Source organism: Pedobacter frigoris, assembly GCF_005116445.1.
Lineage (GTDB): Bacteria > Bacteroidota > Bacteroidia > Sphingobacteriales > Sphingobacteriaceae > Pedobacter > Pedobacter frigoris.
Window position 1 is genome coordinate 57,672 of the sequence record NZ_SWBQ01000005.1, and the last position, 115,343, is coordinate 173,014.

Genomic DNA, 115,343 nt, shown 5'->3' on the forward strand with positions numbered 1-115,343 from the left:
TTGTTGCCGGAGTTTGATTTGTTTTAATAGTTATCTTGAAGTCTTGCTGCTCAATAGCGACTTCATTTACGCCAGAACGAGAAACAAATTTAATAAGTTCCTGAATTTGTTTGATATCCATTTTTTGGTGTTATTTTATGAAAACAATGTGTTTTTAGAATTAACTAAGTTATGATTAATTATTATAAAAGCTTAATAAGCCCATTTTAAGTATACAGAGCCCCATGTAAACCCGCCACCAAATGCAGCAAGTATAATGTTGTCGCCTTTTTTCAACTGACTTTCCCATTCCCATAAACATAGCGGAATTGTACCATTAGTTGTATTACCATAACGTTGAATGTTGATCATTACCTTTTCAGAGCCGACACCCATTCTTGATGCAGTAGCGTCAATAATACGTTTGTTTGCCTGATGTGGTACCAACCATTTTACATCATCAGATGTAAGTTGATTGCGCTCCATGATCTCAGCAGCTACATCTGCCATGTTGGTCACAGCAAATTTAAATACAGCCTGACCTTCCTGGTAAACTACATGTTCGTTAGCATCAACCGTTTCATGTGAAGCTGGTCTTGCCGATCCGCCGGCTTTCTGATGTAAAAATTGTCGGCCTGCACCGTCACTTCTCAGGATAGAGTCCATTACACCTAGTCCTTCTTCATTTGGCTCCAACAAAACTGCGCCACATCCATCACCAAAGATGATGCAGGTAGTTCTGTCTTCATAGTTAATGATCGATGACATTTTATCGCCGCCAACTACAAGTACTTTTTTATGTTTCCCGGATTCAATGAACTGAGCTCCGGTGGAAAGTCCGTAAATGAAGCCTGAGCATGCAGCCTGAAGGTCATATCCCCAGGCATTTTTAGCGCCGATTTTGTCGGCCAGTATATTTGCTGATGCGGGGAAGGGGAGATCTGGAGTGGTCGTACAAAAGATAATCAATTCGATTTCTTCTGCTGTAATTCCACGCTTATCAAGTAGTCCATTCACGGCATGAACAGCCATGTCTGATGTACCTAATCCTTCACCTTTTAATATTCTTCGCTCTTTTATACCGGTTCTGGAGGTTATCCATTCATCCGTAGTGTCTACAATTGACTCCAGCTCCTTATTGGTAAGTATGTACTCGGGAACGTAGCCATTAACAGCCGTAATCGCAGCGTGAATTTTACTCATCTTATCTATTAATTGTTAAATGCGGCTTGTATTTTGCCTACCAAACCAGTAGTAATCATATCCCTCGATTGTAAGATCATATTTTTTACAGCGGTAGGACTAGATATCCCATGGCCTATCACGACTGGTGCATTTACACCAAGAACTGGACTTCCGCCATAGTTTTCATAGTTAAAGCGGTCAAAGAACTCGTCTTTCAATCCTCTTTTTAAAGTTAGTACGTAAAATGATTCTGCAAGTTTAAGCATCACATTGCCTGTAAAACCGTCACAAACAATTACATCAGCTTTTTCATTAAACAAGTCCCGGCCTTCCACATTTCCAACAAAGTTGAAAAGATTGGTATCTTTCATTAACGGGAAAGTAGCAAGACTAAGCATGTTGCCCTTTTCGTCCTCTTCGCCTATGTTCATTAAAGCTACCTTGGGATTGTTGATCTGCATGACATATTCTGCATACAAACTGCCCAATACTCCAAACTGAAGCAGAACATCCGGTTTACAATCTGCATTGGCACCAACGTCGAGCATCAGGCCAACGCCGCCTGAAAGTTTAGGAAGAAAAGTAGTAAGACATGGCCTGATGATTCCTGGAATAGTTTTTACACTAAACACAGCGCCAACGAGCATTGCGCCAGAATTTCCGGCACTTGCAAATGAATCCAGTTTACCGTCTTTCAGTAAATTGAAGCCTACAGCAATACTTGAATTGGGCTTTTGAAGAATAGCCTTAGTGGGATGTTCACCCATACCAATCACCTCTTCAGTATGAACATACTCAAAGAGATCCGGATCGAATCCGTTTTCTGATATTAGGGGCTTAATCTGCTGAGTATCACCAATGAGTACGATTTGCTCATCCGGAGATAACAATGGATGGGCAGCTATTGCTCCTAAAACATTTGCTTTAGGAGCATAGTCTCCGCCCATTATATCGAGACCTATTTTCATAGTAAAAAATCAGTTTGTGTAGAAGGCAAAATTGCCTTTGTTTCCAATCTCTAAAGTTAAACTTTCAAAGACTTAAAACACAAACTATTTTTCAGAAAATTAACCTATTGATGTGCTTTCAATAACCAATTTGCCGTTGTAGTATAAATTACCATCAACGTTGTAAGCGCGGTGTGGTGTATGGATTGCACCTGTTGTTTGACAAGTAGCTAAAGAAGGAGCTTCTGCTTTATAGTGAGTTCTTCTTTTATCTCTTCTACTCTTAGAAATCTTGCGTTTTGGATGTGCCATTGCTGATTTATTTAATTATTTTATTTTAATTTTTTTAATGCTGCCCAACGTGGGTCGTCATTTTGTTGTTGTTGTTCTTCTTCTCTTTGCGTTCCTGAAGAAAGACTTTCCAGTCTCGCTATCATTTCCTGGTCGCATTGCTGACCATCGCCATTTTCCTCGCATATTTTAATGTAAGGAACTGACACTGTAATGAATTCGTAAATCAATCCCGAGATGTCAATCTCACTTTCTTTTTTACTCAGGGTAATGATCTCCAGATCATCACTTTCTAATTCATCTTCAGCAAATTTTACAATCTGCCTTTCCTGTATGTCAATCGGCGAGTTAAATTCTGCCAAACATTTATCACAATCTAACACTATTGTTCCTTTGATGTGGAACTGCAGGATTAGCATTGTTTCCTGTTTGTCTAATTCAACTTCTGCTTTTAAGCTTCCTTTTTTTACTAAAGAGTACTCAAAAGCATCAAAAAAGCTGTTGTCAATCTCAAAGTCAAACTGATGTTTGCCAATTTTTAAGCCTGTAAATGGGATTGAAAATTGTTTTAATGGTTTCAATTGTAACAAAATTTTAGCCCGCAAATGTATGGATTATTTTAATTGCGTGCAAATTCTTTTTTATCCTAATTTGCGTCGTCCTTTAAGTCAAATGCAGTCTCTACCAGCTTGCCCCCGCTTCTCAATTGATTTCTCAGTAAATCTTCCTGTTCCCTCCGGTTTTTTACAATATGTATTGCTGTAAAAATCGCTTCTATAAAAGAAGAAGGATCGGCAATGTTCTTCCCTGCAATATCGTATCCTGTTCCATGATCTGGTGACGTGCGTACAAAGCTCAGTCCGGCACTATAGTTAACGCCCGAACCAAAAGCAATTGTTTTAAAAGGAACGAGTCCCTGGTCATGGTACATGGCAAGGACAGCATCAAATTGTTTATAACTGCCTTTTCCAAAAAAGCCATCAGCAGGGAATGGTCCGAAACAAATGATTCCTTTGTCAAAAGCTTCCTGGATAGCCGGACTGATGATGTTTTCCTCTTCTTTTCCAAGCAGTCCATTGTCTCCCGCGTGTGGGTTCAGGCCTAGAACAGCAATTTTGGGTTTTTCAATCCAAAAGTCCTTTTTCAGGCTTTCATTCATCAACTGCAATTTCTTGACAATTTTCTCTTTAGTAATGCTTTTCGGTACATCGCCCACCGGAATATGTCCGGTCACCACACCCACACGGATATCGTCGCTCAGCAAAAACATCAGTACATCATTACTTTTGCTTTTTTCCTGAAGATACTCCGTATGGCCGGGAAATTTGAAAGTATCTGATTGGATATTGTGCTTATTAATAGGGGCTGTTACGAGCGCATCTATGTGGCCATTTACCAGATCCTCTGTTGCCTTTTCCAGAGACAATAAGGCATACTTGCCTCCTATTTCATTAGATACACCGAGTTCTACCTTTACATCTTCTTCCCAGCAGTTGATCAGGTTTGCTTTTTTTGGATTCGCTGCATCAGGACTGCTGATTACATTGAAAGCAAAATCGCTAATTCCCAATGCTTTGCGGTGGTATGAGGCAACTTTGGTATGTCCATAAACTATTGGAGTACAGTAATCAAATATTTTAGTTTCCGACAAGGTCTTCAAAATAACCTCTAATCCGATCCCGTTTACATCACCTATGCTTATGCCAATTTTAATTTTGTTGCTCATCTTCAAATAAGAATTTAGCGCAAATTACAGAATTTCACCATAATGTTGAGTCCTTACGACAAAACTTTACTTATTTTGCACCGAGTGAGCAAAAAAGAAGTTTAGCAGGTTCTGACAAGATTTACTTGTCTCGCCGTCATCCTGAATTTATTTTAGGATCCCGGAATAGACAGGCAACCTTAAGTTCGGGATCCGTTGTCAAGGGTCAAATAGCATGTGCGGGATCCTGAAATAAATTTAGGATGACGGCATACTTTTCGGATAGCCTTGTTAAAGGTATAACAAGCATTCAGTAAAAAAAAGAAAACATGAGTTTGGTAAAGGCAAAAAAACATTTAGGGCAACATTTTTTAACTGATAAAAAGATTGCGGCAAAGATTGTAAACGGCCTCGTGCATAATGATCAGTACAAACAGGTGCTTGAGGTTGGCCCGGGGATGGGAATTCTTTCCGATATATTACTGGAGCGTCAGGATCTGGAAACTTATCTGATAGATATTGATGTGGAATCTTATCATTTTCTACAAGAAAAATATCCTCAGTTGGGCAACAGGCTCATAAATGGGGACTTCCTGGCCCTCGACCTTTCTTCAATTTTTTCCGGAAAATATGCGATTATAGGTAATTTTCCTTACAACATTTCTTCCCAAATCCTTTTCAAGGTGCTTGAAAACAGGGCAAGTGTAGTCGAGATGGTAGGTATGTTTCAGAAAGAGGTAGCAGAACGTTGCGCATCCAAAGCAGGCACTAAAGATTATGGTATTTTAAGCGTACTGATCCAGGCCTACTATAATATAGAATACCTGTTTACGGTAAAACCGGGAACGTTTAATCCTCCTCCGAAAGTAAACTCAGGGGTCATCAGATTGAGCAGAAATGCGTTAGAAACCTTGCCGTGTGATGAGAAACTATTCTGGCGTACCGTAAAGGCAGGGTTCAATCAAAGAAGAAAAACACTTAGGAATGCACTTTCAGGTGTAGTTCCTAAGGATAAAATGGACGATCACATGTTTTTTGATAAAAGAGCCGAACAACTGACTGTTCATGACTTCATTGCATTGACCCAGCATTTAGCACAACTCTCCAAATAAAATGACCAAAAGAAAAATAATTATTGTTGATGATCTTCATCCTGCTTTTAAAGACGCAGCTATTCAAATGGGATATGAAGTCGATGATATGCCCCTAATCACAAGAGCTGAAACATTATCCATTATAAAAAATTATGAAGGTATTGCCGTACGCACAAAGTTTCTGATTGATCAGGAATTATTGAGTCTGGCGGCAAATCTAAAATTTGTTGCCAGGGCAGGCGCCGGTCTTGACAATATTGATGAAGCTTATGCTGTTAAAAAAGGGGTTCAACTATTAAATGCACCTGAAGGAAACAGCGATGCCGTGGGTGAACATGCCACAGGAATGCTGCTTTCTCTGATGAACAATTTTCGCAAAGGAGATTTAGAAATCAGAAATGGCATATGGGATAGAGAAGGTAGCAGGGGCTATGAACTGAAAGGCAAGACTGTCGGAATTATAGGCTACGGTCATATGGGTAAGAGCTTTGCCAGGAAGCTTTCCGGCTTTGAGGTGAATGTGATTGCCTATGACAAATATAAGACCGGGTTCTCTGATCAATATGCAAAAGAAGTGAGCATGGAAGAGATCGTAAAGCACAGCGATGTATTGAGTTTGCATATTCCGCTAACTGCTGAAACGAGACAAATGGTTAATGAAGAATACTTTTTTCACTTCCGAAAACCGATCTTTTTCATCAACACGGCAAGGGGAGAAGTAGTGAATACAACAGCCGTTTTAAATGCTATCCGGCAGCGCAAAATCCTTGGAGCAGGGCTCGATGTATTGCAGACTGAAAAATTCCCGGCATTGGCACAGCAGGACTGGTACAATGAGCTGATTCAATCAGGTAAAGTGATACTAACTCCACATGTAGGAGGCTGGACATTTGATTCTTATAGAAAAATATCAGAAGTGCTGGCAGAAAAACTAAAAAGGATTTCCAAATAATTTGGTTTTATGGTAATACCATATTATCTTCGTTACAATTGAAGCAAGACTATGTAGGTTAATAACCGATATAGTCTTGTTTGTTTTTTAGACTAACTAATAAAAATTAATGAGCTATGACAGAGGTGACCTATTATACCCAAGATGGTTTAGATAAACTGAAAGAAGAACTGCAGTATTTAAAAACTACCGGAAGGCAGCAAATATCTAAAGCGATAGCAGAAGCAAGAGATAAGGGTGATCTTTCTGAGAATGCAGAGTACGATGCTGCAAAGGAAGCACAGGGCTTACATGAAGCCAAAATTTCCAAGATGGAAAATACACTATCTACCGCAAGATTGATAGATGAATCGAAGCTTGATCTTACCAAGGTGTTGGCGCTTTCGATCGTAAAGATCAAAAACATTAAAAACGGCGCTACAATGTCTTACCAATTGGTAGCGGAGTCTGAGGCTGATTTAAAAACAGGAAAGATTTCTGTAAAATCACCAATTGCGCAAGGTTTACTTGGTAAATCTGTAGGTGATAAAACTGAAATTCAGGTTCCTGCCGGAAAAATTGAATTCGAAATATTAGAGATCAGCAGATAAATCTAAAAATATGTCAAGTATCTTTTCAAAAATAGTAAGCGGTGAAATCCCGGCATATGTGGTAGCTGAGACTTCTGATTTTTTGGCCTTTCTTGATGTAAACCCATTGGTTATGGGCCATGTACTTGTTATTCCAAAAAAGGAGATTGATTACATCTTTGATATGGATGAAGAAAGTTATTTCGGGCTGACGCTATTTGCTAAAATTGTGGCAACTGGTTTAAAAGAAGCTTTTCCATGTAAAAAAGTTGGCGTTGCTGTGATCGGGCTTGAAGTACCGCATGTGCACATTCACCTTATTCCAATGAATAATGTGAATGATATGAATTTTAGCAAAGAGAAGCTGAGCCCGACTCAGGAAGAACTTGCAGATGCGGCAGTAAGGATTAAAGGCGCGCTGTAGAAAGAGTAAACTTTTTGCCATGTTGTAATACAATTGACATCCTGAAATAAATTCACTGTTGTCCGGTTAACTTTATAAAGGAGATAATTTTATGGTCTAGCGTGTTGTTAGGCCATTTTTATGTTTTACAGCCTAGACCCAAGCCCCCTAGTACTAACTGATTTGTAATTTGAACGGATGATAGTTTATCTGGATTGTTGCCAGGATGAGCAGCGTAAATTCGTGGTTTTCAAGGTAAAACTGTAGCATTATACTCTCTTTGGCTAAAGAAAAACTCCAGTATCTGCTGAATGGGGCGTGAATGAGTTGGTTCATTCCAAAGATTTGGAAATTCACGTTTAAATGTGTTCGCAGAGAGTTTGGCGCTGTAAATCTCGATGTCTTCCTGGGCAGCCCTAAGGTCAAAAGCCAGTATATTGGTTTTCAATTGTAACTCTTCCAGACTGCCTACTGTTTTTTCCAGTACAGTATCTACCGGAGACATTTCTTTGTCCATTACATACATCCGTTTAATAAATTTTTCCAGTGCCGCAGAATCATCAGGAAAAGCGAATAAGGCGGGATCGGTTAAAAGAGAGTCGGTTTTAAATTTTGCCACTGTCAATTTTGTACAATAATCATCCAGAAGCTGCTTCCTTTTATTTAGCCTGGAAGAGAGTTCTACAAGTAGAGCAGATGATACAGCCAGATTTCTTTGGGTCTGATTACTGCACCGGTTAATCCAAATCCCCTCTTTTACCAATTCCAGCGATTTTTTTGTCTGGCGCAGGAACTCATTTAAACTACTGGTATCTACAGTTTTTTTAAGCAGTAGTTTGGCTTGATGGTTTAATTTTCTAATGGATTCAAGAGCGGCGATCTGTTTCCTGGCATTTTGTTCTTCTTTGAACTTAGCGCGACTGGAGATAATCCCCGTGCCTATTTTTTTACTTTAGTCACGAAGGAAGATTCCGTGGTTTGCTTTGTTTCGCACTATCTTGTTGGTCAAAAGCAGAAGTAAATAGCAAAAAGTTAAATAAAAACAGCAAAAACTTCATAACGGATGATATTTGCTGTTAAATTAAAAAAATAATACGATAATTGAGAATAGTGATTCTGTGCTGTCTTGAGTTTCATATTCAATGAATTTATGCTCATATTGATGATGATCAATCGTTTGCGTAAATATAATGTGACAAATAAGCGGCTTTCCTGATTAAGAATTTCTATTTTGAATAATGCCTATCGAATAAATTGATTGTTGTTGGTTGGTTGAATATGTGTGTGATAGGTTGTAAGTAATTCTTGTGTCGCATTTATTAATCTAAATCCTATAACCAAAACAACATGAAAAAAAATCTTTTTAAATGGGGAGCTGTTATGGTCTTATCCATCACTTCTATTTCCTGTAAAAAACCACTAACAGCTTTATCTGATGAAGGACAGTCATATAAAATACACCAAAAAATAGGTGTAGTTGGCCCCATTGTTACCCAAACCAGAAACGTTAACATTGTCTATTTTGTGCCCAATGATTTGGATACCATAGCAGGGTATAGAAAGCGTCTGAGCGATCTTTTGTTATGGACCCAGGACTTCTACAAACAGGAAATGAATCGGAATGGTTATGGCGATAAAACTTTTGGTCTGGCCAACGATGGTACGGGAAAAGTTAAGATTGTTACTATTCGGGGCAGTTTGCCAAAATCGAGTTATCCTTATGAAGGAGGCTCCGGTGCTGTGGCCTCAGAGATTAATGCATATTTCGCTACCCATCCGGCCGATAAAACAAGTGATCACAGCTTAATCATTATGCCAAGATACCAGATTGACGCCAATGGCACACCTGGAGGGCCGCCATTTTATGGTACCGGACGCTGGTGTTATGCTTTAGACTACGAAGAAATGGATATACAAAACCTGGGTAAAACTGATGCTGTCGGCAATAGGTTTAGCGTATGGTTCGGGGGTATGGTACACGAACTCGGCCATGGACTGAATCTTCCGCATAACCGTCAAAAAGTCTCAGAAAATGCTACTTTAGGTATGGCCTTAATGTGGGGAGGAAATGGCACATTAGGCAAAAGTCCAACATTTTTGACTGCGGCAGATGCTGCAGTTTTGAATGTAAACCAGGTATTTAACAATAACAGCAATACCTACTACGGTAACATCACATCCAATATCACCAAAATAAATGCAAGTTATAATACAGGCTCTGCCTCGATTATCTTATCAGGAAAATTTACGTCGACAGGAACTGTAAACAGTATTTTATACTTTAATGATCCTAATGTAAACAATGAAGGCACCGGGGTTAATAGAGATTACAATGCGATTACCTGGGAATCAAAAAAAATAGGAACGGATAGCTTTAGTGTAGTGATGCCTATTTCTGATCTGCAGGAAAAAGCGGATGGCATCCCATATGAGTTGAAAGTTAAACTGGTTCACACCAACGGTACCGTTACGGAACAAATTTACAGCTATACATTCGCAGGAGGTATACCATTATTAAATTTTAGTACCAGGCCAGAATTGAGCAAAACTGGTTGGAGCATTGCTTCTTTCAGTTCTGAAGAAACGAGCGGTGAAGGCACGGTTAACGGGCGGGCAATCAATTTAATCGATGGCAATGGGTCTACATATTGGCATTCCAGGTGGACGGGCTCGGCTGCGAGCTATCCGCATACCATTGTGGTTGACCTTGGTTCATCCAACTCTGCCGAAGGATTGAGTTTAAGTCAGCGTAGTGGGGCAAGCAGGGCTATTAAGAACTTTCAAATTTTAACCAGTAGCGATGGAACAAGCTTTACGGCAGTTAATAGCTATGTTGCACAAAATATAAGTGGTACCCAGTACTTTGCCTTTGGAAGTACTAAAACCTTCAGGTATTTTAAAATCATAGCAAGCTCTGCGTATGACGGGTTGCAGTTTGCAGCCCTGGCAGAATTAGGGCTGTATACAGACAATACTTCTGCCATTGAAAACGGTGCGTTTTATAAACTCGTGTCAGCCGTCAACAATACCAGTGTTCTCGATGTAAATAGTAGCACACCTGTAAATGGTACACTGGTTTCTTTATGGGCTAACAATAATCCTACTTCTAATAACCAGGTATGGAAGGTTAGGAAGGTGGCAGGAGGCTATTATACTTTAAAATCTAAATCAGACACTACTAAAGTTCTTGATGTTACCGGGGGTGGTTCAGTGAATGGCACCCAAATAGAAGTATATACCAGTAACAGTAGTAACGCACAGAAATGGACTTTAGATGATGCAGGTGGCGGTTACTATTATTTAAGTCCGGTATGTGCACCTGGTTCCAACCTTGACATCAATGGAAGTTTTACGGCCAATGGAACCAAGGTACAGATATGGACAAAAGGTACCGGCAATTCGCAAAAGTTCAAATTGGTTAAACAGTAACTTCTGTTGGTTATCCCAAATGCCAGTAATCCTGGCGTTTGGGATAAATTTGTAGTAACGGATGAAAAAATTAATTTACAAGATTGTTTAAACATTCATTCAATTTATTGTATAATGAGCATATTAAACGTTTGCGTAAAGTTATTTTTAATATTGATGTTTAGCTTGAATTTTTGGGTAAAAAAGGGGGCTGTTTGAATTGGGTACTTTCACCTAAAGCATAAAATAGCGAACCACTATCCTAAACGTTACACAAACGTTTGCGTTTGTTTTTGCATTACATATCCTGATTAAACATTTTACTTTAGATCAAGCCTATTGAATAAGTCGATTGTTGTTAGTTGTTTGAGTATCTGTATGATAGGTTGTGAGTAAAAGAGGATGAGCACCGGGGCCGGTGGAGTTAATGTTATCGCATTTTTTAATCTTAACCCTATAACCAAAACAACATGAAAAAAACAAACAAAACCTTCCTGACCATAGGTATAGCGGCAGCAATTGCGCTTAGCGTTGGCGCCTGCAAAAAAAGTCAGTCGACAATAGTAGCAGAAAGTACTACTTCATTTAAACCTAAAACTGTAGTTACGCCGACCTCAATTAAGATAAAAGTTTTACAATTGAACGTCTGGCAAGAGGGAACGTCTGTAACGGGTGGCTTCAATGGGATTATAGATGCAATTGTCCAATCCGGGGCAGACTTTATTACGATGAGTGAGGTTAGAAATTATAATAATGTAGATTTTTCTGCAAAGGTTGTAACCGCCCTGCAAGCAAGAGGCCTCACTTTTTATTCATTTCGGGATAACAACGTAGGCGTTTTATCAAGATATCCCATCGCTTCGTTTAAGGCGGCTATATTTGGTAATAGCTTTAATAAAGCAATTGTCAACCTTAATACCTATACACAGGTGGCAGTTTATTCGGCCCATTTAGATTATTTAAATTATGCATGCTACCTGCCGAGAGGTTATGATGGCAATGCCTGCAAAAGATGGCTCAGCCAATTACAAATGTAAATACCATTTTGGCCTCGAACCTGCAATCGAACAGGGATGAAGAGATCGCTGCTTTTATTGCAGATGCAAAGCTTGAGAGAGAAAAAGGAAGGATTGTGATATTGGGTGGGGATTTTAATGAACCTTCACATTTGGATTGGGTAAACGCACAAAAAAATCTGTTCGATCACCATGGTACAATTGTCCCATGGCAGGGTAGTGTAGCACTATATGCAAAGGGATTTCTGGATTCGTACCGCGTGAAAAATCCCGATCCGGTACAAAGACCGGGATTTACCTGGGCTATCTTTAATACCAGTGCAAGTTTATCTTCTATGGTCTGGGCACCCGATGCCGATGAGCGGGACCGAATCGATTACATATATTATGCCGACAACAGCAATAGGGTAACTGTAGATGAGTCTATTGTATTTGGGCCTTCTGATTCTATTGCATTTGGCCAGGGGTATGAAGATCCGACCTACACCAACCCTTTTCTTATCCCAACAGGAACATGGCCGTCTGACCATAAAGCTGTAATCACGACTTTTTCAATCAGCACAAATCAAGTCAGCCTGAGTTTAAATAAAACCAGTTATCAACGGGAGAAACGATCACGGCAAATTTTGCAGGTGGATCTACCGACGCTAATGCCTGGATTGGAATTTATAAAGCCGGGCAAACACCCGGCAGCAACAATTCCACTGTCTGGAAATACACTAATGGTGCCCGATCTGGAAACCTGACACTAACATTGCCTGCCTGCAGTACCGCAGGTAGTTACTTTGCGGCCTATTTTAAGGATAATGGATATATTGAAATCGCGCCCAGAGTTACATTTACTTATAACTAAATTGCCTTATAGTGCAAAAGATATGAAATGAAAATTTTATCAATAACAGCAGCATTTTGCTATACTGTAAGTACGTTATGGGGGCAGGCGTAGCCTGCCCCCATTGCCCAATTCAATTTTGAAAAGAATACAACGAATGATGCTGCAAAAGCCAATGGCAATGGCTTCTCGTTTTCCAAAGGACTGGATGGCTAAGCTAGCCTTTCCTGTTTCTTACATGCTCGGCGAGTTCATAACCTGTCCCTTCCTCCTTTTCCGGATTTTTATCTTTTAGAAACAGCAGGACTATTAAAGATATGATGGGTATAAGGAAAGAAATGAAAAACCAGAACCAAAAGTTTCTCCCCTGACTTTTCGCCAATATTCCCGCGACCAGCTGAGGAATGATCATAAAACACAGTAAGAGTAGTTCCGGCATATGCTATTGAGTTTATGTCTGCAAATCTCGTAATAAACGGGTAAATTTTATACTAATAGATAAGATGTTCGAATTCGCGCATTGGACTGTTCAGATCCGTACATCTTTGCATGCAAATGTCTATTTTAGTAATTGTACTGCGTATTTTGCCAATGGCACAGCGATTGAGCCTATCGCATGTAAATAATTACGATCATGTTTAAACATCATCTGCTGCTGATCTATAGAAATTTTAAAAGGTATAAAGGCTCTTTCTTTATCAACCTTATTGGCCTTTCGGCAGGTCTGTCCTGTGCATTGCTAATTTACTTATGGGTAAATGATGAAATGCAAATGGACGGCTTTCACAGCAAGCGGCTTTATCAGGTGATGGAAAATGAGCACATCACAGAGGGGGTAAATACGGTAGATGGTACACCCGGTATTCTGGGTGAAGCAATGGTGAAGGAAATGCCTGAAGTTGAAATGGCGGTTACCGCCTCACCTACTTATTGGCTCGCCAAGAGTAAGATTTCGACGGAAGGGAAGCCAGCCATCAATGCTTCAGGTAAATTTGCCAGTCCGGATTTTTTCAAAATGTTCTCATTCCCTCTGCTGAACGGCGATCCACGCCAGGTGCTAAATGGCAAAAATTCTATTGTGATCTCAGAAGAGCTTGCGATGAAGCTGTTTGGTACTACGGACGCGATCGGCAAAGCAGTCAAATGGAGCAATCCAGATATAAAAAGTGAAAATCATGTGTTGGTCTCCGGTGTTTTTAAGAATATTCCGGTAAATTCATCAGATCAGTTTGATTTCCTCTCTTCCATTGATGTTCTTTTTAATGTAACTACGTCGTTTAAAAAATGGGGTAATAATGGCCCCAATACCTTTGTGGTCTTGAAAAATGGTACTGATGTTCAGCGTTTCAACAAAAAGATCAATGGCTTTTTAAAAACGAAAGGGCAGACTACGCATACGCTATTTGTAAGGCCGTTTGCAGATGGCTATTTGTACAGCCGGTTTGAAAATGGAATGGTGGCGGGTGGTCGTGCTGATTATGTAAAACTATTCTCTCTCATAGCCATTTTTATCCTGGCCATTGCCTGCATTAATTTTATGAACCTTTCTACGGCCAAAGCATCCAGAAGGTTAAAAGAAGTGGGTGTGAAAAAAGTAATGGGTGCACAAAGAAGCTCGCTGATGTTTCAGTACATGGCCGAATCCTTGATGCTTACTTTTATTGCCTTGTTCATTTCGCTGTTGGTGGTAGAACTTTTGCTCCCACAATTCAATACTATTGTAGGCAAGCAACTTTCTCTGAATTTCAGTTGGAAACTGGTTCTTTCTTTACTTGGGATAGGGATCTTTACCGGGCTGATATCAGGTAGCTACCCGGCGCTGTATTTGTCGGGACTTAAGCCATCTGCTGCGCTGAAAGGTAAGTTGAGCATGACTGCCGGTGCATTATGGACCCGACAAGGACTAGTGGTGTTTCAGTTTACCCTTTCTGTTGTGTTAATTGTGGCGGTAGTTGTTATTTACGAGCAGATAGAATATATACAGACCAAAAATCAGGGGTATCAGAAGGATAATGTGCTGTATTTTGAGGCTGAAGGTAAATTTAAGAACAATGTGGATTTTGCATTGAAGGGCATCAGGCAAATACCTGGGGTTTTGAATGCATCGAGTATCGACAGGGAATTGTTGGGAGATTTGAACTATACCTTCGGTGATTTCAGCTGGGAGGGCAGAGATCCTAAGGAGGTCATCAAATTCCAGCGTGCAAATGTAAATACCGGACTGATTGAGACTTTGGGGATAGAGATGGCAGCTGGACGTAGTTTTTCTGATCAGTTTGGTTCAGATACATCAAAGATCATCATCAACGAGTCGGGTATAAAAGTGATGCGTCTGAAAGACCCTGTGGGCAAAATCTTCAATCTTTGGGGTAAAGATCTTCAAATCATTGGTGTGATTAAAGATTTTCATTTCGAATCGATGCACGAACCGGTGAAGCCGATGTTTTTTAGGTATATTCCAGAAGGCACCAACAGAATCATGGTAAAAGTGCAGAGCAGTGAGATGAAAGCTGTGATTAGTGAATTAAAAAAATTCAATACCGCATATAATCCAGGCTTTAATTTTGATTTTAAGTTTCTGGATCATGATTTTCAGGCCTTGTATGTTGCTGAGAATAAAGTGGCGGTACTATCCAGATATTTTGCGGTGCTGGCGATTCTCATCTCCTGCCTGGGACTGTTTGGTCTGGCAACATTTACCGCCGAGAGGAGGTTAAAAGAAATTGGCATAAGAAAAGTGCTGGGTGCCAATCAGTTTAGCGTGGTGTATACCTTGTCCAAAGACTTCGCCAAGCCGGTAATTGCTGCAATTCTGATCGCATTGCCTTTGAGTTATATCCTGACTAAATACTGGTTGGATTCTTTTGCCTATAGGATAGATCTGCAGCTATGGTACTTTGCTGCTGCAGGTTTCCTGGCGTTAATTATTTCCTTGTTGACCGTATCCGTACAGGCGATAAAAGCAGCAAACATAAATCCTGTTCAGTGTCTAAAAGCAGAGTAATTATTTCAGTTTTTCATTGTTCTTATGCCTGTCTGCATCGCGGATAGTTTTCTTTTGCAGGTTCTTTTCCATCGCTGCGGTGAGGTCTATGCCTGTCTGATTGGCCAAGCATATCAATACAAAAAGTACATCAGCCATTTCATCTCCAAGATCTACAGCTTCGTCACTTTTTTTAAAGGATTGTTCACCATATTTTCTGGACATGATCCTCGCTACCTCTCCAACTTCCTCCATCAAAATTGCGGTATTGGTAAGTTCATTAAAATAACGGATGCCTGTGGTGGTAATCCATTGATCTACGGTTTCCTGTGCTTCTTTTAGAGTCATATGCTAAATCCTGATTTCAAATATACTGATATGAGTCGCTATTTACCCCCTAAATTGTCGCATTCATACAAGTTGGGATTGAGCCTAATCCTATAACTTTACAGATACATCAACCAATGCAGGTTTTATGAAATCTAAATAACCATGGAGACTGAAATCATTAAATCATTGAAGGTATCTTTTGAAGAACTGATACAAATGCTCTCTGATCTGGATCAGCAACAACTCAATGAGGTGCCGTTTGAGGGTAGCTGGACAGCCGCGCAAGTAGGGGATCATTTGTTCCAGTCTTATGAACTCATTGATATCTTAAAGGAAAATGTGGTTCCAACAAGCAGAGCTATCGATGAGAAGGTACAGGGGATTAAGGAATTATTCCTGAATTTTAAAATGAAGTTTCAATCGCCTGTATCTATCTTACCCTACAGAGGCTTTATTGACAAAGCGGAACTTTTACACGGACTGAATTGCCGGACAAACCAGTTGATTGATTTTGCCGGGTCTAACGATTTATCGCTGACTTGCACAGACTTTGAATTTCCGGGATTTGGAACCTTGACCAGGTTAGAATTATTGATATTTATTGACGTGCATACAAAAAGACATACTCATCAGCTCAGGAATATCATCACTTGCTTGCAGCCTATTCCTTATTCTTAGTATCGATGGTTACGGTGACCGGGCCATCATTTATCAGGCTGATCTTCATATCGGCACCAAATATCCCGGTTTGTATCTGTTTGTTAAGCAGAGCTGAAAGTTTTCTGATCATGCTTTCATATAAAGGGATCGCATGATCCGGTCTGGCAGCTCTAGTAAAGCCGGGTCTGTTTCCTTTTTTAGTGGATGCAAAGAGTGTAAACTGACTGATCAGAAGGATATTTCCGTCAATGTCGGCTAACGACTTATTCATTAGCCCGTTTTCATCACCAAATACACGCATGGCGGCAATCTTTTGTGCCAGCCATTCTAAGTCCTCCTGTGTGTCGGCGTCTTCGATACCCAACAACACCATAAACCCTGTATCAATAGAACCTGTTACGGTACCCTCAACTGTACAACTTGCGGAACTGACTCGTTGAATTACTGCTCTCATACACGCTATGCCCTGGTTTCATTGCCATTATAGATGCTTAGATAGCTTTCATACCTACTGAGCTCTATTTCACCTTCCTCTACACCTTTGATGACTGCACAACCGGGTTCATTGACATGCCTGCAGTTGTTAAACCTGCACTGGTTCATGAGCGCCCTCATTTCCCTAAAATAATGACCCAGCTCTTCTGGTCTGATGTCGAAGATACCTAACTCACGGATTCCCGGGGTATCGATCAGGTATCCGCCGAATGGTAACGTATGCATTTCTGCAAAGGTAGTGGTGTGTTGTCCTTTGTCGCTGGATTCAGATATTTCTCCAGTCTTGATTTCCCTGCCCGGAAGCAATGCATTGATCAAACTGGATTTTCCTACTCCGGAATGTCCGGAGAATAGTGTTGTTTTATCTTTCAGCAAACTTTCAATCAATGGGATATTTGTACCCTCCAGTGCCGATACTGAATAGCAGGGATAACCTATATTCTCATAAATGCTTTTGTATTCATCTAAAATAGCAAGGCCTTCTTCATGAAACAGATCGAGTTTGTTAAATATCAGAACAGCGGGGATATCGTAGGCTTCTGCAGTAGCTAAAAAACGATCAATAAAACCTAAAGAAGTTCTCGGTGATGCCAGTGTAACTACAAGAAATGCCTGATCCATATTTGCCGCAATGATCTGCGCTTGCTTGGATAAGTTGATCGATTTGCGAATGATGTAGTTTTTACGTTCATGCAATTTATCGATGACGCCCTTATCCGAATTTGGTTCGAGTTCAAACTCTACCTGATCGCCAACAGCAATAGGATTTGTGGTTTGAATTCCCTGAATTCTGAACTTTCCCTTGATCCTGCAATCATAGTCTACGCCATCTTTGGCGTGTACCTGATACCAGCTTCCTGTTGATTTTATTACTAATCCTTGCATATAATGCCGTAAAGGTAAGAATTCATAATCCAATTAAATATTTTTATAATCTCTTGTTAATTAGAAAAATATAACTTTACTTTACAGCATAGCACAGTTAGTGTAAAAGATACAATGTATAACAATTCATCAATTATTACCATTATTACCACCACCGGGATTGCTCGGAGGAAGGTAAGCTAGTGGCTTGATTGAAAAAAATATAAAACCACAAAAAGCGCCTTCCTCTAATCGGGAAGGCGCTTTTTTTTTTAACCGCAGACTATGAATATTTTAAAATTTGGAGGTACTTCAGTAGGGTCAGTTGAAAGCATAAGTGCTTTGCTGGACATACTTAAACAGGAAAGATTGAAAGAAAACCCTATTGTGGTTTTATCTGCAATGAGTGGGGTGACGAATACTTTACTTGATATGGCAGAAAATGCCAGGAGTCTGAGGGATTACAATGAGGCCTTGAAATCAGTGGAAGAAAAGCACTTTAAAGTAATCAGGGCATTGCTTCCCGCCGGAGCTCAGAATCCTGTGCTAACCAAGTTAAAGATTTACTTTAATGAGCTGGAAGATATTTTGCAATCAGTGTACAACCTGAAGGAACTCAGTGCGCAAACTAAAGATCTGATCTTAAGCTATGGTGAGCGCTGCTCAACCGTGATGATCAGTCACATTGCGAAACAGCAATTTGCCGATGCCTTGTATGTAGATGGATCTGAGCTGATCAAAACAGATAGCAATTTTGGACAGGCGAAAGTAAATACATATATCACAGAAATGCTGATCAATGATTTTTATGAGGCTAACCAGAAGCAATTGCTTTTTGTAACGGGTTTTATTGCCAGCAACGACGAAGGCAGGGTAACCACTCTAGGCCGTGGTGGAAGCGATTATACTGCTGCAATATGGGGATCGGCATTAAATGCAGATGAAATTCAGATATGGACTGATGTTGACGGGATGCTAACTGCCGACCCGCGCATTGTTAAGAAGGCATTTTCTCTGCCTGAACTGAGTTATACTGAAGCAATGGAGCTTTCTTATTTTGGAGCAAAGGTAATTTATCCGCCAACCATGATCCCGGCTTTCCTTAAGAAAATCCCAATTGTAATCAAGAATACATTCCATGTTGATTTTGCGGGTACTTACATCAAACATGGCGTCAGTCCTTCTAACTTACCGATCAAGGGTATCTCCTCTATAGACGAGATCAGTATACTGAACCTGTCAGGAAGCGGAATGGTTGGTAAAGCTGGCTTCGCCGGAAGATTGTTCTCTTTGCTTTCACGTGAGCAGGTAAATGTGGTTTTGATCACCCAATCTTCATCAGAGCATAGCATTACTTTTGCCGTAAAACCCTCTGATTCTTTAAAGGCATTGTCGCTGATCAATAAAGAATTTGAATTGGAACTTCAGGCCAGAAAACTGGAATATCCTGAAGTGGAAAACGGACTTTCTGTGCTTGCAATAGTTGGTGAAAATATGAAGCGCACGCCGGGCATGTCAGGTAAGCTGTTTAGCGCCCTCGGCAGAAATGGTGTCAATGTAAGGGCAATTGCGCAGGGTTCTTCAGAATACAATATTTCAGTGATCATCTCCAAAACAGATCTCTCCAAAGCGGTAAATGCGGTTCATGATGCTTTCTACGCAGATCTTAAAAAGACCTTGCATGTCTTTTGTCTGGGAACCGGAAATATCGGTAAAACATTGTTCAAACAGTTGCAGGACCAGATGCCTTTCCTTGCGGATAATAACGATTTGCAGGTTAAGGTTATGGGAATCAGCAATACCCGAAAAATGTATCTGAATCCAAATGGTATTGAGCTTGACAATTGGGAAGCAGAGTTGAATGAGCAGGAGACAAAAGCAAGCCTACCGGAATTCGTTAAGAAAATGAAATCTATGAACCTGCCCAATTGTGTGTTTGTCGACAATACCGCGAGTCACAATCCCATTGAGTTTTACTTGGATATTTTGCAGTCCAGCATATCTGTGGTGACTTGTAATAAATTGGGTAATTCGGCCGACTATGAGCAGTACGCGGCATTTAGACAGGCGGCAAGGACTTATGGCGTGGACTTTTTCTATGAAACGAATGTTGGTGCCGGATTACCGATTATCCGTACACTCCGGGATTTGATGCTGAGCGGGGATAAAGTAGGGCGGATCGAAGCGATCTTATCTGGAACAATTTCCTACATCTTCAATAACTATAAAAATGGCGTGCTTTTTCATGAAGTAGTGAAGGAAGCACAGGATAAAGGATATACCGAACCAGATCCAAGGGATGATTTGAATGGCAAAGACTTTATGCGCAAAATGCTGATTCTTGCACGTGATGCGGGTTATGCTTTAGAGGAAAAAGACATTGATCTCCAGAATATGTTGCCGGCTTCGTGCATGGCAGCGACTTCCGTTGATGATTTTTATAAAGAACTGGAGAATAATGCGGCATACTTTGAGGGGTTAAAGGAAGAGGCTGCTAAAGACAATAAGGTGCTTCGTTACATCGGTAAAATGGAAGACGGTAAGGTTTCTATCAACCTGCAAATGGTAGGGGAGGATCATCCGTTCTTTACTTTATCAGGAAGCGACAATATCATTTCCTTTACCACAAATAGGTATAAAGACCGCCCGTTGGTGGTGAAAGGTCCCGGTGCGGGCTCGGAAGTTACAGCCGCAGGTGTATTTGCAGATATTATAAACGTAGGTAAACGATAACCATAATGAGTTTCAATAAAAAATCAATAAAAGTATTTGCCCCCGCTACAGTGGCCAATGTAGTATGTGGTTATGATATTCTTGGCTTTGCGGTAAACCAGCCGGGTGATGAGGTGATCATGCGGTTTACAGACGGTAAAGGCATGACGATCTCGAAAATAACAGGAGATAATGGTAAACTGCCATTGAATCCGGCTAAAAATACAGTAAGTGCCAGTGTGCAGCATTATTTAAATCACATTGGCAAACCCGATGTAGGCATTGACATAGAACTTCATAAGAAGATGCCGATAGGCAGTGGATTAGGATCCAGTTCAGCCAGTACGGTAGCAGGGTTATTTGCAGTAAATTCATTATTTGATGACCTGCTGACAAATAAAGCATTGGTTCCGTTTGCGATGAAAGGTGAAGAGCTTGCCTGTGGTTACGGACATGCTGATAATGTAGCTCCTGCCTTAATGGGTGGATTTGTGTTGATCAGAAGTTATGATCCGCTAGACATTATCAGCCTTCCATTTCCTGAAGATATGCACGCTGCGATAGTATACCCCGAGGTAGATGTGCCAACAAAAGATGCCCGTCAGATGATACGTTCTAAAGTATTGCTGAAGGATGCAGTAACGCAATGGGGGAATGTGGCCGGTTTGGTGAGCGGACTTTTCATGAAGGATTATGACCTGATTGGCAGAAGCATGACTGATATACTGGTGGAACCAACGAGATCAATCCTCATTCCTGATTTTGCTAAGCTAAAGTCGCTCGCTTTAAGAAACGGCGCCATAGGATTTGGTATTTCCGGATCCGGACCTTCAGTATTTGCACTGACTAAAGATGCTGGGACTGCGGAAAAGATCACTAAGAAGCTACAGCAACATTTACAATCTATCAGCATCAACAGTCTTGCTTTTGTATCTGAAGTAAATAAAAAGGGGCCGATAATATTGGATTAATAAAGACACTTAAAATGAAACTATACAGCACCAATAATCATGATTTAAATGTAGACTTTGCAACTGCAGTATTCAATAGCATGCCGCTGGACAAAGGTTTATACATGCCGGTTCACATACCGGAACTGGATCAGGAGTTCATCAACCATATCGATAAGTTTACACTTTCGCAGATCGCCTATAAAGTAGCTTCTGTATTGATGAAAGATACTATTCCATTGGAAGACTTACATTCAATTATAGACGATGCCATTAACTTTGAGGCTCCCGTGGTAGAATTGGGTCGGGATACCTATGTGCTTGAATTATTTCATGGCCCCTCTCTGGCTTTCAAAGATTTCGGAGCAAGGTTTATGAGCCGTATTATGGGATATTTCCTGAAAGACAATGAGAAAATGTTGGATGTTCTGGTAGCGACTTCAGGAGATACCGGCGGTGCGGTGGCGCTGGGATTCTTAAACGTACCCAATACAAGAGTGACAATTTTATATCCTAAAGGGAAAGTCAGTGAAATACAAGAGCTGCAGTTGTGCACAAATGGAGATAATATCCATGCGATTGAAGTTGATGGGACTTTTGACGATTGTCAGGCACTGGTGAAGCAAGCATTTGCAGATGAAGACTTAAATGGAAAACTCCGTCTAACTTCTGCGAATTCTATCAATATCTCTAGGTTGATCCCTCAGACATTTTATTATTTTAATGCCTATGCGCAGTTAAAAAGACAAGGTAAAAGTGATGTTGTATTTGCTGTGCCAAGCGGTAATTTCGGAAATATAGGTGCTGGTTTACTAGCTTATAAAATGGGATTGCCTGTAAAACAGTTTATTGCGGCGACCAATGCAAATGACACTGTTCCAAGATTCTTAGATACCGGTGTGTATGAAACCAGGCCTTCTGTGCAGACCTATGCCAATGCAATGGATGTTGGTGCGCCAAGTAATTGGGTTAGGATCATGGACTTTTTTAAAGAAGATGAAGCTGCTTTGAAACAGATTGTGAAGAGTAAAAGCTATACTGATGAGCAAACCTTACGGGCTATAAAAGATATTTTTGAAACATATGATTATGTGGCTTGTCCGCATACTGCAATAGCTTGGTTGGCATTAAAAGAGTATCAGAAAGACAATTCAGGATCAACAGGCGTATTCCTTTCTACTGCACATGCCTGTAAATTTCCGGATATCTTTCCTGAGGAGATTAAAGCCCGGATCGAAATACCTGAGCAGGTTGCAGAACTGAGCAAAAAAGAAAAGCTGGCAACACATTTGGATACCAGCTTTGAATCTTTTAAAGCATATTTAAACCGCTATTAGTCTATTTCTTATTGAATCGCATAATTGCGATATCACCCATCATAAAGTTGAGTGTCGTATCATTCGTAATGCTATAAGTGCCTACTTTCTTGAGCATTTCTACAAAAGTGGCCTCGCCTTCACCAGGGCATGCCATTTTTGTCATGGCCAAAGGTCCGGTTAAATTTATCGTTGTGTCATCAGCCACTAAAGCTCCTGAAAATGAATTACAGCTCGTATTTCCGCTTACTCTTTTCTCTGCTATCTCAAACTTAATTGTCGGTTTTTTACCTGGATATAATCCATTAAAAGCAATTCTAGGCCCTGAGATGTAATTCAGTTCCCATGTTCCGGCCAGTTGAGATAAACCTCCGTTTCCTATTGTCCCGGGTTTCATAGTTGTGCATGCACTTAGCGCGCAGGTAAAAACAAATCCAAGAATCACCAGTTTTTTCATAGCTAATCAATTAGTTCGTAAAGAGGATTTATCATAGATAAATTACTTGAAGACAAATCCTCTTTTATAGATGAAAGATACAAAGAGTATTCCAAAAATTAACTAATAGTGCTAAAATATCGCCTGTGCGATCTTTTTAGTAGGTTCAGGATTGCCCATGGTGTAAAAATGTAACACAGGAGCCCCCATATCTCTTAATTCCTTGCATTGATTGATCATCCACTCAATACCAATTGCTTTTACATCTTTTTCAGATTTACAAGCCTGTACAGCCTCGCTCAGCTCAACTGGGATGTCCAGATGGAATACTTTAGGCAAACTCACCAGTTGTTTGCTGCTCGTAATTGGTTTTAATCCCGGGATAATAGGGACATTAATTCCATTTTCACGGCATTTCTCCACAAAGGCCTTATATTTCTGGTTGTCAAAAAACATCTGGGTAACAATGAACTCTGCTCCAAGATCAACTTTTAGCTTAAGGTATTTAAAGTCCGTATCCAGATTTGGAGATTCAAAATGTTTTTCAGGATATCCGGCTACTCCGATACAGAAATCAGTGCGCTCCAGCTCACCTATGTCATCATGAAGATAACGTCCGTTGTTCATATCTGAGACCTGGCTAACAAGCTCAGATGCATAAGCATGCCCATCAGGAGTAGGGACAAAGGAGCTGTCACTTTTGCGGGCATCGCCACGTAAAGCAAGTACATTGTCTATCCCTAAAAATTGCAGGTCGATCAATGCATTCTCTGTTTCGTCTTTATTGAAGCCTCCGCAGATCAAGTGAGGAACCGCATCTACTTTGTATTTATTCATAATAGCTGCACAGGTAGCTACTGTACTTGGACGCTTGCGGTAAGCCACCTTTTCCAATAAACCGTTTGCATGTTGCTTATAGATATAGTCTTCACGGAGATAAGTTACGTCAATAAAAGGCGGATTGAACTCCATCAGTGGGTCAATGGCATCAAAAATGCCTTTAATGCTCTGGCCTTTTATTGGCGGTAACAGCTCAAATGAGAATAACGTTTTTCCGTTTGCATTTTTTATGTGGTCTACAATTTTCATTGTCTGTTTTGTTTAATTTGTGTTACTCGTCAAACTGAATTATTTAATACGCAAGATTAGGACTCAGCCATCTTTCCACTTCTTCTATTGACATGTCCTTTCTGATTGCATAATCTTCAATCTGATCTTTAGTGATTTTACCCAGACCAAAATACTTGGATTGAGGATGTGCAAAATAAAATCCACTTACTGCTGCGGTCGGGTACATGGCATAGCTTTCAGTCAGGCGTAAGCCTATTCTTTTCTCTGCATCCAATAATTCGAACAAAGTGCCTTTCTCGGTATGCTCAGGACAAGCTGGATAACCCGGTGCCGGACGGATACCTGAATATTCCTCTTTAATCAATGCTTCATTGCTAAGATGCTCATCTTTCGCATATCCCCAATACTCTTTACGCACCATTTCATGCATCTTTTCTGCGAATGCCTCAGCAAGCCTGTCGGCCAGTGCCTTAGCCATGATGCTGTTATAGTCATCATAAACGGCCTCGAACTCAGCAACCAATTCATCACAACCAATACCTGTAGTGAGCGCAAAACCTCCAAAATAATCCCGAACTCCTGTCTCTTTTTGAGCTACAAAATCTGATAATGCATAATAAGGCTGCCCATCTACTTTTTCTGCCTGCTGGCGAAGGGTGTGAATCACCACTTCTTTGCCTTCCACATCCAAAACAATATCGTCGCCAACAGTGTTGGCCGGCCAGAAACCTATAACCGCTTTTGCGGTCAACAGTTTTTCATCAACTATGCGTTTTAGCAATGTTTGTGCGTCTGCAAACAGCTTGCGCGCCTCATCGCCAACTGTCTTATCCTCAAGAATGCGGGGATAGGCACCGCGTAATTCCCATGTCTGGAAAAAGGGAGTCCAGTCGATATACGGAACTAACTCTTCCAAGGGATAATTTTCAAATACCTTTGTCCCGGTGAAAGCAGGAGCAGGAGCAACCAAAGCAGTATCTATCTTAAAGTTATTTTCCCTTGCTTCTTCAATAGTTTTAAAACGCTTATCTGAACGCTTGTTTAAATGCGCTTCACGTGCTTTATCGTATTCAGCCCTGATGCCGGCAATATATTCGTCACGTGTGTCCTTGTTCATCAGTGTACTGCAAACAGTTACGCTTCTTGAAGCATCCAGTACGTGTATCGCAGGGCCAGAATAGTTAGGCGCTACTTTCACTGCAGCGTGTATTCTGGAGGTGGTAGCGCCACCAATGATCAACGGAATGGTAAAGCCCTCACGCTCCATTTCTTTAGCAAAGTGAACCATCTCATCCAGAGAAGGAGTGATCAGTCCACTCAATCCAATGATATCAGCATTGATCTCCCTGGCCTTTTTAATGATGTCCTGCGCAGGAACCATCACACCCATATCCACGATCTCAAAGTTATTACAAGCCAGTACTACGCCTACAATGTTCTTTCCGATATCGTGAACATCACCTTTTACAGTGGCCATCAATACTTTTCCGGCAGATGAATTCTGATCCTGATCAGGATTGTCCAGTTTTTCCTGTTCGATGAATGGCAATAAATAAGCCACCGCTTTTTTCATGACGCGGGCAGATTTTACTACCTGTGGAAGAAACATCTTGCCGGCACCAAATAAGTCGCCGACGATGTTCATCCCATCCATTAATGGACCTTCTATCACCTGAATAGGACGTGCGTATTTTTGTCTCGCTTCTTCTACATCGGCATCCAGGTATTCAATAATTCCTTTTACAAGGGCATGAGATAATCTTGATTCTACAGGTTCTTTTCTCCATTCCTCATTCCGTACGATTTCTTTGCCCTTAGATTTTATGGTATCTGCAAATTCAACCAATCGTTCTGTAGCGTCATCCCTGCGGTTTAGCAATACATCTTCTACCAGCACCAATAACTCCGGCGGGATTTCCTGATATACTTCAAGCATACCCGCATTTACTATACCCATATCCAGCCCTGCTTTGATGGCATGATATAGGAATGCGGAGTGCATGGCTTCCCTCACGGTATTATTTCCCCTGAAGGAGAAGGAAATGTTGGATACACCACCACTTACTCTTGCATGAGGCAGGTTTTCCTTGATCCAGCGGGTAGCATTGATAAAATCAACAGCATAATTATTGTGCTCTTCCAATCCGGTTGCTACCGTCAGGATGTTTGGGTCAAAAATGATGTCCTGTGGTGGAAAACCAATTTCATCTACCAATATATCATAAGATCTTTTACAGATCTCTATTCTTCTTTCGTAATTGTCTGCCTGTCCTTTTTCATCAAAAGCCATCACTACTATCGCCGCACCATAGGTCATAATCTTGCGCGCGCTTTCGCTAAACTTGTCTTCACCCTCCTTAAGGGAGATAGAGTTTACGATCCCCTTGCCCTGCAAACATTTCAACCCCGCTTCGATAACCGTCCATTTAGAGGAATCGACCATGATTGGCAGTTTGGAAATATCAGGCTCAGAGGCGATCAGGTTCAGGAATTTGGTCATAGCCGCTTCCGAATCGATCATCCCTTCGTCCATGTTTACGTCGATTACCTGCGCACCTCCCTCTACCTGCTGGCGGGCTACGGTAAGTGCAGCTTCAAAATCTCCGCTCAGGATCAGCTTAGAGAATTTAGGCGAACCTGTGATGTTAGTACGCTCACCGATATTGACAAAAATACTTTCCGGTGTTAGCGTCACGGGCTCCAATCCGCTTAACCTCATGTGAGGATCTATCTGAGGGATTTTGCGTGGAGTTACGTTTTTAGCTTTTTCTGCAATACAACCGATATGCTCAGGAGTGGTGCCACAGCATCCGCCCACGATATTTACAAAACCATGCTGAATAAAATCCTCAACAAGGTGAGCAGTTTCATGCGGCATTTCATCATAAGCGCCGAATTCATTAGGTAGTCCCGCATTAGGGTAAGCTGAAACGTAGCATCCGGCTTTCGCAGAAAGCTCTTCAATGTGTGGCCTCATGTCCTTAGCACCCAAAGCGCAATTGAATCCGATACTTAAGGGATTGGCATGGATTACAGAATTCAGGAACGCTTCAGCAGTTTGTCCTGATAAAGTCCGTCCCGAAGCATCAGTAATCGTACCTGAGATCATGATCTCTATCTTACGACCTATTACCTCTTCATATTTTTTGATGGCATATATTGCTGCTTTTGCATTAAGGGTATCAAAAATGGTCTCAATCAGCAATAAATCTGATCCTCCATCTACCAGTCCACGGATCTGCACATAATAGGCATCTACCAGCTCATCGAATGTCAATGCCCTGAAACCCGGATCGTTCACATCCGGAGAAATCGACAAGGTCCTGTTGGTAGGTCCCACCGCACCGGCGACAAAACATTTACGGTCTGGATTGGCCTGCATGAATTCAATTGTAGCCTCCTTAGCAATTTTGGCACCTTCAAAACTCATTTCATAGTCCAGCTCTTCCATCTGGTAATCTGCCAGGGAAATGCGCTGCGTGCTGAAAGTGTTGGTTTCAATAATATCCGTACCTGCTTTTAAATATTCGGTATGGATGGCCTTGATGATGTCCGGATGGGTGAGGTTCAGCAAGTCATTATTGCCTTTCACGTCGCATGGATGATCTTTGAATCGTTCGCCTCTAAAGTCTTCTTCAGTTAAGGTGTAACGTTGAATCATGGTGCCCATTGCACCATCAATGATCAAGATTCTTTTTTCTAGTTCTTCTCTGATGTTCATTAAAAAAATATCATATGAGCATGTAATAAGCTATTTTTGATAGAGGCAATAAAGCCTAAACAAGTGCCGAACTCACTACATACAAAGCTTGGAAAGAGGATTTCGAGGTCTAGTGTGATAACAGCTGATGCCATTACTTAACTTATCTTTCGGATAACCGGCGCCGGTTCCAGTAGAATGTAGCACCTTGTAAGCACAGGTTGCTAAGACTTCGCAGGGTCTAATCCCTCCGTCTTTCTCTATAAGCACTACAAAAATGCAACAAAGAAAAATCAATTCCAAAAAATCAGTGATTTAACCCTATAAAATTGCAGCAACGTTGCAAATTTTGACGTGATGTGAAATTAAATTCTGTGAAGCCTGTGTTAAAACGCAATAAAACAATTGTTGGGGACTGAGCCGAAACTGAGTAAGGACTGCTTCGGATAAAGGTACCTATTATCCGAAGCAATCCCAAAGCAAACCCCTAGCAGGTCCGAAGCAGGTTAGTAAGAGATTACTTCTTTTGTTGAGAAAGGAAGGTTACCAATGAAGCCAGTTCTTCGTATGACAAAGAATTAGCCAACCCGGCAGGCATCATTGAATTTTCCATTTCCTTACGTGAAAGTATGTCGCTGGTTTTGATATTAAATACCTCGCCGGCAATATTCCGAAGCACTACTCTGGTTGCTGTCTCGCTCGTCACGAAGCCCATATAGGTCTGATCCTTTTTTGCTGTGATCATTACCGTAGCAAATCCCTGTGAAATAGATGCATCAGGCTTAAGGATTGATTCTGCAATTTGTTCGCGGTTCATAATCGATCCGATCTGACCCATGAAAGGTCCTTTCATTTCTTCACCTTTGCTGATGCTATGGCAAGCTACACAACCCTGACGCGAAAATAATGCCTTACCTTTTACCGGGTCACCAGGCAATTTAGCTATCGCAAGCAACACATCTTCGATAGAAGATTTCCCTACTTGTCCTTTTTGATTTTTGATTTTCTCGAGATCTATTTTAGGTTCATTCTTCGCTATCGCTTTTTCTTCTGTACCGAAAGCCGGGATCTCCATACGGTGACGTGCATTCAGGTCTACAAAAAATGATTTATTGGCAGCAGGTGCTTTTTCCCATTCTCCGATCAGGAAAGAGGCAATAGCCGGTGATGATTTCCAAAGTATAGCTTTATAATACGGCCCATGAGAATCTGGTCTTGTACCCCACCACCATGAGGCATCATAAGATGCTTCTTCTCTGTAAAGGCGTGCCATGGTAATCAGGATCTGTTTCCTTAAGTTTTCGTCTTTTGACTGCTCGTAAAAGTATACCAGTCCGTCAACCGATTTTTTATCGTGCATATAACGCAGTGCCCATAACGCAAGACTTGAGTTTTCGGTGCCGATGGCAGCTACGCAAGCATCAACAGCCTTTAGGTTTGCCAATGCCTGAACGGCTAAATGCGGGAGTACAATTGCTGAATTTGGAGTGGCATGCGGACCTTCAGTACCTTTTGCAGGAGCAACAAATGAAGCAGGAACTTTAGTTTGCAATAAAGCTTTTGCAGCATCAGTACGGCCAAGTCGGCCAAGGCCGATGATCGCTGCCGCCTGAACACGAACAGAAGGGTCTTTTAGTCCAGCTAAAAAAGGCTCACTAGGTACATTTTGTACATAGTCCTTACGATCAGCAAGCGCTTTAAGTGCAAATTCTCTGATCGCATCTTCTTTAGTGAATTGGACAAGAGCCTGGATTCCGTCTGCTCCGGCTGCCTGTGCATAAGTGAATATACCTGCTACACGTGAGTATAATGGAAGTTTGGCGTCTGCAGCAATTTTTAAAGCGGCATCTGCAGCTTCTTTTGCCGGACGGTTAAGTAATTCCTGAGAAGCAGTTAGACGAGCTACGGCACTTTCAGATTTAAGCATGGCAGCTAGCTGAGTAACGCTCGCTTTTGTTACATTCGGAAAGGCTTTGTACGCCCAGTTGGTAGGTACTGCACGAACCACATATCCTTTTGATGGATTACCAGAGTAGCCTGCACCATCCCATGCAGCAAGGTAGAGCCTGCCTGAACCATCTACATCAAGATCAGTGATTTGAGGTAACTTAATGAAATCTTCTTCCTTTTGTGTAAAACTCGGTCCATCAGGAGTAACCCTGTGGATGTATAACATGCTTCTTCCCCAGTCGGCCATCATAGGTACATTGTTGTATTTTTCTGGCCAGGTATCTTCGCTCATATACAGGGCACCTGTGCCCGAACCACCACCAAGATCTGCCAGTGCAGGAAGCATCTCGTCTGTGAAATTCTGGAATAAAAGAGGATATCCATATTCTCCTGATTGGACATGATGAGAGAAACGTACGTTCCAGCCACCACCATCATTTGTATTTTCACGGGTAAAGATGTTCATGTATGGATCAATTGCCACATCATAAACATTACGTGTTCCATGGGTATAAACTTCCATTTCAGTGCCATTAGGACGTACGCGAACGATACCACCACCCAACATGGTCATCTTTTTCCCAGAGCGGTCTACTGCATCGTGGAATCCAAAATCTCCTACGGCGATGTAGATCCATCCATCTATCCCCAGACGAATACCGTTGGTTGCATGGTCAGTTCCGCGTTCCTGGATGTATTTTGTATTGCTCAGGTTTTGGATAAGAGGCCTTGCCGGGCCATCTGCTTTGCCGTCATTATTTTTATCATCTAGAACGACAAGATCCATTCCTGTGGCCTTGCGGGTTTCTTTGGAGAAGGTGGTATGTAGCACAAAAACCTGGTCTCCTGAGGCGATAATTCCACGTGGATTGTCGACCATGGCAAACTCAGTATGCTCATCCATTTTTCCGTCATTGTTTTTGTCTACCAATTTAAGGATACGGCCTTTATCAGGATCTTTACCCAGGGATCCGATCATGTCGACCCCAACGAAGACCTCCCCAGTTGCGGCAACTGCAAGGCAGGCCGGACTAGGGGTTACATCGGGCCCGGCAAAAGGTGTGATTACCAATTCAGGTGGGGCAGCTCCGGCATTTTTAGGTCCTCCGAAGAAATTATTTAATCCTAAGACAATGATAATTGAAGATATCAATGTCAATGAAAATTTAATCATGTGTGTGTTTGTTTAGTGTTTATTGTTTTGCTACTCTTTTTTCTGCCATTAACTGGTCTACAACTTCTTTTAGCTTTTTTGGATCTTTGGCGTATTTTTCAAGGTCGATGATTTCTACTTTTCTGAATTCGACAGGATGGCTCTCGCTTTGTAATGAAATTGATCCGCCTTTAATGAGTTCGCCTTCAGCGGCTCCTTTAACAGGATCTTTCTGAGGCCTGTCATAGCGTAAAACTTCTTCGCCGTTTACGTAGTGTACGATAGTAGAATCTCCCAATGCAAGGACTTCTACACGAACCCATTGATCACCGTTGAATGTTTTGGATCTTGATTCTATGCAGTGAGCTTTGATAACTTTACCGTTCAATACGAACTGGGTGCCTGGTGTACAAAGGTTTGCTGTAGAACGGTCGCCATTACCTGCTCCGCCTAATAACTGCACTTCGATAGAGTTAGGGAAGTCCTGATCTTTTTTCATATTTGCAGGATCCTGGCCATGGATCATCACACCGCTGTTGCGGAAAGCCCATCCTGGCCCGCCTTTAACCTGATCACCGGTAAAGCGGTATTCTACACCTATTAGGTAATAAGAATAAGATTTTTTATAGAAGAGGTGTCCAAATTGTTCATCAAATTTTGTGTATTGGTCGTAGTTGACCTGAATTTTACCATCTACAATGCGGAATGTATTGCCATAATTTTCGTTAAGATCATGGTATCTTATTTTCGGTGTCCAATCTTTAAGATTTTTGCCGTTGAAAAGTTGTTGCCATTTGAGTTTTGGTGCAGGTTTCTTAACGGAGCTCCCTAAAAAAATAAATGGGAGACAGATGATAATTGCCGCCCTAAGCATGTAAGGAATAAATTTTTGTTTCATTATAGTGGTTTAAGTGTGTAGTTTTTACACAGTAAACTTAACAATAATATTTTTTAAAATTATTTTTCCTGAAAATTGGTTAATGTGGTACATATTGATAACCACAACTGTAGTCTATAACTGTACGCTACTACTACAGTATTTGACAGTTGTATGAAAGCTGTCGGCAAGGTCCTGTTGACCTAGCTGACACCTTGTTGTTATTGGCCGAATAAAGCGTATTATGTGATGACAAATATTGGGAAAACTAAAAAAGGGTGCCTTTGGGGCACCCTTTTAAATTGAGTTAAAGTTTTTATCTTCTGCTTCCAAATATCCTTAATAAGAACAGGAAGATATTAATGAAGTCAAGATATAAGTTCAATGCACCCATTATTGCTAATTTTTTGGCGTCTGCTGAAATCACCCCGTCTCCATTTGCTTCAATGCCTGCGCCGATATTTTTTAATTTTTGAACATCATATGCAGTTAAGGCTGTAAATACGGCAACTCCAATGAAACTCATCACATAGCTCAAAGTCTCACTTCCAATGAACAGGTTCACTAAACTAGCGATAAAGAGCCCTGCTACACCTACCATTAAGATCGGTCCAAATTTGGTGAGGTCGACATCTGTAGTGTAACCCAGAAAAGCCATTATGCCAAATATACCTGCAGCTGCAGCAAAACAAGCTACAATAGATCCTGCTGTGTAAATCAGCAAAATGAAACTTAAGCTAACTCCCAGTAAAATAGAAAATAAAACGAAAACGCCCAATAGCGCTCCGTAAGAAAGTTTGCTAAAGCCGGTACCCATCACCAATACGAGTGCTAACGGAGCAAACATCGCTACATAACCCAGTACTGTTCTCTGTCCTGTTTCGAAATTGATCAATTGTCTCAATGCTATTTCAGAATTTGAAATAAACAATGCCGCTAAAGTTGACAAGCTCAATGCTACGAACATCCATAAGAATACGTTAGCAAAGAATTTCTTGGCAACTACTCCAGTTTGGTTCTCCACAAAAACTGATTTTTGTGCCCAATCGTAATTATTGTTATTATCCATTTGTTTTAAATTTATTTTAAAGGTACGAATTGTTTCAATCATGCAAAAGCTATGCCCCAAGCCTTTTTGTCAGGATTTCTTCAACTTTCTTGAAAAACTGCAGGGGTTTTAATGTTCTCCATGCCAAATCGTCAAGCTGACCGCCAAAATTGATGTAATAATCTATATTGCTGTTTCTGAATTCATTGATTACATGTTCCTGGAAATTGATGCCTGTTATCCAGCCATCCTCTACTTCCTGAAACCATTCTTCGTAGTAACTGTCTTCTGAGGAGTGGAAATTAAGTATGTTTTCTCCAATGAGAATAAATTTGTTGATGCCTTCATCCATCATGAGTTCTATGATCTCTCTTTTCAAGAGCATAATGTCATTGTTTATGGCGTCATTCCATTCTCCGATAAATTCGATGATGGCATAGTTCCTGTCGTAATCCGCAAATAACACTTTGATATACATGGTGTTTGAACCAAAGTCGTCCCATTGAGGATGGATTAGGAAGTTATAGAGCTGCTTGTCGAAGTAGAACTCAGAATATTCAGTGTTGTAAAAAGGTGAACGTTCATCTTCTGCCGCGATATAATCGTCTCGCCACAGATAAAAGGGCTCTATTTCGTGCATGATCTGGGTTTACGATTTTAGATTGACGAATTACGATTTGTTGCTTCCACAGCTTTTCGGACACTTCCATAATGGATCAGGAGATCGGCAGCCTGGTCATGATCGATGTTTAATGCGTCCATTACCATTTGAGTACCCCTGTCTACCAGTTTATGGTTTGTCAACTGCATGTCTACCATTTTGTTACCTTTTACACGGCCCAGCCTGATCATCACCGCAGTGCTGAGCATATTTAGAATCAGTTTTTGTGCAGTTCCGGACTTCATGCGTGTAGAGCCTGTAAGGAATTCTGGACCAACGACTACTTCTACAGGGAAGTCACTTTCGGCAGCAATAGGGCCACCCTCATTGCATACTATGCAACCTGTTAAAACACCATGTTTACGGGCTGTATTTAGTCCGCCAATAACATATGGGGTAGTTCCGGAAGCTGCCAGTCCTACAAGCGAGTCTTTTTCATTGATGTTAAACTCCTGCAGATCTATCCATGCCTGCTCATTGTCATCTTCTGCATTTTCTACCGCTCTTCTGATCGCAGTATCTCCCCCTGCAATGATTCCTACAACCCAGTCGAAGGGCACCCCGAATGTCGGAGGGCATTCAGAGGCATCAACAATGGCCAGGCGTCCGCTGGTGCCAGCGCCAATATAAAATAACCTTCCTCCTTTTGTCATTCTTTCCGCAACAGCAGAAGCCAGTTTCTCTATCTGAGGTATTGCCTTTTCAACTGCCTGAGGAACTGTTTTATCTTCATTGTTTATCCCCTCCAGAATTTCAAGTACAGACATTTTATCTATGTCGTTATACTTTGACTCTTGCTCGGTTACTCTTATCATTGCTCTGTTTTTTTCCTTATTATTATTTTCTTCGTTTGTCAGATAACTCTTGAGACCTATCTTTTTATTTTCCATTAGGAGAAGTAAAGCTAGTAATGGTTTGTTAAAATTGGTGATTTTCTTTTTAAACGCGAAGTAATAGACGAAAAACGGTTGAAATTATTGTGTTTTTTTATGAAAACCGAGATTGGAACGGTGGCATAAAATAAATTAGCTTAAACAATAAAAATGATTGGGGGTTAATTACTTAAATGACAGTGTAATTTCATAACTTTACAATGTCTGAAATAATGAAAAATAATACCCGCATAAATCTCCTAATTGCCCTGACATATTCTGTTACTCTAATCGGCGGAATGTTCTTGGGATACAAGTTTTTAAAGGACCAGGGGTATGAATTTAAAAAGAGTGTCCACCTGGCAGATAATAATGCAGAAAAAGTGGATGAAATAATACATATCATCAACAGAAATTATGTTGATGATATCAATGCAGATACCTTAAATCATTTGCCTATCGACAGCTTATTGCACAAGCTTGATCCACATAGCATTTATCTTCCTCCTGCAAAAGCAAATGAGCTTACTGAGAATTTAGGCGGTAATTTTGGGGGTATAGGTATCGAGTATTATATTTTAAAAGACACGTTGCTAGTCACTAATGTAGTTAAAGACGGTCCAGCATATTTAGCTGGTATAAAACAGGGAGATAAAATCCTTAAAATTGATACGGTGTATGTGAGTGGTAAGTCTCTGCCGCGGGAACAGATGATGGGTAAAATCAAAGGTCGAAAAGGGACTCCTGTGAAACTGACGATCATGCACCCAGGGAACGCGCAGGCTGTAGTTTTTACGGTTAAGCGGGACAGGGTAAAAGTGAGCAGTATTGATGCCTCATATATGTTGAACATGGATGTGGGTTATATACGTATTAGTAAGTTTGGAGCAGAAACAGATAAAGACTTTGTAGAGTCGGTTAAAAATTTGAAAGCAGCAGGTATGAAAAAACTTGTGCTTGATCTTCGTGACAATGGCGGGGGATACCTCACAGCTGCAACAGGCTTAGCCAATCAGATTTTACAGGAAAATAAACTGATTGTATATACTCAGGGTAAGCATGAGCCCCGTACTGACTACATTGCAACCGGCGGCGGTGAATTTGAAGATGGCAAGCTTGCTGTGCTCATCAATGAAAATTCCGCCTCTGCAAGTGAAATTCTGGCAGGAGCGGTCCAGGATTTAAAGCGAGGCATCATTATCGGACGCAGGTCATTTGGAAAAGGTCTTGTGCAAGAGCAATTCCCATTTGGTGACGGATCAGCATTGAACTTAACCATTGCGAGGTATTATACGCCTTCAGGCAGAAGTATTCAGAAATCTTATAAAGAAGGGTACAGGGCGTATCAGAATGAACTAGAGCGCAGGTTTAATGATGGAGAACTTACTTCTGGTAAGGTTGTTAAAAAAGACAGCGTGAAGGGTAGATTTCTTCACGGAGGAATTCAACCTGATATCTATGTAAAACTAGATACCAGCGGGTATAATAAATTCTATAATACACTTTCATCTAAACGTGTACTGCTTGATTTTGTATATGATATACTTGCCAGTCGCTATACCGGCAGTTTTCTTGAGCAGAATCTAACTACTTTTAATGTGAGTGACGCTGATTTTAAGGACTTTCTAAAATATATCCAGACGCAGAGCATTGCCATTGATGCAAGGCAGCTTGCTACGGCAAAACCTGTGATCTTGAATGATATGAAAGTGCTTTTATGCAAATATCACTTAGGTGATGCGGGTTATTATAAAGCGCTTAACCTAAGTGATGCTGTGGTGAAACAGGCGATTAACAGCCTGCAATAACCTGATTTATTTTACTTGTTATTTTTGTCTGAAGTAAATCTGAATAGGTACTCCACTAAAATCAAAGTTTTCACGAAGCTTGTTTTCTATAAAGCGTTTATATGGCTCTTTTATGTATTGAGGCAGGTTACAGAAGAAAGCAAACATTGGAGATGTTCCATTGATCTGAGTGATGTATTTGATTTTGATGTATTTACCCTTCAACGCGGGTGGTGGGTATTTTTCAATGATAGGCAGCATTACATCATTTAGTTTAGATGTAGGGATTTTTTTGCCTCTATTTTTGAATACCTCTAATGCACCTTCAATGGCCTGGAAAATACGTTGTTTGTTGACCACAGAAGTGAAAATAATAGGGACATCTGTAAATGGTTGTAGTTTTTGACGAATCTGATCTTCAAATACATTTACAGTTTTGCTGTTTTTCTCGATCAGGTCCCATTTGTTAACCAGTATAAGGATACCTTTTTTGTTTTTCTCTGCAAGGTGGAAAATGTTTACATCCTGAGACTCCAAGCCTTCTACAGCATCAATCATAAGAATTACAACATCTGCTTCTTCCAGGGCCTTGATGGTACGCATTACGGAGTAAAACTCAATGTTTTCCTTAACCTTTGTTTTTTTACGCAGTCCGGCTGTGTCAATAAACATGAATTCGTGTCCAAACTGGTTGTAATGAATGTGTATGGAATCGCGGGTTGTACCGGCGATTGGTGTTACAATATTTCTGTCCTTACCTATTAAAGCATTGATTAAGGAAGATTTACCTACATTGGGACGTCCGACGATTGTGATTTTAGGTAGTGCATTTTCGTCTTCCGGAATATCTTCGAAATGTTCAATCACATCATCAAGCAGATCTCCTGTTCCTGAGCCAGTCATAGAAGATATGGCATAGATTTCACCTAAACCAAAACCGTAAAATACAGATGCTTCATTTTGTAATTGAGTATTGTCGACTTTATTTACTACTGTAAATACTGGCTTTTTACTTCTTCTTAGTAATTGTGCAATTTCATCATCCAGATCAGTTATGCCTGTGGTTACATCAACCATAAACAATAAAACTGTAGCTTCTTCAATTGCTATGATTACCTGTTCGCGAATTGCTGCTTCAAATACGTCCTCCGAATTGGCTACATAACCACCAGTATCAATTACAGTGAACTGTCTGTTCGTCCACTCTGCCGATCCGTAGTGACGATCACGGGTAACTCCGCTAAAATCGTCAACGATGGCTTTACGGCTTTCTGTTAAGCGGTTAAAGAGGGTAGATTTGCCTACGTTTGGTCTTCCGACGATTGCGATAATGTTACTCATGGTCTATTGTGAATTGTATTAATTATTAAGGGGTTGCAAAGGTACGCTTAATTTTCGTACCCGAAACTTTTTAAATAGTTCTTTTTGCTACGCCAATCAGGAATTACCTTTACAAAGGTTTCAAGGAAGACTTTCTGATCCAGGAACTTCTCAATGTCTTTGCGTGATTCTGTGCCAACTTTCTTAAGCATAGCGCCTCCTTTTCCAATAAGGATGTTTTTTTGAGAATCACGTTCTACAATGATTTCAGCGCTGATGCGTGTGATTTTTTCTTCTTCTTTGAACGAAGTAATGATCACTTCAGTGCTATATGGAATTTCTTTCTGGTAGTTGGTGAAGATTTTTTCCCTGATGATCTCCGAGACAAAGAATCGTTGGTTGCGGTCAGTAAGATCTTCTTTATCATAAAAAGGGTCATGCTCAGGTAGGAATTCGAGAACAGTAGTCATGATTCCTTCCAGATTATACTGATGGAGGGCAGATATGGCAAATATGTGTTTCGGGTTTAACTTTTCCTGCCAGTATGCAATTTTTTCGTCTACCTGTTCCTGTGTTGCGTTATCTATTTTATTGATCAGTACAATAACTGGGATTGTTGTATTGCTAATTTTTTCAAGTACATCATTTTCATCATGCTGCTCGTTAATATCTGTTACGAAGAGAATAAGATCAGCATCGGTAAGTGCGCCTTTTACTGAACTCATCATAGAATCCTGCAGTCCGTAACGCGGAATTATGATGCCGGGAGTGTCGGAAAATACAATTTGATAGCTTTCTTCGTTAACAATTCCCAGAATACGATGACGTGTGGTCTGCGCTTTCGGAGTAATGATAGAAAGCTTTTCGCCCACCAGGGCATTCATAAGGGTTGATTTGCCTACATTTGGCTTACCGATGATACTAACAAAACCAGCTTTGTGTGACATAGAAAATATTTTTTAAAATAAATTTGCACCACAAAGAAACGAATTATATCTTTGCATTCCAATTCGGAAGAAGAGTTAAACAAATAACGAAACTTAAAGAATTGTATATAGTGCGGGGTGGAGCAGTTGGTAGCTCGTCGGGCTCATAACCCGAAGGTCATCAGTTCGAGTCTGGTCCCCGCTACCAAAAGGTTCGCAGTTGTTAAAGACTGAGGCAATCTTAAATGGCCCGTTCGTCTAGGGGTGAGGACGCCAGATTTTCATTCTGGAAACAGGGGTTCGATTCCCCTACGGGCTACGATAAGGGAAAGAGGTTCAAATTGAGCTTCTTTCCCTTTTTTTATACCTTCTAATTGGCTGTTAATCAGTGCAATAACCTCTATTACGCCATTAGGTCGGGGTGTTCGATAAGTTGATCCGTCAAACTGCAATTTTTCAGGGTATAAAGCGCAAACAATGCGGCGTTTATCATCTACCTCCGCATTGATATATAGCTTATCAAGCTTTAACAGGCATGTAATGACCTTATCAACAAGTTTATCAACTCCAATTTTCACAAGTGGCTTATCTTGTAAGTTGCCCATACGGGCTTCTAAACGGCTTATTAAGGCTTCGCAGTCCGCTTTTATGGCCTTAAAGTCGGAAGGTTCAATATCTCCATCTAATAAAAGTGTTCTGGCTCTGCTCATTTTCACGTTTTGCTTTTCTATGTCCGCCAAAATCAGCTTTTTATCATTGAAATCGTTAAGTGTTCGACTTTTGTAGACAGAGGTTATTACTGCGGTTACCAATTCAATCGCAGAGGGATTAATTGTAAACTCCTTTAATTGGTCAAGAAACAGGTCATTAGCTTCAAGAGCGTTAAACCGTGTCCCACATTCATTAACACAGTGATAATAATAGTAGTGTTTGTTTTTTCCCTTGGATTTGCTGCCTGTTAGCATTCGGTGACAATTAGGACAAAGTATCAAACCCCTAAGCGGCAAGCTATCCAAAGAAACAACTTTAGCGGCTTTTTTTCTTTTCCTGCCATTCAAAACATCCTGTACGTCATAAAACAATGCTTCGGAAATTAACGCATCATGTTGACCATCCACAACTTTAAAATCTTCGTCCTTATGTTGGGGTATCATGATCTTACCACAATAAACAGGGTTTCTTACTAAACGATAAAAGTTCATACGAGGACACTGCAAGCCCTTTTCGTTTGCCATTTTGCGGATTTGATCAGCGGCATAGTTGTCTTTGGCAATTTCCTTAAACACCCATCTCATTAAACTGGCTTTAGGTTCATTAGGAGCAATATATTTTCTGCCATCCAGTGTAATGAAATTTTTATAACCAGTCGGAGCGGTAGACATCCAGCGGCCTTCTTTTTTTGCCCTGCGCATACCGTTAAAAGTATTTAACGCCCTGCGGTCGTTTTCCACTTCGGGAGCAGCAAGGTAAAAGGCAAGCATCATCTTGTTTTCAGGGACAGATAAGTCAAGCGGTTGCTCTACACCCTGTGGCTCAACTCCGTACTTTCTTAATATGGCAATCATGCCGTAGGCATCCCCTGTGTTTCTGCTAAAGCGATCCCATTTAGTAAAGAGGATTAAATTCCGCTGGCCTTTTGACCGTTTAATATCAGCTAAAAGCTTGATCCATTGCGGACGGTTAAAAGTTTTTGCGGAATGATCCTCAAAAACTACTTTGTTTATAGCGATACAATTAATATCGCAGTACTTTCTTAAACGTTCTTCCTGGTCACGCTGCGAATATCCTTTGTCGGCTTGTTCATCCGTGCTTACACGGATATATAAATCGGCTGTTTTCATAGGTTACTATTTTTCATTTGTTAACTATTTGATTTACAGACAATTTAACTAAAAAATATAACAATTCCAAGACTTTTTTTGCTTCTTCTCTGGTCACAATGATGCCGTTTTTAGCAAGTATTTCGATAGCAATTTCTGGCTTAATCATATCGAGGTTATAATGTTCTATTTCCATAGGCGGACTTACAAGGGGTTTAAAATCAAAAATGCGAGGACTATATAAGAGGCACTCCCAAGAAGGGACGATAAGGGGATTTTGCATATCTTTATACTACTGAAAGAAGATCTAGCCTAAATCATTTATTAAAATAAATTAGTTGGAATATTTTTACCATTACACTTCTGTTGAGAATCTTGCACTCATACTAAAGCACAGAACTTTACGCTTCAAGGCACTTGATACAGTTGATGACCTAAATGAGGGATTAACTAATGATGTAGATGAATATCGTCAATTTGTATTCGTCAGTTGTTGGACTGATCAGGATATAGAAAGTATACCGATCTGGAATATGTATGCAAAAGATATGTCAGGAGTGAGAATCGCACTTCCGAAGTATCCGTTTACCCACTATTCATTTGAGGATTTGCCAAATGAAGTTGTAAGTAATATACCATTCGCAAGAAGCACCATCGTAAATTACCTACATTTTGATAATGGTTACATATTCCATCAGGGTGAGCATTATCTTGTAAAGGTTGAATACACGGATGATATTGCACTATTAAAGCCAAATTTGGTTGAACCAACCTCTGAACAAGGTAAAACTATCTGGTCTGCCAGGATAGGTAAATTCAAGCAAAATTGTTGGGATTTTCAATCTGAAGTCAGATATAGAATTATTGTATATCCCAGGGGTGGTTTTAAACGTACAGAAACTGAGAAATTTAATTTTGAAAGCAGAATGAAGTCAAAACATATTGACGTGCCAATTAGTGAGGATGCTTTTGGCCAAATGAAAATATTGCTAGGCCCGAAACAGTTAGATGAACATAGTTTAATTGTGGAAGCCCTTATAGAGAAATATAACCCCGGAATTGAATTGCAAAGAAGCATTTTGAGCATTCGGCACTGACATACAAATACTAAGCATACTATTTTTCCGGTTTGTCCCCATCAGGATTATCATAGTCAATATCCCTGTCCTCTTCATCCCATTTATCATGTAGTTTATCCAGTGCATCAAGCATTTTTTCGGGAAGGTCACTATTGCCGCTAATGAGTTTTAAGGTATTGAAATCAATACCGTCCGAAAACGGAGTTTCCAGCCCGCCTTTAAGCTTTTCAAATAGTTCTTCATCGCTATAGGGCAAACCTGTTTCGGGATTGGGCGGCATACCAACTTGTTTTATCATTTGCACCACTTCCAAAAAATCGGCAGGGCTGCCGGTAAACGTCAGCTTGGTTTTAGGAACATCATTGCCAGAGATCACAGAGGCTTCAAATTCATTGTCAATATGATCTTTCAAAAGTTCCATTGCTCTGATTTTGGCAAAAGCATAATCGAAGCCAGTTGAAAAAGAACGATCACTATAAAAGAAAACAGGATCAATATCTATGGCAAGATCACGTTTGGCAAACCGATCTTCTACATTTCGGACAAAATACTTCGTGTCCAATGTATCTAAATCTTGTTTATAGTAATCATACAAATGGTCATTGCGCCTGAAAAAATCCTCAATTTCATCTACTTCATCAATCAGATATTCTTTATCCTCTGGGGTATGGTGAGCAGGGCGAAATACCTCAGTATTATAAACCTCACACATAAAAATGAGCCTGCCCATGACAACAGGTTTCACATACTTAAATAAATAGATTTCTTCCGATCTCTTTTTGAAAGGATGTTGCAAGATAAACGATTTGAGTTCATCCAGATAAAAATCAATACACGGAACAGAGGCTTGCGCCCATTGATCAGATTTTGGATGCTCTAGCCGAATATTAAACAGTTCGCCGTCCATTCGGTTAATTAGATCCTGGCAAAATGATTTCAGTTCTTCCATACAATAAGTGTGGTACTAATTTATACAATAATCTCCTAAAAACCCTGTGATTGCAATCGCAAAATTTAAAACCCCATTCATTCCCAACGTGGGAATGCCCGAAAAATTCAACATCAATCTTTGGCAGAAATAATAATTGCCATGAGATTAAATGTAAAATTAAGCAAAGATACCAAGCCCGATAAGCTTGCTTACAAAGAGGTGCAGCTAAAGAAAAAAATCAGACCGGAACGGCAGAAAATCCGGCAGCTTTTACGTTCCATGCTCCCGATGGAAGAAGAACAAAGACAACTCAAAGATGAGCAAAATCTTTTCCGATAACTCCCCGATCCCATGATGAAATGTTTAGTACTTAACCAAGTTCCCGAAGGAATTTTGAGATCGCGCAGCCCCCGTTTTGGGTGCAGCAAAGATGTATTTCCGTCTACGGAAACTTCTTTGCCTGCTCCCGCAGGGAATGAAGGGGCTGCGGAACTTGCCCCTTCTGGAAAGACAAAAAGATTAAACTAATGCCCAGGAAAAAATCAGCCGATCCCGGAAAAATATTGAGCCGCGTGCTGAGGATCAGGTTAACCGAAGCCGCATTTAAAAGACTGGAAAAGATCGCTAGAAGCAGCGATTGTCATACTGTTGGCGAGGCTGCAAGAAAGATCCTGAGCAAAGAAAAGATTACCCTTTTTTATAAAGACATTACCCTTAATTCCACAATGGAGGAACTGGCACTGATCCGTAAAGAACTGCGGGCAATCGGCATTAATATCAACCAGATTACCAAGGCATTTCACAGCGACAAACGGGAAACCCCACAAATGGTGCAGGTCACCAAAGTGACCAAGCTTTATGAAAAGGTAGAAGCTAAAACGGACACTTTATTAATCCTGATCAACAAGCTTGCTGAAAAATGGTTGCCAAGATCATAACTGGAAAGAGTTTGAGGGGTGCACTGCACTACAATGAAAACAAGGTGCTGGAAGGAAAGGCCGAGCTGATTCTTGCCAGCGGATTTGCCGGGGACATAGAGCGGATGAATTTTCACCAGAAACTCCATCGATTTGAAAACCTGCTTATGATGAAGCCTAGTGTTAAGACCAATACGCTACATATCTCGTTAAACTTTGATGCTGCCGAAAAGCTTACAGATGAAACGCTGCAAAAAATAGCGGTAACTTATATGGACAGAATCGGTTTTGGTGACCAGCCATTTATTGCTTATAGGCACAATGACGCAGGCCACGACCACATTCATTTGGTGACCACTAATATTAGGGCAAACGGCGATCGGATAGACCTGCATAATATTGGCGCTAACCAGTCGGAAAAAGCAAGGAAGGAAATAGAGGAAGAGTTTAAACTGGTTAAGGCGCAAAGCAAGCAATACAAACCAGAGCCAGGTATTAAAGCGATTGATGTGGAGAAAGTCGTTTATGGTAAGTTGCCTACCAAACGAGCGATCAGTAACACGGTTAATGCGGTTATTGGTTCTTACAAATTTACTTCGCTTGCCGAACTGAATGCAGTGTTGAAACAGTTTAACGTGATTGCAGACCGTGGGATTGAAAGCAGCCAAATGTTCCAGAAAAGAGGACTGATTTACACCCTGCTGGATCAAAAAGGTGACAAGATCGGCGTACCCATCAAATCAAGTTCCCTATATACCAAACCAACATTACCCTGGTTGGAAAAGCAATTTCCAAAACATGAACAGAGCCGGATACAGTTTAAACCACAGTTGAAGCAGTCAATACATAAAGTCTTGTCTGCAAAACCAGTGGATCAGGCGGCTTTTAGTGCAGCACTGAAAGCCCAGGGCATTGCTGCAATTTTCAGGATCGGTGTAAATGGTCAGGCCTACGGAATCACCTTCGTGGACCATAAAAATAAGACCATTTTCAATGGTAGCGATCTGGATAAAGCATACAGCGCAAAGACAATTTTAAGCGGAATTAATAAGCAGGATATTTTACAAAAGGCAAGCCGTCCTTTACAAAGGTCAATGGGAAAGACCCAAAAGTCAACGAAAATAATTGACAGTAAAGAATCAAAACAGGAGGCTATAAAATTCTCTTCCAGTAAACACTCTTTACTGGATATGCTGATGAAAGACCAATACGATCAGTCCGGTCAAATCCCGAAGAAAAAGAAAAGAAAGAAACTCACAATTTAAATCCAATTTACTATGCAGACAGGAGAAAACATACAGGCATTGCGCAAGATCGCAGACTTTACAAGGCTGCTGAGCCTTGTCATTCTTGCCATCCATTTTTACATCTTTTGTTATGCCGCATTCCAGGGCTGGCAATTAACGGCAGAACTTACAGACAATATTTTAGAGAAAATCAGCGCAATGGCCGTATTTAGAACAGAACTGCTATCCAAATCAGCAGCACTGCTTTTATTGATTGTTTCCCTGATTGCGGCAAAAGGAAAAAAGGATGAAAAAATCAGGAAGCAAACGATTATAACCTACCTGATAACAGGTTCATTACTATACAGCATCAGCCATTTCTTTTTAGGGCTGAATACTACGCCTGAAACAATTGCCTTGCTTTATATCGGCAGCACAAGTTTCGGTTACCTGCTGATGTTAGCGGGTGGCAATCTGCTTTCCCGTTTATTGCAAGTCAATTTAAGCGGGGATACCTTTAACAAAGACAATGAAACGTTTCCACAGGAAGAACGGCTGCTGGAAAATGAATATAGTATCAACCTGCCAACCAAATACCACTTAAAAGGAAACGTCAGGAATGGCTGGATCAATATTATCAACCCGTTCAGAAGTACGTTACTGTCTGGCTCTGCTGGTGCTGGGAAAACGTATTTTTATATTCGCCACGTCATCGACCAGCACCTAAAGAAAGGGTTTTCCATGCTGGTGTATGATTTCAAGTATAGCGATTTAAGCACAATGACCTATAACAAGTTGTTAAAATATGCAAAGAACTATAAAATAAAGCCCTCGTTTTACGTCATCAATTTTGACGATCTGATGCACAGATGTAATCCTTTAGAGCCACAAGGTATGACAGACATTACTGATGCTACTGAATCGGCTAGAACAATTATGCTTGGGCTAAATCGCGAGTGGTTGAAAAAGCAGGGTGATTTTTTCGTAGAATCTGCCATTAGCTTTTTAACAGCCCTGATCTGGTACTTAAGAAAGTATCAGGACGGAAAATACTGCACTTTGCCACATACCATTGAATTGATGATGACTGACTATAAGCGCCTGTTTACTGTGCTCAATGATGAGCAGGAGATACAAGCCCTGCTCAATCCTTTCATTTCAGCATGGGAAAAAGAAGAATGGGGACAACTCGAAGGACAGATCGGAAGTGCAAAGATCAGTATGGCAAGATTGGTGTCACCTAAACTCTATTATGTGCTGAGCGGTAATGATTTTACCCTTGACATCAATAATCCAGATGCGCCTAAGATTGTATGTTTAGGCAACAATCCGCAGAAATTGCAAACTTATGGAGCAGTGCTATCATTATATGTAAACCGTATTCTAAAACTGGTCAATCAAAAGGATAAACTCAAATGCAGCCTGATATTCGATGAATACCCCACTTTAGTTGCCGATTTGGTACCCACGATCACTACTGCCAGAAGCAATTTAGTCAGCTGTACGATTGGTATCCAGTCCATAGAGCAGGTAAAAAAAGAATACGGTGCAGAGCAGGCCAATATCATTGCAGGCATATCGGGTAACATCATCAGCGGGCAGGTAACCGGAGACAGTGCAAAAAAGCTATCAGAAACCTTTGGTAAAATTGTGCAGGACAGGCAAAGCCTGAGCATCAACAGCAGTGACACCTCTTTAAGTAAATCCACACAATTAGATTCTGCGATACCTGCCAGTAAGATCGCTTCCTTATCGTCAGGGCAGTTTGTCGGTATGGTGGCCGATAATCCGGATCAGAAGATTGAGCTTAAAATGTTTCATGCGGAGATCATTAACGATCATGCGGCAATTAAAGCAGAAGAAGATCTATACAAACCTTTACCAAAGATCAGAGCCGTAACCGATGAAGAAATTCAAGAGAATTATAGAAAGATCAAGGCAGACATTCAGGATTTGATTGCAGGGGAACTTGCGAAAATTTTGCCAGCGGTGACCGAACAAGAGGCAAAAAAAGAAAAAGAAAATCAGGGACAGCCTACAGCGAATGAGTCGCCCAGGCAAGTGGAGAAAAAAGTATCGCCTAAGCACCGGAAAACGCCAAAAAGAGAGAAGAAAAGTCTTTCGCTTTAATTTCAAGGAGGACGTTAAAGCGCATTTAATTCTCCGTTTCTTAACAATTCTCAAATAAAAATTTAATATTAGCGGAAATTCTGGGTAAATTTAATGTTAAGATACCCAGGGGACTAACTTTATTATGGCAAAAATGATTCATAAACTGATCAATGAGGCTGAACTGTTTGCAGGTCTTGCAAATGGTGACGAGAAAGCTTTTGAGATTATTTATCATCATTACAATAAGCGTCTGGCTCCATTTGTTCAAAAGACCGTTAAATTTCCCGAAATCACTGAAGAAATCATTCAGGATATTTTTGTGCAGCTTTGGATCAACAGGCATTTGCTCGCCCAGGTAGAACATCCTACAGCTTATCTCTTTAACATAGCGAAGAACAAAACCCTGAAATATTTAAAAAAGATCGCAAATGATACAAGGCTATTGGATAGGTTAACTTCGACAAGCCCTACATTCAGCAACGATACCGAAGAGCGGGTTATATTTCGGGAAAGTGCGGAAATTATCGAGTTGGCAGTTGCCGGACTGCCGGGTCAGCGGAAGCTGATCTGGGAGTTGAGCCGTAATGAAGGTTTATCACATGAAGAGATAGCCGAGCGATTAAATATTTCTAAAAATACCGTTAAAAATCAAATGGTTCATGCGCTGAAACATGTGCGGGGTTTCCTTGAAAACAGGGCGAGTATGCTATCGGCTTCGATTTTTTTCTTACTGAATAACAGATAGTTGCATTTTTATTTTTTTTTGAGTAGTCCTTGTTTGCCTTAAATGGATCACATCCCTTAAAGCAGGAAGTAGCGCACAACCAAAAATCAAGAAAATGAATATCGATCAATCCCGTATTAAATCACTTTTTCAAAAGCATTTGCAGGGTACCGCCTCGCCGGAGGAAATCCGTGAATTGTTCGATCAGATTGGTCAGGAAAAGAGCGACGAAGAGATACTTTCTTCTTTGGATTCGGAGCTTATGGAAACAGACCCGCTAAATCCCTATGAGAAGGAAAGATGGGATGCTGTTTTTGTGAAGGTTAAAGATGATGTTTCCGCTATTGAAGAAGAAGTTCCGGTAAGAAGGAGGAAATTTGGTTATGGGAAAGTTGGCATAGCCGCTGCGGTAGCTACCATTATCATTTCTGCCGGAATCTGGTTCCTGAAAAATCCGGCTAAAGAAAATCCAGATCAACAGTCTGCCTATATGAATGACGTTGCTCCTGGAAAACAAGGTGCAACACTGACTTTAGCTAACGGTAAAAAAATCAGATTGACTGATGCTGCCAATGGTGAACTGGCTAAAGAAGCAGGCGTAATAATTACCAAGACAGCCAACGGGCAACTGATCTATGAAATTAAAAATGAAAACACTGTATCTGATAAAATCAATATTTTAACCACCGATAACGGAGAGACCTATCAGGTGCGTTTGCCTGATGGCTCTTCCGTTTGGTTAAATGCAGCTTCAACACTAAAATATCCGGCATCCTTTGCAAAACTTAAAGACAGACGTGTAGAGCTTTCCGGTGAAGGGTATTTTGAAATTGCTAAAGACAAAGCACATCCATTTATCGTGAAAACAGCCGGGCAGGAAGTAGAAGTTTTGGGCACACACTTTAACATCAATAGCTATAATGATGAACCTGCAGTGGCAACTACTTTGTTGGAAGGCTCTGTGAAAGTTACCTCTGGTGACCAGAAACAAATCATCAAGCCCGGTGAACAAGCTGTCAATAATGGCGCAACGATTAAAATCGCCAAGGTCAATATTGACAATATAACGGATTGGAAAGATGGAGATTTCAATTTTGAACGTGCTGACTTTAAATCTGTAATGAGAAAGGTCTCCCGATGGTATAACGTGGAAGTCATCTACGATGAAGGCGTACCAAACGATATCGAGTCCCTAGGTTGGGTTTCAAGGGAAAAAAGTCTATCTAATGTGCTTAAAGCAATCGAAAATTCTGGTCAGGTACATTTTAAAATTGAAGGAAGGAAACTGTATGTATCAAAATGATCAGGATTATAAAAATATATCTCCCTATGTTGACAAGCGTATTAACAGATTTATTCACCTAAAAATCACACGGGAGATGAGAAGAATTCAACGACAGCAATGCTAACATAAGAACAAACCAGAAGTGAAGCACCCCTGGTTTGTGTTTGGACAATTAATAAAATATCAACCGTTTAACCGCAGAACGCCAACAGATTTCGACAGCCGGAGGCAAAACTGCACAGAACCAAACTTTACGTAAATGTATAAAAATTATACCAAGAAATCAGGTATACCCAAACGGCTATACCATAAAATATTGCTAATTATGCGATTAACCACCGTTATATTAATAGCATCCCTTATGCAGGTCAGCGCAGCAACGTTCGGCCAGCGAATTACCATTAATCAACAAAATGCGCCGCTTTCTTCTGTCCTTAAAGAAATCAGAAAGCAAAGTGGCTATGACATATATGCAGATAGCAAAGTCATATCCAAAGATCAAAAAGTTAGTGTAGCGCTCTCCGATGTTAGTCTCGAAGAGGCGTTAACAGCAACATTCAAGAATCTTAATATCACTTATAAAATCGATGGGAAAATCATTTCCATAAAAAGAAAAGAAAATCCTTCGTTTTTTGAAAACCTGGTTGCCCGATTTCAAGAAATTGATGTATCGGGGAAAGTGGTAGATGAGACCGGGAAGGGATTAGCTGGTGCTAATGTCAAAGTAAAGGGAACCAATAAGGTGACGACTTCCAATCAGGATGGAGAATTTCTCTTGCAGAAGGTGGAGGAGAATACCGTGCTGGAGATTTCTTATTTGGGGTATGTAACTAAAGAAATTAAGAGTTCCAAAAATTTAGGAATAATTCGGTTAGATGTTGCCACTTCAGATTTAGAAGAAGTGACTATTAATAAGGGATATTATACAACTACTAAAGAACTAAATACTGGTAATGTCAGCGAAGTGAAATCGGATGCTATCGCTCGACAACCTATTACAGATATATTGTCAGCGATACAAGGCAATGTACCTGGCCTCTTCATCCAACAGAACAGCGGTGTGGGCGGTCGAGAGTTTACCGTGAGGCTAAGGGGTCAAAACAGCTTGGGTAACGGAAATGAACCACTTTACATAGTTGATGGAGTTCCCTTTAATTCCACTCCCCTTAACTCTACTAGAGTTACTGTGGGAGCATCGTCTGTTTCCAGTCCTTTCGCCGCTATCAATCCCGCGGATATAGAAAGTATTCAGGTTTTGAAAGATGCAGATGCCACCGCTATCTATGGAAGCAGGGGTGCAAACGGGGTGATCATTATCAATACTAAGCGTGGCCAATCTGGGTCTACAACTGTAGATGTTAATGTGTACAGTGGAGTAGGAAATGTGACCAGAACTAGACCGTTACTAAACACCCAAGAATATCTCGGCATTCGGAGAGAGGCATTCAAAAATGATAATGCCACGCCAGGGCCCTCGGATTATGATTTGAACGGGACTTTTGCATTGGACAAGTATACCGATTGGCAGGAATTATTGATTGGTGGAACAGCCAAAGTAAATGATGCGCAGTTGGCTTTCTCTGGTGGTAGTCAGCAAACGAGTTTTAGATTTGCGGGAGGTTTTCATAAAGAAGGAACAGTATTTCCAGGAGATTTTTATACACAAAGGGCTTCTGGCTCTGCTGCTTTTGCTCATACATCAAAGAACAACAGACTGAAACTTGATTTTTCAGGGCTCTATGCAAATAACATCTCCAGATTACCTGGCACTGACCTCGCTCGTTTCATTTTCCTTGCGCCCAACTCGCCGGACGTTTATACAGAATCAGGCGGATTGAATTTTGCAAACTATACTTGGGTAAATCCGTTAATCACAGCAGTAGAGCAGAATCGGGAAGCCTCAAGTAATTTGAATACAAATGCTAAACTTTCGTTCCAGCCAGTTAAAGGGCTCTTTTTTAAAACAGGACTTGGCTTTAATTCAGTAAAATTTGATCAGACACACAAGCAGCCTACACCATCGTTCAATACTGAAGGGTTTACTGTCGAACAAATCAGGTTAAAAAGAACATACAACCTGAGTACAAGTAATTTGCAGACTTATGTACTTGAACCTCAACTCTCGTATACAACTAATATAAAAGGGGGTATGTTTGATGCAATTTTAGGTGGAACATACCAGGAAACTACTAACTCAAGGCTCTCCCAAAATGCCAGCGGTTTTGCAAATGATGAAGTCATGAATAATCTACTGGTAGCAACTGCTGTGTCAATAACAGAGAACCCCATTATTAAATACCGCTACAATGCTATTTACGGGAGGATAGGGTACAGTTATCAGCAAAAATACGTAATCAATTTGACCGGTAGGCGTGATGGAAGCAGCAGATTCGGTCCAGGCAAACAATTTGGAAATTTCGGTGCTGTTGGCGCCGCCTGGTTATTTGGGAAAGAAGATTTTTTTAAGAACTTTCCAATTCTTAGCTCCGGAAAATTGCGGGCCAGCTTTGGTACAACCGGAAATGATAAGTTGGTCGATTATCAATATTTGAGTACCTATACTGGTTATGCTTTTACTTATCAGGGCAATCCTTCCCAATTTCCTAGCCAGTTAACCAATCCCTACTTTGCATGGGAACGTGTCAATAAACTAGAGGTTGGCATGGATGTGGGAATGATGGACGAGCAGATTAATATTACGGCTAGCTGGTATAGAAACCGAACTATCAATCAGCTTGTTGGGTATAGCTTATCAGAAGTGACAGGCTTTAAAAGTATTCAAGCCAATCTTCCTGCGGTTTTGCAGAATAGTGGCGTAGAAATGGAAGTTAGTTTTGATCTACAGAAGAAACGAGGACTGAATTGGAATACATCACTTAACCTCACATTTCCACGCTCAAAATTGGTCGCCTATCCTAACCTCGCGGGCTCAGGAACCTATGCGAACAGATATGAAGTTGGAATGCCTTTAGAGATAAGAAAATTGTACAGGTACACCGGTGTAGACCCTAATACGAAGCTATTTACTTTTGAAGATGTGAATAAGGATGGATTAATTAGTAGCCCACAAGATTTGCGAATATCTAAGATCGGTCAGGATTTCTACGGAGCCTGGAATAATAATGTTACTTACAAGAGGCTGCAACTGGATGTAGTTGTAACTTTTGCAAAGCAAACAGGAGCCATTACACCATTTAATAATTTACCAGGAGCTTATGGTGGGGGAACTGGAAATCAACTGAAATCCATATTGAATGGTGAAGACTATCCTCAGTCTTACTCTCAGAATTTTACAACCCCAATCGCAAACCAAATGTTGTTATACCGTTTTAGCGATAGTCAGCTAGCTGATGCTTCCTACCTCCGTTTACGTAATGTATCCTTGTCTTGGAAGTTCAGTGAAGACTGGAAATTTATGCGATTGGGAAAAGTATTTATTCAATGCCAGAATCTGTTAACCATCACCAATTTCCAGGGTCTCGATCCAGAAACATCACGCATTGCCTATCAGGATGTAGTGCCGCCGCTTCGAGTTGCAACGTTAGGATTGCAGTTTATGCTCTAACCATTTATAACCTCATTATTATGAAAAAATATATCATATTATACTTCAGTCTCCTTGTGATGATCGCTCAAGGGTGTAAGGAATTGACAGATGTAGGTGTGCCTAATGATAAAGTAGTCACAGCCAATGTATTTGTGAATGATCAATCTGCAATTTCGGCTCTAACCTCGATTTATGCACGTATGCATCAAATTGGAAATATGCCTTATAATATTGCTTTGCTGACAGGTTTCTATGGAGATGAACTTAAAAGTTATTCTTCAACTGTTTCTTTAGTGCAAGTATATACTAATAGCGTTAAACCTTTAAATGATGTGTCGCCAAATATATGGGCGGTAGGTTTCAATCATATTTATCAGGCAAATGCGGTTTACGAAGGCTGTGAGGCATCACAATCGCTTACTCCAGTAGTGAAGCAACAACTCATCGCAGAAGCCAAATTTATACGGGCATTCTGGCATTTTTATTTGCTGAACCTTTATGGAAATATTCCAGTTGTAACTAGTACAGATTATACCGCAAATAATTCCGCGCATGCCGCTGATCCTACCATGGTCTACAAGCAAATTGTATCAGATCTTAAGGATGCTGAAGCATTGCTCAATGAAAACTACGTTGCTGGAAACTCCGTCTCTACATCAATAGAGCGTGTCCGCCCAAACAAAATGGTAGCAAAGGCATTATTGGCAAGGGTGTACCTTTATATGAAAGACTATACAAACGCTGAGATAAAAGCCACAGAGTTAATTTCAAGCAGTGTTTATCAGATGGATTCTTTTGCTAACGTATTTTTGAAAACAAGCAAGGAAGCCATATGGCAGATTGCTGTACCTCTTTCAAACGCAGGTATAGGATCAAATTTGGAGGCGTCAAACTTCATACTCACGGCAAAGCCAGCAAGTGGTCTAACTAGAAATGCAACTCTTAGCACATCACTACTGTCGAGTTTTGAAATTGGTGATCTACGTAAAGCAAACTGGACAAAGGAATTTAAAGATATGTCTGTTACACCAAATGTTAGTTATGTCTATCCCTTCAAAATGAAAGTAAATATAACTTCTTCGGCTCCCCCAGAATACGCCACACCCTTGCGCTTAGCGGAACAATACCTAATTAGAGCTGAAGCAAGGGCTTCGCAAAACAAACTTGATCTGGCAATCGCTGACCATGATATAATCCGTAAAAGATCCGGGTTATTACCGATCGCAGAAACAAATCCTACGATCAGCCAGCTCAACCTTATTTCCGCAATCTTCCAAGAAAGACGGGTTGAACTATTTACGGAATGGGGCCATCGATGGCTGGATATAAAAAGAAACGAAAGTGCAAATGGCATTATGACTGCCGCAGCAATTGAAAAGGGGACTGTTTGGAGCAGTCATAAACTACTATGGCCAATTCCGTTTAGCGATATCCAAAACAATCCAAATCTTAAGCAGAACCCAGGGTATATAAATCAATAAAACTTAAACAGATGAAACACACGTTGAAACTACTTATTGTTACTATTTTTTACATATCTGTTACCTCTCTGAGCTATGCTCAGGGAGGTATCAAGATCGGAGAATCTTTTCCGGATTATACATTCTTGGACACAGATCATTTTAAACAAAAAACATTTAGCACAAAAGATTTTCGTGGAAAATGGTTGGTTCTAGATTATTGGAGCGTATGGTGTGGAACGTGTATCAGCAGCATGCCAAAAATGAGCAAGATGCAATCCGAATTACAAGATCAGGTTCAAATTGTAATGGTTGGTAAGTTCTATAATAACAGAACATCCGATGATTTAAAAGCAACGAAGAAGTTGTTCGAAAAAGTTCGAAAGGAAAAAAATTTGAATCTAACCGTCGCTTACGACACCATTCTTTCTAAAACGTTGAACGTGGGCGGGATGCCAGACATTTTTGTGATAGATCCCAATGGGATTCTTAGAGCAAGGGTTGGCGGTGATTTTAATTTATCAGTTCTTAAACAAATCATGAATGGAAATAGTGAGGAATTATTAAATGTAATGAATATAAAAGGTAAAGAAGAATTTGATAAAAAGTTTAAAAATCGAAGTGAAAGACAAAACAATATACTTAGAAATGATCTGGATTATCCATTACTATCGCCAATGAACGATACATCAAAAGCTAAGTACTTGTATAGGAGCATAATCCTGCCACATAGCAAGGAGTTTCTTAATGGCGGTAGAACGGAAGGAAATGGACGATTAGAGTTTATCAATTGGCCTTTAGTTGAGTTATATAGACTTGCATATTTTGGGCGTCACTACTGGCATATGCAAACTTGGAAACAGGATAACGATCCAGCTGCGCTTTCCCTTCATAATGAATACTGGTTGGACCCAATTCTGGCAATAACAGATTCCTCAAAATTTATTTCGCAATATAAATTGGATAATCTATACACCTATAGTTTATGGTATCCCAAGATCTACCAAAAGGATATTTACGACCCTCAGCCTTGGTTAATTAGAAATCGGCCAGATTTAATGAAAAATATGCAAGATGCACTTAAAGTAGCTTTCGGATATAATGTTTCTATAGAACAGCGGAGGAAACCTTATTATAGATTAGTTGCTCATAATGATATAAGGGATAAAATACAGACTAAAGGTGGGGAAACGAAGCGTATTAGCCTAGGTAGATATAAAGGAATAAATATCCAAAACAGCCCGATCAGTATATTAATCGAATATTTTTTCGGCGTTCCCGGCTTTAATATTAGAATGCCTTTTGTTGATGAAACCAATATTGATTATAATATTGATATAGAACTTCAAGGTGGAAATCTCGAGGAAATTAGAAGAAGTCTTAGAAAAAATGGCTTAGATCTAGTTGAAGGGGAAAAAGATATGAAGGTTTTGGTTATCAGCGATGCGGGATCTAAAAAATTTGATTGATCTATCAGGAACGACCATTAAAATTCTCAACCTACTCTTTAAATAAATTACTATTCAACTTATATCATGAAAAAAATACTAAAATGGCTAATGGTCATACTGGTCTATTTGACATATTTACAAAGTGACGTCGCAGCACAATCTGTTAACATCGGAAAAGACCCAGTAATTGGAGAAAAATTTCCTGAATATGAGTTTGAGGAACTTGATAATTCTGAAAAACCCAAAATAGATGGCGGTACTTACAAAGGAAAGTGGATGGTGCTTGATTTCTGGAGTGAGTGGTGCGGGAGTTGCATCAGGAGCATGCCTAAAATGACTAAAATTCAGGAACAATTTAAAGAGAAAGCCAAAATCATTATGGTCGGCACCTATGCCAATTCAAAGTATTCCAGCGTAAAATCCATGAAAGATATCTACGCCAGGATGGTTAAATCATTCGGAGTAAATTTGACCATTGCATATGATGATAAATTAGAAACTCTATTAAACGTAAGACGATTGCCAGATATTTTCATCATTGATCCTGATGGAATTCTCCGGGCCAGGATTTCGACCCTAACCCCGGAATATTTAGATGCAATTATGCATGGCGAAAAAAAAACAGAAGGAGTTGATGTAAATTCAAAGGTTAATAGGAATAAGGCATATGTGAAATTCGATGCGAATAAGCCACTGTTGGTAGCTGACAATGGGGGAAACGATTCTAACTTTGTTTTCAGATCTATCATTGTGCCACATAGTGATTTAACCCCTCCCTATAGGTTAATATTTAAGCCTGGCAGGATGGAAATAATTGACGTGCCGCTAACTGTACTCTACAAATTTGCAATGTGGGGTGTTGGGTACTGGGATATTGGAGACAAACAATTGTATGAAAACTGTTATTCAAACCCCATTTTGTCACTAAAAGATTCCGCGGATTTCTATACAGCTGTAAAGCTTCAAAAATATTACAGCTATAGTTTTATTTATCCGGTGAAGCACGTTAATAAGAAAATGAATCTTGCTGATCCAAAAGACAATCCGGCATTGCAATCGAGGATTTTGTATGAGTTAAACAGCAATTTTGGTTATAATGTAAGAACAGAGAAAAGAATGATGCCTTGTTATCGGTTATCATACAAAAGTAAAGGTAAAAAGTCAATCATTACTTTCGGCGGATCGCAAAAATACGAAAAGTTAAAAGGATCATGGGCTGGGATAAAACTAGTTAACTATCCGGTTAAAACGCTTATAGAATATATTTACTATGCATGTAGGGGTAGTCTAGGGTTAGATTCTGCAATTCCAATCATTAACGAAACCGGGATTTCAGAAAATGTGGATATTGAAGTTTGGGGAACTTCGTTTTCGGATATCCAAGTCGACCTGGAAAGAAATGGTTTCAGCCTTAAACTGGATAAAAAAGAAATGGAATGTGTTGTAATTTCTTATCGTTAAGCTAAAAAGAATTAATCTGATTAAGATTAGAACAGTGGATCAAAAACTAAACGTTACAGTAATAATTTCTCATTGCGAGAACAATAGGAAATCCAGAAATTCTTCTAAAAGGATGTTTTAAATTTAAATTACGTATAAAGACAATTTGATTTCCTGATGCTAACCCATTGATCAACTCAATAGAATATTACTGCAGTAGTAGGGCAAGTCATCCCCCCTTTAGTGGATGACAATAATTTCTAAATTTTATAAAGTTATGAAAGTCAAAAATTTCTTTCTTGCATGCATTTGTGTATTGTCAGTGATCTCTGCTTTTGCATTTAAGCCGACGGTCAAAGAACCTAAACTAATGTTGAAAAGGTGCAGTTTTCCCAATCCATATGACCCGGAGTCATGGTGTTATATTGATAACATGACCGACGATGATTGTGCTATATTAAATACAGGATCTCAATGTACAGTTTGGGTTTCATGGTATGGTGCATATGTACCAGCTTTTGCTAATGATTCATGGATTCAATGTAGCGAACCTTTATATCATCCGTACTAAATTATAACTTTATAGACTCGGTAAAATATTGCCGAGTCTTAAACTTTTAAGAATGTTAAAGGCGAGAATAATTATTTTACTTAGTTGTATGTTAGCGGGGACGCTTATCGTGTTGTCGCTTTATACTTTCTCTGAATACAGAAGCAATCGGCGTAACGGATTTGTACGCCAATACCCTTCCAAGAAAGTGGAAGGGATCCGATTTATCGATCTGCGGTACACAGGATTTTATATTGCAGGCTGTTATGCTGATACACTATATTTCGGGCATACTAGAAATAAATTCACTTTGTTTATGGTAGCTTTAAGTACCAGAGATACGGCTAGTATACGTTTAAGAACAAGCCTAGACTTGAAATTGTATGACGGGAATTACCTACGCACTGATGGCAACAATCTTTACATTTTTGATGGGATTAAGCAGGAAATAGTATCAGGGAAAATAGGTGTATTCTCGCTCGATAAAACTGAAAAGTCTCCGTCGTTTACCGCTGCCTTGCCTATAGAAAACGACAGCAGGATATTGCGTGTGATGAACAAGAAGAGGGTATATACACTGATAAAACAAAGCGGGGCAAACGTGCAGGATAAGCATTACGTACTGGAAGCTCAGGGTGATGGCACATTTAGTACCGATGGGATGCTGGTTAAATGCAGTGATAGTAGCTTTTTTTACGTGTATTATTATCGCAACCAGTTTTTGCATATGGATAAAGATATGGATCTGTTGTACAAGGGTAAAACCATTGACACGGTAAGCTATGCAAAGATCAAATTGGGCAAGATAGAAAACGGGCGAGCAATTACTTTTGCAGCGCCGCCTTTGTATGTGAACAAGCATTGCGCTGCCAACGAAAAGTACCTGTTTGTCCATTCAGCCCTGAAAGCGGATAATGAGATCAAAAAAGCCTGGGATAGCTCGTCAGTAATAGATGTATATACTGTCAGAAATGGTAAATACCAATTCAGTTTTTATATATCGAACAAGAAAGACCAGAAGCTGAAGGATTTTAAGGTATATGGTGATACCCTGGTGGCCTTATATGAGAATTTCATTTATACCTATAAACTGAAGTTTTAAACGATGAAGAAAAAAGACATATTAATTGAGTTGAGCTGCGGTTTATTCATTGTATTAATGCTATATGCTGCTACCAGCAAGTTAATAGATTATTCCACTTTCAGGATAGAACTAGGCAAATCTCCTGTGTTAACCTTGTTTGCTAAATATGTAGCATGGTTTATTCCTGTTTTAGAAATCGTAATTGCACTGCTATTGTGTTTAGAGAGAACGCGTTTGTTTGCCTTATATGCGTTTGTTAGTATCATGACTATGTTTACTGCATATATCACTATGATATTAAACTATAGTAGTTACATACCATGCAGTTGCGGAGGAGTCTTGCAGAACATGAATTGGAATCAGCATCTGATATTTAACGGGTGTTTTGCATTGGTTGCATGCGTTGTTGTGTTGATTTATCCTATAAAGGAAACACAAACCAAGAGTTGATTAAACAAATGGAATGAGTTAAAAGATAATTGAGATAGTATTACTTCAATTGAAAATAAATTATGAAAATAAAATTAGTTATAATCTTATTGCTATTTCTTAAAATGGGCGCGAATGCACAGATTGAGAAGCCAATCAAATGGAGTTATGCGGCAAAAAGAATTTCTCCAACAGAAGTTTTATTGTATTTAAAAGCCGATATAGCAGTCGGCTGGCATATTTATTCGGTAAATCAGAAAGAGGGCGGGCCAGAGCGGACAAACTTTAGTTTCTTATTCTCAAAAGACTTCTCCGTGATTGGCAAGATCCAGGAACCAAAACCAGTAAAAAAGCATGAAGAGGTATTTGATATGGATGTCTTCTATTTTGAGAAATCTGTTTTGTTTACTCAGAAGATCAAATTGAACAAGGGAGAGGCCGTTGTCAAGGGGAAAGTCAGTTTCATGGCCTGTACCGATAAAGAATGCCTGCCGCCTGATGAAGTTGAGTTTTCAATTCCGATAAAATAACCTGAAAATATATGATTTTTAACCGCTTTTATAAGAAAGGCCAGCTATGCTTATGGATAATCCTTTTAATAGGATTTGCATCTTGTAAAGTTATTCAGGACGCAAAAGAAAGTAGTATCCTTTATGATTGGGAACTGGGTGTGCTTGTCGACAAAGGATTGATACTGGAAACTTTGAATGGTAAGGATGTGAACATCGTGCAAGCAAGTGAGGTAGCCGAACCATTAGGTTATAGGCTAGTCATGAGGTCGCAGAATGAATTTTATATGGATGCTTTAAGGAATAGGTTGCTCGCAACGGGCGCTTTACAGGTATCACTAATTAAAAGAAGCTATTGAATAGATGAAAATACAATTAAAGACTTTAGGTTAAATTAGTTAATTAGCACGTTCTGAATGGATTTTCAGACGTGCTTTTTTATTTCACAACGGATTCAAATTATTATAAAACGCAGTTACTCAAGCATCAGCCTTATGAATACAGTTGGCAAAAAACTTGAATTTTTTAGATTGAAACACCAATTTACACAAAAACAGGTGGCGATGGTATTAAATATACCTGTTGAAAAATATAGTGCATTTGAAAGTGGCGCCAGTGACATTAGCGCCGTACAGCTGGCCAGGCTTAGCGAATATTATGAAGTGAAAATCGATGCCTTCTTTTCATCGTCAGAAGAGAAATCTGAAATGGTAAAAGCTATAGGAAACCATGGCTTGACTGAAACCAAGGTAAACAAAGTACCTGCGGCTCGTGGCCCGAAAAAGGTAGCAAAAGCAAGAAAAACCAAGAGAATGGCAAATACCAGCAATACGCCACTTACCCAACAATATGATGAACACGCTGAAGGAAACAGTGAGGAACAGCAACTGATCACACTGCTGGCCAATATCATCGTAGAAAGCACCATGAGGGAGCTCGACGACCTTAACAAACTAGAAAAATCCCCAGGCGGTTACCATTACGAAGAGAAAAAAGCCTGCGTGATCTGCGGAACTGTCGTTTCAGGGGAAATGTCCTGGTACGACCGGAACGGTCTGAAATGCATCCACTGCCAAAAAGCGATCAATGAGCAGGTCATACCCTACTGGGTCACCAAATCTAAAGACAGTTTTTATACCGAGATCCAACTGGAGCTTGATTTCGGAATGAAGGGAAAAGTACTGAATGCTTTTAAAAAAGCCGGGCTGATCCATTCCAGAGTGATTCCTAAAGCCGAAGGAACAGGAAAGCATTTTGAGCTTTTTTTAAGGAGCGATAACCGGGATTTCCTGCCGCCCCACAAAAAGCTTAGGATCGGAGGTCCGGTAAAAGAAATCAATGCAGATGGCCTGGAAGAATATGTATTGTCCTATCCCTGGTATTATTTTGTCGATCCCATCGAACATTTAAAAGATTACGGAATCTCTAATTATATGCGCTTTGTACCCGAGAAGGATCTGCTAGAGGATACGGAGCAAGACCACTAATTATATTATCCTATTAATAAATCACTTTTACACAATCATTACCTATGAGAGAACACAAAGAAATTATCAGGAAATTATTTAAAATTTTATGCAGTTATAAAGAGCAGCCTTTGGAACTGGAAGCCCGGCTAAACGAAGTGATGACAGGTAAATTTTATCCTGTTCGTGAGCCGCTTTATGAAAAGGATGATACGGTAACGGATGCGTTGTTTGTGGCGGTTGGTTATGTTGTTCTTTATGGTTTTGATGCACTTGGGGATAGGCAGGTGCTGAACATCTATGTTCAGGATACCATTGTGGCGGGTAAAAGCTTTACGGAACAAAAACCTTCCAAATTTGAACTGGTGGCTTTGGCTGGGGCGTACGTGATGAAGATCGGTGCAGATCACATGACTGAAGTCTATGCGGATTTTTCAGATGCGGAAGAATTGGCCAGGTTAATTATGGCGGATATGGCCGAAAAAGATCTCGATCGTCTGCACCTGCTGAAAAGGGATGCGGAAACGGTCGTGCTGGATTTTTATACCCGTTTCCCGGAGTTTTTCATGGATAACCTGATGACGGATGCTGATATTGCTTCTTATCTGCTGATCAGTGAAAGTACACTACGCAACACCAGAGCGAAACTGATTAAAGAGGATAAGCTTTAATAAATCAACAGGAGTAAAAGATGTTGGTTGATGTTTAGGAATCTGTCTGAAAATCACATTTTTAGCAGTCCTGTTTTCGGGAGTTTGTGCATTTTCGTTTATTAAAAAAACTGACATGAGAAATACCATTAAATTGAAGATGCGAGCGATAGGGTTTTACCCAAGCGATTTATTTATCTTTACAATTCTTAAACTGATAACACGACACAGATATACCTGAGTTAATATATAATATTTGATTGCATCACTTCTTATCCCGGAATGTAAAACTGGTAATTTTAAACGAAACGGGAACAAGTGCAATGCCTGCGACAGCGCGGGCTTGCTTGTTCTGTTTCAGGGTATACCAGTACCTTCATTCCAGTTCAGGTTTTGCCCTCGCTGTCACTGGCAGCAATCTTCGCTACCTGCTTCCCGCAGGTTCAAGGTATACCTGAATAAATAACCCTTTTTACTAATCATACCAGACACCGCCAAAATGGTGCGGGGATTACTATGAATTTTTTAACTGAATATAAACGTTAACGGATCAAGCTTATGGATATAAATCTACACATCGCTTGCTGATGTAGTTCCGGTCACGCGAAGTTGACTGGCATCGGCTGGCATTTATTAAATCTATGCCCATGTTTAACAAATTTTATGATGCCCTTTATTCGCAGCTTTGCACTGCATTGTCTTTAATTCTTAGCGGCCATTCTGATCCTGTAAAGCGCCTTTCGGCGGCAATGGCCGAGATCGGCAAAATTCTTTCCCTGCTCAGGGAAAAAGTACTGTCCATTCCTTTTCCTTCCAATGAAATAGAGATCCTTTTCTTTAAGACCATCAAACCCAAATTTCTCGCGCAGAAGATATTTCATTTTGAATTGTACGGGCTGGATATGAATAGTCCAGTCGGGACAAAGGATATGCTGCTTGCGTATTACAATATCGAGTTAGCCTATATCGAGCGCTTCTTTTCATTGCACGCTGCAATTTACCATTACTATCGTACCAGGGGCAGAGAGATGGACAGCATGTATTTCGTGCGTGGTGTTGAAATTCCTTTGGTGCTAATTCCCGAAATGCCTGAAATAGACCCGCTGTATTCCACATCGATGGATCACCTGTTTGCTAAGTTCATGGCCTACGAGCTTTTGCAGAAAGAAATCTTAAAACGAATTGGCCTTTTGGACGGTTCCCTGGTTGCTGTACCAGCCTTAGCTGATCTGCCGGATTTTGGTATCAAGTGGACGGGTAAGATCGTGAACCTGGGTGAGCTGATCTATGGGCTGTATTATACAGGCCAGTTTAACAATGGTAATGCGCAGCTTGCGGAAATCGTGACTTTGTTTGAGCAGATGTTTCAGGTGAAGATCAAAGATGTGCATCATACGTTTGGAGAGATCAGGGAGCGCAAGGTGAGCAGTCCAACGAAATTTATCGATTCAATGGCTGCCAGTATCCGCCAACGTGTCGATGAAGATTTAAAATATAAGCCCGTTAAAAGCGGATTTTGAGCCGTACAGCTGTTAATCTTTCCCCATACAAACCCCTCTTGGGAAAGGAAAATTTGACCTAAGCCAACCTTTGTTTCGTCCCGGACAATTCCGTTCGGGACTTAAAAACAAAGGCTTATGTTATCAAATTTTAGCTGGTTGGAGTATGGAACTTTTACGCTGGTTTCCCTGCTCATTTATTACTCGGTTGTTCTGTTGCTGTATTACAGGCAGGAAATTAAAACGTTTGCTGGTTCGCTCTCGTCGCGTTCCGGTAAAGCTGGAACAGGCGGGAAAGAAAAATTAATCCCCGAAAAAAAAGAGGAAGCAGAATTGCTGGGCAAAGCGGTTCTGGAAGACGGCCTGAGCAGTGTCAGCCTGGATGATCTTGATTTTGGTGGTACTGAAAACACCGGAATGATGCAGGGCGATCTGGCCGACTGCATGGAAGAAATTGGCTTTACGGTTAAACTGGCTTTGGAAAAAGGCTGGAATAAAAAGAAGCTGATGGGTTCGTTCTTTGAAATTGCTGAATGCTACAAAGAAGTTTTTAATTCCAAATTGCGCGGGGAACTGATCGGCCATATCGCTGCCCAGTGCAGGGAAAAGCTGGAACTGGAAATTACCGAAGCGGAACTGCTTTCGGAATTGTCTGCTAAGGTGACCGGCTGGAACAAGCTGATTGCCGGAGGTGCTGCTATTCTCGCATTTTTTGCTCAGGCTGCCTATTCACAAGATGGGAATCAAGGTATCGCCGAAGCGACCAACAAAGTAGCAGGATATTTTGATACCGGGACTGACCTGATGTATGCCATCGGTGCTATTATGGGCTTGGTAGGGGCGGTTAAAGTGTATTCAAAATGGAATGCCGGAGAACCGGATACGGCTAAAGTTGCAACCGCATGGTTTGGCAGCTGTATCTTTTTGGTGGTGGTGGCTACTGTCCTTAAATCCTTTTTTGGGATATGAGCAGCGTCTATCAGATCAATAAAGGCATTGGCCGTCCAATTGAATTTAGAGGATTAAAAGCGCAGTACATCGGCTTTTTAGCTGGCGGACTGGTCGGATTGCTGTTGCTATTTGCTGCCTTGTACATCTGCGGATTGAATTTGTATATCTGTATTACAGTCATTGGAGGATTAGGAACCGCCCTTTTTATGACGGTGATCCGCATGAGCCATAAATATGGGGAATACGGGTTATTGAAGAAGAATGCGAAGCGTAGTATTCCCTCCGCGCTGGTTTCGCGCAGCCGCAAATTATTCACCCACTTAAACATTTCTGTATGTCAAAACCGATAGATTTTTCTAGCATTTTCCCAATCTACAAGGTGGAACATGGTTGCATTATTTCTATGCAGGGAGATTTGACGGTGGTATTTAAGGTAGACCATGCGGATATTTTTACGCTGGGATCGGCAGAGTATGAAGCCGGGCATCATACCTGGGTAAAGGCTTTAAAAACGTTGCCGATCGGTACGGTAGTGCATAAGCAGGATACTTTCATCAGGACCAGACACAAGGCAGACCTTAACCCCAATTTTACATTTTTGACCCTTTCGGGTGAAAAAGCATTTGACGGGCGGGTGTACCTGGATCATAGCTGCTACATGATGATCACCAAAAAGCCGGAAGACCGCAGAACAGCGACCAGCGGTTATTCGGGACTGATGCGCAAAAGTATTGCGCCAAAGCAGACTACCAGTCCGGCTCTGTTTGCTGACTTTATGGAAAAGGTCGGTGCCTTTGAACGGATATTATCAGATAGTGGTTTGGTGAACCTGCGGCAGTTAACGGACGATGAACTTGCCGGAACTACGGGTAAAATCGGGATCATTGAATCATATTGCTCGCTCATTGGTATGGGCAAAAGGCCGCTTTTGCGGGATGTACAACTGAAAGACGGGATCAGGATCGGTGAAAACCATTGCCAGCTTTTTTCGCTGGCCGATGTGGAAGACCTGCCTTCGCTTTGCGGAAGCAGGGTAAACTATGATAAGTATAGCACCGATAAGAGCAAGTTCAGTATTGGTTTTGCCGCACATCTGGGTTTACTGCTGGACTGTAACCACCAATATAACCAGTTTCTTTTTATTGGTGATCCGCAAAAAACGATCAAGGAACTGGAAGCCAAAAAGCTGCGCCTGCATTCCCTTTCGGCTTATTCCCGCGAGAATGCGGTAAGTAGGGATGCGGTAAACGACTTTTTAAATGAAGCCGTCGCCTCGGGGAGATTGCCCGTAAAGGCGCACTTTAATGTGATGGCCTGGACTGCTGATAAGTCCGAATTACAGGAAATCCGCAATAAGGTCAGCTCGGCAATGGCTTCAATGGATGCGGTAACCAAACAGGAAATCGATGGAGCGGCGCAAATCTGGTGGGCGGGCATTCCAGGAAATGCAGCTGATTTTCCGGTCAATGACACCTTTGATACATTCGTGGAACAGGCCAGCTGCTTTCTGAATATGGAGAGCAATGCCAAATCTGACGGTTCGGGTATCCGCTTTGGAGACCGGAATTTCGGCAGGCCAGTGTATTTAGACCTGTTTGATGGCCCCATGAAATCTGGGCTGATCACGAACCGCAACCTGTTTGTCTGCGGGGGTAGTGGCGGGGGTAAATCAATGGGCATGAACCACATGCTACGCACGCTCTATGACCAGGGGACACACTGCGTCACTATCGATATTGGTGGCAGTTATAAGGGGCTATGCGAACTGGTCGGCGGGTACTATTTTACCTATACCGAAGATAATCCGATAAAATTCAATCCCTTTTATATCGGAAAGGACGATGTGCTTGACATCGAAAAAAAAGAAAGCCTGAAGACACTGTTACTGGCGTTATGGAAGCGGGACGGCGAGAATTTCAGCCGTTCGGAGTATGTTGCAATCTCCGGTGCCATTACCCTGTACTATGAACATTTAGCGGAAAACTCGAATGTCTTTCCCGGCTTTAATTCCTTTTACGATTTCCTGATGCTGGAATATATGCAGGTGATGGAAAATGGCAAAGTCAAAGAAAAAGACTTTGATCTGGGTAACCTGCTCTATGTGCTGAACCCCTATTATAAGGGTGGCGAATTTGACTATTTGTTAAATGCTACAGAGAATTTGGACTTGCTCAATGAACGCTTTATTGTGTTCGAGCTGGACAATATCCGCTCGCATGAGGTACTTTTTCCGGTGGTAACCATCATCATAATGGAAATGTTCATTTCCAAGATGCGCAAGCTTAAAGGGCAGCGCAAGATTATCACGATTGACGAGGCATGGATCGCTATTGCCAAGACAGGAATGAGCCATTTTATAAAATATTTATATAAAACGGTTCGCAAATTCAACGGAATCGCTGCACTGATTACCCAGGAGGTAGATGATCTGATTTCCTCACCCATCATCAAAGAGACGGTGATCAACCTGTCAGATACCAAAATTTTGCTGGATATGCGCAAGTTCATGAACAAGTTTGATAAGCTGCAAGAGACTTTGGGACTGTCTGATAAGGCTAAGACGATGCTGCTATCGGTCAACAAGGCCAATGAAAAAGGCAAAAACTACCGTGAAGTATTTATAGATCAGGGCGGGCAGAAGCTAAGCGTTTATCGTAACGAGTTATCCGTTGCCGAATACCTTGCCTATACGACCGAGGAAAGCGAAAAGCTGAAGGTCATGGAATATGCCCAGAAGTATGGTAGTATGGAAAAAGGTATCACAATACTGGCAAATGAGCTTCGCCAAAAAGAAGGCTCTGGTAACCATTAAACAATTGAAATAATTATGAAACGTATAAAAATCAGGTTATTTAGCTGCGTTGCAGCGCTGCTGTTTTTCGCATCCTGCGAAAACAGCACGAAATCTTACATCGATGGCACCTATGCCAGTTATGAATCGGGTGAATACAGTATTTCCAAAGACACGCTGGTTATTATGCCCTATGGCGATAAAGGCGATTATCAGGTGATCCGAAAGTCAAGCTTCCAAACAGTACGGAATGGGAAGCTCCAGCCCAAGGAACAAAAGATCCGAGAGTATATGGGACGGTTCGATCCGAAAACCAAAATGCTCATTATCGATGCGCAGGGAAAGAAGATCAGCTTCTTTCCCGATAAAAACAGCCTCCTATTGATGCAGCGTGAATATCACAAGGTGGTTAAGCAATAACAGAGGGCAGCTTATGAGAAAATTATTAAACAAAACTAAGGTCTTCATGGTAGTGATGCCGTTGAGCCTTGTGGTACTGCTGGTAGCATTGCCCACCAAACAGGTTTCCGCGCAACTGGCTATAGCCGAAGTGATCAAGGCGGGGGTAAAAAAAGTGATCAAAGCCATTGACCTGAAAGTGCAGCGTTTGCAGAACCAGACCATTTGGCTGCAAAATGCACAAAAGGTTTTAGAAAACACCCTGTCTAAACTGAAGCTGACAGAGATTGCGGACTGGACGACCCGCCAGAAAGAGCTGTATAGTAAATACTTTGACGAACTGGCAAGGATCAAATCAGCCATTGCCTATTACCAGCGGGTCAAGGACATTACCCAGCGGCAGGTTGATATTGTAAACGAGTACAGGCAGGCAAAGAGCGTGTTTGCCAGGGACAAACATTTCAGCATTGATGAATTGGGGTATATGGAAGATGTCTATAGGGGTATTTTGGATGCCAGCCTGAAAAATATCGACCAGCTTTTGTTAGTCGTAAACTCCTTTAAGGTGCAAATGGATGACGCAAAAAGGTTAGAGATTATTGAACAGGTAGCAGTCAAAATCGACCAGAATTATCAGGACTTAAAACAGTTCAACACCCGCCAGATCAGGCTAAGCCTGGACAGGTCAAAAGAGGCTGGTGAGCTGAATAGCATAAAAAAACTGTATGGGATCGAGTAGGAAAATATGTGGGTTGATAGTGCTGGTTGCACTATCCCTGCAAAACCTGTCCAGTTCCGCCCAAACCTGGGGTGAGATTTTCAGTCAAAAGAAAACGCAGAAAAAATACCTGCTCCAGCAGATTGCGGCACTTCAGGTTTATATTGGCTATGCTAAAAAGGGCTATGATATTGTAGGCAGCGGCATTCATGCCGTAAAGGGTATTACTAATGGCGAATTTAGCCTGCACCGGGGTTTCTTTGCTTCACTTGCAGCGGTAAATCCGAATATTAAAAACAGTGCGGCCGTTGGCGAGATCATTAATAGCGGTTTAGGCATCATTTCAGTCCTAAAAACCTGGAAAGCATCGGAGCTAAATGCGGCCGATTGGGGCTATGTGTTCTTAGTCAAAGCGAACCTGTTAGCAGAATGCGCTACCGATCTGGAAGAATTGTTTGTAGTGATTACTTCGGGTAAGCTGGAAATGAAGGACGATGAACGTTTGGGGCGACTGGAAAGCATTCGGCTATCCATTCAGGATAAGTACGATTTTGCGCTGGCCTTTACCGCAGATTTGCAAATGCTGATCCGCGGGCGAGCAAGAGAAGAGGAATCCATCAATCAGATAAGGAGGTTACATGAGGTTAATTAAAATCATCCTATTGGGGTTATGTCTTTGTGGGATTGCTACGCCCCCTTTGCGGGCGCAATCTACGGAAGTGCAACAGTTGCTGTTGAATGTAGAAAAGCTCTCGCAGTTTAAAAATATCCTGAAGGATATGAAAGCCGGCTACCAGATCATCAGTACCGGATATAATGCAGTTCGGGATATTTCAAAAGGTAATTTCTCTTTGCATGAGACTTTCCTTGACGGCCTGATGGCAGTAAGTCCCCAGGTGAGAAAGTACCATAAGATTGCGGGTATTATTAAAATGCAGGGCAATATCCTTTCCGAGTACAAAGTGGCATTCAGTAAATTCAAATCTGGCGGGCAGTTTACTGTTCAGGAGGTGGATTATATGGCTTCGGTTTACGGGCAGCTGAATAAGCAAAGTCTGCAAAATCTGGATGCCCTGCTGATGGTGATTACTGCCGGAGAGCTCCGTATGTCCGATGATGAAAGGCTGAAAGCCATAGATGGCATTTTTGCAGATATGCAGGAGAAGGTATTGTTCCTGCGACATTTTAATACGCAAGGTATTGGCATATCCCGGCAGCGGACTTTGGAACAGAAAGACGTTGGGTCGATGCAGGAATTGTTTAAGTCAAACCCTTAAAATTTTTAATATGAATAGATTTTTAAAGGCCGCTTTTTTTGCGGCAATAGCTATGCTTTTGCCTTTTATGTCGTTTGCACAAGGCTTGGCAGGCGAGATGAAAAGTATGCACCTGGTCTTGGATCAGGTGTATAAGGAAATGATACCGCTTTGCTCGAAGCTGATTGGTGTAGGCCGTGGTCTTGCAGGCTTTGCAGCACTGATTTATATCGCATCCCGTGTTTGGAAGAACATTGCACAGGCAGAAGCGGTAGATTTTTACCCCTTGTTACGCCCCTTTGCGCTAGGACTTGCTATACTCCTTTTTCCGGCGGTGATCGGTTTGATGAACGGTGTGCTGCAACCTACGGTTTCCGCTACTTCTGCAATGGTACAAAACTCCGACCGTGCGATAGCGGTACTGCTTAAGCAGAAAGAGAACGCCATTAAAAAGACCGATCAATACCAGATGTATGTTGGTGCCGATGGTACTGGCGACAGTGATAAGTACTATAAATACCTGCATCCTGATGATCCAAACAGGCAGGATGAAGGTATGCTGGACAGGTTAGCGCATGGGATTGATTTTGCAATGGCAAAGGCTTCTTACAACTTTCGCAATTCCATTAAGCAATGGATGAGTGAGGTCTTGCAGGTAGTCTATACAGCAGCTTCGCTGTGCATCAATACGATCCGAACGTTCTACCTGATCATACTGGCGATACTCGGCCCGCTAGTATTTGCCTTTGCGGTATTTGATGGCTTTGAACATACACTTACGGTATGGATAGCGCGGTACGTCAACATCTTTTTGTGGTTGCCCATTGCTAATATCTTCGGGAGCATTATTGGTAAAGTGCAGGAAAATATGTTGCGCTATGATATTTCGCAGATCAATCAGCAGGGTGATACTTTCTTTTCACAGACCGATATGGCCTATCTCTGTTTTTTAATTATTGGGATCGTCGGCTATTTCTCGGTGCCTACCGTTGCCAATTATATCGTTCATGCAGGTGGCGGGAACTCGATTTTATCCAAGGTTAATTCGCTGGTTGTCGGTGGTGCCAGCACCACGACAAGGGCAGTTACTGGTGGCGGCGGTATGATAGCAGATGCAATGGGCAATTCAAACCGTAATTCAAAAGGGGGTAGCGCATCCGAAGGGAACGACTATTTCAAGAACAAATTAAAAAGTAACGATTAATCCCAAAGCCTATGTTTACACAACTCAAAAATATAGATACCGCATTCCGGCACATCAAGGTGTTCAGCTATTTGCTGATCTTAGCCAATACGTTTACCATTTGCTTTGGCATCTACAAATGGTGCCAGCTCTCCGGCGAGAAGGACGAAAAGATCTACATCCTGTACAACGGAAAAGTGTTGCAGGCACTAGCCTCAGATCGTAAAAGCAATCTGTCCGTACAGCTTAGGGATCACATCAAAACCTTTCACCAGTACTTTTTTAACCTTAGTCCCGATGATAAAGCAATCAAAGCATCAGTTTCCAAATCACTGTTTTTAGCTGACCTATCGGCCAAAAAGCAGTATGATAACTTGGTCGAAAGTGGTTATTATAACAACCTGATCTCGGCCAGTATCTCGCAGGAAATCGAAGTAGACAGCACTGTGCTGGACATCAATGTTTATCCATACACTTTCACATGCTATGCTACAGAAAAACTGATTCGGGCAAGTAGTACCTTGGTTAGAAAGCTGGTTACCAAAGGACAGGTCAGGGATTTAAAAACCCAGACCGATGATAACCCGCATGGCTTTTTGATACAGGGCTGGGAGATTCTGGAAAACAAAGATGTACCTAAATCTTATAGCAATGAGACTATTTCGCAATAAAAAGCAAAAAGTTTCTCCAGCTGGTGAGGCTCTGGCGGGGAAACTGGCTAGCCGAATTCTCCGTCAGCAGTCCAGGATTGCCAGATGGCTTAACCAGCGGACAAGTGCCTACTCCGCCTTCCGGTGGCTGGTTCTACTGATCCTATTCTGTTTAGGAATGGGCGGCACCTGCATTTATTTAATCATTTCATCCATTTACAATTAAAGACAATATAGCTTATGAATACAACACATTCTTCCGCTTTTTTAAAGCGACGCAAATTTCTAATGGTGCTGCCATTACTGATCCTGCCATTTATGACGATGGCCTTTTGGTCACTAGGTGGTGGTTCTGAACCAGCTGTTACCCAAGTGGCAGATACGAAAGGACTAAACTTAGCTTTGCCCGATGCAGATTTTAAGAACGAAAAACCTGTAGATAAAATGAGCCTGTACGATCAGGCACAGAGAGCGTTAATGGATTCTGCTGATCTGATCAGCCGGAATTATATCGCTGGTGAAAGTGCTGTGCTGGTTGGTGATGGACGCTCGTTTAAACCTGATCCAAGCGAAGCAGCAATTCAGGCAAAACTTGCGCAGATCAATGCGCAGGTAAATGCTAAACCTACGCCTGCCTATGGTACTGGTTCTGCCAGTGTGCGTCCTGCTGCTGATCCTGCCATGAGCACCGATATAGCTAAATTGGAAGCCCTGATGAAAAATATGCAGCAATCAGGCAGTGGTGACGACCCCGAAATGCGCCAACTAAATAGTATGATGGATAAAATATTGGCCATCCAAAACCCTGATCTGGTCAGACAGCAAAATGTTAAGCCTATTTATGTAAGTCCTGATAGCCTATTTAAAGCCATTCCCGCTGAAATTGCCGGAAATATCAAAGCAGTAGAAGGTTCGGTTATTGAGCTTAGGCTACTGGATACCTTAATCATAAACGGACAAGTGATTCCCAAAGGGCACTCCATATTCGGGCTGGCAAACTTCAGCAATCAGCGAATCAACCTGGAAATTAAAAATATCCGTTTGGGCAACCAGATCATTCCGGTCAGCTTAACGGTGTTTGATAAACGTGATGGTATGGTAGGCGTGAACGCGCCTGAAGCACTGCTTACCGATGCGGTGAACGGTGGTGCGGATGATGCCATCCGCAATATGCAGTTACTAAGTATGGATCAGGGTATCGCTACACAAGTTGCAGGTGCAGGGCTGGAGGCCGCGAAAGGTCTTTTTTCTAAAAATATCAAAAGGGTGAAGCAGAAATTGGTTGCAGGCTATGCTGTACTGCTTAGGGACAACAGCCGAAAGAATAATAAATAGTTTAATCATTTACTTTAAAATAGGAAAATATGAACGAGAACAATTTAGCGTACCTAAAGAAAACGCTCGACCGCATGGACTTTCCCGCAGAGGTTGGGGATAAACTTGCAAAAGAAATAGAGAAACAAGAGCCGGAAATTAAGTTGAACCATGAAGTAAACCGTGGGAATGAAACGGTAAACTATGATTTGAATTTCCGCAAGTCCGAGACTACCGACATGTATTTCTTCAACAGCTACAATGCTACTTTGAAGACAGGCAACGAAGCCCACGACAAGACACAGGAGTTCAGGATCAGGAACGGCAACAATATCGGTGCTGATGAAGCTTTTAATCTGATTGCAGGCAGGGCGGTGCAGAAATCAATGGTCAATGGCGATGGGGACACTTATCAGGCCTGGCTGAAAGTGGATTTCTCCCAAAAAGACAATTACGGGAACCATAATGTTGACCAGTTCCATGACCGTTACGGCTACGATCTGGAAAAGGCGGTGAATAAATTCCCGATTGCCGAACTGGCTAAGCCCGAAGGAAAAGCCGAATTACTGGCTTCGCTTAAAGCTGGAAATTCCACGGCGGTAACCATGACTAAGGACAGTCAGGAAGCTATTTTATTCATTGAGGCCAATCCGCGCCTGCGCACCATCAACATTAAAGATGAAAAAGGCGTGTCGGTAAAGCGTGACCAGGTGGAGATAAAGGATAAGAGCCAGAGCCAAAAGATTGACGAAAATCAGGGGCAGCAGAACAACCAAAGCGGACGCAAGAAGCAAGGCTTGTCCGTTTAACCCCAATTACATATATTTAAATCCAATTAGTATTAACCCTATAAAAATCAATTAAAAAGTATGGAATTATTTTCAAAAGTTAAGGAACTGGTAGCGGGCATTGAGGCCGATGCAGAGAAATTTTATAACAGCAATAACGGTGCAGCTGGCACCAGGGTTAGAAAAGCGATGCAAGACTTAAAAGTACTGGCAGGCGATATTCGTAAAGAGGTCACAGAAAAGAAAAATGCAAAATAGTAGTTTGCGCAATGCAAACATAATAAACTGGCTGCTTTAGCGTATTTATATACGAGAGCGTTAATTTAGATGACGGGGAAAGATCGGTATGATCCTTCCCCGTTTCTTTTTACTGATCAAAAAGAATCGGTATTGCTGCCGGTGTAATAGTTGGCGTAGTTGTCTGGAATGCCTAGTGCCGTAAGAAAACTTCTGGCCGCTCCACCGTTTAATCGAGGTATACGGATCTGATTGCTGGATTTAAGTGAAAAGTCTGGAAATAGTTTAAAGCCGGAATCTTCTTTAAGTGCAACAGAGAAAATCAACCCGCCTACGATGAACAATGCAACCTCTAACTTCCATCCTTCGCCTACCTCTGGTGTTGGTATCATATCTACTATTTCCCCATTTGCACGATCTATTCTAACTATAGCCATCTCATACACCGTTTCTGCACCAGGATCGTCTTCCATAATCATTTTCCTCAATATTGGTTCGTGAGTAGGGATATGAACTTTCTGGAAAAATTCGTTGCTCGAATGATGTGCACGCCAGAGTAGTGACAGTACGAACAGCTTGAGCTGTTTGTAATCCATGCCGGTAATGTGAAGTGTTGTTAGCTGATCATTCTCTAGTTGAGCGACAACGTTGGTATGTGCATTTGTTGTAGGCGGGGGCAAAACAGACGCAGCGTATCGTTCCAGTCTTCCAATGATGACATTATCACAGTGTTCACAAAGCACATTCTTATCGTAAAAACCAGTTTGATAAAATCTGGGGCCACGATTATCTTTTAAGCTTGCCAGCAAGGTACGGTTTGTATGGTCAAACACACCTTTATATATGAAAGATGGATAAATGTGAGATTGCTTAAGCAATTTTTTTTGCTGACCACATAGCTTACATATTCCCTTTTTCATCATTGGAAGTTAGGATTTTTAAATCGTTATTAAAATGACGGGAAGTTATAGTTTAAATACTTGCCATAGAAAGCAATCATAAAGTTCAACATAAAACTAATTATAGTGGAGGAGAAGAGGGGAATCGAACCCCTCAGCCCGCATTTTGGGAAGCAATTGCCGCTTTGGTCTGCACTTCACTGAACTATCATGGGGTGGTATTTCGTACCAACATCTCCGCTAAGGCCCCACACCAGATTTTTCTTCCAATAGTTTTATAGTCTACCTTCATAATTCTTTGTTTAAAATGCTTAAATAATAGTTCCAGTATTTCATGGAGGATAATACCAAACACCACCCCAAAGGCCCAATGAAGCAAAAGAGCTACACCTACTTTAATCCCCAATATTTTTAATGTTTAAAGATATTAAAAGTATCTCAAACAAACTATATCTTCTCAGACCCTATGAAACCTTCGCCGGTACAAGAGTCCTCAAGGTCAAACGCAGGGATTGCTTAATCAAATATTCTTTGTACTTTAATAGCTTTAAGAATTAAATATGACGCTAATTGAATTTATAAAGTCACTGGTTACAAAGGATAGTCGCCTGGGCGACCTTGCAGAAGATGTAATGGGTGACAAAAATTTTCCATATGATCAACCGGAAGAGCGTGTCGTTTCCTATTTGAGATTTGTTCTGGGTAGACGCAACAATGATGGTGTGTTTGAAGAGCTTATGGCAGCTTACGAGGTTCAGAAAGAAACTCCCCTTAAGCTTACCGATTTGCACGTAAAATTTGCACCAATGAAAGCCGAGCGATGGGAGTTCCTAAAAGCGAATTTTCCATGTGACCGGGTTATAACAGTTGGCGAGTATGGAGATATATATCGTATATATGCTGTTGATGCTGTGGGGGAAACGGCGATTAAGTTTGATGTTTACGCAAAGCATAAGTTGACTGAATTGTCTATGGTTGACGTGCGAAACATTTATTTTGGCGACCTTACGAAAGAACTTACTGTCCAACAGGCTCTGGATCAACTTGCAGCAAATCATTTTAGCGGCACCCGTGAACCTACTCAACCGAATTATTCAGAGATGATTGGCTACCTGAAAAGCCAGTTAAAAGACCCTTTGGATATATAATTTTAAAGGTGCGAATATTATTTATCCTTGAAAATCCATTTGCAGTAGATGTCGCAAGAAATGCGTTGGGAAGCTTTGCTGAACCTGATTCAATTTACTTTGTCCATAATTTTAAGGATGCAAGTGAATACATTGAAAAGCAGGTGGTCGAAAAGCAATCAGCACTTGACCTGGTGATCACCCAGCATGAAATTTGGGGCGAGCAGGCATTGGATTTTAAAAGAATGCTAATCTCTTTTCCTAAACAAATTTACTCCCACTTTGATTTTAACCTCGAAAAACTACCTGTCGTTTTATTGCTGCCCGAAAGCGAAAATCTAGCTTTCTATGAAAAGCAGGGTTTCTCCGATTTCCTGCACTACTCGGGCGAGGAAGATTTGCATAAAATAATCCCAACATTCAGGAATGAAGTGAAAAAGTGGCGACGCAGCGTCGTTGACGAAATGGACAATCTGGGAATACGCTATAATTCAGGTTTTGTTGACTATACCTATTATTTTGAAAAAGTAAAGAGCTATGTTGACACAAGGATATTATCAGAGAATTTCAAGCAGTTTCCCCGCAAACTGAATTACTACTGGTTAACAGACAATAAGAACCAGATTGAAAAAGCAATAGATGAATATATTAAACTGCTAAAAAGAACACATCGGCAAAACAAGCAAAAGGAAGAAAAGCTTTACCACAAGTTTTTTAACGAGAACAACTTTTTCCTAAAGCGGGATAATTACACTAAATCCTGGTATGAACAACGCCTGCATTATAATGCCAAAAACTATCATGAGCCTGATTATAGCTTGCAGCCGAACACTAACTATCAGACAGACCTTAATATTTTGGAAGTTAAATTGCCAAATGAGGGCTTTGTGAAGAAAACGACCTTTCATCCAAATCTCTATTCAAGAGTATTTGGCCATTTGGGGCAGATCAATGACTATAAAGAGTATCTAGAGAGTGAGCAGTTCGATGATATTATCCGGGCAAAATACGGTTGGCGGCCGAACAAAATCAGTTTTCATCTTTTGATGGGCAGAAAACAGGATAAGGATGATAATTTAGAGGTGATTGAAAAGCGTGTCAGACATTTTTCTCAGGGGCATATTCATCTGATGACGTATGATGAGTTGTTGGAATATCAGGTTAAGTATTTGGAACGTGTTGGTCTTCTGGAAATAAAATAGCTCTTTTTAGTGTGATTTAGGAACTATTCGTAATGATCCCGATTTAATTCAATATGATAGAGGAAATCTGATAGCTGTTCTAAACTTTGATGAATGGCAGAAAATCGCTCTTCAAAGTTTTCAAGGTCGATCTCTACGTTACCGATCTGGTCAACATAAAAGTGATTTTCATATTTATTGTCAAAGGGATACCGCGAGAAATCCATTTTGTCCTGCCTGGCTGTAGCTTGTGTCTTTTCAAACAGTTCTTCTATATAATTATTCAATCCTTCTGTTTCCTCGTCAAAATGTTTAATGGTGATTTCGCCGCCATATTTTTTAATTTTTGAACGGACTGTAGCATAAATCTGACGAATATTATGAGCGCCTTCAATGCGCATATCTTCTTCCATTTTTTTGTTTAGCATCCAGGTTAATGCTTTTAAATATAATTCTATTCCATGATTGGCATTGGTGAGGATGGGAAAGATAAGTATGTCGGCAGCCTTATCGTCATTGTTGTTCAATGCGAATTTTGAAAGTTCGATAGCAGATCTCATGAAGCCGTCAGCAATATTAAGCATGTTTAAAATATCACTCCATTTATCAATCCGCCAATTTAGAAAGGCTATTTTGGTGTAATCTTCGTTTCTTGAAAAGATAGGTTTCATAAACACTAATTTACTATCAAATTTAGCGGGAATAGCTTGTGAATTATTAACATTACACCACTTATTGACTTCTGACTTGGCCGGGGCTTAATGAAGCCGTTATAGCTAAATTATTCTTATAGTGCATGTTATTGGGGTCAACGGTGTGCATAAAACTTTTGCCGAAAGATTTTATGATAAGTTATATTTGTTTTTCAATGCTAAACTATGAACCCATTTTATGACATTAGTGACCAAAAAGATTTGCCTGTCGAAAGTTTGCAGCTAAAAAATTTGGGAACTGAAAAGGTCTTTGCCAGCATCGGAAAGACTACCAGAAACGGCTGGGAAGGTCGCAGCACGCAGTGGAGCCACCATATGACAGCTGTCACACCTGAAGATTATGACAGACAATTTGTAAATAAACTGATGAAATCAAGACCTATTTATACGATGAAGAAGGTATTGGATCATCATTTTGAAAATTACTGTTCAATCCATACGCAGGGACAGGCAGATTTCTTCATACACATGCGTCATGTTGCGCTTCCAACTCTAAGAAAACTTAAAAGCAGTGAGGTTTGTGTGAATTTGTTTGAAGAATGGCTGGAAGAAAAAATGTCAGTTAATAAAAAGAGCCTAACGCCAAATACCGTGAATAATAACACCATAAATGTTGGTAGCGTCAATGCTCCAGTACAATTTCAGCAGAGTTCAGATCACTCTGTTCAAACCCAGCACAACCATTATCAAAAAGAGCACGTTAAAGAGGTTTTTGATTTAATCACCAGAGACATTCAAAATCTTAACGAACAAATTAGGAATGATTTTACGATGGAAATGAATTATGCCGTGGCACAACTGGAAAAAGATAGGGACATCAAACCTCAACTATTAAGTCTCGGCTCATTAATGAAAGATGTTGGGGTTGGTACATTTACCAATTTACTGGCTGCGCCAATTTTTGAAGTGATAAAGCCTCTGCTCGGTTTATAATATGAAAAAGGTCAGGCTTGAACGCCAGGTACTTTTAAGCTATGAAAGCGTGTTTGCCGAGTCTATCGACTTGGAATTGACCCTGCGTACTCTTCCACAAAAAGCAGCGCTTGAATTTATATGCTATCTGCTTCATCTGTTCAATGTCCGCAAAAGAAGCGATGAGAGGTTCCAAAGCGATCACCTCATGCAATGGATGATGAAAATGGGAGGTAGTAGCCAAAACAGTTTACTGGAATTTGTCACCGCTAACAGTGATACTATTTTCGGCCCTGGCTTTAAGCTGTTGGAACGTCGGCCCTGTCTTGATCTGATTCAGCATCTATTGGTACACGCTGATTCGCAGAGTGATCGAGAACTTGATAAAAATGATTATGGATTGCTCTTCCGGCTATTACTTACTTTTAATTCCAGTGGAGTCGCACATGAACAGGATATTTTTGACTGGGATCACAACGGCCCATTTCAGCAATTTGCTGACCGAATATTGAAAGTTCAGATCAGGAATATTGAGAACGAACGGTTCAAGAATTATGCACTACAATTTTTGAAGGTATACTATTTTTTTAAGTTCTGTGAATCCAACTCAGCTTATGCCAGTTCACTAAAGCTGTTTCTTGATAGCCTTTCGCTTTCATCTTATAAAAGCTATTTATGGAGGCTGTTATCACCCTATCTGAATTTGATGACCAATGATGAGCCGACGCCAAAAATGCACATTAAAGGAGATGCAGAGTTTCTTAGCTTTTATCATGGGCTGGTTGTCAATGGTAAAGCACAGATAGATAAGGATTATAAATCATTACGAACATTTCCCTTATATCTGATCGCTGATAACACCTTCCTATTTTTGGACTTTCGTTTTTTTGTTGACAAATTCTATAATGGTTTTCTTTTCGATTTTTCCGCAAGGACAGGGTTGTCTTTTGCAAAATTGAAGCAGGCAATGGGTGATGACTTTTCAGAGCGTATTTTGTTTTATACAGTCATGCAAAATTGCTTTGAAGAATACGGTGATGTCCGGCTGACAGGGGAGCTGTTAAAGAAAGCGCTTAAGGAAGCGGAACCGGATTATTATATGAGACAGGGTGCCGATGTTTTTTTGTTTGAATTCAAAGATATTCTTCTATCCGCCGAAGTGAAGTATGCCGACAGCATCGATAGCATAAAGAAGGGTTTAATCGAAAAACTGGAAAAGGATACGCGTGGAAAGCAGAAGGGTATTTCCCAACTGCTTAATAGTATAAAAGATATACAAAACGGAAAGTATGCAGAGAAAGGCGTGGATAGTCCACTTCGTGGTGACACAAGTATTTTCCCTATTATTGTTCATACTGACATAAGCCTCGAAGCATACGGGGTAAACTACTTTTTAAACCAGCGAATGCACGAGCTTGCGCTGAAAGAAGGAGGTTGCCTGGTTAATATTCAACCCCTCACGCTAATACACCTGGATAATCTGCTGCTGCTTCAGGATCATTTCAGAAGCGGGAAGCTTGAACTTGCGGATTGCTTAAAATCCTATCATACCTATGTATCTAGCGGCGATCCGGTAAACGACACGATACCTTTTGACGAATTTGTTAAACATCATTTTGCATCAGTGAATAAGGAATCAATAGGTCAACCGTCAATCTTTAAAGAAATAATCGCCGATTTCGAGCGAAAAAATAAATGAAATATCTGCCCTAGCCTAAATCATCGGCATCAGCTTGTTTGGGATATTTCTGGTTAAATTCATTTAGCAGGTTGTTGGTCAGCAGTGTGGTATCTTTGACAAATGATTCTAGTATTTTTTTATTCCGAATCCTGATCATGCCGACGCCGCTCGCCATAACTACATCTTCCTGCTGTAGAAACTTAAAATCTTTATGTTTTTCCAATGCTTTGTCTCCGTCATCTTGCATGATCCCACCATTGTGCGCTAGCAAATTTCTCACGTTTTGATAATGAGACATCCGGCCCCAGGGTGAACGTTCCCTTGATGCGCTGGCTAGTCCACCGACCAAACGTAGGTAATTGGTGTATTGTTCTAAGATGCCCCTGCCCGAAATATGGCTCAGTTTGATCTGAATACCTGGTTGGCCTTCAAGGGTGCTTGCGACTTTCATCAAAAAATGTTCAAAAGAGGCGTACATGGTTACAAATATCGAATTTAGGAAAAGCCATTCAATATTGTTCAGGTGACTGCCCTCTTCTAACCAGTCGGCGCCAGTTTCCTTTCTGATCATTCTTGCTGTGAAATTCTCATTCTGATCTTTAAATCGGTTAAGATTATCATCGGCTAGAATTAGGTAGGATTTTAGATTCTTTAAATAAAGCGTATTGGTTAACGGCAGGCTGTATTTTAACATTATATGAAACTTATTGATAGCGTAATATCTGTTTAGTTGCTTCCGAAGATAATCTACTAACATCACTATGCAAAGATATCAGGCATTTAATTATGGCAGCTATCTGTAAACAGCATTTGGAATTTATATAAACCTTACTTCAGTTTGAAGCTGGGCTTTATATTTTTATGCCTAATTTGCCACTTGAAAATAAGCCTGCACATGACATACAACGTATATATCCAGTCTGACAATGGTGAAACCAGTTTTCTTGCCGTCAACTTGCAACAGGCAGAGAAAATAGCTACTGTGTACAAGCAGGGCATAACTGCCTTCACGTTGAATTATATCGAATATGGGTTCAAGAGGATATACAGGATTGCATTTTTTGAAAACAGGGATGAGCATAGTGCGGAGAAATTAAAAAGCTGGATAAACTCTAACAGTAGTTTCGGACTAGAACCACAAATGGACCCGGAAACGATGAAATCATTCGGAGATGAGGTCACCCCTGATTTTATAGATGATCAGGAGTTTGGCTATGCGAAAAATCAGTCATTGCAAAAAAAGCAGGAGCGGGATGATTTTTATGTCAATCCTTCGCGGATACAGGAATTAATAGGATTAACATCAACATCCTTTGATCTTGCGAAATTAATTCGCTTGTGTGAGGAATTAAACGATAACTGGAAGAGGGAAAACTACTATTCAGTAGGGCTTATTGGAAGAAGTATAATTAACCATGTGCCGCCGATCTTTGGTGCGTTTACTAAGTTTGATCAGGTTGTAGCGAACGGCCCGAATGTTTCATTTAGGAAAAACGCGGGTAGCCTTAATGAATCACTTCGCAGTATTGCAGATAGTTATACTCATCATATTATTCGGAAAAAGGAATCCCATCCAAATGAACAACAGGTAGATTTTCGGGCAAATCTTGATGTTTTGTTGGTTGAAATCATTAGAATCTTACACGTTTAAGAGATGAAAAAATGTGCGTTATGTCTGGAACGGGAGGCCAATGATACAGGATCTCATATTATACCTCATTTTCTTTTAAAACGAATCTTCAATGTCGAAAATGCAAAGGGGCGTGATCAGGAGCTTAGTTTTAAATTAACGGCGTATGATGTGGAAACACATTTTGGTAGGGGTGTAAATCCTGACAAATTGGAAGAGGTTTTCGGGGAGTTAACTGATGAGGAACTGGAAGCAAAAGTGATAGCGCAGATGGTTATAGATCATGAATGGTGTACTGTTTGCGAAAAGAAGTTCGCCTATTTTGAAAGTCAATATGCCGATACTCTTAAAACAGGTGCGGAAGAACCCTATCAAAGCACAAAATCAGGCTTCACTTACATTTATGTTTTGGCTCTCTATTTTTTGGCGGGCGTCTCAGACCGATAACGTGGGTTTTGCGCTTAAAAAAGATGATCAAAAGATTGCTCGTGCCTTGCTGAATGATTATGATCCAGTGGGTTCAAACAAGGAATTTGAGCATAAATACCAACATGCTCTGGAAAATATAAGTTACAAAGTCTATCGGTCACCAGACTACTCAAAAATAAGGGGTACATTTTTGTTTATGGCGCATCAAAGCCAGCCTTATTCATTTATGGTAGATGAATTTGTAGTTCAAATGTATTTCCATGCCAAGCATAAGAAAAATAATAATCAGTTATTTTTTGGATTCGAGAAAATTACCGATGCTGCATTTAATGATTATCATCAAGGGGAGTTTATCCAAGGCTTAACCTATGATGATTTCGGTAACAGAATGGATAATTTCGTTGAATTCTATAAGGCATTGAGATTGCGGGTGTATGATAATCTCTTAAATAAATTGCATTATAAATTGGGTTTTAGAGGGACTATGGACAAAGGGATTAAAGACGAGATTCTTCAGCAGGTGGCTTCCGACACAACCAAGCTCGGAAGAAAATACACAAAAGAGGATTTTATTAAATGTACAACAACAGTGCTAATGAAATATGGGCTTAGACCCTGAATCTTTACTTAATTTATCTATCAACTACATAACTATTTTGACACATTGTTCTATAAGTTTTAAAATTATTCAGATATGGTTTTAAAATATCAAATTCTAAAAACTTGGTTTCCCCTAAACCCCAGGCATCCAGTTCACGAAGATATTTAGCATAGGTTCCTTCTATTAACTCTTGGTCAGTAGGTCTGTCCTGAAGTAAATGACCATATTCATGAAATATTGACCACAAAACATCAAGCGGATCTTCTCTTTCTCTAATGCCAATATATAGTTCAAAGTTCCTTGAAAGCATATTGCGTGGGGTTTGAGCTAAATGGGATGAATTTATTTGTGAATCAATTATTATGATCGCGTCCTTTGAATAAAACTCACTAAACAGAATATCAATAACTTGCTCAAAAGGCTTTAAATCAGGGATGGATGCGAATAATCCCCTTAGCGTATTTCTTTTTTTTATTTCCAATGGTACAACGGGCATAATTTTTACTTGGTTTAATGTTGAAGTTCCTGGGTGCCACTTGCGTCCAAAAGGTTAAAGAAATAATCTAAAAGGGAGTTAAAACTTCCAAAGTTCTGATCTTCATATTGAATGCCATGAAGCCTGCAAAACATACTCAGCCCAACATTCATTACCCTGTCTAAGTGGAACTCATTGCCCTCACTAAAAGAGGTTCGCTCTCTGGAATTAAAAACCCTTATATGGATGCTTGGGTGCGTCAGTGAAGTTAACCGGGTTTTAGCTTTCAGAGCAAACATACTGGAAAGACCAGCCATGATAATTCCGAGCTGTTTATGGTATCTTGTATCCTCGTCATCATTTGAACTTACCATACATTCATAAGCAAAAGTGTCAGCTTCCTGTTCCAGTTGGACACATAAGGCTTTTTCCTGTTCGTTTAAAACATCCCTATTTTTGAATTTAAGGCTGATTTCTTTATAGCTGCCCCAATGCCCGTTAACGATATGTGCTACTTCATGGAACATGATATAGCTGACTGCATCCATAAAAATAACGTTGGCTGTCCTGACTTTGTAACTAGTCATCGTTGGATTTGGTAGGTTTTCAGGCCACTCATCATTACTATTATGGTTCTTTAGGGAGAATGCCCAATCAAAAAGTTGATCGAGTTCTTTTACTTCGGTATCCTCGCTGTCCATAACCGTATAGGTATCGGTAATCTTTATTGCAGTCCTTGATTTATTTTGTGTGATTTCCAGGATTATATAGTTAAGGCACCACATCAGACATAGAAATCGTTTGTTCAGAACAATTTCTTTTGTGTCGTGGTCGGAATAAGGTGTTGAAAAATTACCAGTTTCGATTTTGATGTAACGGCTCAACTGCGAATCCTGATATTCCCTTAACCTTGCATTGGTGATCTCACTTGTGTTTTCAAAAGTATTTATAAGACGATCATAAAGTGTTTCAATTGGGTGTATGTTAGTCATACAGTAAAGATAACGCTTGTTATTGATGTTTGATAGGGGTGGAAAGGTACTGTTCTGCTGCTATTTCCCGGTAGCCCCGCCTTTTAGTCGGGTTTATTTTACCCCGTTTTGTGTTTCATAGGTGCTGTAGCTGCCCATGCATTTGACCTTTAACAGATAAATCAACAACCATTTTAATGCTCAATAAAGGAGGATGAACTTTTTAAGAAAAAGGGCAAAAAAGGAAAGCGAAGCTACTGGTTGCCTGCACCTGCGCGGGCATAATGGCTGCGCCACCCTTCGGGACTTATACCGCTCCGGTATGGTCAACCATGCTTCTGTTGCTTTCTTTTTTGTCCTTTTTTCTTTGGAAAAAAGTTCTGTCAGGACAGGGACAAGGAGGAAGAATTAACAGATTTTTCAACCTTTTATTTTTTTTATCATGAGTGTGCAAGTCCAAAATTCCTTTTTCTCCATTTCAGAGCTTAAAGTGAGCTATCAACCCAAATTTAAGGCTTCGGAACGGCCGCAGATTACTACATCGCAAAATGCCTATGACATTTTTTATCGGCACTGGAACCACGACATTATAGAAATGACTGAGCAGTGTTACATGCTTTTGCTGAACCGTGCCAATAAGGTTATAGGAATTAAAGAGCTTTCCAGTGGGGGAATGGCTGGAACTATTATCGATCCTAAAGTGGTCTTTTCCGTGGCTTTAAAGAGTTTATGTGCTGGGATTATCTTAGCGCACAATCACCCTAGTAATAGTCTGAAACCAAGTGAGGCGGATGTAACGTTAACCCGACGACTGGTTGAGGCGGGTAAATTACTGGACTTGCAGGTGCTTGATCACATCATCCTTACCAAACATAGCGGCTTTTATTCTTTTGCTGATGAAGGCATTCTTTAAAATTCAAAACCCTATTTACTTAATCTATCCTATTATGTGTTGTACAGATAAAACAGAAAAGAAAGCATTGTTTGAGCTGGCTAAAGCCCTTAAACATTTCTATAACCTTGATGATATGAAAATGCATCCGGGCGATTTGCATACTGCCCGAGTTGCCGAAAAACTGGTGCGGGGCATCATTGAGGATAATGGTTATACAGCCAGCTATCTAAAAAGACGTGGAACTCGGCTTTTCCAGTTCCGAAAATAAACCAGTAAATATTTTATTGATCACCTATTTCAAAAATATAGATTATGTTTTCAAATTTAGATACAAGCGGGCTGGTTATGTTTTGCATTGGCCTGCTTATCCGTTACCTGATCGATAAGCGCAAGTTCAGGCGCAGGAACATTGCAGGTATGCAGGTGTTTTCCAGTTATTTAAACGCTGTTGTTTTCCAATTATTTGAGCGGATTTTTAATCTGCTTGGATTGTTGCTGATTGTTTTAGGGGTAGTGACCATTCTTATGAGGTTGTGAGATATTCACATATCCATTCCAATTCAAAAGCCAGCAGATTTATGACCTGCTGGCTTTTATTTTTAATATTGTCGAGTAATTTTTCAAATTGATATTGAGCAACTTAATAGATCGGTTTCCAAAATTAGGCTAGTGCATGCGGAAATCTTATACTAATTGCTATCTTTGCCTCACGGTTAAGGCATTGGATCACCTCCAATGTTCGCCAAAAGCATTAAATCGTCCTGAAAAGTGTTCGACAAATGTAACGCTTGGGCTACAGTCCCGCTTTACGATAAGTAGAGCGGGATTTTTGTTTTACTCTTTTTGCCACTCTTCATTTTACTTCAATACGATTGATCTTTTGAAGTCGATATAATATTCTTTTCTTAAGAGTTGACTTTTTCTTAACCGGAGTGATAAATACTTTTCAAAAAAACTATTATAATTAATCGAAATGTATGATGCTGATAAGTGATTTGTGTGACATTTATTATTTCTATAGTTAATTTGGGCAATTTTTTTCGGGATTTGAGGGGAAAATAGAGGTGTGTGTTCTACACTAAGCAACTTGTGGTATATTGATATAGAGGCGTTTATAATTGTTACATAGGCCCCTGATTCTGTAAATATTCCGCTATTATGAGGTATTTGAGCAAACCATAGTGGTGCGACGGTTGGCTCGGCACGATAGTTCCTTATAGGTATCCTACCTAATGAAAAATATCCTTATGAAAAACAAGTCAACCCTGATTTATTTTTTTTTTGTTTTTTACTTTCTCTCAATAATAAGTAATTCAGCATCGGCACAAAACATAACAGTTACAGGAATTAATTCGAGTTGTCCCAATAGCGCAAGTATTACAGTTAATGTAACAGGCTTAGCGAGTCCGGTCAGTTATCAGCTTTTACAAGGTTCAACGATTATCAGGCCGTTTGGAGGTTCAGGTTGGACAACAACAAATATTTTTGCTGATTTGCCGGCAGGAACATATATCGTTAAAGCAAGGGGTAATGACGATGATAATACTATAATTACGTCAGCATCTGTTGCTGTTACAGAAAATTATACCCCGATTACAGCTTATGTTAATCCGGCTTCAATTATCGATTGTGTCGGGAAGCCCGGTTCTTTAAGTGTAACAGCAAGCGGAGGAAGTGGTAATCTTAGTTATGGTATTACTCCGGATAATCAAAATGTTGCTCCTGCAAGTTTTCAAAACTCTCCTGTCTTTTCAAATTTGCCTCCCGGTTCGTATAAATTTTGGGTGAAAGACAATAATTGTCCCACTGCAATTATAATGAATACAACAGGGGTATATACTCACGACCTGCCAAGATCTGCAACAGATTTTAATGCATATCCGATCTATTTAGAACTACAAAATCAAAATACTGCTACCGGAGGATATAAAATCATTCCTGCTAGATTTTTTACAGGTAATTATACAGAGATCCCAAATGATGAAAAGCAATTTTACCGGGTATCTGTAAAGGATGTGACCACTGGAATTACCTATGCTGAACAGTCTCTGACTTCGGATTATCTGTTCGGTGCCAATACTGTCGCAGGGCATACGCTTGAGTTTACCTTACGTAACATCTGCAATAATACGACTAAAACCTTTCCGGTCATCCAGATAGGCCCTGATGTAAGTGCCTTTGCAACCTGTGGGCAGGCGCAGGCACAATATTTAATCAAAGATATTAGTCTGGTTTCAATACCTGCAACAATTGTCTTTACGAATAATAATGGGACATCAAGCGGTAATCAAAGCATTACGGTCAGTAATAAAAGCGACGTTTATAGATTTGTCAATCTCCCTCCTAATTCCAAATTTACATGGAAAGTAATAGATAATGATGGCAAAACCTGGCCAGGGGGTGTTCTGGATTTTACTGTTGATTTGACTGGCGGAGGTTCGGCCGCATCCTATCTGTATAGCACTGCAAATGGCTGCGCATTAGATCAAAGTATGATACGTATCGCATTGCCGGGAATCCCAAATGCTTCTGCAGGCCTGACTTACAGAGTCACTGCCTCTAATAATCCAACGGTGCCTGTTTCACAAGTTGGGAATATCGTAGCTGATCCGGGTAATCAGGGATATCTTTTAGAATTGAATGGTTCAAATTATTGGCCTCATGGTGATTATACAATAGTGATAAATTCATCTGGAACCTGTTATAATAATGCATCATTGAATGTTTCTGCAACGGGGAATCAAGCAAATATAACAGGTGTAACTAAAACTGCAGAGTGTGGTTCTTTTAACTTTACTATAAATGGGAAATTTAGTAACCCGGGGAACGCAGGATATACAGGCGATTATGAATTGGTTATTTTAAATGGTCCCGGACTTACAGGTGGCACGACGAGAGCTGTTACAAGTATAACTACAACAGATCCTTTCACAAATATGCCTTATGGCACTTATAGTGTAGCTTTACGAATTAAGGGGCAGACATGTAATCTGATTGTTTTGGATCCGATTACTTTTACTGCTGCGAGCAGTATTGATTTTGATGCAATAAATAGTGGTGGTTTTGCCTGTGGACCAGGTGGAACAGGAGATTTGACGGTAGCCGCTTCGACTATCATCAATGGAGCACAGCTCCAATACAGCATAAATAACGGGGTTACATGGCAGACCTCACATATTTTTCATAACATTCCAATAGGTCCTCATTCAATCAGGATTAGAGAAACCGGCTGCGGAACAGAAACTACGCAGATTGTCACCGTGGTTGAGACCATTGAAGCAACAATAAATAATAATCCAATTATTGAAACGGTTTGCGAAGGCGGTAATGCTGTGTTAAATATCAATGCTATTGGTGGAACGAATTATACGTGGACTTATCCTGACGGAACTATCCACATGGGTAAGGTTCAGAATCTAAATAATGTAACAGCGGCAATGGCGGGTGTCTACTCCGTGGTAGTTACTACTGAGAGTTGTGTAACCCCTGCCCAAAAAGTAAGTTTGAATGTACTTACAAAAGCAACTGTGGAGGCTGTAGCACCTCAGGTAGCTTGTAATAACGAGATTAAAAAAATTCCTTTCACAGGTGTTCAAAGCCTTAAATATTCATCTCCTACTACTTCGGTTGCTGTGCAGACAACATATTCCTGGGTTAATGATAATCCTGCTATTGGTTTAGCCGCTACAGGTACAGGGGATATCTCATTTACTGCCGTAAATACGGGAGCAGTGGCTATAGTTGCCAATATTACGGTTACAGCAAATACCGATGCAGGTTGTACAGGTCCGTCTAAGACTTTTGCGATAACCATCAATCCAGGTATTGGTAAGCCAATTATAACTGGTGCTAATCAATTTTGTACAGCAGTGGGTACTACTTTGACCTCGTCTGCTTCTACAGGAAATCAATGGTATAAAGATGGTAATGCTATTTCAGGCGCTACAGGGCAAACTTATTTTGCATCAGAGGCAGGAAGCTATACTGTGGCTATTAGTGGAGGTAGTACTTGTTCAAGTCCGTCCGATCCTATGGTTTTAACCGCAGTTCCTTGTAAGATCACAGCTGAAAAAACGATAGCAAGCTCTCCTGCGACAGTGAAGTCAGGTGATGTCTTGACTTATAATATTACGATTAAAAATAGTTTTGGTACTGCTAAAGCTGGTGTTACAGCAAGTGATGATGTACCATCTACATTGGTTAATATCAATACAATCAGTAATGGTGGTGTTTTAACTGGTAATAAGATTGATTGGTCGGGGTTAACAGTTCCGGCAAATGGCAGTATTACTTTGAGTTTTAAAGCTACAGTTGCGGCTAACTTGCCTGTTGGGACGACAACAATTAAGAATGTTGCTTTTGTAATTGATCCTACAGATCCTGGTAATCCAATTACCCCTGAGGTTGAAGTGCCAACAGACGGCAAGCTTACTGCAACCAAAACAATTGTCGGTAATCCTGCTACGGTTAAGGCCGGCGATGTATTAACTTATAATATTACGATTAAAAATAGTTTTGGTACTGCTAAAGCTGGTGTTACAGCAAGTGATGATGTACCTTCAACGTTGGTTAATATCAATACAATTAGTAATGGTGGTGTTTTAACTGGTAATAAGATTGATTGGTCGGGGTTAACAGTTCCGGCAAATGGCAGTATTACTTTGAGTTTTAAAGCTACAGTTGCGGCTAACTTGCCTGTTGGGACGACAACAATTAAGAATGTTGCTTCTGTAATTGATCCTACAGATCCTGGTAATCCAATTACCCCTGAGGTTGAAGTGCCAACAGACGGCAAGCTTACTGCAACCAAAACAATTGTCGGTAATCCTGCTACGGTTAAGGCCGGCGAAGAATTAACTTATAATATTACGATTAAAAATAGTTTTGGTACTGCTAAAGCTGGTGTTACAGCAAGTGACGATGTCCCTGTGTCTTTGATACGTGTTAGCAGTATCAGCAATGGGGGTACGCTTACGGGCAATCAGATCAATTGGACAGGATTGACGATTCCTGCTAATGGTAGCATTACGTTAAGCTTCAAAGCTACAGTTATAGCGGATCTTACTCAGGCATCAACCATTAAGAACGTCGCTTTTGTAGTGGATCCAACAGATACAGGTAATCCATTGAATCCAGAAGTAGAAGTTCCTACAGTGCAGATTGCAGCTTTAATTTTGACTAAAACAGCCCTTCCCGGAGGACGTAAATTCGGAGATGTAATTAACTATAGTCTGGTACTTACCAACATTGGGAATGTGACAGTTACCAACATTAAGATCACTGATGCGAATGCAGATCAGGGCAGCATTAGTCCATCTACGATCGTTAGTTTGGCGCCCGGTGTGAGTGTGAATATTACAGCAAGACATACGATTACTGTGGCTGATTTGGAACGTGGTTATGTAAGTAATCTTGCTAAAGCAGATGGTACAGATCCGAATGGTAACAATGTTCATGCTGAGTCTAAAGATCCTGCGCCAGTGCCAGGTAGCCCTGTTGATCCGAACTGCCCTGACTGTACAATTACTCCAACACCTAAAGATGATTTCTTTATTCCAAATGTAATCACGCCCAATGGTGACGGTAAGAATGATACGTTCGTAATTGTGGGACTCGAATTCTTCAGCAATGCAGATGTTACCATTTTTAACCGCTGGGGCAATGAGGTATATAGGAATAGCAATTATAAAAACACCTGGACTGGTGAAGGATTGAATGAGGGGACTTATTATTATCTGCTAAAAATGCGAAAAGGCGAACAGGTAAGTGCTTACAAAGGTTGGGTATTGTTAAAACGATAGAAATAGATTATGAACAAGCATATCATAAAAGGTGCATTAATAAGTATAGGGCTTATGGCATTGGGAATAACTCGTTCCCATGCACAACAGAACATACAGTTTACCCAGTATATTTTCAATACATTAAGTGTGAATCCGGCCTATGCAGGTTATAAGGAAGAGTGGTTTGCGCAGATGGCTTACCGCAACCAGTGGACTGGCATAGATGGAGCGCCAAAAACAGCCCAGCTTTCGATTGATGGGGTTGCCGATCGAGAAAAGAAGAATGTTGGCCTTGGTCTTCAGATCACAGATGATCGTCTGGGCCCACAATCTTTGACCTCAATATATGCTAATTATGCCTACCGTCTGAGACTTGATGCCGAAGATACACAGCGTCTGAGTTTTGGAATTGGCGTTGGGCTCAGTCAGTATGGGCTTGACGGAGAAAAACTAAGACCTGTTGATCAGGGTGATGTTGACCTTCCGGTTGGTAAAATCAGCAGTACGATTCCTGATATGCGTTTCGGAGTTTACTATTATAATCCTAAATGGTATATCGGAGCTTCGGTAATGGATTTACTCTCGGGTGACAATTCAAACAGTGTTTTCAATTGGGACAATAATACCGTGAGTAATTTGAAGCGTAAGCGACACTTTTATTTAATAGCCGGTACGTTACTGAATTTATCGCCAGACACCAAATTGCGGCCGAGTATTATGCTGAAAGAAGATTTGAAAGGTCCTACGAGTTTGGATATCAATGGCATGTTGATCTTTGGTGGTAGATTTTGGGTTGGTGCTTCTTATCGTACGGGGATTACATTGTGGAAGAAAGATTACGCTGAAGGTCAGCAATTGAGTAAGCAAAACTCTGTTTCAGGTATTACCCAGTTTTATATAAATGATCGCTTTAGAATAGGATACTCTTACGATTATATTGTGAGTAAACTAAGTAGTGTTCAGAATGGCACACACGAGATTACCCTTGGACTAACATTCCCGGGAAAAGGAAAACGTGTACTGAGTCCAAGATTCTTTTAATAGCCTGGGAATTGCAAAGTAAATATTAATGAAAATCAAAATAAACGACTCCATGAAGAATATGTACAGATCACTTCTTATAGTGCTGATGTTATTAACGAGTTTTGTAGTAAATGCACAGGAACAGCCGGGGTTAAGGGACAGGGCAAATCAATTGTATAAAGATTATGAATATGCAAATGCGGCTTCAATTTATCTTAGGTTGGCCGACGTAAAAAAGCCAAAACTGACTGATCTTGAGCGGCTGGCGGACTGTTTTAGGAAGATGAATGATTACGAGGCGGCTGAAAATTGGTATGCCAGAGTAATTCAGTATCCTGAGAGCAAGGCAGATAATCTGCTAGCTTACGGCGCTATTCTAAAAGCGAATGCCCGATATGATAAGGCTAAGCAGATGCTACAGCAATATGCTGCAAAAACAGGTGATAAGAAAAGAGTGCTGAATGAAATCATTGGGTGTGATTCGGCACTAATATGGCTGGCTAAGCCTACTGCTCATAAGTTAAAGAACGAAGAGCAGGTGAATACAACTTTGTCTGAATTCGGTGTTTTTCCGATGGGTGACAAGGTTTATTATACGGGAGAACCTAATGCTGCTATTTTAAAGAACACATATGGTCGTACTGGGAATCCGTATTTGCGAATTTATACAGCAGAACGGAGGGAGAGACTAGCATTAGGAGCAGGAACTTTGGACAATTCGGTGTATAATGATGATCGCTATCATTCCGGTCCGGTAATTGGTAATAAGCGATGGAATCAACTCTTTGTTACCCGTACATATGTGGGGAAAGATGGAGAGGTAAGCAAAGAAGATCGACAAAAATACCGAACCAATAACCTTGAGCTGGTAATTTATACTTTAAATAACGGGATTTGGGAAAGCAGGGCATTTGCTTATAATGATGTACAACGATATTCGGTTGGACATGCCGCACTTAGTCCGGATGAGAAGATTCTTTATTTTGTTTCCGATATGCCTGGGGGCTCCGGAGGAACAGATATCTGGTTTAGTGAACTTCAGTCTGATGGGAGCTGGGGTGCGCCGCAGAACGCGGGTACGTCTGTCAACTCAGACGGAAATGAGATGTTTCCTAATGTGGCGGTTGATGGTACGATGTATTACTCCAGTAATGGTTTGCCTGGTATGGGTGAACTGGATATTTTTACTGTAAAAGGCACGAAAAATCATTGGAGTAAGCCTGTAAATCTGAGGTATCCTGTAAATTCGGCTGGCGATGATTTTGCTTTTGCTGGTAATTCTGAGGATGAAATTTCAGGATATTTGTCTTCTAATCGTCAGGGAGGAAAAGGTGGAGATGATATTTATAGTTTTACTAATCTGAAGCCAAAATTGATCTTTGCCTTAAAAGGCACTACATTAAACAAAAAGACGGGAGAAGTATTGCCGGCTACTGCAGTTTCTCTGTTTGGTAACGGTCGCCGTATTGTGGCCAGACAGGATAGTAAAGAGGATGGAACTTTTTTCTTTGATCTGGAAGCAAATACAAACTATAAAGTATTAGGTCAGAAACTCAAATTTTTTAGCGATTCAGCGACAGTGAGTACAAAAGGATTGGTTAAGTCAGATACATTGGTGGCTACATTACGTTTGCAGCCATTACTTGAAGTGGGGCAGGTATTTGTTTTGGAAAATATTCATTATGATTTTGATAAAGATAAGATCAGGCCCGATGCTACTGAGATTTTGGATGAACTAGTGAGAATCATGCGCGACAATCCGACATTGGAAATTGAACTCGGTTCTCATACAGATAGCAGAGGACTGGATAGCTATAACCTTGATTTGTCACAACGCAGGGCGAAATCTGCTGTGAATTATCTGGTAAGCCGAGGGATTTCAAGAAATAGAATGACAGCCAGAGGATATGGTGAAACTATGTTGCTTAATAAATGTAGTGACGGCGTGAAGTGCTCTTCTGCAGAACATCAGCAAAATAGGAGGACGGAGTTTAAAGTTGTAAAGAATTAAGATTTTTAAAAAAAGTTTTATAAAACGATTATGAATTTTATCTTTGCATCCCGTTACGATAATAAGAGCGATTTATTAAAAGTTGCTGGAGTGTAAAGTCGTTAGGAATGGCCCGTTCGTCTAGGGGTGAGGACGCCAGATTTTCATTCTGGAAACAGGGGTTCGATTCCCCTACGGGCTACTGAAAAGCCTTGATGTTCATTTAACATCAAGGCTTTTTTTATGCCCTTATGATTATTCCCAGGTCCGCATATGTAGTGCATCAACTGGTTTGAATTCAGGCGAACCTTTATTTCAGATTCTTATCAAGGAATTTGATAAAATACCCGCCAACCACACTTCTTGCCTGAAAGCCTGCCTTTTTTCCTGTTTCAGTTTCATGCCAGTCGGTTAGGGGGACACGCGGATTGGTTTCTAAAGTGAATTTATAAACGGGCTGAATAAGTTTATCGAAATCAGATTTTTGATCTGCCAGAGTAGCTGTCCATAAAATCCAGTCAGATTTCGTATATGATTTTCTGCTATCCAGAGGCAATCCATAAGCATTTTGTTTAGTAAGGTAATACTTGATTTCTTTTTGTGCTACTTCTTTCGGGAAGATATTTAATGCCAGTAATTTGTCCCATACAAGATTGTATTTTTGACTCCAGGTTCCCTGTTTTCCAAATGCAAGTACATAATGATCTCCATTGTCTGCAATTTTCATCCAATCCAGCGCCATTTTTTTTGCAATTGTGTTGTATGTTTTAGCTACTTCATTTTCCTTTAACATGTTGGCTAGCATGGCATAACATCCTAATCCAACGATGGCTTTTACGGATAAATTAGCATTTCTTGCCATATGTCCAGCGAAATCATCTGTACACAGCTGATTTGTAGGATCAAAGCCATATTTATTTAAGTATTCAGCCCAGGTGGTAAGCGTTTTCCAGTGCTTTCTGGCATATTCGGCATTCCCTTCTGCCTTTGCAATAGCGGCTGTAATGATCATCATATTGCCTGCCTCCTCTACCGGCATGTCTTCTCCGTAAGTCTGTCCATTTGCCAAGGGATAACTTCCAAGATCGTGAGCCGGGTAAGGCTTGCTCCATTTTCCGCTTTCACTATAATAGAAAATGCCATTTAGCATTCCTTTCATCAGTTCTGGATTGTATTCTAAAAACAATGGAGCGGAAGGATATGTTACATCTACAGTGTTGATGAAGCTCCCGCTGAAGTTTTCCTTAGAAAGGAATAAGATGTCACCCTGCGGGCTTTTAACTAACTTATGTGCTGATATGGATTGACGATAGGCCAGCTCGCATAATTTAGCATAACTAACTCCGCCGATTTGCTGAGCTTTATTATACATCTCATTGTCGAACGTAGTACATTTTTTTATAATTGAAGTATAATCCTTACTCGCTTTATTTAGTTGTTTTTCAATGGTGTCATCTGTAGTGTTTTTCCACCAGGGTTTCAGATTTTCTCCGAAATACTGAACTGAATATAAATCATCATAACCAAGCATTACATATTGTGCCTTTGTTTGAGTCGATACTTTACCCATATTTAGAGTTGTATTTAAAAAAAGCTGTTTTCCGGTTGAAGCATTGCTTTTTTTATTGCTTATTCCGAAGCTGTCTGCTATAAATTGAGAGGAATTTTGGTCCAGTGGTGTTGCCAGGTATAAATACCCCCAATCTATTCTTGAATCATTGTCTTTTCTTGTAAGCAGTGTTTGCTCTGTTGTACCTGCTTTAAGTATAGCGATCTGCCCGGATGTATATTTCTCCGCTTTAACTTCCTGCATGGAATTATTTGCCGCAATATCTGTGGAGGCTCCAAAAGAGATCTGTACATCATGGGATTTCCCATCCATTGACTTGGCAAGAAAGGAAATGTAAGAAATAGGGCGAGACAATAAGTCAAGATCATTTAATAAGAGAGGAGAAGTAAATGCCATTTGAATATTTACAGCACCACATTTAAGGTCATAAATGGTTTGTGTAGCCTTTAGTTGTACAGATTGCTGTTTTGCATCCACAATAAGCGATTCTTTTTTGTCTTCAATCTCTTTGACAATTCCGGCATCAAGGTATTGTCCTCCTGCTGTGTTCGCTACATGGATAGCCATTAGATTTTTCCCCTTCCTCAACTTTGATTTTGCTGTTTCTGAAAGCAGAATATACTCAAAGCCTGAAGTCCAGCCGCTATGCTTGTATATTTGTTCCCCGTTAAGATAAACTTCGATATTATCATCATGAAATAGCTTGAGGTATAGTTTCTCGTTACCGTTCCCTTTGAAGTCAAAATTGCGTCTTATCCAAAGATCATTGCTTGCCCATTTGGTTTTCGGCTTACCGGCATTGTGGCCAAATGGTGCATCGCCTTTTTTCCAGGAAGAGTCGTCGAAGTTCAGAGAGGCCCAATTTGTTGAGGGGGATTTTTCTAAATAATTAACCTGATAAGGTGTTTCATCCGCAGCAGGAACTAGGGTTTTGTATTTCAGCTCATTCTTTCCAAGCAAGCGATAAATCTTGCCATCTACTTTCGCATGAGCAAGTAAGGAAAGATTGCTGCCTGACCAATGGGTGGTGGTAGACTTATTGATCTCGTCTGTAGCACTCCAGATGCTAAAATAGGTGTCATGTGTAATCAATGGATATGCGGGTGCTTTCCTTTCCTGGCTAACTGCAGGTAAAGAAAGAAAAGCGGTCATAGTGAGTAAGGCAATGCGCTTAAGTTTCATTTGGTTGTTCATTTAAAAATTGATTAACAAGTTTAAATTAAAAAATGAAACGCAGTGCTCGTTAAAAGAACATTGAGACGATTTGAGTAGTATTTGAAACAATTTGTCAAATGCAGGGACCGCAGCCTTGAGCTAAATCATTCAGCAGATATGAATATCTCTTTGATAAATCTTAAAATATTTTTACTTATCTTGAAGAACAATTAACCATTCAAAAAAAACAAATCATTTCTTATGAAAAGTTCTATTTTTTATCTCCCTGCTATCGCTGCTGTGTTGGTTTTTTTTAGCTGCAATCAAAGTGACAATAAGACAACGATGGCATCAAGTGACGATTCGGTTAATGTTGTCGCTAAGACTGAATGTTTTATTTCGGCAGACAAGCTTGACTCGGCTTTTCTGAATCTAAAGACATTAAAAAATGGTAAGGTTAAGGGAAGCCTGGTCTTTACTTTTGTGGAGAAGGGCAAGAACGATGGAGAAATTGAGGGTATGTTTAAAGGGGATACCTTATATGTTGATTATACTTTCAAGATTGGGTCGAGTCAAACAATTTATAAAAATCCGCTTGCCCTCCTAAAAAGAGACGGTAAACTTATACTTGGAGTAGGACAGATTGAAACAACTCTGGGCAGGTCATATTTTGTGAAAGGAAAACCAATCAATTTTGATAAAGGTAGGTTTACGTTTATAGCTGCTGATTGTCAGGAAAAATAATTAATTGGGTTTTTGAAGAGCCTTCTATCAGAATCGAACCAATGACCTACTGATTACAAGTCAGTTGCTCTACCAGCTGAGCTAAGAAGGCTTTTAATCTGGCACCAGGCTAAAAAAAGATCTGATGATCTGGAAAGTCGACAAAATTAAACTTTTATTATTTCTATGCAAATTTTTGTCAGCTAATTGGGATTAAAGAGGATATGTTTTACTAATTGCATATTTATGAATTATTAATTACCTTTAAGTTTCTATGATGATTCAATATGGTAAAACTATTTAACTTTTGGTTGGTATTTCTGCGGTATTATTTGTTGCGAAATTGCTAAAGTATTGTTTTGTGAATTTGTTAAACGAAAATATTGGCAAATATTTCTTTAAGAATTAGCTCTAGAAATGCTTAAAAGGATTTTAATTTTAATCGAAGATCTAAAGGTAGTGAATCCATTGTTTGGGTCACTATCCACTGAGTTTGAAGTTATTTTCTCTTCAGGCAACAAAAACACCTTTGTAGTGCTAGATAAATTCAGACCAAACGCTGTGGTTATCGCATTTTCAGATTTTCAGACTGCTTTTGATTGCTGCTTTGCTTTACGTTTAAATCCGGATACCACAAACGTTCCAACCGTTATCGTTTCTGAGAATGGCGTAACCGATGAACAAATAAAAAAAAGCTATTGTAATCACTTTTTTATTATTCCGTTAGATTTCCAGAGATTCAAAAAGACGCTTTATCAAGTTTGTGCTGATGACCCATATTATGATTATTGAAATAAATAGGGTTGCTTATAACGATTGCTATATTTAGATTTATATTATGAAACACATATCCATTTTGGTTCCTAAAGGGGCTATTTTGGGAAGTCTTGAGGGCTCCCGACAATTATTTTCACAAGTTAACGAGTTCTATAAAGCTAAAGGCCTTGATCCTGTTTTTGAGGTGAAATTAATCGGGCTTTCAAAGGAAACCTTAGTGAGTGGAGGGTTATTTACAGTAAATACTGATTTACTAATTGAAGATGTTGAAAAAACAGATTTAATCATTATCCCGGCGATTGATGGAGAAATGCAGTCTGCCCTTGAAAAGAATCGTGATTTTATTCCCTGGATTGTTAAACAGTACAGTCAAGGGGCTGAAATAGCAAGCCTTTGCCTTGGGGCATTTTTATTAGCATCTACAGGGTTATTAAATGGTAGAAAATGTGCTACGCATTGGTTGGCTGAGAATGATTTTAAACGAATGTTTCCAGATGTACAGCTTGTCACGCAGAAGATCATAACTGATGAACAGGGTATTTATTCAAGTGGTGGTGCTTTTTCTTACCTGAATCTGATTTTGTATTTGATTGAAAAATATGCCGGTAGGGAAATAGCCGTACTCTCGGCTAAAGTATTTGCTATTGAACTGGATAGGGAAAACCAATTATCTTTTACGATATTTCAAGGACAAAAGGGGCATGAGGACGAGTGTGTTAAGAAAGTTCAGGAGTACATAGAGAACAATTTCAGTGAAAAAATTACTATTGATCAGCTCGCTGATATGCAGGCTCTTGGAAGAAGAAATCTGGAACGCAGGTTTAAAAAGGCAACTTCGAATACAATAGTCGAGTACATACAGCGTGTTAAAATGGAGGCAGCAAAAGTAAGTTTGGAGTCTTCCCGTGAAAATGTAAATGAAGTAATGTACAAGGTTGGATATACAGACAACAAGGCTTTCAGAACTACATTTAAACGCATTACCGGCTTGTCGCCAATACAATATCGGAGTAAATACAATAGAAGTATTATGGCCTAACTTGGTATAAGACTTATACCTTCGTGTATGGTCTGCCGTTATATATTAAAGTAAGAGAATGAGCAATGTCCCCAGAAAGAGTTTCATTAGTTCCATAAAAGGTAAAGTAATCATCTCGCTTCTATTGGCGTGTTTTGCCTTATTTATGGCATGGGGAGTCAGCAGAGTTGCATTTAAAGAGATGCTTAACACTGTGGAGCACATTTCAGCACCTAGTGAAAGGTTAAGGATCGTAAATGTCACTTCCAGAAGAATAGGGAGTTTGGACCAGCTTCAAAAGAAGCAAGCATTCAACGATCCTAGAAATTATGCCAAGCTCTTTAAACAGTCTAAAGATCTGCGGATGACACTAGACAGCCTGGCTTTGCTTTATAGTGGTGACAGCCTTCAATTGGATCGCATACATAAAATAAAGCGGCTGTTGAGTCAGAGAGACAAACAATTTATAAATTACCTTACTGTTCGAGAACGTTTGGTCAATAATAGTGTCTTTTCTGAACAGGTTCAAAATCTAAATAATATTGTGTCCAGAGGTGGTGAGCAGGCTGATAGCACTATTTTAGCAACAGAGGAAAAAACGTCGACAACGACTATCTATCCTGACGAAAAGCCAAGAAATTTTTTAAGCAAATTATTTGGCCGGAAAAGACCAGCTGAAGACAATTCATTCAAAATAATTAGCGAAGAAAAGGTAAAAAGAGATACTATAGCCTTATCAGCTGAAGACAGGATGGCTAAAAATCTGGAGGAGTCTATAAGAATTATTGAAAAAGAACAACGGAAAAAAAATGCCAGTTTTTTGAATAGAGAAGCAGAGTTGGCTAATGCAAATAGCCTGCTGATTAGTCAAATGCTTGATGTGTTACGACAGGTAGAAAGTGAGGTAGTCAATCAGATTGAAATAAATGGGATTCTGGCAAAAAAAGTTGTAAATACTAGTATTACCACAATAAGTTTGATTATGCTGGTGTTTGTACTGTTGACTGGTTTGTTGCTTTATCTGATTTTGACTGACATAAGTAAAAGTGGTCGTTATAGAAATGAACTTGAGCTTGCGCGGGATGAGGCCGAGTATCATGGACAGGCGAAGCAGCGATTTCTTTCAAATATGAGCCATGAAATTCGTACTCCATTACAATCGATAATTGGTTATTCTGAATTAATAAGGCATCAGGAGCATCCAAAAAGTACAGATATAGATGCAATCTATAATTCATCGGAACATTTATTGCAAATTGTAAATGAGGTGCTGGATTATAACAGGATCATTTCAGGTAAGTTCACTTTTTCAAACAAAGTTTTTGACATCAGGGACCTCATGGAAGAAGTGATTGCGATAATGCGACCTCAGGCAGAGTCTAGATCGTTAAAAATGATTGCTGATCTCGACTTACAGGAATTAAGATATGTAAACGGTGATCCATTCAGGCTGAAACAAATTCTTTTTAATTTGTTGGGAAATGCAGTGAAATTTACAAATCATGGAAAAATATCCCTATCCGTAAACTATAAAAGAAAAGAGGATAACCTCCATTTTACTTTTTCAGTTAAGGATACAGGAATAGGACTTTCAGAAGAAGAGACCAAACGCATATTTAATGAGTTTGAACAGGCAAATAGTTACGATAATGATGTTGTCAATAGAAAAGGCACGGGCTTGGGTTTAACCATTATTAAATCGCTTGTTGAAAATCAAGGAGGGCGAATATACGTAAAGAGTGAGGAGGGTGTGGGTAGCGTTTTTACCGTATATTTAACCTTCAGACTAGAGAGTGAGCCCGAAATCGAAAACCCAGCTAAATTAAAATCATTAAGTGCGAATTACAAAGTGTGGATTGTGGATGATGATCGGTTGATCCTGGATTTATGCAGCGTTATTTTTAAAAAGAATCATATAGCCCATAAGATTTTTAACTCTCCGTTAGATTTACTAAATACAGTGTGGGATAATGATGTAACACATGTATTAATTGATATGAGGATGCCGGAAATGAATGGGATAATGCTGTGCAGAAAATTGAAGGAGAAAATTGACGGTGAGGTAAAAATATATGCGATCACAGCCCAGGTGCTGCCGGATGAACGTGAGCATCTTCTGGATAATGGCTTTGACGGCCTAGTCATGAAACCTTTTAGAGAAGCAGAATTGTTAAGTGCACTTGAAGGCGGTAATTTGCTACACGAGCGGATATTTAAATCGACACCGGAGGTTGAAATTGATCTTTCTTCATTAAAAAAGATGACATTTGGAGATGAAGAACAGTTGGCCAAGATTTTGCTGAGATTTAAAGAGGATTCTTTGAATGATATAGAAGAACTGAGACGTGCTGTAAACGAAAATGAAACAGATAAGTTATGCCTGATCTGCCACCGTCTTGCGGGTAGAATTTCGCAGATTGGGGGAAGGTCACTGGCTGCTGAATTTAGAGTTTATGAACTCGATTTGAGGGGGAGAAAACAAATTCCGGATAAGAATAAGTTATTTCAGCTAATCGAAATGCTACTTAAAATGGTTTATTCTATTTCATAGCGTTCCATTTTGCTATATAACGTCTTACGGTCTATGTTCAATAATTTAGCCGCTTTTGATTTGTTGTATTTCACTTTGACAAGTGTTTCAATAATGAGTGCTTTTTCATTAACTTCATTTATAGCTTTTAAGTCTGAGCCGGTCGCTTTAGGGCTTTGATTAATTGCAATGATCATTTCTTCAGGAAGAGAATCTACGTCTGCGGTTTCATTGGGAGTTAGTAATACCATTCTTTTGATAACATTTTTTAGCTCACGCAAGTTGCCAGGCCAATCATACTGAAGTAACAGCTCTTTAGCTTGTGGAGCTACTTCCCTAACATTCCTGTTTAGTTCGGTATTTGAAAGCTTAATGAAATGTAAAATGAATAATTCGAGATCTTTTCCTCTGTCACGTAACGCTGGAAGTTGTATTTTAAATTCGTTTAATCGGTGGTAGAGGTCCTCCCTGAACGTGCCGTTGCCAACGCTTGTTTTAAGATCATCGTTTGTCGCTGTAATGATTCGAACGTCGACTTTTTTTGTCTTGGTACTTCCCAAAGGTTGAATGATTCTTTCCTGGAGTGCCCGTAATAATTTCACCTGCACCTCATAGCTCAAATTCCCTACCTCATCCAAAAATAAGGTACCCCCGTCTGCAGCTTCAAATTGCCCTTTTTTGTCATTTAAAGCTCCTGTAAATGCTCCTTTTACATGTCCGAATAATTCGCTGGCAGCCAAATCTTTGGATAATGCTCCGCAATCAATAGCGACAAAAGGCTTGTTTTTTCGTTTGCTTTGCATATGGAGTGCCCTTGCAGCATATTCTTTACCCGTTCCGCTTTCTCCCTGTATGACTACAGTCATATCTGTAGGTGCAACTAGGTTGATGTGCTCATAGAGTTTATCAGCTATAGGACTTTTTCCTTTTATAGCATCTGTATGTTCAATAGAAGAAACTGACTCATTGCCTTCTTTTTTTTCTAATGCATTTTTAATGATCATTAGCAATTCGTCAGGGTTTACGGGCTTTGTAATGTAGTCAAATGCACCAAGTTGTATAGATTTTACTGCCGTCTTCACATCATTAAAACTTGTCATGATTATTGTAGGCTGTATCAATCCCCTCTCTCTTAAATAGGATAATACATCTAAACCAGTTCCGTCGGGTAATCTATAGTCTATTAGCAGTAGGTCAAAGTTTTGTTGTTCTATTAAAGCAAAACTCTTTCTAACTTCGTTTACGGCATAAGGCTCAAATCCATGTTTGTTTAAAAAAACCTCTAATATCTGGGAGAAAGTCAGATCGTCTTCAATGATTAGTATTTTTGCCATAGGGATTTCGCTTAAATAGGTAACAAAAATACAAAAAGCAACATGAAAATGGCATAGGTATAAATTATAACTATTCATGATTACTTTCAGTAATGTTTGAAAATACAATAGTTGAGGTTAACTTTGAGTATGGAATTAACAGAAGCGAGATTGAAATTTATTGAGGCATGGGGTAAACTTGGATCAGAATGGGGGATTAACAGGACTATGGCTCAAGTCCATGCGCTTTTGTTAATATCTCCTGAGTCACTAACCACGGAGGATATTATGCAAGAACTGAATATTTCAAGAGGTAATGCTAATATGACGCTAAGAGATTTAATAGGCTGGGGTCTGGTGGATAAGCAGCATAGGCCAGGAGAGCGTAAGGAATACTTTTTTGCAGATAAGAATAGTTGGAATATTGCGAGACAGGTTGCGCAGGAAAGAAAGAAAAGAGAGCTGGATCCAATTATTAAACTTTTGAATGAACTTTCAGATGTAGAGGGGAGTGAGAAAGAACCCAATTATAGGGTATTTAAGAGTACAGTAAGAGATATTAATAAATTAGCAAAAAATGTAAATAAAACATTAGAAGCTATGCTTAAGGCAGAAGAGAGCTGGTTTTGGGGTTCTATTTTTAAAATGTTTAAATAAGTTTATGCCAGAAATCATTTGATGTTACATAAATCTTTTTTCTTAGCTTTGTTATATGCTGTCTAAGAAAACAAAATATGCAATAAAGGCACTGGTTGCTCTTGGTAAGAATCTGGAAAATCCTCCAATGCAAATCGTAAGACTGGCTACACAGGAAATGATCCCCAGGAAATTTTTGGAGCAGATTCTGCTGGATATGCGTAATGCTGGCTACCTTTATAGCAAAAAGGGAGCTGGGGGAGGATATAGCTTAAATAAAGATCCTAAAGATATATTTCTTGCCGACATCCTGCGGATTACAGATGGGCCTATTGCGATGGTCCCATGTGCAAGTCTTAAATTTTACCGGAAATGTGATGAATGTCATGATGAGGTAACTTGTGGTATCAGAAAAACATTTATTGACGTAAGAGATGCCACATTAAATGTGTTGGCACAAACTTCAATTGCTGATGTTATAGCAAGAGAAACAGATGGAAATAGCATGTTGTAATCAGATATTATTTCTCGTTTTTTATGCAAACCAGATTAAAAGTCTGGTTTTATCGTTTATGACTTGGTGATAATCACACATATGATAATCACTCCTTGATATTATAATTACCTAACTTTGTCTAAAATTTGTATATATGATTAAAATAAACGTAAATATTCTCCGCTGTCGTGTGCTGGGAATTTCTTTATTAACTGCATTACCTTTTATATCACTTGCGCAAAAGCCCAACTGGCAGAATCTGGATTTAAAAGCTGACACAACATTCGGTATCAGTACTGAAAAAGCTTATAATGAGTTATTAAAGGGGAAAAAATCGACTCCAGTAATTGTTGCGGTTCTCGATGGGGGTGTGGATATTAACCATGAAGACTTGAAATCTATCGTCTGGGTTAATAAAAGGGAGAAGGCTAGTAATGGCAAGGATGATGATAAGAATGGTTACATAGATGACGTAAATGGCTGGAACTTTCTAGGCTCTGCTAAAGGGTCTGTTAATCATGAAACACTTGAATTGACCCGTCTTATTCGCAGAGACAATGTAAGATTTGCTAATGCTGATGCGACATCTGTAGCGCCTGCTGACCTTGCAGCCTTTGAAGCCTATAAAAAGAATAAGGTGGAATTTGATAAGGAACTGGCGGAAGCTAGAATTGGATTGGAGCGTTTCGGTGGTTTTAAGATTGCGGTTGATAACGTGGTGAAAAAGATTGGTAAAGAAAATCCTTCTACTGAGGACTTTAAAGCGTTTACACCGACAGGCCAGATGGAAGCCAATATACAACGCATTATGGTTCAACAATTGAAAGATGTTAGTTTTAAAGAGTTTTATGATACTCAGATTACTCCCGGATATGATCATTTCAAGTCCCAAATAGATTATAATCTAAATCTTGATTATGATCCAAGGTCTATTGTTGGTGATGACCCAAATAATGTGAAAGAAAAATTTTACGGTAATAACGATGTGGCTGGTCCAGATGCTCAGCATGGATCACATGTTGCAGGAATTATTGCTGCCGTTAGAACCAATGATCTTGGAATTCGTGGTGTTGCGGATAATGTATTGATCATGGGAGTACGTAGTACGCCAAACGGAGATGAACGGGATAAGGACGTTGCAAATTCAATTAGATATGCGGTCGATAATGGTGCCAAAGTAATTAATATGAGCTTTGGCAAAAGTTATTCCTGGGATAAGAACGTCGTTGATGAAGCTGTTAAATATGCAGTATCAAAAGATGTTCTATTAATTCATGCTGCTGGTAATGACAATAAAGATCTGGAGGTAAAAGCTAATTATCCTAATCCTGATTATTTGAGTGGGGGAGCAGCTACTGCATGGTTAACTGTTGGTGCTTCCGGCTGGGAGAACGATGGTTCTATTAAAGCAAGTTTTTCAAATTATGGAAAAACAAAAGTTGATGTATTCGCACCCGGTGTAAATATTAATTCAACTGTTCCAGGATCAAAATATGAAAAATTAGATGGAACAAGTATGGCAGCACCTGTAGTTGCAGGTCTCGCAGGATTGATTCGTTCTTATTATCCAAAATTGACTGCTTTGCAAATCAAAGAGATCATAATGAAGTCGGTAGTTAAAGTGGAACAGTCTGTTGTAATTAAGGATGAAGAAGATAACAGTAAAACTGTACCTTTTAGCGATCTTTGTATAACGGGTGGAATTGTGAATGCTTATAATGCATTTAAGCTGGCTGCAGAGTATAAAAATAAATAGAAGCTTATCAATGATCCCTCATTGATCGATCGCATTAAAGGATGATTGATGAGGGGTTTTAACTTAAAATTTTTTGATCTCATTGGAGGGTAAAAAGATTAGGCTTGGAATATTGTTGTCTTCTATAAAACACAGTTTCTCATATTTATATTCATTTGCTTTTACTGTATCATTGGCCTCCATGAAGATTTCAATAATGAGATTATAGATAAAAAGACAATTCATATTTAAGCCATTTGTCTTGAAAAGATGCAGTGGTTCAAGGCAAAAATTGTATGCCATGGAGTATTGTTTTTTATGTTTCAACTGATAAGCTTGCATCATACGGATAATCGACTCAGCATATCTGGTTATTTTAAATCTTGATTTATTTTGGTCGAGCATAATCAATATATTTTCAAGCTGGTCAGCTTTTTTGCCAGGGTTAATTATGGAATTTATCAGGCCGTATCTGCTTAAGGCAAATATTAAGAAAGGAGAATCCCGATTAAAAACCTTTCCATTTTGGTCCAGAATCATTTTAATCAGGCGCAAGTTTGCTTTATGATCTTTGTAAAATAATCCTAAAAGCATAATTAATACATAGGATATCGCCTTGTCGGGTGTAGGGTCAGCTTCCTTTTTTGCAGCCAACGATTTTTCCAGACTTTCAATTAACCCTTCCCCGTGTGCTTCATTGTCTATAATCTTTGCGTGGATTAACTTAACGATTGCATTAGGACTGACAATCCAGTTGTCCGATTGGAATTTCGATAATATTTCCAGTCTACTGCTAATTAATTCAGGATTCAAGCTTAGAATGTCAAAAATTGCCAATAAAGAATGATAAACCAGACGGTTTTGTTCGGTATCTACAACTTTAAGGAGAACATTTATAGATTCTTTATAGCAGGCATCTATGAAATCGAAATTGACTAATTCCTTGATAATTCTGTCATGAAGGTTGTGCTCTCTTAGGAGTTTTATTGTTTCCGGACTATATTTAGCTCTATAGTCCAGATTTTCGGCAATGAATAAAACCAGATAGCTTCGTTCATAGTTGTTGAGTTCTAAATCAAAGATACTGATCAAAGCTCCCAAATCTCCAGTCCTCACAATAAACCGTATTGTCCATTGTAAAAGTTGAAATCTGGATTGACTGCCAGTATATTCTTTTCTAATATAGTTAAAGAATTCACTATCTACTCTTAGATGGAATTTTTCCAGCAGTTCTATAAAAAGAAAGTATTCAAATATGTTAGGATGAATAAAACGAACGAACTCTTTTGGATGAAACTGTTCATGGCTTTTTTCTTCCATTAATATCCCGTCCGACAAAAGTTCCATATATGCATTTTTAAATGCAGACAATTCACCTATTAAGTCGTCTTTTGGAACGGCTGTTCCTTTATTTCCAAAGTTTGTAAGTTGAACTATTTTTTTCAAGAATAATATCTTTTCCGTGTAATAGTTTGATCTGTATATTTTATCCTGAATGAATCTGGATATCAACTCATAAAAAGTAATATTCGTTGAATAGTTAAAGTGAGGGTCTTCTTCCTTTAGTTGATAATATAATTGTATGTGAAATGGGAATTTTAACTGAGTTTTTAATTTTGGATTTATATCAGTTGAGTTCAGGCGGTGAATTTTAGACAGGATCAGATTTACTTCTTTTTCTGTAAGAGGAGGTACATTCGATACATCATTCAGATTGAAATAATTTCCAGGAAACCATTTTGTTTTTAAATATGATGAGTGTCTGATGCAATCATAGAATCTAATCCAGGTAGTAGATCTCATGCTCATCACAAGTTTTATGGATTTATTATTTTCCACACTACAGATAAAATTGATGATGCTTTCGAAAAGTTGCTTTTTTAAATCTCTCCTCAAAACTAACTCAGAAAATCCATCAATTACTATAACCAGTTTGCCTCCGGTTGATTTATAGTTTTTATTAGCATAATCAATTAGACTATCTTTTGGATGTATTCCAAGTTGTAATTTCAACTGATCCTCGAAATTCAAAGTCATATGTTCCTTATTAAAGAACCCATATGCCGTGACGAAAAGCATTGTGGAGTTTTTGTATATAGGTTGCCTATCGTTGATGAATATTTCTGCGAGATGGCTTAAGAGGATAGTTCTTCCATAGCCCGGCTGAGAAATAAAACAGGTAAAACTATGGTCGCTTTTAAAAAAGTCCTCAAAGTCATGTTCAGCAAACTTCCTACTTATGGTCATCTCGTAAGGCATTCCCGAACGGTTCTTAATTCCTTTAAGCGTAAAGTCTGTAATCCGTGTAGCTTTATCATGAAGTTCTTTCCAGTTTTGTAAAGAGCTTTGTGCATTAGCACCTGCCGAAACGTGGTTAACATCAAGATATTCTTCGTTAACGTATTCTGAGAGGGTTGTTAGCGTAAATTTTGAAAAATTATGTTTAACCACAGCAAATCCAAACAAACGTTTAATCGTTGTTTCGCTCACGTTCTTATTCAGAGTTTTGCTAATCTCAATCGAAATTCTTTTACAATCAGCTGGCGTAATTGTTCGAATGCCTGTCTTGGATAGAATTAAGCTTTTAAGTTCGTTTAAGATAGATGTTTCATCCATATAACATTATAATTGAGCGTTAAATTCTTGATCATAACGAATATAATGCTTTATGTATGAACAATGAATGATTGTCCTTCTGATAAAAAATGAACATTAAAGAATGTTTTTGTGCAATTCGTTAATTGACAGTCAATTAAAGCCGTTTTAGGTCATTTAGGGTTTTTATTAACACTTAAAATGAACAAAATGAATAAGACGTACCTCTTGGAGTGTTCTAAATGAACAATTCGAACGGTTATTGCCACCTAATCTATTACTAAAATTGTACCAGTAATTTTAGATAATCTCAATTCCTCTCTTATGAAATGGACATCTACCCTACCAGGAAATTTTAAAAGATCTGTTGTTATACTTATATATTTATTAGCTATAACGCTGATAGGTTCTAAATCGTATGCACAATCCAGAATTTATGCAACTCAAGAAGTCCATACCGGACCATATACTGGTTTAGGTTGCGGATTTTTAGGCCTTGGTGCTTGTAACATAGCTACGGTTAATAATCCAGCTAATGCTTTGACTTCGGATAATTCAACTTACACCAGAATTATCTCAAATGCAGGACTTGCTTTGGGGCTTGCTTCATTTCAAGGGGAGCTTGAATTGAAATTTCCAAGTACGGTAGCTGCGGGTAAAACTTCTTATATAAGAATTAACGTTGCAAACCCAGATCTTTTAAATACACTTCTTGGAGGAAACTTGGGTAATGTTTTAACCAATGTAGTAGGATCGGTTGTTTTGGGTAACCGCTATTTTGAAGCCGGAGCAAGAATGGGAACTGGAAGTGCAAATAATGTAATCTCCGGGAATAGTTCAAATCCATTTTCTACAGAAAATATAAAACTCATTAAGGATGCAAATGGATATTATTATATCGCAATAACACCAACGGCAGCTTATGATCGTGTTTATATTAAAGATTTTACCAATGCGGTTTTGGGGCTGGGAGCAAATAGCTATACAGATGTGTATTATGCCTTTCATGGTGATGGTACTAATCCCTGCGCGCAGGCGTTTGCTACCTCCTATGAAGGCACGGGACTTACCGTTGATCTTTTAGGTTTGAGTAAAGCCGGCATTACTAATATGGAAAGGACAATCGATGCTGATCCTAATAATTATTCGGAAATTAGTTTAGGCGCTCTCGGAGTTGCAGGGACAATTAGTCAGAATATTTATTTTGAAACATTATCTAATGCCGGGGATGAATTTAACGTTAAGATTCAGGCTGCTCCGGCTTTACTCAATGCGGGTTTATTGAATAATGTTACATTGACAGCTTATAGCGGGGCAACTGAAGTATATACAGGAAATCTTTCAACATTACTTGATCTCGATTTACTTGGACTATTGAATAGTGGACAACCAGCAGCAGTACCTTTTGCGCCCGGAGTGCCATTTGATCGGGTAAAGGTTACATTGTCATCATTACTAAATGCTAGTCTTACACAAACCTTTAATTTATATTCAGTAGCCCGATCTGCAGCGCGCCCAACCTTTATAGCGCCGGCCTCTAACACCGTAAACAGATGTTCGGGCTCAACCGCTGATCTTACTGCAACAACAAATGCATTAAATGAATTGAGATGGTATGATGTAGCCACCGGAGGAACCGCTCTTGCCACAGTGCCATCGACTGGTACATTTACCACCCCCTCACTTACTGCAAATAAAACATATTATGTTTCTGCAAGAACTATAGGGTGTACTGAAGAATCTTTAAGGGTTCCTGTTAATGTAGTTATAACTCCTATACCACTTTCTCCAGCCGTCTCAACGGTAGCTCAAATTTGCTCAGGATCAACGGCCATTTTATCAATTAATACTCCCACTGTAGGGAATACATACAGATGGTATACAGATGCAACAGGAGGTACACTTTTGTCCACTGGTAATAGTTATACTACTTCCGCGCTCACAGCAACTACTACTTTTTATGCAGAAGCTGCTACTGGTACTTGCGTAAGTTCTTCGCGTACTGCAGTTGTAGTTACGGTAAATGGGTTACCAAATGTTCCGGTAGTTACTACTGCCAATGAAACAATCAGTGCAGGACAGTCCGCGACGCTTGCTGCCACTGCTGATGCAGGTAGTACTATAAAATGGTATGCTTTATCAGCTGGTGGTGCTGCAATTGCTACAGGTAGTACTTTTACTACACCAATCCTAAATGCGACTACAACATATTATGTTGGAACTGAAAATGCTTCAGGTTGCTCAAGTGCTACAAGAGTTCCTGTTACAGTAACAGTGACAAATGGCCCTGCAAATCCAAACTGTAATGCAGCAATAAGTCAGCAAAGTGGGATTGAAGGAATTTGCCTGGCCTGTAGTATTGTTGATGCAGGTAATTCAACTGATGCCGACTTAAATAATTTTACTAGAATTAACCTTGCCGTTGGCGTAGGAGCTGTTGGTTATCAACGATTACTGTTTGCAAGTCAGGGTTCTGCTACAGATAGTATACGTCTTGACCTGGAAACACCAACAGGACTGGCAGACGTCGGGGTGCTTGGTGGAATTACTGTAAGGGTAATGAATGGTACAAATGTGGTAGCAACCTATCCACTAAATTCCAGTTTGTTAAATTTGAGACTTATTAATGGCAACCGGTTCAAAGTTACTTTACCTGCAGGAGGAGTTTATGATCGTGTAGAGGTCCGTTTTGGAGCACTGGTTTCTGCCTTGAGTAATCTTAACATCTATGGTGCCGAGATTATTTATCCAAATCCAACTGTTGCTTCAACCGGATTATTTGCTTGTTCCGGTAGTACTACAACCTTAAATGCATCAGCAAATGGTGGTACTACATTGAAATGGTACGCGGCTTCAACTGGTGGTGCTGCCCTTGCAACAGGAGAAACATTCACAACAGACGCATTGTCAGGTACAACAACTTATTATATAGAAGTAAGTAAAGGAACATGTGCTAATGCAAAGAGAGTACCAGTTACTGTTACGGTTAATCCCGCTATAACTTTTGCAACAACTACTTTAAGCAATGCTACCGTATCCTCATCTTATTCAAGACAGATTAACCCGGCTACAGGAGGAACACCCGGATTTACATATACATTGGCTCCGGGAAGTATTCTGCCATCTGGTTTAACGTTGTCATCAACAGGCGCTATAGGCGGTACACCATCGACAGCGGTTAGCAATGCTGCATTTTCAATCGTGGCAACTGATAGCAAAGGTTGTTCGGCAATTACGGCATTTACTCTAAATGTCACTCCAGCTTTAGGATTACCGGCAGCAGTTTTACCTGATGGAGTTGTTGGTGTAGTATATCCAACGCAAACAATTCCTGCCGCTACCGGAGGAACTACACCATACACCTATACTGCTTCTAACCTTCCTCCGGGATTGACATTTAATATTACAACACGTGAAATCAATGGTACACCAACCCAGGCCGGTACTTATACAATACCTGTTACCGCTACAGATGCTAATGGCAATACCATATCAAGAGATTATACAATTGTTGTAAGAAATCCTTTAGTCCTCCCTACGGCGGCTTTAGCTGACGGAACAGTAGGTAAAACTTATTTAACACAAACTATTCCTTCGGCTACAGGAGGTAATGGACCTTATGCCTATAGTGCCACCACAGGTTTGCCTCCGGGATTAACCTTTGATCCTTTAACCCGTCAGATTACAGGAACACCGACCCAAGTTGGAACATTCACTATTCCTGTGAAAGTCACAGATGCTGATGGTTCTACAGTTACTACTGACTATACGATCAAGGTTAGTGACCCACTATTACTTGCAGGAAAAATCCTTCCAGACGGAACTGTTGGAACTGTTTATACTACTCAAAATATTCCTGCAGCTACGGGAGGTACGGGGCCATATACATACCTGGCAACTAATTTGCCTCCGGGTTTGGCTTTCAATACGACTACGCGTGACATAACAGGTACACCTACACAGTCAGGTATTTTCAATGTCAGCGTTAAAGTTACGGATGCTGTTGGTGCAAGTGTTACACAAAATTATTCTATCAAAGTGAATGGAGTGTTGTCATTACCTACGGCTGTATTGCCAGACGGTCTTGTGGGTACTTCATATCCAGTACAAACTTTGCCAGCTGTATCCGGCGGCACTGCTCCATATACTTATACAGCTACAGGTTTACCTGCAGGGTTGAACTTTGATCCGGCAACACGTCAGATTACCGGTACGCCAACAGTCGGAGGAAGTTATAATATTACCCTGAAAGCGACTGATAATAATGGATTGTCTACTACTACTGATTATTCTTTATTGGTTAATGTTGGTGCACCAGTTGTAGCGGCGGCAACAACATGTAGCGGAACGACGGCTACGCTTTCGGTAAGCAATGCGGTTCCAGATGTTGTTTACAAATGGTATGGCGCCTCGGGAAATACAGTATTATTTACTGGAACTACATATACTACAGATGTATTGACATCAAACACGACATATTATGTTGAAGCTACATCAGGATCAGCTGTCAGCAGTCGTACCCAGGTTACAGTGAGTATCAATGCAGCTCCTGCGTTGGCTACAATAATTACAAATAATGAGACTATAAGTTCGGGTCAGACTGCTATGCTTCAGGCAGCTGCTGATGCGGGCAATACCATAAGGTGGTATGCTAATGCGACGGGTGGCGTAGCGTTAGGTACTGGAACATCATTTACTACACCAGCATTATCAGCTACAACAATTTATTATGTTGAAACACAAAATGCAGCAGGTTGTTTCAGCCTGTCGAGAGTACCTGTCACCGTTACAGTAACAAGTACTCCTGTAAATCCAAACTGTAATGCCGCTGTTGGTCAACAAAGTGGTATTGACGGTTTGTGCTTATTATGCACTGTTCAGACACCTGGAGGGTCGACAGATTCAGACCCGAATACATTTACTAAAATCAACCTTGCCGTAGGTGTAGGTTCTACAGGATATCAGCGATTGATTTTTGCAAATGCCGGTGCGGCCACAGATAGTATTCGCTTAGACCTGGCGACGCCTGTTGGTTTAGCTGATATTGGTGTTTTAGGAGGAGTTACAGTGACTGTAATGAACGGATCAAATATTGTCGCAACTTATCCTTTGAATTCAACCTTGCTTGATCTAAAACTGTTAAGTGGAAATAGGTTTAAAGCGACGCTTCCTGCCGGGGGCGTTTATGACCGTGTAGAAATCCGTTTTGGAGCTCTTGTTTCAGCATTAAGTAATTTAAGTATCTATGGTGCAGAAGTAATTTATCCAAATCCAACGGTTGCATCGACAGGTCAATCTATCTGCTCGGGTAGCGCAACAACATTAAATGCTACTGCAAATGGTGGTACAATATTAAAATGGTACTCATCACCAACAAGTACAACAGTTCTCGCAACAGGTGAAACTTTCACTACTGGTGCATTAGCATCGACAACAACATATTATATAGAAGTAAGTAAAGGAACCTGTGCTAACTTACAAAGAGTTCCGGTAACAGTAACGGTTACTTCTACGCCTTCTAATCCGGTAATAGCGGCTGTAGCTCCTGTTTGTGCAGGATCCACGGCTACACTGAATATCAATAGTCCTGTATCAGGTATAATTTATAATTGGTATGCTGATCCTACGACAGCTACTATCCTGGGTACCGGAACGAGTTACACAACAGCAGCATTGACATCAGATGCTACTTATTACGTGGAAGCTGTTGCTGGATCGTGTGTAAGTGCCGGACGTACGGCTGTTACGGTTACAGTAAATCCACTACCTGCAACTGTTGTAATTACCAGTAACAATGAAACAATCAGTTCCGGACAAACGGCCACTTTATCCGCTACTCCAATCGCCGGAGCTACCATTAACTGGTATGCAGCTCCTACAGGAGGAGCAATTTTAGCTAACGGTACTACCTTCACAACCCCTGCACTTACCGCTACTACAACTTATTATGCAGGTTCAGTTAATGCTTCAGGATGCCCAAGTGCAACCAGGACTCCGGTCACCGTAGTGGTAGTTGGAGGCCCAGTAAATCCTAACTGTAATGCCGCGATAAGTCAGCAAAGCGGCGTAGATGGAATATGCCTGCTATGTACTGTACAAAATGCCGGTAACTCTGTGGATGATAACTTAACTAATTATACAACGATTTCATTACCAGTTGGAGTTGGTGGTTCAGGATATCAAAGACTAATATTCGCGGGTACAGGAGCTGGAACAGACAGTATCCGTTTAAATCTTGAGACCCCAACAGGCCTCGCTGATGTAGGTGTACTTGGAAGCATTCAGGTGAGAATAATGAATGGCAACACCGTTGTCAACACATATACACTTAGCTCATCGTTGCTTAATTTACGTTTGCTTACCGGTAACCGTTTTATAGCTACATTACCGGCAGGGGCTGTATATGATAGAGTGGAAGTAAGAGCGGCTGGACTGGTTTCAGCATTGATCAATCTGCGTATCTATGGTGCAGAAGTGATTTACCCTAATCCTACAGTTTCAGCTTCGGGACAATTGATTTGTGCCGGGTCTGCTACGACACTTTCTGCAGCTGCGAATGGCGGAACGACCTTAAGATGGTATGCAGATGCGACAGGAGGAATGCCTTTAGCTACAGGAGAGAATTTCACTACGCCAATCTTAACTGCAAATACAACCTATTACGTAGAAGTAAGTAAGGGAAGCTGCTCAAATCAATTGCGAGTTCCTGTTAATGTTGCTGTAACCACTGCGCCGGCCGCTCCGGTTGTTGCGGCAGTAGCACCTGTTTGTTCAGGTTCTTCTACACCAATTTCGATAAGTAATCCTATCCCTGGAACAACATACAATTGGTATGCTGATCAAACTTCAGTGACACCTATTTTTTCCGGGACAACTTACACAACACCAGTATTAACTGCAAACACAACCTATTACGTTGAGGCTGCAAATGGTACTTGTACCAGTGCTACGCGTACAGCGGTAGCGGTTACTGTTAATACTTTACCGGTATTACCACAGGTACAGGCTTCTGCAACTACCATAAATGCGGGTCAGACTGTTATACTAACAGCTTCGTCCACTGATCCAAATGTTACATTCAATTGGTATACGTCTCCTACGTCGACAATTCCAGTTTACTCAGGATCGACCTATGTAACACCGCCTTTAACAACTACAACGACTTATTACCTATCGGCCAGTTCAACTGTTACAGGTTGTTCATCTGCCAGCAGGGTACAGGTGACTATCAACGTGAATGGGGGAGGAAGTAATCCTGTACCGTGTGAAGCTCCGACTACTCAAGTTAATGGAGTTAACGGACTTGCAGTTCTTGCAGGTGTATTTAATCCTCAATTGGCAATTGATAACGACACTAAGACAGCTTCATCTCTGGTAATGCCGGTTGGCCTGTTGGGTGCTTCAGTTTATCAACGCGTCGGTTTCGCCAATCCGTCCAATATCGGAGATACAATAAGGGTGTTGTTAACAGCTCCTGGTAAACTTCTTTCATTAGGCTTATTGTCAGAAATCAGAGTTGGTACTTAT

Annotated in this window: 98 protein-coding genes, 4 tRNA genes and 1 riboswitch (2 of these 103 cut by a window edge); of the genes, 69 read left to right on the forward strand and 33 right to left on the reverse strand. The window is 40.2% G+C overall.

Annotation, left to right across the window (positions count from 1 at the left end; genetic code table 11):
- The 6 genes from accB to pdxA all read right to left on the reverse strand — a co-directional run.
- Positions 1-121, reverse strand: the 5' end (the start) of a protein-coding gene (gene accB / locus FA047_RS16350) for an acetyl-CoA carboxylase biotin carboxyl carrier protein (protein ID WP_136837166.1). The gene continues 347 nt to the left of window position 1, outside the view; 121 of the gene's 468 nt are visible here — the first part of the coding sequence; its start codon is at positions 119-121; its stop codon lies beyond the left edge, outside the window.
- Between the two features lie 71 nt (positions 122-192).
- A complete protein-coding gene (locus tag FA047_RS16355) occupies positions 193-1,182 on the reverse strand; it encodes a beta-ketoacyl-ACP synthase III (protein ID WP_136837167.1) in 990 nt (329 codons plus the stop codon).
- Positions 1,183-1,190: 8 nt separating this feature from the next.
- On the reverse strand, positions 1,191-2,132 hold the full coding sequence (gene plsX, locus FA047_RS16360) for a phosphate acyltransferase PlsX (RefSeq protein WP_136837168.1): 942 nt from the start codon (positions 2,130-2,132) through the stop codon (positions 1,191-1,193).
- Positions 2,133-2,231: 99 nt separating this feature from the next.
- Positions 2,232-2,423 carry a 50S ribosomal protein L32 gene (gene rpmF / locus FA047_RS16365; protein ID WP_136837169.1) on the reverse strand — a complete coding sequence of 64 codons (192 nt, stop codon included), beginning with the start codon at positions 2,421-2,423 and terminating at the stop codon, positions 2,232-2,234.
- 20 nt (positions 2,424-2,443) lie between these two features.
- Entirely contained in the window at positions 2,444-2,983 is a 540-nt protein-coding gene (locus FA047_RS16370; protein WP_136837170.1) for a YceD family protein, read from the reverse strand.
- Positions 2,984-3,048: 65 nt separating this feature from the next.
- Positions 3,049-4,128 carry a 4-hydroxythreonine-4-phosphate dehydrogenase PdxA gene (gene pdxA, locus FA047_RS16375; protein ID WP_136837171.1) on the reverse strand — a complete coding sequence of 360 codons (1,080 nt, stop codon included), beginning with the start codon at positions 4,126-4,128 and terminating at the stop codon, positions 3,049-3,051.
- A 308-nt stretch (positions 4,129-4,436) separates the two neighbouring features.
- Here pdxA and rsmA point away from each other — a divergent pair, with 308 nt between their 5' ends.
- The 4 genes from rsmA to FA047_RS16395 all read left to right on the forward strand — a co-directional run bounded on the left by rsmA (position 4,437) and on the right by FA047_RS16395 (position 7,146).
- A complete protein-coding gene (gene rsmA, locus FA047_RS16380) occupies positions 4,437-5,219 on the forward strand; it encodes a 16S rRNA (adenine(1518)-N(6)/adenine(1519)-N(6))-dimethyltransferase RsmA (protein ID WP_136837172.1) in 783 nt (260 codons plus the stop codon).
- 1 nt (position 5,220) lies between these two features.
- Complete coding sequence (locus FA047_RS16385; protein WP_136837173.1) at positions 5,221-6,153, forward strand: 2-hydroxyacid dehydrogenase; 933 nt, start codon at positions 5,221-5,223, stop codon at positions 6,151-6,153.
- A gap of 116 nt (positions 6,154-6,269) precedes the next feature.
- Positions 6,270-6,743, forward strand: coding sequence for a transcription elongation factor GreA (gene greA, locus FA047_RS16390; protein WP_136837174.1), 474 nt, complete (start codon positions 6,270-6,272; stop codon positions 6,741-6,743).
- 10 nt (positions 6,744-6,753) lie between these two features.
- Positions 6,754-7,146, forward strand: coding sequence for an HIT family protein (locus FA047_RS16395; protein WP_136837175.1), 393 nt, complete (start codon positions 6,754-6,756; stop codon positions 7,144-7,146).
- Positions 7,147-7,375: 229 nt separating this feature from the next.
- Here FA047_RS16395 and FA047_RS16400 read toward each other — a convergent pair whose 3' ends face one another.
- The gene (locus FA047_RS16400) at positions 7,376-7,744 is read right to left on the reverse strand and encodes a hypothetical protein (protein ID WP_136837176.1); all 369 of its coding nucleotides are present in this window, start codon (positions 7,742-7,744) and stop codon (positions 7,376-7,378) included.
- Between the two features lie 728 nt (positions 7,745-8,472).
- Between FA047_RS16400 and FA047_RS20905 the strand changes: the two genes are divergently transcribed.
- The 3 genes from FA047_RS20905 to FA047_RS16415 all read left to right on the forward strand — a co-directional run bounded on the left by FA047_RS20905 (position 8,473) and on the right by FA047_RS16415 (position 12,295).
- Positions 8,473-10,554 carry an RICIN domain-containing protein gene (locus FA047_RS20905; RefSeq protein WP_136837177.1) on the forward strand — a complete coding sequence of 694 codons (2,082 nt, stop codon included), beginning with the start codon at positions 8,473-8,475 and terminating at the stop codon, positions 10,552-10,554.
- Positions 10,555-11,003: 449 nt separating this feature from the next.
- Positions 11,004-11,570 (forward strand): endonuclease/exonuclease/phosphatase family protein, encoded by a 567-nt coding sequence (locus FA047_RS16410; protein ID WP_136837178.1) that lies wholly within the window; start codon positions 11,004-11,006, stop codon positions 11,568-11,570.
- Positions 11,546-12,295, forward strand: a complete 750-nt coding sequence (locus FA047_RS16415) for an endonuclease/exonuclease/phosphatase family protein (protein WP_136837179.1) — start codon at positions 11,546-11,548, stop codon at positions 12,293-12,295. Before FA047_RS16410 ends, FA047_RS16415 begins: the two co-directional genes overlap by 25 nt.
- Before the next feature lie 303 nt (positions 12,296-12,598).
- Here FA047_RS16415 and FA047_RS16420 read toward each other — a convergent pair whose 3' ends face one another.
- Entirely contained in the window at positions 12,599-12,820 is a 222-nt protein-coding gene (locus FA047_RS16420; RefSeq protein ID WP_136837180.1) for a hypothetical protein, read from the reverse strand.
- A 195-nt stretch (positions 12,821-13,015) separates the two neighbouring features.
- Here FA047_RS16420 and FA047_RS16425 point away from each other — a divergent pair, with 195 nt between their 5' ends.
- Positions 13,016-15,385, forward strand: a complete 2,370-nt coding sequence (locus tag FA047_RS16425) for an ABC transporter permease (RefSeq protein WP_136837181.1) — start codon at positions 13,016-13,018, stop codon at positions 15,383-15,385.
- Here the strand turns inward: FA047_RS16425 and FA047_RS16430 are convergent, their stop codons facing one another.
- Positions 15,386-15,712 (reverse strand): nucleotide pyrophosphohydrolase, encoded by a 327-nt coding sequence (locus FA047_RS16430; protein WP_136837182.1) that lies wholly within the window; start codon positions 15,710-15,712, stop codon positions 15,386-15,388.
- Between the two features lie 144 nt (positions 15,713-15,856).
- Here FA047_RS16430 and FA047_RS16435 point away from each other — a divergent pair, with 144 nt between their 5' ends.
- The gene (locus FA047_RS16435; protein WP_136837183.1) at positions 15,857-16,372 is read left to right on the forward strand and encodes a DinB family protein; all 516 of its coding nucleotides are present in this window, start codon (positions 15,857-15,859) and stop codon (positions 16,370-16,372) included.
- Here the strand turns inward: FA047_RS16435 and dtd are convergent.
- Positions 16,356-16,808: a D-aminoacyl-tRNA deacylase gene (gene dtd, locus FA047_RS16440; RefSeq protein ID WP_136837184.1), complete on the reverse strand. Its 453-nt coding sequence runs from the start codon at positions 16,806-16,808 to the stop codon at positions 16,356-16,358. The genes FA047_RS16435 and dtd overlap by 17 nt on opposite strands.
- Before the next feature lie 5 nt (positions 16,809-16,813).
- Positions 16,814-17,734 carry a ribosome small subunit-dependent GTPase A gene (rsgA, locus tag FA047_RS16445; RefSeq protein ID WP_136837185.1) on the reverse strand — a complete coding sequence of 307 codons (921 nt, stop codon included), beginning with the start codon at positions 17,732-17,734 and terminating at the stop codon, positions 16,814-16,816.
- 264 nt (positions 17,735-17,998) lie between these two features.
- Between rsgA and thrA the strand changes: the two genes are divergently transcribed.
- Genes thrA through thrC form a run of 3 tightly spaced genes read left to right on the forward strand, consistent with a single transcriptional unit; the run spans position 17,999 to position 22,712 of the window.
- Positions 17,999-20,446: a bifunctional aspartate kinase/homoserine dehydrogenase I gene (gene thrA, locus FA047_RS16450; protein ID WP_136837186.1), complete on the forward strand. Its 2,448-nt coding sequence runs from the start codon at positions 17,999-18,001 to the stop codon at positions 20,444-20,446.
- Between the two features lie 5 nt (positions 20,447-20,451).
- A complete protein-coding gene (locus FA047_RS16455) occupies positions 20,452-21,396 on the forward strand; it encodes a homoserine kinase (RefSeq protein WP_136837187.1) in 945 nt (314 codons plus the stop codon).
- A 14-nt stretch (positions 21,397-21,410) separates the two neighbouring features.
- On the forward strand, positions 21,411-22,712 hold the full coding sequence (gene thrC / locus FA047_RS16460) for a threonine synthase (RefSeq protein WP_136837188.1): 1,302 nt from the start codon (positions 21,411-21,413) through the stop codon (positions 22,710-22,712).
- A gap of 1 nt (position 22,713) precedes the next feature.
- Here the strand turns inward: thrC and FA047_RS16465 are convergent, their stop codons facing one another.
- The 8 genes from FA047_RS16465 to murQ all read right to left on the reverse strand — a co-directional run bounded on the left by FA047_RS16465 (position 22,714) and on the right by murQ (position 34,402).
- Positions 22,714-23,148 (reverse strand): META domain-containing protein, encoded by a 435-nt coding sequence (locus tag FA047_RS16465; RefSeq protein WP_136837189.1) that lies wholly within the window; start codon positions 23,146-23,148, stop codon positions 22,714-22,716.
- Positions 23,149-23,259: 111 nt separating this feature from the next.
- Positions 23,260-24,216 carry a methylenetetrahydrofolate reductase [NAD(P)H] gene (gene metF, locus FA047_RS16470; protein WP_136837190.1) on the reverse strand — a complete coding sequence of 319 codons (957 nt, stop codon included), beginning with the start codon at positions 24,214-24,216 and terminating at the stop codon, positions 23,260-23,262.
- A gap of 43 nt (positions 24,217-24,259) precedes the next feature.
- Positions 24,260-27,919: a methionine synthase gene (gene metH, locus FA047_RS16475; protein WP_136837191.1), complete on the reverse strand. Its 3,660-nt coding sequence runs from the start codon at positions 27,917-27,919 to the stop codon at positions 24,260-24,262.
- A 139-nt stretch (positions 27,920-28,058) separates the two neighbouring features.
- A riboswitch (SAM riboswitch) is annotated at positions 28,059-28,167 on the reverse strand.
- 248 nt (positions 28,168-28,415) lie between these two features.
- Positions 28,416-31,022 carry a DUF7133 domain-containing protein gene (locus FA047_RS16480; RefSeq protein WP_136837192.1) on the reverse strand — a complete coding sequence of 869 codons (2,607 nt, stop codon included), beginning with the start codon at positions 31,020-31,022 and terminating at the stop codon, positions 28,416-28,418.
- Positions 31,023-31,041: 19 nt separating this feature from the next.
- Entirely contained in the window at positions 31,042-31,899 is an 858-nt protein-coding gene (locus tag FA047_RS16485) for a 3-keto-disaccharide hydrolase (protein WP_225872762.1), read from the reverse strand.
- A 295-nt stretch (positions 31,900-32,194) separates the two neighbouring features.
- Complete coding sequence (locus tag FA047_RS16490) at positions 32,195-32,947, reverse strand: Bax inhibitor-1/YccA family protein (protein WP_136837193.1); 753 nt, start codon at positions 32,945-32,947, stop codon at positions 32,195-32,197.
- 49 nt (positions 32,948-32,996) lie between these two features.
- The gene (locus tag FA047_RS16495; protein WP_136837194.1) at positions 32,997-33,566 is read right to left on the reverse strand and encodes a hypothetical protein; all 570 of its coding nucleotides are present in this window, start codon (positions 33,564-33,566) and stop codon (positions 32,997-32,999) included.
- 17 nt (positions 33,567-33,583) lie between these two features.
- The gene (murQ, locus tag FA047_RS16500; RefSeq protein WP_136837195.1) at positions 33,584-34,402 is read right to left on the reverse strand and encodes an N-acetylmuramic acid 6-phosphate etherase; all 819 of its coding nucleotides are present in this window, start codon (positions 34,400-34,402) and stop codon (positions 33,584-33,586) included.
- A gap of 290 nt (positions 34,403-34,692) precedes the next feature.
- Between murQ and FA047_RS16505 the strand changes: the two genes are divergently transcribed.
- Positions 34,693-36,267 carry a S41 family peptidase gene (locus FA047_RS16505; protein ID WP_136837196.1) on the forward strand — a complete coding sequence of 525 codons (1,575 nt, stop codon included), beginning with the start codon at positions 34,693-34,695 and terminating at the stop codon, positions 36,265-36,267.
- Between the two features lie 18 nt (positions 36,268-36,285).
- Here the strand turns inward: FA047_RS16505 and der are convergent, their stop codons facing one another.
- Together der and era are read right to left on the reverse strand one after the other, a co-directional pair.
- Positions 36,286-37,587 (reverse strand): ribosome biogenesis GTPase Der, encoded by a 1,302-nt coding sequence (gene der, locus FA047_RS16510; protein WP_136837197.1) that lies wholly within the window; start codon positions 37,585-37,587, stop codon positions 36,286-36,288.
- Positions 37,588-37,634: 47 nt separating this feature from the next.
- A complete protein-coding gene (gene era / locus FA047_RS16515) occupies positions 37,635-38,513 on the reverse strand; it encodes a GTPase Era (RefSeq protein WP_136837198.1) in 879 nt (292 codons plus the stop codon).
- A gap of 111 nt (positions 38,514-38,624) precedes the next feature.
- Between era and FA047_RS16520 the strand changes: the two genes are divergently transcribed.
- A tRNA-Met gene (locus FA047_RS16520) sits at positions 38,625-38,700 on the forward strand.
- A 39-nt stretch (positions 38,701-38,739) separates the two neighbouring features.
- Positions 38,740-38,811: transfer RNA gene (locus FA047_RS16525), tRNA-Glu, on the forward strand.
- Here the strand turns inward: FA047_RS16525 and FA047_RS16530 are convergent.
- Both FA047_RS16530 and FA047_RS20570 read right to left on the reverse strand, forming a co-directional pair.
- Complete coding sequence (locus tag FA047_RS16530; RefSeq protein ID WP_136837455.1) at positions 38,774-40,333, reverse strand: recombinase family protein; 1,560 nt, start codon at positions 40,331-40,333, stop codon at positions 38,774-38,776. The two genes, FA047_RS16525 and FA047_RS16530, sit on opposite strands and share 38 nt — an antisense overlap.
- A 13-nt stretch (positions 40,334-40,346) precedes the next feature.
- Positions 40,347-40,508, reverse strand: coding sequence for a hypothetical protein (locus FA047_RS20570; protein ID WP_169304435.1), 162 nt, complete (start codon positions 40,506-40,508; stop codon positions 40,347-40,349).
- A gap of 142 nt (positions 40,509-40,650) precedes the next feature.
- Between FA047_RS20570 and FA047_RS16535 the strand changes: the two genes are divergently transcribed.
- Entirely contained in the window at positions 40,651-41,409 is a 759-nt protein-coding gene (locus tag FA047_RS16535) for a hypothetical protein (RefSeq protein ID WP_136837199.1), read from the forward strand.
- 19 nt (positions 41,410-41,428) lie between these two features.
- Here FA047_RS16535 and FA047_RS16540 read toward each other — a convergent pair whose 3' ends face one another.
- Positions 41,429-42,340 (reverse strand): RteC domain-containing protein, encoded by a 912-nt coding sequence (locus FA047_RS16540; protein WP_136837200.1) that lies wholly within the window; start codon positions 42,338-42,340, stop codon positions 41,429-41,431.
- A gap of 141 nt (positions 42,341-42,481) precedes the next feature.
- Between FA047_RS16540 and FA047_RS16545 the strand changes: the two genes are divergently transcribed.
- From FA047_RS16545 to FA047_RS16690, 31 genes are all read left to right on the forward strand, one after another.
- Positions 42,482-42,661, forward strand: a complete 180-nt coding sequence (locus FA047_RS16545; protein WP_136837201.1) for a hypothetical protein — start codon at positions 42,482-42,484, stop codon at positions 42,659-42,661.
- 12 nt (positions 42,662-42,673) lie between these two features.
- Complete coding sequence (locus FA047_RS20575; protein ID WP_169304436.1) at positions 42,674-42,850, forward strand: hypothetical protein; 177 nt, start codon at positions 42,674-42,676, stop codon at positions 42,848-42,850.
- Positions 42,850-43,260 (forward strand): plasmid mobilization relaxosome protein MobC, encoded by a 411-nt coding sequence (gene mobC, locus FA047_RS16550; protein ID WP_136837202.1) that lies wholly within the window; start codon positions 42,850-42,852, stop codon positions 43,258-43,260. Before FA047_RS20575 ends, mobC (FA047_RS16550) begins: the two co-directional genes overlap by 1 nt.
- Entirely contained in the window at positions 43,242-44,504 is a 1,263-nt protein-coding gene (locus FA047_RS16555) for a relaxase/mobilization nuclease domain-containing protein (RefSeq protein ID WP_136837203.1), read from the forward strand. Before mobC (FA047_RS16550) ends, FA047_RS16555 begins: the two co-directional genes overlap by 19 nt.
- Before the next feature lie 12 nt (positions 44,505-44,516).
- A complete protein-coding gene (mobC, locus tag FA047_RS16560) occupies positions 44,517-46,595 on the forward strand; it encodes a conjugal transfer protein MobC (RefSeq protein WP_136837204.1) in 2,079 nt (692 codons plus the stop codon).
- A gap of 124 nt (positions 46,596-46,719) precedes the next feature.
- Complete coding sequence (locus FA047_RS16565; protein ID WP_136837205.1) at positions 46,720-47,322, forward strand: RNA polymerase sigma-70 factor; 603 nt, start codon at positions 46,720-46,722, stop codon at positions 47,320-47,322.
- A gap of 94 nt (positions 47,323-47,416) precedes the next feature.
- Positions 47,417-48,604: a FecR family protein gene (locus FA047_RS16570; RefSeq protein WP_136837206.1), complete on the forward strand. Its 1,188-nt coding sequence runs from the start codon at positions 47,417-47,419 to the stop codon at positions 48,602-48,604.
- 343 nt (positions 48,605-48,947) lie between these two features.
- The gene (locus tag FA047_RS16575) at positions 48,948-52,151 is read left to right on the forward strand and encodes a SusC/RagA family TonB-linked outer membrane protein (RefSeq protein ID WP_169304437.1); all 3,204 of its coding nucleotides are present in this window, start codon (positions 48,948-48,950) and stop codon (positions 52,149-52,151) included.
- Between the two features lie 20 nt (positions 52,152-52,171).
- Positions 52,172-53,614, forward strand: a complete 1,443-nt coding sequence (locus FA047_RS16580) for a RagB/SusD family nutrient uptake outer membrane protein (protein ID WP_169304438.1) — start codon at positions 52,172-52,174, stop codon at positions 53,612-53,614.
- A gap of 11 nt (positions 53,615-53,625) precedes the next feature.
- Complete coding sequence (locus FA047_RS16585) at positions 53,626-55,062, forward strand: TlpA family protein disulfide reductase (protein ID WP_136837209.1); 1,437 nt, start codon at positions 53,626-53,628, stop codon at positions 55,060-55,062.
- A 66-nt stretch (positions 55,063-55,128) separates the two neighbouring features.
- Positions 55,129-56,505: a TlpA family protein disulfide reductase gene (locus FA047_RS16590; protein WP_136837210.1), complete on the forward strand. Its 1,377-nt coding sequence runs from the start codon at positions 55,129-55,131 to the stop codon at positions 56,503-56,505.
- Positions 56,506-57,143: 638 nt separating this feature from the next.
- Positions 57,144-58,136, forward strand: a complete 993-nt coding sequence (locus FA047_RS16595) for a hypothetical protein (protein ID WP_136837211.1) — start codon at positions 57,144-57,146, stop codon at positions 58,134-58,136.
- Between the two features lie 3 nt (positions 58,137-58,139).
- Positions 58,140-58,568 carry a MauE/DoxX family redox-associated membrane protein gene (locus FA047_RS16600; RefSeq protein ID WP_136837212.1) on the forward strand — a complete coding sequence of 143 codons (429 nt, stop codon included), beginning with the start codon at positions 58,140-58,142 and terminating at the stop codon, positions 58,566-58,568.
- A 62-nt stretch (positions 58,569-58,630) separates the two neighbouring features.
- Complete coding sequence (locus FA047_RS16605) at positions 58,631-59,077, forward strand: protein-disulfide reductase DsbD N-terminal domain-containing protein (RefSeq protein WP_136837213.1); 447 nt, start codon at positions 58,631-58,633, stop codon at positions 59,075-59,077.
- Positions 59,078-59,088: 11 nt separating this feature from the next.
- Positions 59,089-59,415 carry a hypothetical protein gene (locus FA047_RS16610; RefSeq protein WP_136837214.1) on the forward strand — a complete coding sequence of 109 codons (327 nt, stop codon included), beginning with the start codon at positions 59,089-59,091 and terminating at the stop codon, positions 59,413-59,415.
- Positions 59,416-59,550: 135 nt separating this feature from the next.
- Positions 59,551-60,543 (forward strand): helix-turn-helix domain-containing protein, encoded by a 993-nt coding sequence (locus FA047_RS16615; protein WP_225872763.1) that lies wholly within the window; start codon positions 59,551-59,553, stop codon positions 60,541-60,543.
- A 44-nt stretch (positions 60,544-60,587) separates the two neighbouring features.
- Positions 60,588-61,193 (forward strand): Crp/Fnr family transcriptional regulator, encoded by a 606-nt coding sequence (locus tag FA047_RS16620; RefSeq protein ID WP_136837216.1) that lies wholly within the window; start codon positions 60,588-60,590, stop codon positions 61,191-61,193.
- A gap of 626 nt (positions 61,194-61,819) precedes the next feature.
- Complete coding sequence (locus FA047_RS16625; RefSeq protein WP_169304440.1) at positions 61,820-62,692, forward strand: RteC domain-containing protein; 873 nt, start codon at positions 61,820-61,822, stop codon at positions 62,690-62,692.
- A 657-nt stretch (positions 62,693-63,349) separates the two neighbouring features.
- On the forward strand, positions 63,350-63,640 hold the full coding sequence (locus tag FA047_RS16630; protein ID WP_225872780.1) for a DUF4134 domain-containing protein: 291 nt from the start codon (positions 63,350-63,352) through the stop codon (positions 63,638-63,640).
- Positions 63,637-63,972 (forward strand): DUF4133 domain-containing protein, encoded by a 336-nt coding sequence (locus tag FA047_RS16635; protein ID WP_136837218.1) that lies wholly within the window; start codon positions 63,637-63,639, stop codon positions 63,970-63,972. Before FA047_RS16630 ends, FA047_RS16635 begins: the two co-directional genes overlap by 4 nt.
- On the forward strand, positions 63,957-66,434 hold the full coding sequence (locus tag FA047_RS16640; RefSeq protein ID WP_136837219.1) for a TraG family conjugative transposon ATPase: 2,478 nt from the start codon (positions 63,957-63,959) through the stop codon (positions 66,432-66,434). The genes FA047_RS16635 and FA047_RS16640 overlap by 16 nt, the downstream gene beginning before the upstream one ends.
- 15 nt (positions 66,435-66,449) lie before the next feature.
- Complete coding sequence (locus FA047_RS16645) at positions 66,450-66,833, forward strand: hypothetical protein (RefSeq protein WP_136837220.1); 384 nt, start codon at positions 66,450-66,452, stop codon at positions 66,831-66,833.
- 13 nt (positions 66,834-66,846) lie between these two features.
- A complete protein-coding gene (locus FA047_RS16650; RefSeq protein ID WP_225872764.1) occupies positions 66,847-67,551 on the forward strand; it encodes a conjugal transfer protein TraI in 705 nt (234 codons plus the stop codon).
- On the forward strand, positions 67,538-68,182 hold the full coding sequence (locus FA047_RS16655; RefSeq protein WP_136837221.1) for a hypothetical protein: 645 nt from the start codon (positions 67,538-67,540) through the stop codon (positions 68,180-68,182). The genes FA047_RS16650 and FA047_RS16655 overlap by 14 nt, the downstream gene beginning before the upstream one ends.
- On the forward strand, positions 68,169-68,807 hold the full coding sequence (locus FA047_RS16660; RefSeq protein ID WP_136837222.1) for a TerB family tellurite resistance protein: 639 nt from the start codon (positions 68,169-68,171) through the stop codon (positions 68,805-68,807). Before FA047_RS16655 ends, FA047_RS16660 begins: the two co-directional genes overlap by 14 nt.
- A 10-nt stretch (positions 68,808-68,817) precedes the next feature.
- Positions 68,818-69,990, forward strand: coding sequence for a conjugative transposon protein TraJ (gene traJ / locus FA047_RS16665; protein WP_136837223.1), 1,173 nt, complete (start codon positions 68,818-68,820; stop codon positions 69,988-69,990).
- Between the two features lie 11 nt (positions 69,991-70,001).
- Entirely contained in the window at positions 70,002-70,640 is a 639-nt protein-coding gene (gene traK, locus FA047_RS16670) for a conjugative transposon protein TraK (protein ID WP_136837224.1), read from the forward strand.
- Positions 70,621-70,845, forward strand: coding sequence for a hypothetical protein (locus FA047_RS16675; RefSeq protein WP_136837225.1), 225 nt, complete (start codon positions 70,621-70,623; stop codon positions 70,843-70,845). Before traK ends, FA047_RS16675 begins: the two co-directional genes overlap by 20 nt.
- A 14-nt stretch (positions 70,846-70,859) precedes the next feature.
- The gene (gene traM, locus FA047_RS16680; protein ID WP_225872765.1) at positions 70,860-71,954 is read left to right on the forward strand and encodes a conjugative transposon protein TraM; all 1,095 of its coding nucleotides are present in this window, start codon (positions 70,860-70,862) and stop codon (positions 71,952-71,954) included.
- 29 nt (positions 71,955-71,983) lie between these two features.
- Positions 71,984-72,742, forward strand: coding sequence for a hypothetical protein (locus FA047_RS16685; RefSeq protein WP_136837226.1), 759 nt, complete (start codon positions 71,984-71,986; stop codon positions 72,740-72,742).
- Between the two features lie 60 nt (positions 72,743-72,802).
- A complete protein-coding gene (locus FA047_RS16690; RefSeq protein WP_136837227.1) occupies positions 72,803-72,979 on the forward strand; it encodes a histone H1 in 177 nt (58 codons plus the stop codon).
- A 116-nt stretch (positions 72,980-73,095) separates the two neighbouring features.
- Here the strand turns inward: FA047_RS16690 and FA047_RS16695 are convergent, their stop codons facing one another.
- Entirely contained in the window at positions 73,096-73,881 is a 786-nt protein-coding gene (locus FA047_RS16695) for a hypothetical protein (RefSeq protein ID WP_136837228.1), read from the reverse strand.
- 536 nt (positions 73,882-74,417) lie between these two features.
- On the opposite strand from FA047_RS16695, the gene FA047_RS16700 reads away from it, so the two are divergent.
- Complete coding sequence (locus tag FA047_RS16700) at positions 74,418-75,005, forward strand: hypothetical protein (protein WP_136837229.1); 588 nt, start codon at positions 74,418-74,420, stop codon at positions 75,003-75,005.
- Between the two features lie 8 nt (positions 75,006-75,013).
- Positions 75,014-76,186, forward strand: a complete 1,173-nt coding sequence (locus tag FA047_RS16705; RefSeq protein WP_136837230.1) for a Shedu immune nuclease family protein — start codon at positions 75,014-75,016, stop codon at positions 76,184-76,186.
- Positions 76,187-76,209: 23 nt separating this feature from the next.
- Here FA047_RS16705 and FA047_RS16710 read toward each other — a convergent pair whose 3' ends face one another.
- A complete protein-coding gene (locus FA047_RS16710) occupies positions 76,210-76,836 on the reverse strand; it encodes a hypothetical protein (protein WP_136837231.1) in 627 nt (208 codons plus the stop codon).
- Positions 76,837-77,043: 207 nt separating this feature from the next.
- Between FA047_RS16710 and FA047_RS16715 the strand changes: the two genes are divergently transcribed.
- Complete coding sequence (locus tag FA047_RS16715) at positions 77,044-77,811, forward strand: hypothetical protein (protein WP_136837232.1); 768 nt, start codon at positions 77,044-77,046, stop codon at positions 77,809-77,811.
- 1 nt (position 77,812) lies between these two features.
- Positions 77,813-79,489 (forward strand): hypothetical protein, encoded by a 1,677-nt coding sequence (locus FA047_RS16720; protein ID WP_136837233.1) that lies wholly within the window; start codon positions 77,813-77,815, stop codon positions 79,487-79,489.
- A gap of 10 nt (positions 79,490-79,499) precedes the next feature.
- Here FA047_RS16720 and FA047_RS16725 read toward each other — a convergent pair whose 3' ends face one another.
- Entirely contained in the window at positions 79,500-80,165 is a 666-nt protein-coding gene (locus tag FA047_RS16725; RefSeq protein ID WP_136837234.1) for a hypothetical protein, read from the reverse strand.
- Between the two features lie 201 nt (positions 80,166-80,366).
- On the opposite strand from FA047_RS16725, the gene FA047_RS16730 reads away from it, so the two are divergent.
- The 3 genes from FA047_RS16730 to FA047_RS16740 are packed head-to-tail and all read left to right on the forward strand — an operon-like array spanning position 80,367 to position 82,149.
- Positions 80,367-81,122, forward strand: a complete 756-nt coding sequence (locus FA047_RS16730) for a hypothetical protein (protein ID WP_136837235.1) — start codon at positions 80,367-80,369, stop codon at positions 81,120-81,122.
- A gap of 3 nt (positions 81,123-81,125) precedes the next feature.
- Positions 81,126-81,548 (forward strand): hypothetical protein, encoded by a 423-nt coding sequence (locus FA047_RS16735; RefSeq protein ID WP_136837236.1) that lies wholly within the window; start codon positions 81,126-81,128, stop codon positions 81,546-81,548.
- Between the two features lies 1 nt (position 81,549).
- Entirely contained in the window at positions 81,550-82,149 is a 600-nt protein-coding gene (locus FA047_RS16740) for a hypothetical protein (RefSeq protein WP_136837237.1), read from the forward strand.
- A gap of 13 nt (positions 82,150-82,162) precedes the next feature.
- On the opposite strand, the gene FA047_RS16745 is transcribed toward FA047_RS16740, so the two are convergent.
- Complete coding sequence (locus FA047_RS16745; protein WP_136837238.1) at positions 82,163-82,627, reverse strand: hypothetical protein; 465 nt, start codon at positions 82,625-82,627, stop codon at positions 82,163-82,165.
- Between the two features lie 14 nt (positions 82,628-82,641).
- A complete protein-coding gene (locus FA047_RS16750; RefSeq protein WP_136837239.1) occupies positions 82,642-83,598 on the reverse strand; it encodes a phage exclusion protein Lit family protein in 957 nt (318 codons plus the stop codon).
- Positions 83,599-84,019: 421 nt separating this feature from the next.
- On the opposite strand from FA047_RS16750, the gene FA047_RS16755 reads away from it, so the two are divergent.
- The 7 genes from FA047_RS16755 (at position 84,020) to FA047_RS16785 (ending at position 93,470) form a co-directional block, all read left to right on the forward strand.
- Positions 84,020-84,490, forward strand: coding sequence for a JAB domain-containing protein (locus FA047_RS16755; protein WP_136837240.1), 471 nt, complete (start codon positions 84,020-84,022; stop codon positions 84,488-84,490).
- A 34-nt stretch (positions 84,491-84,524) separates the two neighbouring features.
- Positions 84,525-84,740, forward strand: coding sequence for a hypothetical protein (locus FA047_RS16760; protein ID WP_136837241.1), 216 nt, complete (start codon positions 84,525-84,527; stop codon positions 84,738-84,740).
- Positions 84,741-84,784: 44 nt separating this feature from the next.
- A complete protein-coding gene (locus FA047_RS16765) occupies positions 84,785-85,009 on the forward strand; it encodes a molybdenum ABC transporter permease (RefSeq protein WP_136837242.1) in 225 nt (74 codons plus the stop codon).
- A 710-nt stretch (positions 85,010-85,719) separates the two neighbouring features.
- The gene (locus FA047_RS16770) at positions 85,720-90,273 is read left to right on the forward strand and encodes a T9SS type B sorting domain-containing protein (RefSeq protein ID WP_169304441.1); all 4,554 of its coding nucleotides are present in this window, start codon (positions 85,720-85,722) and stop codon (positions 90,271-90,273) included.
- Between the two features lie 9 nt (positions 90,274-90,282).
- Positions 90,283-91,296 carry a PorP/SprF family type IX secretion system membrane protein gene (locus tag FA047_RS16775; RefSeq protein ID WP_136837244.1) on the forward strand — a complete coding sequence of 338 codons (1,014 nt, stop codon included), beginning with the start codon at positions 90,283-90,285 and terminating at the stop codon, positions 91,294-91,296.
- A gap of 28 nt (positions 91,297-91,324) precedes the next feature.
- Entirely contained in the window at positions 91,325-93,289 is a 1,965-nt protein-coding gene (locus FA047_RS16780) for an OmpA family protein (protein WP_225872766.1), read from the forward strand.
- 109 nt (positions 93,290-93,398) lie between these two features.
- Positions 93,399-93,470, forward strand: a tRNA-Glu gene (locus FA047_RS16785).
- Positions 93,471-93,578: 108 nt separating this feature from the next.
- Here FA047_RS16785 and FA047_RS16790 read toward each other — a convergent pair.
- Positions 93,579-96,020 carry a glutaminase family protein gene (locus FA047_RS16790; protein WP_225872767.1) on the reverse strand — a complete coding sequence of 814 codons (2,442 nt, stop codon included), beginning with the start codon at positions 96,018-96,020 and terminating at the stop codon, positions 93,579-93,581.
- Positions 96,021-96,254: 234 nt separating this feature from the next.
- Between FA047_RS16790 and FA047_RS16795 the strand changes: the two genes are divergently transcribed.
- The gene (locus FA047_RS16795) at positions 96,255-96,737 is read left to right on the forward strand and encodes a hypothetical protein (RefSeq protein ID WP_136837246.1); all 483 of its coding nucleotides are present in this window, start codon (positions 96,255-96,257) and stop codon (positions 96,735-96,737) included.
- Between the two features lie 18 nt (positions 96,738-96,755).
- On the opposite strand, the gene FA047_RS16800 is transcribed toward FA047_RS16795, so the two are convergent.
- Positions 96,756-96,828 (reverse strand) — tRNA-Thr (locus FA047_RS16800).
- A 305-nt stretch (positions 96,829-97,133) separates the two neighbouring features.
- Between FA047_RS16800 and FA047_RS16805 the strand changes: the two genes are divergently transcribed.
- The 3 genes from FA047_RS16805 to FA047_RS16815 are packed head-to-tail and all read left to right on the forward strand — an operon-like array spanning position 97,134 to position 101,062.
- Positions 97,134-97,508 (forward strand): hypothetical protein, encoded by a 375-nt coding sequence (locus tag FA047_RS16805; RefSeq protein WP_136837247.1) that lies wholly within the window; start codon positions 97,134-97,136, stop codon positions 97,506-97,508.
- 46 nt (positions 97,509-97,554) lie between these two features.
- Complete coding sequence (locus FA047_RS16810; protein WP_136837248.1) at positions 97,555-98,532, forward strand: GlxA family transcriptional regulator; 978 nt, start codon at positions 97,555-97,557, stop codon at positions 98,530-98,532.
- 58 nt (positions 98,533-98,590) lie between these two features.
- Positions 98,591-101,062, forward strand: coding sequence for a hybrid sensor histidine kinase/response regulator (locus tag FA047_RS16815; RefSeq protein WP_136837249.1), 2,472 nt, complete (start codon positions 98,591-98,593; stop codon positions 101,060-101,062).
- On the opposite strand, the gene FA047_RS16820 is transcribed toward FA047_RS16815, so the two are convergent.
- Positions 101,047-102,375, reverse strand: coding sequence for a sigma-54-dependent transcriptional regulator (locus FA047_RS16820; protein WP_136837250.1), 1,329 nt, complete (start codon positions 102,373-102,375; stop codon positions 101,047-101,049). The genes FA047_RS16815 and FA047_RS16820 overlap by 16 nt on opposite strands.
- 129 nt (positions 102,376-102,504) lie before the next feature.
- On the opposite strand from FA047_RS16820, the gene FA047_RS16825 reads away from it, so the two are divergent.
- The 3 genes from FA047_RS16825 (at position 102,505) to FA047_RS16835 (ending at position 105,242) form a co-directional block, all read left to right on the forward strand.
- Positions 102,505-103,011 carry a GbsR/MarR family transcriptional regulator gene (locus FA047_RS16825; protein ID WP_136837251.1) on the forward strand — a complete coding sequence of 169 codons (507 nt, stop codon included), beginning with the start codon at positions 102,505-102,507 and terminating at the stop codon, positions 103,009-103,011.
- Positions 103,012-103,066: 55 nt separating this feature from the next.
- On the forward strand, positions 103,067-103,504 hold the full coding sequence (locus tag FA047_RS16830; protein WP_136837252.1) for an RrF2 family transcriptional regulator: 438 nt from the start codon (positions 103,067-103,069) through the stop codon (positions 103,502-103,504).
- A 136-nt stretch (positions 103,505-103,640) separates the two neighbouring features.
- A complete protein-coding gene (locus FA047_RS16835) occupies positions 103,641-105,242 on the forward strand; it encodes a S8 family peptidase (RefSeq protein WP_136837253.1) in 1,602 nt (533 codons plus the stop codon).
- A 63-nt stretch (positions 105,243-105,305) separates the two neighbouring features.
- Here FA047_RS16835 and FA047_RS16840 read toward each other — a convergent pair whose 3' ends face one another.
- The gene (locus FA047_RS16840; RefSeq protein ID WP_136837254.1) at positions 105,306-107,837 is read right to left on the reverse strand and encodes an NACHT domain-containing protein; all 2,532 of its coding nucleotides are present in this window, start codon (positions 107,835-107,837) and stop codon (positions 105,306-105,308) included.
- 303 nt (positions 107,838-108,140) lie between these two features.
- On the opposite strand from FA047_RS16840, the gene FA047_RS16845 reads away from it, so the two are divergent.
- Positions 108,141-115,343, forward strand: partial view of an Ig-like domain-containing protein gene (locus FA047_RS16845; RefSeq protein ID WP_136837255.1) — the 5' portion only. 4,911 nt of this gene lie beyond the right edge of the window; only the first 7,203 of its 12,114 coding nucleotides appear in the window; its start codon is at positions 108,141-108,143; the stop codon falls past the right edge of the window.

Coding starts and splice junctions, on each gene's coding strand:
- FA047_RS16355 (WP_136837167.1), bottom strand. CDS start 1,182: ATGAGTAAAATTCACGCTGCGATTACGGCTGTTAATGGCTACGTTCCC.
- plsX (WP_136837168.1), bottom strand. CDS start 2,132: ATGAAAATAGGTCTCGATATAATGGGCGGAGACTATGCTCCTAAAGCA.
- rpmF (WP_136837169.1), bottom strand. CDS start 2,423: ATGGCACATCCAAAACGCAAGATTTCTAAGAGTAGAAGAGATAAAAGA.
- pdxA (WP_136837171.1), bottom strand. CDS start 4,128: ATGAGCAACAAAATTAAAATTGGCATAAGCATAGGTGATGTAAACGGG.
- rsmA (WP_136837172.1), top strand. CDS start 4,437: ATGAGTTTGGTAAAGGCAAAAAAACATTTAGGGCAACATTTTTTAACT.
- FA047_RS16385 (WP_136837173.1), top strand. CDS start 5,221: ATGACCAAAAGAAAAATAATTATTGTTGATGATCTTCATCCTGCTTTT.
- greA (WP_136837174.1), top strand. CDS start 6,270: ATGACAGAGGTGACCTATTATACCCAAGATGGTTTAGATAAACTGAAA.
- FA047_RS16395 (WP_136837175.1), top strand. CDS start 6,754: ATGTCAAGTATCTTTTCAAAAATAGTAAGCGGTGAAATCCCGGCATAT.
- FA047_RS20905 (WP_136837177.1), top strand. CDS start 8,473: ATGAAAAAAAATCTTTTTAAATGGGGAGCTGTTATGGTCTTATCCATC.
- FA047_RS16410 (WP_136837178.1), top strand. CDS start 11,004: ATGAAAAAAACAAACAAAACCTTCCTGACCATAGGTATAGCGGCAGCA.
- FA047_RS16415 (WP_136837179.1), top strand. CDS start 11,546: ATGGCTCAGCCAATTACAAATGTAAATACCATTTTGGCCTCGAACCTG.
- FA047_RS16420 (WP_136837180.1), bottom strand. CDS start 12,820: ATGCCGGAACTACTCTTACTGTGTTTTATGATCATTCCTCAGCTGGTC.
- FA047_RS16425 (WP_136837181.1), top strand. CDS start 13,016: ATGTTTAAACATCATCTGCTGCTGATCTATAGAAATTTTAAAAGGTAT.
- FA047_RS16430 (WP_136837182.1), bottom strand. CDS start 15,712: ATGACTCTAAAAGAAGCACAGGAAACCGTAGATCAATGGATTACCACC.
- FA047_RS16435 (WP_136837183.1), top strand. CDS start 15,857: ATGGAGACTGAAATCATTAAATCATTGAAGGTATCTTTTGAAGAACTG.
- dtd (WP_136837184.1), bottom strand. CDS start 16,808: ATGAGAGCAGTAATTCAACGAGTCAGTTCCGCAAGTTGTACAGTTGAG.
- rsgA (WP_136837185.1), bottom strand. CDS start 17,734: ATGCAAGGATTAGTAATAAAATCAACAGGAAGCTGGTATCAGGTACAC.
- thrA (WP_136837186.1), top strand. CDS start 17,999: ATGAATATTTTAAAATTTGGAGGTACTTCAGTAGGGTCAGTTGAAAGC.
- FA047_RS16455 (WP_136837187.1), top strand. CDS start 20,452: ATGAGTTTCAATAAAAAATCAATAAAAGTATTTGCCCCCGCTACAGTG.
- thrC (WP_136837188.1), top strand. CDS start 21,411: ATGAAACTATACAGCACCAATAATCATGATTTAAATGTAGACTTTGCA.
- FA047_RS16465 (WP_136837189.1), bottom strand. CDS start 23,148: ATGAAAAAACTGGTGATTCTTGGATTTGTTTTTACCTGCGCGCTAAGT.
- metF (WP_136837190.1), bottom strand. CDS start 24,216: ATGAAAATTGTAGACCACATAAAAAATGCAAACGGAAAAACGTTATTC.
- metH (WP_136837191.1), bottom strand. CDS start 27,919: ATGAACATCAGAGAAGAACTAGAAAAAAGAATCTTGATCATTGATGGT.
- FA047_RS16480 (WP_136837192.1), bottom strand. CDS start 31,022: ATGATTAAATTTTCATTGACATTGATATCTTCAATTATCATTGTCTTA.
- FA047_RS16485 (WP_225872762.1), bottom strand. CDS start 31,899: ATGAAACAAAAATTTATTCCTTACATGCTTAGGGCGGCAATTATCATC.
- FA047_RS16490 (WP_136837193.1), bottom strand. CDS start 32,947: ATGGATAATAACAATAATTACGATTGGGCACAAAAATCAGTTTTTGTG.
- FA047_RS16495 (WP_136837194.1), bottom strand. CDS start 33,566: ATGCACGAAATAGAGCCCTTTTATCTGTGGCGAGACGATTATATCGCG.
- murQ (WP_136837195.1), bottom strand. CDS start 34,402: ATGATAAGAGTAACCGAGCAAGAGTCAAAGTATAACGACATAGATAAA.
- FA047_RS16505 (WP_136837196.1), top strand. CDS start 34,693: ATGAAAAATAATACCCGCATAAATCTCCTAATTGCCCTGACATATTCT.
- der (WP_136837197.1), bottom strand. CDS start 37,587: ATGAGTAACATTATCGCAATCGTCGGAAGACCAAACGTAGGCAAATCT.
- era (WP_136837198.1), bottom strand. CDS start 38,513: ATGTCACACAAAGCTGGTTTTGTTAGTATCATCGGTAAGCCAAATGTA.
- FA047_RS16530 (WP_136837455.1), bottom strand. CDS start 40,333: ATGAAAACAGCCGATTTATATATCCGTGTAAGCACGGATGAACAAGCC.
- FA047_RS20570 (WP_169304435.1), bottom strand. CDS start 40,508: ATGGAAATAGAACATTATAACCTCGATATGATTAAGCCAGAAATTGCT.
- FA047_RS16540 (WP_136837200.1), bottom strand. CDS start 42,340: ATGGAAGAACTGAAATCATTTTGCCAGGATCTAATTAACCGAATGGAC.
- FA047_RS16545 (WP_136837201.1), top strand. CDS start 42,482: ATGAGATTAAATGTAAAATTAAGCAAAGATACCAAGCCCGATAAGCTT.
- FA047_RS20575 (WP_169304436.1), top strand. CDS start 42,674: ATGATGAAATGTTTAGTACTTAACCAAGTTCCCGAAGGAATTTTGAGA.
- mobC (WP_136837202.1), top strand. CDS start 42,850: ATGCCCAGGAAAAAATCAGCCGATCCCGGAAAAATATTGAGCCGCGTG.
- FA047_RS16555 (WP_136837203.1), top strand. CDS start 43,242: ATGGTTGCCAAGATCATAACTGGAAAGAGTTTGAGGGGTGCACTGCAC.
- mobC (WP_136837204.1), top strand. CDS start 44,517: ATGCAGACAGGAGAAAACATACAGGCATTGCGCAAGATCGCAGACTTT.
- FA047_RS16565 (WP_136837205.1), top strand. CDS start 46,720: ATGGCAAAAATGATTCATAAACTGATCAATGAGGCTGAACTGTTTGCA.
- FA047_RS16570 (WP_136837206.1), top strand. CDS start 47,417: ATGAATATCGATCAATCCCGTATTAAATCACTTTTTCAAAAGCATTTG.
- FA047_RS16575 (WP_169304437.1), top strand. CDS start 48,948: ATGCAGGTCAGCGCAGCAACGTTCGGCCAGCGAATTACCATTAATCAA.
- FA047_RS16580 (WP_169304438.1), top strand. CDS start 52,172: ATGAAAAAATATATCATATTATACTTCAGTCTCCTTGTGATGATCGCT.
- FA047_RS16585 (WP_136837209.1), top strand. CDS start 53,626: ATGAAACACACGTTGAAACTACTTATTGTTACTATTTTTTACATATCT.
- FA047_RS16590 (WP_136837210.1), top strand. CDS start 55,129: ATGAAAAAAATACTAAAATGGCTAATGGTCATACTGGTCTATTTGACA.
- FA047_RS16595 (WP_136837211.1), top strand. CDS start 57,144: ATGTTAGCGGGGACGCTTATCGTGTTGTCGCTTTATACTTTCTCTGAA.
- FA047_RS16600 (WP_136837212.1), top strand. CDS start 58,140: ATGAAGAAAAAAGACATATTAATTGAGTTGAGCTGCGGTTTATTCATT.
- FA047_RS16605 (WP_136837213.1), top strand. CDS start 58,631: ATGAAAATAAAATTAGTTATAATCTTATTGCTATTTCTTAAAATGGGC.
- FA047_RS16610 (WP_136837214.1), top strand. CDS start 59,089: ATGATTTTTAACCGCTTTTATAAGAAAGGCCAGCTATGCTTATGGATA.
- FA047_RS16615 (WP_225872763.1), top strand. CDS start 59,551: ATGAATACAGTTGGCAAAAAACTTGAATTTTTTAGATTGAAACACCAA.
- FA047_RS16620 (WP_136837216.1), top strand. CDS start 60,588: ATGAGAGAACACAAAGAAATTATCAGGAAATTATTTAAAATTTTATGC.
- FA047_RS16625 (WP_169304440.1), top strand. CDS start 61,820: ATGTTTAACAAATTTTATGATGCCCTTTATTCGCAGCTTTGCACTGCA.
- FA047_RS16635 (WP_136837218.1), top strand. CDS start 63,637: ATGAGCAGCGTCTATCAGATCAATAAAGGCATTGGCCGTCCAATTGAA.
- FA047_RS16640 (WP_136837219.1), top strand. CDS start 63,957: ATGTCAAAACCGATAGATTTTTCTAGCATTTTCCCAATCTACAAGGTG.
- FA047_RS16645 (WP_136837220.1), top strand. CDS start 66,450: ATGAAACGTATAAAAATCAGGTTATTTAGCTGCGTTGCAGCGCTGCTG.
- FA047_RS16650 (WP_225872764.1), top strand. CDS start 66,847: ATGAGAAAATTATTAAACAAAACTAAGGTCTTCATGGTAGTGATGCCG.
- FA047_RS16655 (WP_136837221.1), top strand. CDS start 67,538: ATGGGATCGAGTAGGAAAATATGTGGGTTGATAGTGCTGGTTGCACTA.
- FA047_RS16660 (WP_136837222.1), top strand. CDS start 68,169: ATGAGGTTAATTAAAATCATCCTATTGGGGTTATGTCTTTGTGGGATT.
- traJ (WP_136837223.1), top strand. CDS start 68,818: ATGAATAGATTTTTAAAGGCCGCTTTTTTTGCGGCAATAGCTATGCTT.
- traK (WP_136837224.1), top strand. CDS start 70,002: ATGTTTACACAACTCAAAAATATAGATACCGCATTCCGGCACATCAAG.
- FA047_RS16675 (WP_136837225.1), top strand. CDS start 70,621: ATGAGACTATTTCGCAATAAAAAGCAAAAAGTTTCTCCAGCTGGTGAG.
- traM (WP_225872765.1), top strand. CDS start 70,860: ATGAATACAACACATTCTTCCGCTTTTTTAAAGCGACGCAAATTTCTA.
- FA047_RS16685 (WP_136837226.1), top strand. CDS start 71,984: ATGAACGAGAACAATTTAGCGTACCTAAAGAAAACGCTCGACCGCATG.
- FA047_RS16690 (WP_136837227.1), top strand. CDS start 72,803: ATGGAATTATTTTCAAAAGTTAAGGAACTGGTAGCGGGCATTGAGGCC.
- FA047_RS16695 (WP_136837228.1), bottom strand. CDS start 73,881: ATGATGAAAAAGGGAATATGTAAGCTATGTGGTCAGCAAAAAAAATTG.
- FA047_RS16700 (WP_136837229.1), top strand. CDS start 74,418: ATGACGCTAATTGAATTTATAAAGTCACTGGTTACAAAGGATAGTCGC.
- FA047_RS16710 (WP_136837231.1), bottom strand. CDS start 76,836: ATGAAACCTATCTTTTCAAGAAACGAAGATTACACCAAAATAGCCTTT.
- FA047_RS16715 (WP_136837232.1), top strand. CDS start 77,044: ATGAACCCATTTTATGACATTAGTGACCAAAAAGATTTGCCTGTCGAA.
- FA047_RS16720 (WP_136837233.1), top strand. CDS start 77,813: ATGAAAAAGGTCAGGCTTGAACGCCAGGTACTTTTAAGCTATGAAAGC.
- FA047_RS16725 (WP_136837234.1), bottom strand. CDS start 80,165: ATGTTAAAATACAGCCTGCCGTTAACCAATACGCTTTATTTAAAGAAT.
- FA047_RS16730 (WP_136837235.1), top strand. CDS start 80,367: ATGACATACAACGTATATATCCAGTCTGACAATGGTGAAACCAGTTTT.
- FA047_RS16735 (WP_136837236.1), top strand. CDS start 81,126: ATGAAAAAATGTGCGTTATGTCTGGAACGGGAGGCCAATGATACAGGA.
- FA047_RS16745 (WP_136837238.1), bottom strand. CDS start 82,627: ATGCCCGTTGTACCATTGGAAATAAAAAAAAGAAATACGCTAAGGGGA.
- FA047_RS16750 (WP_136837239.1), bottom strand. CDS start 83,598: ATGACTAACATACACCCAATTGAAACACTTTATGATCGTCTTATAAAT.
- FA047_RS16755 (WP_136837240.1), top strand. CDS start 84,020: ATGAGTGTGCAAGTCCAAAATTCCTTTTTCTCCATTTCAGAGCTTAAA.
- FA047_RS16760 (WP_136837241.1), top strand. CDS start 84,525: ATGTGTTGTACAGATAAAACAGAAAAGAAAGCATTGTTTGAGCTGGCT.
- FA047_RS16765 (WP_136837242.1), top strand. CDS start 84,785: ATGTTTTCAAATTTAGATACAAGCGGGCTGGTTATGTTTTGCATTGGC.
- FA047_RS16770 (WP_169304441.1), top strand. CDS start 85,720: ATGAAAAACAAGTCAACCCTGATTTATTTTTTTTTTGTTTTTTACTTT.
- FA047_RS16775 (WP_136837244.1), top strand. CDS start 90,283: ATGAACAAGCATATCATAAAAGGTGCATTAATAAGTATAGGGCTTATG.
- FA047_RS16780 (WP_225872766.1), top strand. CDS start 91,325: ATGAAAATCAAAATAAACGACTCCATGAAGAATATGTACAGATCACTT.
- FA047_RS16790 (WP_225872767.1), bottom strand. CDS start 96,020: ATGAAACTTAAGCGCATTGCCTTACTCACTATGACCGCTTTTCTTTCT.
- FA047_RS16795 (WP_136837246.1), top strand. CDS start 96,255: ATGAAAAGTTCTATTTTTTATCTCCCTGCTATCGCTGCTGTGTTGGTT.
- FA047_RS16805 (WP_136837247.1), top strand. CDS start 97,134: ATGCTTAAAAGGATTTTAATTTTAATCGAAGATCTAAAGGTAGTGAAT.
- FA047_RS16810 (WP_136837248.1), top strand. CDS start 97,555: ATGAAACACATATCCATTTTGGTTCCTAAAGGGGCTATTTTGGGAAGT.
- FA047_RS16815 (WP_136837249.1), top strand. CDS start 98,591: ATGAGCAATGTCCCCAGAAAGAGTTTCATTAGTTCCATAAAAGGTAAA.
- FA047_RS16820 (WP_136837250.1), bottom strand. CDS start 102,375: ATGGCAAAAATACTAATCATTGAAGACGATCTGACTTTCTCCCAGATA.
- FA047_RS16825 (WP_136837251.1), top strand. CDS start 102,505: ATGGAATTAACAGAAGCGAGATTGAAATTTATTGAGGCATGGGGTAAA.
- FA047_RS16830 (WP_136837252.1), top strand. CDS start 103,067: ATGCTGTCTAAGAAAACAAAATATGCAATAAAGGCACTGGTTGCTCTT.
- FA047_RS16835 (WP_136837253.1), top strand. CDS start 103,641: ATGATTAAAATAAACGTAAATATTCTCCGCTGTCGTGTGCTGGGAATT.
- FA047_RS16840 (WP_136837254.1), bottom strand. CDS start 107,837: ATGGATGAAACATCTATCTTAAACGAACTTAAAAGCTTAATTCTATCC.